This is a genomic window from Sorangium sp. So ce693 (assembly GCF_051521375.1).
GTDB lineage: Bacteria > Myxococcota_A > Polyangia > Polyangiales > Polyangiaceae > Sorangium > Sorangium atrum.
Genome location: NZ_CP150347.1, coordinates 5,306,788 through 5,422,130, shown reverse-complemented (window position 1 = coordinate 5,422,130; position 115,343 = coordinate 5,306,788). Strand labels below are relative to the sequence as shown.

Sequence of the window (115,343 nt, the reverse complement as noted above, 5' to 3'; positions counted from 1 at the left end):
CACACGGCGAGCCTGCTGCCGACCGGCGACGTCCTCATCGCCGGCGGGTTCGACGGCACGACCTCGCTCTCGAGCGCCGCCATCTACGATCCGCTGACCAGGAAGTTCAGCCCCCTCAGCCTGCCGGCCGGTTCGCTTGCACAGGAGGCTCGTCGTGAGCACGTCGCCGTCGTCGTCAACGCCGGCACGGACCGCGTAGCAGGCCGGGCGGTGCTCGTCGCGGGCGGCATCGGGGCGACGAGCACGCAGCCGCTCGCCAGCGCGCAGCTGCTCATCAAGGCGAACGGCGAGGCGTGCGCGCACGATCAGGAGTGTGCATCAGGGCATTGCTCCGATACGGAGAACGTCTGCTGCAACGAGGCGTGCGATCAGGAGTGCTTCTCGTGCACGGCATCGGGCAAGGGGACGGGCAGCGATGGCACCTGTGGTCCTGCGAAGCTCGACACGGAGCTCCCGATCGTCTGCGTCAACCAGATCGAAGTGCACAACCGCTGCGATGGCCTGGGGCACGCGCTGGCTCATGAATCCACCAAGGACTGCAAGCCGGGCCGCTGCGGCAGCAACAACAGGTGCATTCTCTATTGCCTTGACGACTGCGGTTGTGACGAGAGCGGTTGGTGCGACGTCGGCGTCGGCGATCCGGACGCCTGCGGCGAGGCCGGCGGCGCCGGAGGTGCATCCTCCGGGACGGGTGGTGGCGGCGCGGGCGCAGGTGGCGCAGGCGGCGCGTCCGCTGGGTCGGGCGGCGCGGGCGGCGCATCCGCTGGATCGGGTGGCGCTGGTGCAGGGGGCGCATCCGCTGGAGGCGGCGGAGGCGCAGGTGGCGCAGGGGGCGCATCCGCTGGGTCGGGTGGCGCTGGTGCAGTCGGCGCATCCGCTGGGTCGGGTGGCGCGGGCGCAGGGGGCGCGTCCGCCGGATCGGGCGGCGCTGGTGCAGTCGGCGCATCCGCTGGATCGGGCGGCGCTGGTGCAGGCGGCGCATCCGCCGGATCCGGTGGCGCACCGCCCGGGTCGGGTCTGTGCCTCGATCGACTCGCCAACGGCGCCGAGTGCGCTCGCGATCGCCAGTGCATCTCGGGCCACTGCGTCGACGGGTTCTGCTGCGATTTCGCGTGCGATGGCCAGTGTCAGGCATGCGACGTGGTGAACAACGTCGGCAGGTGCACGAACGTCGGGACGCCTGTCGACCACGAGTCGCCGCACCCCAACGAGGGCGGCACCTTCCAGCGTGAGGCGTGCCCCGGTGACGGCGCGTGCGCCGGCTACTGCGGCGGCGCCACCGATGCCAAGTGCATGTTCCCTGTGGAGGGGGCGGTCGCGAGGACCTTCACGTGCTCCTGCCCGGACGAGGGCTGCATCGTGGGTCCCGCGACGCTCACGCGCTTCTTCTGCGCTGGAGACGGCGGCGAGAAGGAGCCGGTGGTCGAGCGCTGCGGCGGGTTCAAGTGCGCGGACGAGACCGCCTGCAAGACCTCCTGCGCCTCCGACGACGACTGCATCCAGGACTTCGTCTGCCTCGACGGCGTCTGCGCCGACCTCGAGGAGATCGGACCGAGCTGCGACGGCGCGCACACGCTGCGGTCCCCGGGCGCCGACACGGACTGCACCCCGTACACCTGCCCGCCGGGCGGCAGCGCCTGCGCCTCACCGTGCAGATCGGTGGCCGACTGCGTCGATGGCATGGTGTGCAACCTCGCGAACCAGTGCGTCCCGCAGATCGATCCGTCGGAGGTCCCGTCCTGCTCCTGCGGCGTCGTCGGCGCCCCCGCCGAGCGCAATGCCGCGCGCCTCTCCGTCCTCCTCGGCGTCGCCGCAGCGCTGGCCGGGCTTCGCCGCCGGCGGACCTCCCATCGCTAGGTTGCCAAGGGCAGACGAGGCGCGCCCACACATCGGTGCCGCGCCTCGTCATGTACGAGCAGCGCCGAGCGGGATCGGGAGCACGCGACGCGGAGCCTCGCGACCGCGCGCGGCGCACCGGCTCGGGTCTCGTCAGAACTGGTAACGCAGGCTCGCCCCAGGCGCGATCATCAGGACGAAATCGCCCATGAGCGACTCCGGCTCGTACGTGCCGATCCCGTCGCTCGCCGCCGCCAGCTCGATCGTCCTGTCCCACTTCGGCTTGCTGAGGCCGATCAGGAGAAGCAGCTTCACGCTACCGGCGACCTCCCACCGCTCTCCGAGCCGCAGGCCGAGGCGCACCTCAGGATCCGCGTAGAAGTAGGTCGCCGAGGCGAAGTCGACCACCGGGAACGTGTTGAACGACTCCCCGCCGGTCGTCCTGAACCTGCCGGTCCGCTCGTCGCGGACCTCGCCCACGAGCACCCCCGCCCCCAGCCGGAGCAGCGCCGGGAAGCGCTCGCCGAAGTGGTATCCGAACGTCGCGCCGGCCAGGAAGCCGCCCAGGCGGAGCGTGTCGCTCGCCGTGCCGTCGAGCGGATCCCGGTAGCCGACCGGCCTGAGCGCCGCCGAGCGCTCGTCGAGCTGCTGCGCCGCGAACAGGCCGCCGAGCTCGATCCCGACGCCGATCCCCGAGCCGAGCTCATAGCCCCCGTGGATCATGCCGAGCCCGCCGAGGCCGAGCGAGCTGGAGCAACCCGAGTCGCAGCCGTCCGTGATCTCGCCGCCCAGCGTCGGCGCCAGCAGGAACGAGGCGCTCACGTCGAGCGTGATCTTCGGCGGCTTGCGCCAGATGTCCGCGTCCTCGTCGCGCTCGAGACCCATGTCGAGGCTCTGGCGCTGGCCCTTCTGCAGCGTCACCGTGCGCGTCCCGGTGACGAACCCGTCGGCCTTCACCTCGACCCGGTGCGTGCCGACCTTGAGCCGGCCGAGCCAGACGCCGTTGCCCACGTTGACCGAGTTGATCCACACGCTCGCGCCGGGCGGCGTGGGGTCGACCCGCAGCGAGGCGTCGAGATCCTCGGCGAGCAGCGACAGCGTCGTGAGCTCCTGAGGCTTCACCGGCGCCGCCGTCGGCTGCGTCCCGAGCTTCCCCGCGCCGCGCAGCGCCACCATGTGGTCGCCGACCGACAGCGCGCCGATCCACGGGGTCTGCCCCACGACCACGTTGTCCACGAGCACGTCGACCGTCTTGCCGGCGCGCTCCACCACGCGCAGCCGGCCGGAGCGGGTCAGCCTGCGGAGCTTCGCGTTGACCGTGACGGTCTGCCCGCCGGCGACGTCGACGCGCGTCTCCACCGGCTCGTAGCCTTCCTTGAAGACGCGGAGGACGTGCGTGCCCGCCGCCACGCGGATCGGCTTGACGGGCGGGTACTGCCCGCGCTCCTCGCCGCTCACCACGATGGACGCCCCGGGCTCCGCGTTCGTGATGTCGAGCGTCCCCACGAGCGCCCGCAGCTCGGCGATCTCCCGCTGCGCGGCAGCGCGCTCGGCGGCCGACATGGTGAAATCGCGGAGGAAGGTCTCGAACATCTCGAGCGCCTCGTCGTAGCGCTGGAGCTTGCGCAGCGCGATCGCGGCGTTGTTCGTGGCCACGCGCGTCGGGAAGAGCTTGCGCGAGAGGAGGAACTCCGCGAGCGCAGGGCCCCAGGCCTCCTCGCGCAGCAGCGTGAGCCCCTTCTCGAAGTGGAGCCGCGCCACCTGCCGGTCCGTCTCGGAGACGGGCGCCTCCTCGGCCGGCACCGCAGCGCCCGTGGCCGGCGCGGCGCCCTCCCTGGCCGGCGCGCCGGCTTCCGCGGCGGGCGCGGCGCCCGCGGCCGGCGGGGCGGCGCCCGCGGCCGGCGGCGCCGGCTGCGCGAGCGCCGGTCCGGCGGCGACCGCGGCCGCGATCGCGGCCGAGAGCGCGCGCAGCCGCGGCGCCGCGCGGGGACGCCGCGCGAGGGAGAGAGGACGAGAGCCGCCGCGCCGCGTACGCAGATCCATTCGATCGAGCACCGTACTCAGCCTGTCGTTCCGCTGCTACTTTCCGAACTCGTCGGTGTTGTCGATGATCCCCTTGGGGGTCGTGGGCCCAGGCGGAGGCGCTGGCGACGCGGCCGAGGCGCTCTTCGCCGATGCCGCAGGACCGCCCTTCCCCGACGTCGGCGTGAGCTCGACCTTCGGCGGCAACGCGCCGGTGTCGGTCACCACGACGTCGGCCATGGCCTCGCCTCCCCCCTTCTTGAAGACGCGCACCCTGTGCACGCTCCCGGGCGGCCCGGTGATATCGAGGATGCCGTTGCGCGTCGTCACGCGCTTGCCTTCGACCTCGACCGAGGCGTCGGCGGGCAGGATGACGACCTGAACGCGCTTCGGCTGCGGCTCGACCGCCGCCGCGACCACCTCCGGCGTCGTCGGCGTCGTCGGCGTCGCGGCCGGCGTCGGGGCCGTCGACGTCAGCGTGGCCGCCGCAGGCGGGAGCGTCTCGACGGTCGCCTTCGCCTCCGGCTGCACGACCGGCTCCGCCGAGGGCCGGCTGATGAAGTACACGCCGGCCGCGATGACCGCGGCGGCGAGCGCGGCGCCGGCCACCACCGGCACCCGCGGCACGCCGGGCTGCGTTCCGCGGTGCGACTGCGTGAGCGCCCCCGTCGTCGCGGCGCCAGCATGGTTGGTGGCCGGAACGATCGCCGCCGGCGGCCCGTTCTGGAGCGGGGGAGGCGCGAACGACGAGTAGCCTCCGCGGTGCTCCTGCGGGACCGCGGGGTAACCGCCGCTCTGGTTCGCCGGCGAGATCGCGGGGTAACCGCCGCTCTGGTTCGCCGGCGAGATCGCGGGGTAACCGCCGCTCTGGTTCGCCGGCGAGATCGCGGCGTACGCGCCACCCTGGTTCGCGGGCGGCGCGTTCGCCGCGAGCCGCGGCGCGGACTGCCGGTGCACGGCCTCCGGCAGCGGCACGAGCATGCTCTCGTGGATGCCCCAGCCGTACGGGAGGAGCGGCCGGATGGCGCCGAACATCTCCTGCGCGCTCTGGTAACGCTGCCCGGGGGCCTGGAGGAGGCATCGGTGCACGATCGCCGCGATCTCGGGCGCCACCCACGGGGCGAAGTCCTGCACCTGCGGCGGAGGATCCGAGCAGATCGCGATGATCAGCTCACCGAGCGCGGTGATGTGATGGTACGGCGTCCGCCCGGTCAGCAGCTGGTAGAGCACGGCGCCGAGCGACCAGATGTCGGTGCGGTGGTCGATCTCCTTCTGGCCGCGCGCCTGCTCCGGCGACATGTAGAGCGGCGAGCCGATCAGGTTCCCGGTGCGCGTCAGATCGGCGCTCTCGGTCTCGTTCGCCCGGTCCATCTTCACCTTGGCGATCCCGAAATCGAGCAGCTTGACGAGGATCTCGCCGGCGTCGCGGCGCGCGAGGAACAGGTTGTGCGGCTTGATGTCGCGGTGGACGACGCTCGCCTCGTGCGCCTTCTGGAGCCCGATGCACGACTGCGCGACGATGCGCAGCGCGAGGTCGGGCGCGAGCGGTCCGACGCGCTTGATGAGCTCGTGGACATCCTCGCCCGCGAGGAACTCCATCGCGAGGAACGGCAGGTTCGAGCCGCGATCGACGCCGGCGTCGAGCACCTGCGTGATGTGCTGTGTGTCGATCGCGCCTGCCGCGCGCGCCTCGCGCTGGAAGCGGCTCACGACCTTCGGGTCGCGGGTGAGATCGGCCGAGCTGATCACCTTCACGGCGCAGCGCCGGCCGGTCCCCGTGTGCTCGGCCTCGTAAACCGAGCCCATGGCGCCCTCGCCGAGGAGCTTGCGTATCTGATATTTGCCGTCGATGATCGTGCCGATCACAGCGTTAGGGCCACTCTAAGGGATTGCGCACGGCGTAGCAACGCCCGTGAAGGCGGCGCACGCCGCCGGCGCGGCCTCGCTGCATTCGGGTGCAATTTCGCAGGCCGCGCCGCGCTCCCGCGGCGCAGCGCGTCTCACCTCACCACCATCACCGGCCATCCATCCTCTCGCCACGCCGCCATCCCGCGCGAGCCGCGGGGGCACGGCCGTGTGGCGCCGTCCCCCCTGCGTCCGCGACCCGCGCTGGCGGCGACGACCTCACCTCACATGGGTCGCCCCCGCCGGCGCGGGCCCAGCCTCTGCCGTTGCAGCCGTTCGAGCGCTGCCGTCACGTCCCCGCCGCCCGCTGGCCGCCGGGGTCGGCGCTAGCAGCCGAGGCCCGAGGCCCCGTCGCTACCAGCCGAACCCGTTGTTGTTGCCGCAGCCCCCCGAGAACCCGGCGCCGCCCCAGGGGTTCCCCGCGAACCCGGCACCGCCGCAGGGGCTCCCCGCGAACCCGGCGCCGCCCCAGGGGTTCCCCGCGAACCCAGCGCCGCCGCAGGGGCTCCCCGCGAACCCAGCGCCGCCGCAGGGGCCCGCGAACCCGCCACCGCAGGGGCCGGCCGAGAACCCGCCGTTGAGCGGCCCACCGATGCCCGCCGGATTGCAGGGGTTGTGGGGCCGGCAGCAGGGGCCGCACGGGAAGCAGTCGGGAACGAACGCGGTGTTGCAGGTGGTGCAAGTCGAGATGATCGCGGCAGGCACGCCGAAGCCGCCGAAGCCGCCGAAGCCACCGAAGCCACCACCGAACGGCACGCCGCCGACGCCCGGCACGCCGCCGACGCCCGGCACGCCGCCGACGCCCGGCACGCCGCCCGGCCCGCCCACGGGCCCCTGGCCGATAGGCCCCTGGCCGACAGGCCCCTGGCCGACAGGCCCCTGGCCCACGGGCCCCTGCCCCAGCTGGCCGACCGGCGCTTGCAGGCCAGGGCTCGCCGGTCCCTGCACGCCGACAGGCCCCTGGCCGAGGTCCATCGGGCCCTGCGCGCCGATCGGCCCGCCCTTGCCACCATACGGCCCCTGATACCCGCCCCTCGCCGACGCGCCAGCCTCGAGCGCCGCGGTGGTCGAATCGACCTGCTCGACCTCGTCGATGCCGGCCTCGTCGAGATCCGCGTCGCTCGCCGCATCAACGGCGCACCCCGTGCCCAGCGCCGCCATCACCACCGCGAGCCCCAGCACCTTGCCATGAATCGAGAGCATGTGTCGTCCTCCTCAATATCCCGTGATGGCCGGAAGGTCCGAGCCACCTTGGGCTCATCGAAGAGCAGGGTGTGTGCCTCAGCCCTCGTGTGCAGACACTGCCGCTGCGAGCTCGTGTCACTGGCCTTGCCGCATCCGCAAAAAGGCATTCTCTGGATCGACGCCGGCCTTGGTTTTCCGGGTTCTCAACGCGGAGACCGGCGGGACGGCCCCCGATCGGAGGGCGTGTCGCCCGCGGCCCGCGCGCCGCATGCTGGAGATGGCGAACTCAACGCCTCGGCGGCAGGCGCCGAGCGCCGCGCGCAGCGCCGCTCTCGCGGGCTTTCGAGCAGAGCACCTGCGCTCCCGCACGCCCCGCGGCCGTCGTGAACGAGAGCCGCCGAGCCCAGCGCGAGGCCCGCTGGCGACGGCGCGCGGCGCCTCCCCGCCGCTCGTCTGACCGGGCCGCAACCTGCGCACGAGGTCGGACCCTCTGCGCCTGACGTGCTCAGGCTGCGCCGTTTGTGCATCAACAGAGGCACGACACGAATCGATCGCCTCGGGCCGTAATCTTCTGCCTCCGCCACCGTAACTTCGCGGCGGGCGCTCGAAACGAGCCGCGTCAGCGAGATCCTGCGCCTGTAGACCACCCACTGCGCGCACGTGGGATCATGTGGTCAAATCTATGTGGATGGCTCCAGCCGCTCATTGTACGCACGTCGTGTGCGCATCCGGCGGCCCAACCACGGCCGGCGAACTGAAGGACTTTTCTCCGGAGGGCGCGTGCGCATATCGAGCGAGACGGAAGGGCCCGGCGCACGCCGCGGGCCGCGCTCCGCTCGCCATGATGGGCTCCGGGAGGCCTGATCGCCGCCCCCTCTTCGTGATGTCCTTATCTCTGCGCGCCGCTGGCGCCCCGGTGGTCGACGCCCTCGCCTCGCTCGGCGCCGTCCGGCGGCGCGATGTCCTTGCAGCAGCGGAATCCAAGGTGGTAGTTGGCGTGGCTGCCCCTGCTCATGAGGCGCGTCGCGTGCCAGTCGGGGGCGCGAAAGCGGCAGTCGTCGGCGTGGACCTCCATCGACGAGAACGCGAACCAGCTGCCCTTCATCTCGGTGAAGCCCCGATCGCCGTACCGCGCCAGCTCCTCGGGCAGGATGGGCAGGCTCATGTGCTCGGCGACGTTGCCGTGCAGATCGAAGACACCGAGGCGGCTCCGGCACGCGGGGAACGCGCCGGCCGGATACGTGTTGGAGCCGCAGCGGTCCCACCCGCCGCCTGGACAGCCCGGCGTGCGGTAGCTCCCGGTCCCGCAGAGCGCGTGGTTCTTTGCGGGGCCGTAGCTCCACACCTTCTCGCGCAGGAGGTTGTGGTGCCAGCTCGCCTCGTTCCGGGGCCGCGCCCACTCGTACTCGACGTCCGGATCCCGGAGGGCGCCGGCGCACGCCCCCTCCCACTCGTGCGCATCGCAGATCCGTTTCCCGACCGCCCTGCACAGGAGCGCCGCCTCGCGCGCCCGGACGTGCACGACGGGGTACTCGCAGGGCACGTTCGGGAACTCGAGCTGATCGATGCACACGGGGGCGTCCGCCGCGGTCTGACCGCGCGTGGGATCGAAGAGCGGCACCATCCCCGGCGCGCCGCAGGCCGGCTCGCGCGCCGGCTCGACGCCCGAGAGCGCTCGAATGCGGCGGCACTCCGATCGCGACATCGGGTGGCGCGTCAGCGCGGGGTTGCCCTGGCCGAGCACCGTCGACGCCGCGAAGATCGCCTCGACCTGCCGCATCGCCTCGTCGGGGAGCGCGAGCTCGCGCCGCATCCGCGCGAACAGCCGGAGGCGCTGCTCTTCCAGCGTGCCGGGCTCGTCGTCCTCGTCATCCGCCGTGAGCGTCACGCGCTCTGGTGGCGCTGTCGGCGCGCCCTCCGGCAGCGCGCTCGCCGCGCTCGCCACGAGCGGCGCCGCGCTGCGCGCCGCCGCCGCGGGCGCCCCGCTCCACACGGCCACGGCCGCGCTGGTCCACACGGCCGCTCCCGCGCCGGCAGCGCCCGCAACGACGAGGGCCGCGGCTCTGCCGCGCCGGCGCGCAGGGGCCGCGCGCGCGCCGGTCGAGAGCGCCGGCGGCGGGTCGCTCGACGCGGGTGATCGCGGGGTGCAGGGCGGCTCTATCGGCGTCTCGGTGCAGGACATCGGCGCGCGAGCTCGCGCTTACTGCTACGAGCATCCATCGATTCCGGCAACTTTCAGGGCGCTCGCCGACCGAGCCGCTCCTTGACGGTCCTGCCCGGGGCACGTCAAATGAGGCATGGCGCGAAGGGCGGCCCTCCGAGTCCTCTACCTGGCGCTCCTGCCGGTGCTCGTCCTGCTCGCGCTGGTCGTCGCCCCGGTCCTCGTCGTCTCGAGCGTCGCGAGCCAAGGCCGCGTGTGGCGGCCGGAGACATGGAAGAAGATCTCCTACGGGAGCCGCTACTTCCGCTCGTCATTCCGGGGGAGGCTCGGCGAGGTGGTCGACGTCATCGACGTCGTCCGCGATCGCCTGATCCTGATGGTCGTCGTCCTCGCCGCGGCCTGCGGCGCCGGCGGGCTCGCCGTGCACCTGCTCGATATCGGGGTGCCCGCCTGGCTCTCCGCGTGGCTGGATGGGTCGTTCCTCTCCTTCCTCGCGTCCTTGTTCCCCGCGGGCGGCCGGCTCTCCTTCGGGGGCGGGGCCGCGCTCGTCCTGGCCGGGTGCACGGCGCTCGCGGCGCTCGCGCTCGGGGTCTCGCTCTATGCGTGGCTCGCGTCTGCCCTGGGCGAGGCGACCCGCGTGATCCTGCGGTATGGCGGCGCGGCGACGCTCTTCCCCGATCCCGGCGACGCGATCCCCGGCGGGCGGCTCGTCCTCTGCCAGATCTCCGATCTCCACATCACGGCGGGCGGCCGCGAGCCGTACGAGATCGAGGAGGGCTCTGCCGCGTGGCCGGACGGGGTCTCTCGCCCCGACACCGCCGAGCTGACAGGCCGCCTCCGGCGGCTCGTGGCGGAGATCGCCGCCATGAAGCCGCCGCTCGTCGCGCTGACGGGCGACATGACCGATCTCGGGGAAGAGGCGCAGTGGGACGAGCTCGAGGCGGCGCTCTCCGGCATACCGGCCTCCTCGCAGGTGCTCATGGTGCCTGGCAACCACGACGTCGCCATCAACGTCGGCACGGCGCCGGACCCGTACCTCACGAAGCGGGCGGAGCGCGAGCAGCGCTTCATCGAGGTGCTCACCCGCGTGGAGCGCGGCCCCTTCCAGCCTCCCCTTCACGTCCCGGCCCGCAAGCGCGCGCGGCGGCGGCTGCGCGCGATCGCCGGCCTGTATCCGAGGCGGCTCGATCTCGAGGGGGGTATCCGGATCTTCGGCCTCAACTCCAACCGTTACCGCTCGCGGTTCGTGGGGTCGAACGCGATCGGGCAGATCGGCGGCGCGCAGCTCCGGCGCCTCGCCCGCGCGCTGAGGCGGGGGTCCGGGCCCGTCATCGTGCTCCTGCACCACCACGTGGCGCGCCTCGCGGGGCCGATCTCGCTCAACGACACGTTCATGATCGCGATGGATGGCCCGCGCCTCCTCGAGATGCTCGCGGCGTATCAGCAGAAGAACCCGAAGAAGAACAGCGCGCTCGTGCTCCACGGGCACAAGCACCTCGCGTTCTTCGGCCACTACCGCTCGAAGAGCGGCGGCCGCGTCAGCGTGTACGCGCACCCCTCGTCCACGCTCGGGCACGAGACCGACGGCCATCTCGATGGCGTCGCCAGGTTCGCGGCGATCCGCCTGACGGAAGACGGCATCTGGCGCGTCGAGACGCACCCGCTCCGCCCTGCACGCTCTGCCGCGCCCGCGCCGTCGGCCCCCGCCGAGGCGGCCGTGTCGTGAGGTGAGCGGCACGACTGCTCGGTACGGTCAGCGCCGATTCTCCGACGGAGCGAAGGACGGCATGCTGGGCCCGTCACGCTGGCGCCGCCGGACACAACCGAGCCCGCGGTGAGACAGCAATCCACATTGCGCGATATGCAGGGTCGCTGCCGCGTCTGGCCGCAATGCATCATTTCTGGTCCGTGCGTCGTCCGGCTGCCACATCGGTCAGCTATGCTTCCCGGATGGCGGGCACCCGGAGCGAGCTTCACGGCCGTGTCTGCTCCGGGTGCCACACGCAGAATCGACGGCTTTGGCGCCGGCGACGCGCGCCGGGCCGCGCTTCATGGAGGGTTCGACTTATGAGATTGCCCACGATGGCCATGGTGTTGCTGACAGTGGGTGCGATCGGCGTTGGGTGTGGGGGCAATGGCGCCACCGACGGTGACGGGAGCTCGCAGAGCGGCTCGGGGAGCGGGGGCTCTGGCCAAGGGAGCTCCCAGAGCACGACCGGCGATTTCGGATCGGGCGGTCCGGGCGCGAACGGCTCCTCGGGGCAAGGCGGCTCCTCGAGCAACGGCAGCTCTTCGGGCCAAGGTGGAGCGTGCGCCACCCAGTCGGCCAGCGCCGACCTCCAGCCCGTGTACCTGGCCTTCGCGTTCGACGTGTCCGGCAGCATGGGCATGGGCGACGAGCCCTGGTACGACAGGGACCTCAAGTGGGAGCCCGTCGTCGCGGCGACGAAGCAGTTCTTCAATGATCCCCTCTCCGAGGGCATCAACGCGTCGCTCAGGTTCTTTCCGAGCGAGGACGAGGACCGCGACGAGAAGTGCTCGGCCGAGACCTACGAGACACCGGAGGTCCCGATGACAGCGCTGCCCTCTGCGCGCTTCGCCGAGGCGATCGACGCCGTCACGCCGGCGCCCGGCGCCGACTGGCGCGGCGGCACGCCCACGCTGTTCGTCATGCAGGGGACGATCTCGTTCGTCGAGGCCCAGCGGCGGGCCACGCCTGGCAGGTACGCCATCGTCCTCGTCACGGACGGCTATCCTGCGGGCTGCGGCGATCGGGCCAACAGGATCCAGCCCGTGGCGGACGCGGCGGCCGGCGCGCTCGGGGACGGCGTCCCGACCTACGTCATCGGGGTCGACAACCCGCCGGTCGAGGGCGCGCCCCACGACCTCGACAACCTGCACGACATCGCCGACGCGGGCGGGACGGGGCAAGCCTACCTGATCGACACGGGCAATCCCGGGGCGACCTCGGCCGCCTTCAAGGCCGCGATCGACGCGATCCGCGGCGCGTCCGTCTCCTGCACGGTCGAGATCCCGCCCGCTCCCGACGGGCGGACCTTCGACGCGCAACGGGTCCGCGTGACGTACCAGAGCGGCGGAGGTAACCCGACGGCGCTCTCCTACGACCAGGAGTGCGCCAGCGAGAACGCCTGGCGTTACGACAGCGCCGCGAACCCGAGCCAGATCGTGCTCTGCGACAGCACGTGCGCCACGATCCAGGCGGACCCCGAAGCGGCCCTGGGGGTCGACTTCACCTGCGAAGACGTGATCGAGATACCGCAGTGAAACATGGATGACGCCGAGCACACCTGCGCTCGGCGTCGTCCGTCTCGGTGGTTCTTGACACCCTGCGACATTCCCGCCCACGATGCCTGGGTGACACATCGCCCGCCGAAGTCGCCTGAGGCCTTCGCTATCCCGCGCCCGGCTGCCCGCCTGCCCGCCGTCCTCACCGTTGCGCTGTCGCTGCTGGCCGGCGCGTGCCAGGGCTCATCGACGAGCGCGAGCCCGCCCTCGGACAAGACCGCCGGCCCCAGCGCGGCGGCGCCGGCGAGCGCTGCGCCCGCGGCGCCGGCCGCTGCATACAAGGTCGGCATGGTGCTGGTCGGCCCTTACAACGACAAAGGGTGGAACCAGGCGCATTACGACGGGATCCGGTCGGTCCTCGCCAAGATGCCGGACGTCGGCTTCGAGTATGTCGACAAGGTGAACCCGTCCGACCGCCCGAACGTGAAGGGGTCCCAGGTCGCGGACGATCTCATCTCCCGGGGCGCGCGGTTCGTCGTCTACAACTCCGACGATTACAAGGACGACGCCCTCGAGACCGCGCGCAAGCACCCGGAGGTCACGGTCATCCACGTCTCCGGCGATTACGCCTGGAAGGAGGGCAAGAACCACAAGCCCCAGCCCAACCTGGGCAACTTCATGGGGCGTATCGAGGCGGCCCAGCACATCGCCGGGTGCGCCGCGGCGCTCGGCACCGAGACGGGCAAGATCGGGGTTGTCGGTCCGCTCGTGAACGACGAGACCCGCCGGCTGGTCACCGCGGCGTACCTCGGCGCGCGGTACTGCTGGGAGAAGTACCAGAAGAAGAAGCCGGAGGATCTCACGTTCAAGGTCACGTGGATCGGCTTCTGGTTCAACATCCCGGGCGTCACCCTCGACCCCACCAAGGTGGCTGACGACTTCATCGGCGGCGGCTTCGACGTGCTGATGACCGGGCTCGACACGCCCGAGGCCGCGCTGCAGGCCAAGAAGGCGAGCGGCGCCGGCAAGAAGGTCAAGTACGTCCATTACGATCACAAGGCCGGCTGCGACCTGGCGCCGGAGATCTGCCTCGGCGTCGCGTACTACAACTGGGCGCCGCTCTACCGCGACACGATCGAGAAGGCGCGCGCGGGCAAGTACGCGAGCGAGTTCGTCTGGCAAGGGCCGGACTTCCGCGACCTGAACGGCGATTCGTCGGTCGTCGGCTTCGGGCCCGGCGCCGCGCTGGGAGAGGCGCAGGCGCCGCTCGGCGCGTTCGTCATCGAGCTCGCCAACGGGCTCGACCTCTTCAAGGGGCCGCTCAAGTTCCAGGACGGGACCGAGTTCCTGAAGGACGGCGAGGCCGCGACGCCGCAGCAGATCTGGTATCTGCCGCAGCTGGTCCGAGGGATCACCGGGCCGAGCAAGTAGCCGCCTCGGGGCGGTGATCCATGCGGATCGAGATCGAGCGCGTCGCGAAGCGGTTCGGACCGGTCAAGGCCAACGACGGCGTGTCGCTGACGATCCAGGCCGGCGCCGTCCACGGGCTGCTCGGCGAGAACGGCGCCGGCAAGAGCACGCTCCTCCGGATCCTGGGCGGGCTCGTCCGCCCGGACGCGGGCCGATTGCTCTTCGATGGCCGCCCGGTGGCGCTCGCGAGCCCGGCGGACGCGCTCGCCGCCGGCGTCGGCGTGCTCCACCAGGAGCCGCTCGATTTCCCGCCGCTCACCGTCCTGGAGAGCTACCTCGTCGCCCGGCCCCGCGCGGCCGGCGCGGGCGGCGGCGCGCGCTCGCTGCTCCCGGGCCACGGCCGGGCCGCGGGCGTCTTCCTCCCCCGGCGCGCGGCGCGCGAGGAGCTGCTCGCGCTCGCGGCGCGCTTCGGCTTCTCCGTCGACCCGGACGAGCACGTCGCCCGGCTCACGCTCGGGGAGCGCCAGCAGATCGAGCTCTTGCGGCTCCTCTCGCTGGGCGTCCGAGCGCTGCTCCTGGACGAGCCCACGACGGGGATCTCCGGGGCGCAGCAGGAAGCCCTGTTCTCCGCGCTGCGGCGGCTCAAGGCGGACGGCAAGGCGATCGTCCTCGTGTCGCACAAGCTCTCGGACGTCGAGGCGCTCTGCGATCGCGTGACGGTGCTGCGGCACGGCAAGGTGGCGGGAGAGGCGGAGATGCCGGCTGGGGCCGATCGCCTCGTCGCGCTGATGTTCGGCGAGGCGCTCGCGTCTCAGGAGCGATCCCCCGAGGCGGGCAGCGGCGCGGCGCTCGCGCCCCTGGAGCGCCTCCCCGAGCCGAGCGGGGGCGACGCGCTCGCCCTCGAGGGCGTGGCGTTCGGCGATCACCGGCTCAACGTGCACATCGCCCACCTCGCCGTCCGCCGCGGCGAGGTGCTCGGGCTCGCGGGCCTCGAGGGGAGCGGCCAGCGCCTCCTGCTGCGCGCCTGCGCGGGGCTGCTCCGGGCGCGGCGGGGGCGCGTCGTCGTGGGCGGGGCCGACCTGACCGGCCGCCCCTACCCGGCCTTCCTGCGCGCCGGCGTGGGCTACCTGCCCGCCGATCGCCGTCGCGAGGGCCTCATCGCGGGCCTCTCCATCGAGGACCACGTCGCGCTGCGCGCGCCGCGGCCCGGGCTCTTCCTGCGTCCGCGGGAGATCCGGCGCGCCGCCGAGCGGGCGATCGAGGCGCTCCGGATCCGGGGCCGGCCCGACACGCCCGTCGAGCGGCTCTCCGGCGGCAACCAGCAGCGCACCCAGCTCGCGCTCCTCCCCGCGGATCTCGCGCTGCTCCTCCTGGAGCAGCCGACCCGGGGGCTCGATATCGCGTCGGCGCGCTGGGTATGGGAGCAGCTCCTCGCGCGGTGCCGTGCCGGCGCGGCGCTCCTGTTCGCGTCGTCCGATCTCGACGAGCTGATGCGCTACAGCGACCGTGTCCTCGTGTTCAGCGGCGGGCGCGTCTCGCCGCCCGTCGGCGCCGCCGACCTCACCCTGGACCGGCTCGGGCGGATGATCGGCGGCGAGCTCGACGACGCCGCCCTGCCCTCGGCGCTCGCTGCACCTGCGCCGCCTCCGGCGCCCGCGGGGTCCGACCGATGAGCTCCGATCCGGCCGCTCGACGATCGGCGCCCGCCGCGCGCCGCGGGGCCGTCTCCCTCCTCCTCCGCCTCGCGCCGCTCGCCCTGGCGTTCGCGCTCGTGGCGGGCCTCTGCGCGCTCCTCGGCGCCTCGCCGGCGGCGGTGGCCGCGGGCCTGTGGCAGGGCGCGTTCGGCTCCACGGACCGCGCCGCGCGGGTGCTCGCCACGCTGGCGCCGCTGCTGCTCTGCGGGAGCGGCCTGCTCTTCACGTTCCGCGCCGGCCTGTACCACCTCGGCGTCGAGGGGCAGCTCGTCCTCGGCGCCGTCTGCGCCACGGGCGCGGCGCGCGCCCTGTGGCCGCACCTCCCGGCAGGGGCCGTTGTCGCGCTCTGCGTCGGCGCCGGCGCGCTCGGCGGGGTGCTCTGGGGCGCCCTCACGGGCGCGCTTCACACGCGTGTCCGGGTGAGCGAGATCTTCGCGGGCCTCGGCATGAACTTCGTGGCCCAGGGGCTGGTCCTGTACCTCGTCTTCGGCCCGTGGAAGCGCCCCGGCGTCGCATCCATGGCCGGCACCGAGCCGCTCGACGGCGCGCTCTGGCTCTCCACGCTGGGCGGCACCGATCTGAGCCCCGTCGCGCTCCTGCTCGGGGTCCTCTCGCTCCTCGGGACCGCCGTCGTGCTCGGGCGGACCCACCTCGGGCTCCGGCTGCGGGCGGTGGGGCTGAGCCCGCCGGCCGCGGAGGTGCTCGGCGTGCTCGCGGCGCGGCAGGTGCTGCTCGCGTTCGCGGTCTCCGGCGCGCTCGCCGGCGTCGCCGGCGCGCTGCAGGTGCTCGGCACGTTCCACCGGCTCATCCCGAGCATCTCGAGCAGCCTCGGCTTCCTCTCGCTGCTCGTCGTGATGCTCGCCGGCCGGCGCGCCGCGCTCGTCGCGCCGATCGCCCTGTTCTTCAGCGCGCTCAACGTCGGCAGCCTGGAGCTCCCGATGACCCTCGGGCTGGAGTCCTCGCTGGCGGGCGTGCTCCAGGGCGCGCTCGTCCTGTTCGCGCTCCTGTCTCCCGGGGCGGCGCGCGGCGGCGGCCGGTCGGAGGTGGCCTGATGGGACGAGGCCCGAAGGGACGAGGCCGATGGGGGCAGGCGTGATGGAACGACGCCTCGGAGGGGAGGAGCAGCCCTCATGAGCGACGGCGGCGCCGAGCTCCTCTCGCTGCTCGCGACCGCGCTCGCGGCGTCGACGCCGCTCGTCTATGCGGCGGTCGGCGAGACGCTGACCGAGCGGGCCGGGGTCATCAACCTCTCGGCCGAGGGCGCGATGATGCTCTCGGCGATGGTCGGCTTCGCGGCCGCCCTGTCGACCGGGAGCGTCCTCGCCGGCTTCGCCGCCGCGGCCGCGACCGGAGCGCTCGTCGCGCTCGTCGTGGCGATCGGCGGGATCTACCTTGGCCGCTCCCAGATCGCGGTCGGCTTCGTCCTGGCGATGCTCTGCGCGGATCTCTCGTCGGTGCTCGGCGGCCCGTACGTGCGCGTCCCTGGCCCGACGGTGCCGGCGGCGTCGATCCCGGTGCTGCGGGACGTGCCGCTCGTGGGGCCGCTGCTGTTCCAGAGCGATCCCGTGGTGTACGGCAGCTACGTCCTCGTCGCCGGCGCGTGGCTGTTCCTTTATCGCACGCGCGCGGGGCTCCTCCTCCGCGCGGTGGGCGAGCAGCCGGCGGCGGCGCACGCGCGCGGGGCGCATGTGACGCGGGTGCGCACGGCGGCGACGCTCGCGGGCGGGGCGCTCGTGGGCATCGCCGGCGCGGCGTACTCGCTCGATTTCAAGGCGGGCTGGAGCCACCGCCACACGGCGGGCTACGGCTGGATCGCGCTGGCGATCGTGATCTTCGGCGGCTTCCATCCGGTGCGGGCGGCGCTCGGCGCGTACCTCTTCGGGGTGCTCTCGTCGGCGGCGAGCCTCGGCCAGAGCGCGCTCCCCTCGGTGCCGACGCAGGTCTTCAGCGTGGCGCCGTTCGCGCTGATGATCGCGGTCCTCGGGCTCACCTCGAGCGGGCTCCTGGAGCGCGCCTCCGCGCTGCTGCCCAGCGCCGCGCGCCGCCCGCTCCTGCGCGCGTTCGACGCGACGCCTCCCGCGGCGCTCGGGAAGCCCTACCCGGCGGACGACGGGGCGGAGGAGCGGCCGCGCGGCGTGGATCGGAGCGCCGAGGAGCGGCTGCGTGGCGTGGGTGATGGGGCGGAGGAGCCCCCGCGCGGAATGGATCAGCGGGCGAGATAACAGACCTCGAGCCAGGGGCGGTCGCTCTGGAGCGGGTGATCGCTCGAGCGGTACGACGTGCGCCCGTCCGGACCTTCCTCGACGAGGAAGCCGTAGTTCGGGGTCGTGCCGTCGACCCACGCCTGGACGAGCCCGGTCAGATCGGCGCTCATGGCATAGGGGCCGACATAGGTGAGCTCCGCCGCGGCGGCCTTGTCGTAGCTCGCGGCGAAGTCCTGCCAGGTCACTGTGTCTTCGCGCCACGGCGCGGTGATCCGGTGAGCGCGGACGGTCTGGTCGCTCGATCCGAAGGCGACGACGCCGAACTCTGCCGACGTGACGGTGGCCCCGGCGGGGATGCCGTCGAGCCCGAACCGATAGAGCGCCTGCTTGCGCGCGCCGCGGGTGTCGCCAGAGTAGTTGTACGGGATGTGGCCGTCGCTGTAGCGAGGGAAGGCTTCCCAGATATCGGCGTCCTCGACCGCGCCGAAGGCGCCCCGCTGCAGGGTGACGCACACGTCTTTGCACGCGTCCCCGAGGCCGTCAGCATCGCTGTCGAGCTGGTCTGGATTCGCGGCAGCGGGGCAGTTGTCGCAGGCGTCGCCGATCCCGTCGAGGTCGCTGTCGGTCTGGTCCCAGTTGGCGACGCTGGCGCAGTTGTCGATCGCATCGCAGAACGAATCGCCGTCGCTATCGCCGAGCGGACAAGGATCGCACGCGTCGCCGATCCCGTCTCCGTCCGCGTCGGCCTGGTCCGGGTTGTCGCGGTTGGCGCAGTTGTCGCAGCCCGCGCCCAGGCCCGGGGCGATGTCGTCGCCGTCGTCGCTCGAGAGCGACGACAGCCCGATCTCGTAGCCGTCGCAGACGTCGCGATCCGCGCAGGGGATCGGGCCGGAGACCGCATCGTAGATGCAGAGGAGCGACGCTCCTTCGGTCGCCTCGACGTACACCCGGGCGAAGCCGACGGCCGTCGACCCGCCGTCGACGACATCGACCTGGAGATCATTGCATGCTGCGGGATTGTAGAGGGCGAGGACGTCGGGCTCGGTGAACGTCCTCTGGAGCGTCGCCGTATTGCAATCGCAGCCGTTGGTGCTCGCGACCGTGTCGAGGTGGACCCCATTCAGGTACAGCGAGAACGCGCCGGCGCCGCAATCGGCGTGGTTGATGGTGAACGTGATCGCGGTCGGTGCTCCCAAGGCCGTCCCGGAAATCCCTGCGAGCACGAGGAGCGAGAAGCAAGCGCTAGCAGCGCTCGTATGGAAGTATCGCATGATTCTTCTTATATTCTTAGTTTAGACAACATACAACAACCCTGAGAGGTTTTTGGTTGGCTGGTGCGCGTGCATCTGTTGCATGGCGCCTTGGCGCCGTGGCGCGCAGTGAACAGCGGGATACGCGACGCGCAGTGAACGGCGGGATACGCGACGCGCAGTGAACGGCGGGATACGCGACGCGCAGTGAACACTGGGATACGTGATGCGCAGTGAACAGCGGGGTACACGGCGCGCAGTGAACGGTAGGGCACGCGCCGTGGGGTGAACGGCGGGGTACGCGACGCGGGTTACGGGTCCGGGCACGCCACACAGATCGCTCCGCTGCTCGAGGCGCTCGGGCTCGTCGGCGTAGTAGGCCAGGCTGTCCGGGTCGTGCCCAAGGGGCATCTCTATCGAACTGGGCGGGCGGGGCCAACCATCCGCGCTGTGAGCGGGCCGAAAGCGCCGCGAGCGAGGAGTTACCGCTGGTGCGCTCGCTCCCGGACGGCTGTACGGCGTCGCCAGAGCTCAGGAGGGGAAGTCTTGGTCCAAACGAGCGATCAGGTCTATCCGATCGACCCTTTGCCATGCGCTGCGCGCAGCCTCGACATGCTGGCGCTGGGTGACAGCGTCGGGCGCGATGGTGGCAAGACGGTGATGGGTCCGGCCGATGGAGCAGGGCTCGGGGATGCGCTGGTACAGCGCGAGGGCTTCTTCGTAGCGAGCACGGGCTGCGCTGGTATCGCTGTGGGCTTGCGCGAACTCTCCGAGGCGCCTGATGCAGTCGGCTTCGCCGCGCACAGACCCCACCTGCCGGTAGAGCGGCAGCGCTTCTTGGTAGCGCGCCCTCGCCTCGTCGTACTGCGAGCGCTCCAGCGCGATGTCTCCAAGACTCTTGATGCAATTGGCCTCGCCGTGCAGAGACCCCAGCTGCCGGTAGAGCGGCAGGGCTTCCTGGTAGCGCGCCCTCGCCTCGTCGTGCTGCGAACGTTCCAGCGCGATGTCTCCAACGCTCTTGATACAGTTGGCCTCACCGCGCACCGACCCCACCTGCCGGTAGAGAGGCAGCACTTCCTGGTAGCGCGCCCTCGCCTCGTCGTGCTGCGAACGTTCCAGCGCGATGTCTCCAACGCTCTTGATACAGTCGGCCTCACCGAGCACAGACCCCACCTGCCGATAGAGAGGCAGCGCTTCCTGGTAGCGCGCCCTCGCCTCATCGTGCATCGAACGCTCCCGCGCGACGTGTCCAAGGCTCTGGATGCAGTTGGCCTCACCGAGCACAGCCCCAACCTGCCGGTAGAGCCATAGCGCTTCCTGGTAGCGCGCTCTCGCCTCGTCGTGCTGCGAACGTTTCAACGCGATGTCTCCAAGGCTCTTGATGCAGTTGGCCTCACCGCGCACATCCCCCACCTGCCGGTAGAGCGGCAGCACTTCTTGGTAGCGCGTCCTCGCCTCGTCGTGCTGCGCACGCAAGAGCGCGAGGTTTCCAAGGCGTTTGATGCAGTCGGCCTCACCGAGCACATCCCCCACCTGCCGGTAGAGCGGCAGGGCTTGCTGGTAGCGCGCCCTCGCCTCGTCGTGCTGCGAACGTCTCAGCGCGATGTCTCCGAGGCTCTTGATGCAGTCGGCCTCACCGAGCACGTCCCCCACCTGCCGGTAGAGCGGCAGGGCTTGCTGGTAGCGCGCCCTCGCCTCGTCGTGCTGCGAACGTCTCAGCGCGATGTCTCCGAGGCTCTTGATGCAGTCGGCCTCACCGAACACATCCCCCACCTGCCGGTAGAGCGGCAGGGCTTGCTGATAGCGCGCCCTCGCCTCATCGTGCTGAGAGCGCGAGAGCGCGACGTCTCCAAGGCTCTGGGCGCACAGCGCCTCTCGCCGTCCGTCCCCGGTGCGCTGCGCCACCTCCAGCGCCCGACCAAGGGGCAATGAAGCCGCATGCCCGGAAAAACGCGCGAAGTTGGTCAACGCCGCCGCCGCGTCGATCCATCGCCCCGCTTCGACCCCCGTGAGCCCGCGTCGGATCACCGAATCCAGGTTCGCTGTCTCCGGCGCGAGCCGCGCCGCCGCCTCTGTGCCGCCGCGACTCCCCGGCACTGGCCCGAGCGTGCACGTGAGGTCCCCATAGTGATCCATCGCCCGCCCCAGGTCCTCCACGATCGGCGGGTACTCCGCTGCCACGTACTCGCGCACCGGCGAGAGCATCTTGAACCGGCCGCCCTCGAAGTAGGCCAGCCCCACCTGCGCCAGCGCGCGCGCCGCCGCCGGCCCCATTCCCGGCAGGAGCACCGCGAGATCCCGCTGCGCGATTCCGTCCGGCAGCACCGCCAGCACCGAGAGCAGCCGACGCGCGCCGGCTGTCATCCGCGGTGAGCCGATCGAGAGCTCCAGCGACGCCTTCCAGCTCCGGAGCCGATCGCGCGCGCCGCCGTCGCGCTCCAGCACCGCCGTGCGGCGCGCCTCCCACTCGTCCTTCAGGTTGATGAGGTCGTTTCCGTGGGTCGCGTGTGCGAGCAACGCGATCGCCAGCGGAATACCCTCCATCAGGGAAAGCAGCGCCGAGAGCGCCGGCTTGCTCCGGTGCTCCTCGCCCGCGATGGCGCAGAACACTGCCTCCGCCTCGGCACGTCGCAGCGCTCGGAGATCAATCGGCGAATTCCAGGTCACCCTCCCCGGCCGGCCCGCGCCGCGCACCGACGCCACGAGCGACAGGCCTGGAACGGCCGCGAGCTCCGCGAGCAACGCCTCGGTCCCGGGCTGGTCGTCGCCATCCCAGGGCGTCTCCAGATTGTCCAGCACGAGCACGGCCGGGCCTGCTGCGAGGAACGACATCGCCCGCTGCCACAGATCCGGCCCGGAGGCGACGCGCAGCGCGCCGGCCAGCGCGACGGCTGCAGATTCGGCATCTGGCGCAGCGTCGAGCCGCGCGAAGAAGCGCCGCTCCCCGAAGCGAGCCACCACCTCCGGGCGGTGCAGGACCGCCAGGCTGACCGTGCTCTTGCCGACACCCGCAGCGCCGAGGAGCAGCACGCGTCCCGGCGGTTCGCGCACCAGCGCCGCGACGATGGCATCCACCTCCAGACCCCGGCCGATGCACAGCTCCGCCGGTGGCAGCCCCGCGGCCAGGGCGCTCCGTCCTCCCGGAGCCGCCCGCCGGCTCATCACGCCCTCGACCACGGCGCGCAAGCCACGCACCACCTCGGTCCACGCCTCGCCCCGAACCGGCCAGCCCTCGACAGGCCGCCCGCCCTCGGGGAGCGGAGCAAGCTTGCCGAACTCGGTCCAACCCCAGTCGCAAGGTCGGACAGGCACGGGCACGACCACCACCTCGCCAGCGGCGCGCCGGGCGAGAGCGCGCGCTGCCTCCTCATCGAAGTGACGATCGGAGGCGAGGAAAGCGGGACTCACCAGCAGCACCACCACCTCAGCCGCCTCGATCTGCGCGCGCGCTTCCGCCGCCGGTTCTCCCTCTGCGGCGATCCGGTCGTCGTGCCAGACCTCGATCAACCCGCTGCGCTCGATGGGCCTCAGGTGGACCTCGACCTCGGCACGCAACGCGGCGTCCTCCGGGGCAGACGAGATGAAGAGACGAACCGGCTTCGGCATGCGCGCACAGAGCTGCAGTTTGCTCCGGCGAGTTTACAGACCTCTCCCTGGGCTGGATAGCCCAGGACGCCCGCCCGATTGCATGGACGGCCGGATGCCAGCGGGCAGATACAGTCCACCGGCTCCGCTCGCCGCGCGGAAGCGGCTGAAGCAATCGTCGTGGTCGATGGACCACGAGGCACGCCTGCCGGCCAAGCTCCCCGCCGCGCTGCTCCTCGCCATCGCCCTGACGCTCGCGCCGAGCACGACGCGCAGCCGCCGCGCCGCGCCACGCATGCCAGGACCCGAGCCGCCCCGGAGCCTCGATCCCGTGGCCGTGAACCGCGATTGCGAGCGGTGCTACATCGCTCGTTCGAGGTAGCTTGCCGAGGGACACCCCATGAAGAAGCTCGCCCTGCCGGTCCTCCTCCTCCCGCTCGCCCTCGCGGCGTGCAAGCGGGGCGACAGCGAGGCGCACCGCGATCCAGCCCCGCCAGCGCCGGCGGCCGCGCCGCCCCCAGCGCCCAACGCGTCGGCATCTGCTCCGGCGTCGGGGGCGTCGCCCGCGGTCGCCTGCTTCAACCCTGCGGAGGTCCTCCGCGAGGTGAGGCTCGCGGGCGCGCCGTAACGGCTCAGCTGATCCCCATGGGCGCGCCACCCTCGGCGACGAACCGATCGGCGATGTCCACGAGGAGCGCGTCCGTGGCGGGCTTGCTCTTCACGGTGACCTGCGTCTCATCCGGCAGGAGCACGAACGAGCCGACCACCTTGCCGTCGAGCCGCACCTCGTGGCTCCCGCCGGGCGGAGCAGGGGCAACCTCGTAGACCTTGCCGTCGCGTGCCTTGATCTTCATGACCTAGCGGTAGCACGCAGGAACGCCGAGCGCGTTCCCCCGCGCGGCAGCCCCCGGCCCGCCGCCTCGGGCAAGAGCCCCTCCACCGCGGGCGGATTGCGCGGTAGGATGCGGCTGCGCGCCGAGCGCGAGGAGTGTTCACCGTGCCGAGATCCGACGATCGCTGATGCTGACGCCAGAGCCTGGCCAGCCCCCCGAAGCCGGCGGCGGCGGATGGATCGTCCTCGGCGTCCTGAACGAGATCCTCCTCAAGCTCGCCAACCAGCCGGACCTGCGGTCGCTGTGGGAAGAGGTCTGCGCGAGCGCGCGCTGGATCGTCCCCTCCCAGCGGCTCTGTGTCGTGCTCGCCAACGACGGCGGCGGCGCCAGGATCGCGGCGAGGTACCAGCGCGGCACCTTCGAGTACGGGGCGCCCGAGGGCGGCGGCGTCGTCGTGGACGCCTGGATGGTCGCGGCGCTGGAGGCGCAGCGCCCCGCGTGGTTCAGGGGGCCGTGGGACGAGGCGCGCGAGGCGGATCGCGCGCGCGCGTGGCTCCTCGCGGACGACCCCGACGTCGTCTTCCACGTGCCGATCCAGGTCTACAAGAAGACCATCGGCACGATGCTCTTCGCCCTGGAAGACCAGCGCCAGATCGACCGGAAGGCGCTGGCGAGCGCGACCACGTACGCGCTGTACGTCGGGGCCACGTACACGACGCTCAAGAACTCGCTCGACCTCGCCGCCGCGAGCGCGCAGCTGCGCGAGCAGAACGACGAGCTCGAGCGGGTCCAGATCGAGCTGCGCCTGCAGCTCGATCGGGTCCGCGCGGCGCACGAGGCGATGCTCGAGATGTCGACGCCGATCATCCAGGTGTGGGACGGCGTGCTCACGCTGCCGGTGATCGGCACCATCGACAGCGCGAGGGCGGCCCGCATGATGGAAGAGGTGCTCGACGCGGTGGTCCGGCACGGCGCCCGCTTCATGATCGTGGACCTCACCGGCGCGCAGGCGGCGGACACCTCGACCATCGATCACCTGCTGCGGATCTTCGCGGCGACGAGGCTGCTCGGCAGCCAGTGCATCGTCTCCGGCGTCCCGACGGCGATGGTCGGGCGCATCCTGGAGTCCGGCGGCAGCCTCGACGGGATCCCGGTGTTCAGCACGCTGAAGAGCGCGCTCGAGCACGCGGTGGGCGCGCTGCGGCAGCAGGCGCAGCCGGCGCGCCGGTAGCCGCCGCAGCCGGAGGAGCGCCCGGACCGGAGCGGTGTCGACCGCGCCGCGCGCCGCGCGCCCCCCGCTGTGATACGTCCGCGGTCCCACACAGGAGCGTGACGGATGAAGCTCGCGATGATCGGACTCGGCAGGATGGGCGCCAACATGGCGCGCCGGCTCATGCGCGGCGGCCACGAGGTCGTCGCGTTCGATCTGAACCAGGACAGCGTGAAGCGGCTCGGCGAGGAGGGCGCGGCGACGGCCTCTTCCCTGGGCGACGCGGTGGCGCAGCTCGAGTCGCCGCGCGTGGTCTGGGTCATGCTGCCCGCGGGCGCGCCCACCGAGCGCGTCGTCGGAGAGCTCGGCGAGCAGCTCGGCGAGGGCGACGTGATCATCGACGGGGGCAACACCTACTTCAAGGACGACGTCCGCCGCGCCAGGGCGCTCGCCCCGAAGGGCATCCGCTACGTCGACGTGGGGACGAGCGGCGGCGTGTGGGGGATCGACCGCGGCTACTGCCTCATGGTGGGCGGCGCGCCAGAGGCGTTCGCCCTGGTGCAGCCGATCCTGCGGACGCTCGCGCCGGGGCCGGGGGACATCCCGCGCACGCCGGGCAGGCAGGAGGCCCTGGGCGGCGCGCAGAGCACGTCGGAGGACGGCTACCTGCACTGCGGCCCGGTCGGCGCCGGGCACTTCGTGAAGATGGTCCACAACGGCATCGAGTACGGCCTCATGCAGGCCTACGCGGAGGGGTTCGACATCCTCAAGAACGCCGCCACGGAGCGCCTGCCCGAGGAGCACCGGTACGCGTTCGACCTCGGCGAGATCGCCGAGGTCTGGCGGCGGGGCAGCGTCGTGGGTTCGTGGCTGCTCGACCTCACCGCGATCGCCCTCGCCGAGAGCCCCGAGCTCGCCGGGTACAGCGGCTTCGTGCAGGACTCCGGCGAGGGCCGCTGGACCGTGATGGCGGCGATCGAGGAGGCCGTCCCCGCCGAGGTGCTGTCCTCCGCGCTCTACGCGCGCTTCCGCTCACGCCACGATCACACCTTCGCGGAGAAGGTCCTCTCCGCGATGCGGCACAAGTTCGGCGGGCACCTGGAGCGCCCCACGGGGGGCTGAGCGGCGTCCCTGCCTGCCGATCGAGCGCGGCCCCTGGAGCGCTCCCTGCGCGCCCGTGCGCGTGGCGCCGCGGAAGAGACCTCATCCTCCTGAAGAAGCTCACGAATGGGCGGTAAACTTCTGAAATTGTTATATTTTTAGCTCTCAGCTCAAAGGAGCTCCGACGACTCGCGATCGTCGGGCTGCGCGCGCTGGCCGGCGGCGAGGAGCGCCTCGGCGAGGAGCATCGCGTCGACCGGCCAGAGCTCGGGCGGACGCCGGTGCTTCGCCCCTGCCTCGGGGAGCGGGCGACAGCTGAGCACGAGGCGGCGGAAGCGGTCAGGGACGGCGTCCCGGCCGTGCGCTGCGCCGAGCAGCGCGCCGGCGATCGCGGCGTTCGTATCGGTGTCGCCGCCGGCCATCACCGTGTCGACGAGGCCCCGCTCGAGCGAGGGCGCGTGGAGGAGCTGGTAGAAGGCGTTCTGCAGGGCGATGAGGACCCAGCCGGCCTGGTGCGAGAAGCTCCGGGGCGGGGCGCTGCGCGCGGCCGTGAGCGCGGCGACGACCGCGCGCTCGCCGCTCCCCTCCGCCTCGTCGAGGGCGGCCGCGAAGGCACCCTCGACGCCGGCGCCGCCCACCGCCGCCGCGATGGCCGCGACGAACGCGGCGGAGGCGGCGCAGCAGACCGGGTGGGGGTGCGTGAGCGCGCTGTCGTCGCGCGCCCAGGCCGCGGCCTCCCGCGGGCGGCCCGCGCCGAGGACGCCGAGGGGCGCCGCGCGCATCACCGAGCCGTTCGCCTCGCTCGTCAGGCTCGCGGCGGCGCGGGCGCGCTCGCGGCGCGAGCCGGGCAGCGGCGCGCCCGCGGCGGCCCTGAGCGCGGCCGCCGTGGTGTTGCCGATGTCGAACGGGCTTGAGCCGTACCAGTGCACGTAGGCGTCGAGCGCGGCCTCCGCGACGAAGCCGCGCTTGCGGACGATCGAGCGCGCGAGCATGAGCGCCATCTCGGAGTCGTCGGTCGGCTGCCCGGCCAGCGTGCCCCACGTGCCGCCGTCGGCGAGGTCGCGGACGCCGTCCGGGTAGAGCGGCGCGATCGCCTCCGCCGTGCGGAACTCGACGAGCGCGCCGAGCGCGTCCCCCGCGAGCTGGCCGAGCAGGCAGCCCTGGGCGCGTGAGAGCGTGCCAGCTCCCTCGACGAGCAGGCTGTGCGAGGGGCGCAGCAGCCCGTACGTGCCCTGCGGCGGCGGGATGCGGCCGTGGATGACGGCGTTCCACGGGCGGCGCGCGAGCTCGCGCACGACCGCGGGGGCGCCGCCGAACAGGCGGCAGACCTCGCCGTCGCCCTGCGCGGTGTAGGTGATGGGCGCGCCGTCGTCGTCGACGAGCTCGCCGCCCGCGGCGCGCACGAGCGCGTGCCCGGCGGCGTAGTCCCAGCTGCGGGGCCGGCTGAGCGAGACCGCGGCGACGCCCTCGCCGGCCGCGGCCAGGGCGAGCCGGTAGGCGAGGCTCGGGAGGGCGAGGAACCGCGCGGGGGCGACGCAGCGGGCGTTGCGGGCGGGGAGGTAATCCGCCGACTGCGAGAGCAGCACGACGGCGTAGCGATCGAGCGCGCCGCCGGCGAGCGACGACGAGACGGCGGCGCCGTTGCGCCGGATCGGCCCGGCGCCCTCGGCCCAGGCGATGAGATCGCCGTCGTCGTCGGGATAGGCGTACGCGAAGACGACGCCGAGCACCGGGGTGCCCTCGCGGAGGAGGCCGATGGAGACCGAGGCGCCACGGTAGCCGTGCAGGAAGGACGCGGTGCCGTCGTGCGGATCGACGACCCAGCGGTGCGACGGGTCCACGCCGTCCAGGGCGCCGGTCTCCTCGCCGAGGAACGCGTAGGGGGTGGCCCCGGTGAGCGCGTCCCGCAGCAGGAGCTCGACCTCCACGTCGACGTCGGCGCTCGTCCCGGCGCCGCGTGGGCCGCCCGGGCGGTGGAACTCCGCGCGGAGGAGCGCGCCAGCGCGGCGCGCCGCATCGACGGCCAGCGTGAGCTCAGCGTCGTAGCCCATGCCGTTCCCCTGGTTCCACGCGAGGCACCCTACCCCAGGTCGGCGCGCTGGCGGTGGCCGGCGTCGAGATCGCCCGGGGGAGGCGCGGCGCCGTAGCCGCGCACATCGGCGACGGCCGCGTCGACCTGCGCGACGATGGTGCGGGCGTGATCGAGGAACGCCGCGCCGGCCGGCAGGAGCCGCATGCCGCGCGCGGTGCGCTCGAACAGCTGCGCGCCGAGCTCGTCCTCCAGGCCGCGGATCTGCCGGCTGAGGGGCGGCTGCGCGATGTGGAGGCGGCGAGCGGCGCGGCCGACGTGGCCCTCCTCGGCGACGGCGATGAAGTAACGGATCTGCGAGAGGCTCACGCGGCCGATTCTAGCCCGAACCCCGCGCGCGGGGAGCCGCGCGCGAGGACCCGAGATCAAAACGGTATTGGATGGCCGCTCGCTGCGCGCGCATACGCCTGGCATGAACGTGGAACTCCTCAGGCCTCACGCGTGCGAGGCGATGCGGCGCGCAGGGCGCGCGGCGGCGGCGACGCTCTCGGCCGTCGGGGCGCGGCTCCAGCCCTTCGTGACGACGGCGGACATCGATCAGTGGGTGCGCGAGGACACAGCGCGGCGCGGCGGCCGCCCCAGTCAGCTCGGCTACAAGGGCTTCCCTGCGGCCGTGTGCACGAGCCGGAACCACGTCGTGTGTCACGGGATCCCGCGGCGCGACGAGGTGCTCCTGCCGGGCGACATCGTCAACGTCGACGTGACCACGGAGCTCGGCGGCTACCACGGCGACACCTCCGCGACGTTCTTCATCGGGGACCCGAGCCCCGAGGCGCTGCACGTGGTGGACGTCGCCAGGCGCTGCCGGGACGCGGGCATCGCCGTCGTGCGCGACGGGGCGCGGCTCGGCGACATCGGCGCGGCCATCGAGGAGATCGCGCGGGCGGAGGGGTGCGGCGTGGTCCGCGAGGTCGGCGGGCACGGCATCGGGCGGAGGATGCACCTGCCGCCGCACGTCGCGCACACCGGGGTGCGCGGGGCGGGCATGCGGCTCCGCGCCGGGATGGCCATCACGATCGAGCCGATGGTCAACCTGGGCTCGCACCGCATCCGCACGCTCGACGACGGGTGGACCATGGTCACGGAGGACGGCAGCCTCTCGGCGCAGTTCGAGCACACCGTGCTCGTCACGCGGGACGGCTGCGAGATCCTGACGCTCTCCTGACGCTCCGAGCGCCGCGCTGAGGCCTGCGCCCGCGCGCTCGCAGGCCGAGGATCCTGGGAAATGCTAGGATGAGGGCCTATGCGGCAGGCGCTCGAGCACGGCTACGCGTTCGATCCCGACGACCCGCGCGCCCCTTCCGAGGCGACGTGGGAGCGCATGACCGACGAGGAGCGCGCGCGGGTCGTGGACATGCTTCCGTCCGAGTTCGAGCTCGAGCCGCCCGAGGGCGATCCGCACCGTGTGGCGGCGGCGCAGGTGATCGCGACGCTCGACGCGTATTTCCGCCGGAGCGGGCGGAGGGTCTACCTGTCCTCGAACCTCGCGGTGTTCTACCCGGACGAGCCTGCCTTCGCGCCGGATCTGCTCGCCGTCCTCGACGTGGAGCCTGGCGAGAGGATGAAATGGGTCGTCGGCGCGGAGCGCAAGGGGCTCGATCTGGTCCTGGAGGTGGCCTACGCGGGCAACCTGACGAAGGATTTCGAGACCAACGTCGAGCGTTACGCCCGGCTCGGCATCTCCGAGTACTTCATCTTCGACCGGCGCCGGCTGAGCCTCCGCGGGTACAGGCTCCCGCCGGCCGACACGGCGCGCAGGGCGCGGAGCTACCAGCCCGTCCTGCCCCAGGCAGGACGGTTCGCGTCGCAGGTGCTCGGGCTGGAGCTCGCGGTGGAGGGCTCGAAGCTGCGCTTCTTCAGCGGGACGGCGAAGCTGGAAGAGGCGGATGAGCTGATCGCGCGGCTCGGCGTGATGCTCGACGACGTGCTCGCGCGCAAGGACGAGGCGGAGCTGCGCGCCGCGGACGAGGCTAGCCGCGCCGAGGAGGCCGAGCTTCGCGCCGAGGCGGAGGCCAGGCGCGCCGAGGCGGAGGCCAGGCGCGCCGAGGCGGAGGCCAGGCGCGCTGCGGACGAGGCCAAGCGCGCTGCGGACGAGGCCAAGCGCGCGTCGGACCTGGAGCGCCAGCTCGCCGAGGCGCTGGCCGAGATCGAGCGCCTCCGCCGCAACTGACCGCTCGCGCCGCGGCGTCACACCCCCTTGGTCACCCAGGCCCAGACGAACTCGCACTCCATCGGCGACGCGCCGCTCTCGTCCGTCACCGTGACGGCGACTGTCACGTCCCCTTTCGGCTGGTCCAGGAAGGACTGGCGTTGCTCTGGCGTGAGGGTCGCGACCGCGCGAAGGCCGCCTCGGGCGCGGCGCGTGTAGTCGATCTTCATGCTGCGCAGGAGCGGCAGCTTGTCTTCGGGCAGGTTGACGGCGACGACGAAGCCGGTCGCCGTCTCGGCCAGGAGCCCCGCCGCGGCGGCGTGCACCCCGCCGATGTGGTTCCGCACCCTTCCCCCGTTGGCGAGCCGCAGCGCCACCCGATCCGAGCTTACCTCGTCGAACTGGACCCCGGCGGTCCCGGTGAACGGCACCATGCGCTGGAACAGCACGCTTTGCGCGCGCGTGCGAAGGAAGGACGGAAGCGCCTGGAGCGGCGCGAGCGAGCGGGCGATGAAGTTCAGCTGGGACATAGACCCTCCGGAGGCGAGCTTAGCGCATGCCGGCCCGGCGCCTCATCAGGCTGTGAGCGGCGCGGCCCCCACGTCAGCGCCGCCGCCGCTGTGGCTTGTTCACCGCGACCGCGGCCTCTTCCTCGGCCTGCTCCGCCGCGGAGCGCGCGGTGTCCGTCTCGACGCGCAGCTTGCCCCGGCGGTCCCCCTCCTCCGTCGCGCCGATGCGCTGGCGTGGGGCCGCACCAGGGCGCCAGTCCTTCCCGATCGCCCTCGCCATGGCCACCTCGTGCCTGCGGCGATGCTGCTCGTGCCACCACCGCATCTGCTCGGCCTCCTCCGCCCAGTCGTCCTCGTGCGCGGTGAACGCGACGAGCGCGTGGATGCCGAGGCCGATGGCCCAGAGCAGCGGGACGATCGACACCCAGAACGCGACGCCGAGCAGGAAGCCGAGCGTGAGGAGCACCGCGTTGACGATGAGGTAAACGCCGAGGTGCCGGTAGAAATCGCGGCGCTTGCGCCGGAGCCACGTCGCGCGCTCGGCGGCGGTCGCCGCGCTCGACCTCCGCTCCACGTCGTCGCGCTCACGCGCGCGGAGCGCGCGGCTCGCCTCGCGCAGCGCCTCGGGGGCCACGCCCACCTCCTCGGCCGCGGCGAGCAGGTCGTCGAAGCCGAGGCGCGCGTCGCCCCGCGGGGCGCGCGCATCGCCTCCGTCGGCGGCGGCCTGGCGCTCGATCGCCTGCGCGAGCACGTCGCGGACCTCCTCGGTCGAGAACCGCTGCGCCGCGGTCTCGCCGCCGCGAGGCGCCTCGCTCCCCTTCGCGCCGGGCGCCTGCGCGGGCGGCGCGGACGTCGCCGACGTCGCGGCCGCGGGCGCGGCGGGCGCCTCACCCCTGCCGGCCGCCTCGAGGGCGCGCAGGAGCTCGTCCATCGACGCGAACCGATCGTCGGGGCGCTTCGACAGCGCGCGCAGCACGACCGCGCTCACCGCGGGCGGGACGGCGGCGGCGTCGAGCAGGGCGCGGTCGGCCTCGTCGGTGAGGATCGACGCGACGACGGCGAGCACGTCGCCGGCGCCGCGCCAGGGCAGCCTGCCGGTGAGGAGCTCGAAGGCGAGCACGCCCCACGCGAACTGGTCCGCGCGCCCGTCGAGCTCGGCGCCGCGGATCTGCTCCGGGGCCATGTAGACCGGCGTCCCGAGCTTGACGCCGAGCGCGGTCAGCGTCGGCAGCGCGGGGGCCTCGGTGGACGCGCTCGGATCGGCGTTTCCGGCGGCGCGGCGCGCGATGCCGAAGTCGAGCACCTTGATCACCCCGTCGTCCCGGACCATCACGTTCTCCGGCTTGATGTCCCGGTGGACGAGCCCCCGCCGGTGCGCCGCAGCGAGCGCGCGGGCGACGTCGGCGAGCCAGGCGACCCGCGTCGAGGCCGGCGCGCCTGCGCCGTCGATGGCGCTGCGCAGGGTGCGGCCCGGGACGAGCTCCATCACGATGAACGGCGTCCCATCGAGCTCACCCACGTCGAAGATCGAGACGGCGTTCGGGTGGTCGAGCGCTGCGGCGGCGCGCGCCTCGCGGAGCAGGCGCGCGCCTGCGTCCTCGTCCACGGCGCCGCCCGCGATCACCTTGACCGCGACGCGCCGCCCGAGCCGCGCGTCGTGCGCCCGGTAGACGCAGCCCATCCCCCCCTGCCCGATGGCGGCCTCGATCGTGTACCGCTCGAACGAATCGCCCGGCTTCAGCATTGCCGGCGGGGAGCCTAATGGATCCGCGCGGGCTTGGACAGGCGGCCCTTGGCCGGGAGCGGCGCGTGTGGAGGTCGATCCGCGGCCGCATGACGCCCCGTTGGCCGCGGAGGGCCCGGCGGCGTGGCGTCAACTCCACGGACCGCGGCGCCGCGGCTTGTGTAAGGTGGCGCCATGTCATCGCATCGAACGATGCTGCTCGGCGTCGCGGTCGGGGCAGCGGGCGGTCTCACGGCGAACGCCGTCGCGGCAGGGCACCCGACGCTCACCTGGATCGTCGATCACATCACCTACCCGGTGGGCCAGATCTTCCTGCGCCTGCTGTTCATGCTCGTGCTCCCGATCTTGTTCTCGGCGCTCGTCATGGGCGTCTGCGAGCTCGATCTGAAGCACGTCGGCCGGCTCGGCCTGCGGACGCTGGGCTACACGGCCGTCGTCTCGAGCATCGCGGTGCTGATCGGCCTCCTCCTGGTGAACCTGATCCGCCCGGGTGACGGCCTGCCCGAGGCGGTCCGGAGCCTCGCGCACGGCGGGGGGATCAAGGCGGCGACCGCGCCGGTCGACACCTCGCCGGTGGGGATGATCATCGCGATGGTGCCGGACAACATCTTCAAGGCGGCGGCAGGGGGCGACGTGCTCGCGGTGATCACGTTCTCGCTGCTCTTCGGCATCGGCCTGTCGCTCGCCCAGACCGACGCGGCGACGCGGCTCCGCGAGTGCATCCAGGGGCTGCTCGACGTCTCGATGCGGCTCATCGAGGGGGTGCTCCGGTTCGCGGCGATCGGCGTGGGAGCGCTGCTCTTCACGATCACGTCCCGCATGGGCATCGGCATCATGCAGCAGCTGGCGGCGTACGTGCTCACCGTGCTGCTCGGCCTCGGCCTGCACATGTTCGTGGTCTACTCGCTCTCGGTCCGATTCCTCGGCGGGATGTCGCCGGTCGCGTTCTTTCGTGGGAGCCGGACGGCGATCGTGACGGCATTCTCGACCGCCTCGTCGAACGCTACGCTGCCTACCGCGCTGAAGGTGGCCGAGGAGGAGCTGAAGCTGCCGCCGTCCATCGCGCGCTTCGTGCTGACCGCCGGCGCCGCGATGAACCAGAACGGGACGGCGCTGTTCGAGGGGGTGACGGTGCTCTTCCTGGCGCAGGTCTACGGCGTCTCGCTGACCTTCGGGCAGCAGGCGACCGTGATGCTCATCTCGGTGCTCGGTGGGATCGGCACGGCGGGCATCCCTGCCGGCTCGCTGCCCGTCATCGCGATGATCCTGGGGATGCTCGGCATCCCGCCCGAGGGGCTCGGCCTGGTCCTCGGGGTGGATCGGTTCCTCGACATGTGCCGGACCGTGATCAACGTGGTGGGGGACCTGGCAGCAGCGGTGTTCGTGTCGCGGGATCAGCACCCGAAGCCGCAGCAAGCAGCCGGCGCGTGACCGGACGGGGCGAGCCCCCACACGCGGGGCCTCGCAGCGGCGGCGTCGCGCCCCGCAGATCAGGAGCGCCCGCTCCCGACCATCGGGGTTGAGCCGCTCGCCAACGTTCCTTGGTTCAGGCCGCCATCCTCATGCCGGGCATCATCATGCCCATCATGTTCGGCATCATCATCGCGGGCATCATGCCGCCCATCATGTTCGGCATCATGCCCATCATATGCGGCATCATGCCGCCCATCATGTTCGGCATCATGCCCATCATCGGCATCATGCCCATCATGTTCGGCATCATGCCCATCATATGCGGCATCATGCCGCCCATCATGTTGGGCATCATGCCCATCATATGCGGCATCATGCCGCCCATCATGTTCGGCATCATGCCCATCATCGGCATCATCGGCATCGCGCTCATCGGCATGTTCATCATGGCTCTCCCCTCGGTCAGTCGTTGCGGGAAGTGGAGTAACTCCCTGAGCGGATCGGAGCAATATTGAAGACTTGGAGCGCCATGCTTTCCTCCACGGGAGCGGACAGGGCTCCGGACGGAGCGGATGGACGGCCGAACCAAACAGAGGAACATCCACGATAACGGCAGCCATCGCTGCCGCCCTGGCCGAACAGGGCCCCGTGAAGCGGGCGTGCTCAGGAGGGGAGTCACGGAGAGCAGGCGCCAGAAGGCCGTTCCATCGCGGTCGAGGTGCGTGTGGGAACGAGGCGCCACGCGCAGCCGTGGCGCGCAGGGACGCCCGATGGACGGTGCCTCCCTCCGTCACTCGATCGTGAACGCCGCTCCTGTCACGGGATCGCGCAGCAAGATCGGCACGTCCTCGCCGGCGCCCGTCAAGCGCGCTCGCGCCTCCTCGATCGCCTCGTCCACGGCTGCCTCCGCTGCCTCCTGTGCGGCCTCCCCTGCCCCCTCGCCGCCCGCGCCGAACTGGGCCGCCCGCTGGTCCTCCTCGGCCCGCTGCGCCCGCTCGCGGTTCGCCTCGGTATCGAGGGCGTCGGTCGTCTCGCCGACGGGTACCACCTTCACGAGGAAGTCACCCACCCGCAGGCTCATCGGATCCGGCTTCTTCAGGTCGCTCACGGCGTCTGTCCTCCCGCCACGCATGAGCTTGCCGTAAATCCGGCCGATCCACCACCCCGGCCGCCGCGCCGATCGCGAGGCACGCGCGCGCGACCTTCAGGAGAACGACCGGTGCTCCGGCCGGTAACGAGCGCTCGCCGTCGTCGTGGCGTAGGAAGAACGGTAGTCCGTCGCGAGCCACACCAGGCCGACGGCCACGCCCGACACGAGATAGAAGCTCCTCGCCGCGGGCTCCTCATCGAAGCCGAACAGCCACGGCGCCGCGACGAGGAGCACGGCGACCGTGGCCTCGATCGCTCCGTGGACAGGGAACGGGATGAGCTTCGCGGCGCCCAGCGGGAACGCGGTGAGCAGCGTCATCGCGAGATGCGCGGCGCCGAGGACGTAGCAGAGCGTCTCGGGGAGCCCGCCGAAGCCGAACAGCGAAGGGGCCAGCAGGAACAGGGCCGCAACTGCATAGTCCACAAACCCATGAGCTCGAGGCGACAGCATCTTCATGACCGACTCCTTGCAAAATCGATGTCCGGATTGAGTGCCTTTGTCGGCCCGGAAATTTGCAAGGGGTATGCCGTCGAGAGGCTCGCGGAGAGAGGTTATCCTCCCCGGCGACCACGGCGGCCATTCGATCATCCATCGGCCAGGAAAGAACGATCAGCGGGCGTGCGCCTGGAGGCGCAGGCCGCTTCGACAGCCCGACCCGAGCCACGTTTCCGCCCGGAGGGCCTCAGCCATGCTCGCTGTTCGTGTGGCAGATTGCCCCGCCGTGCGTCACTTCGCGGCGGAGATCAGGAGCTCGGGATCGACGCGTGTCTCGAAGAGATTCATGCGCCAGTCGAGGTGAGGCCCGTTCGTGCGGCCGGTCATCCCGACGGTCCCGATGATCTGACCCTGCTTGATCTCGTCGTTCACCTTCGCCGCGAAGCCGTGCAGATGGATGAACGTGGAGGTCAGTCCCTGCCCGTGATCGATGATCATGGTGTGACCGCTCAGCGGGAGGTCCTTCTCGACGAGCACGACCTTGCCACAGGCAGGCGCGCGCACCGGGGTCCCGACGGGCACCGCGATGTCCACGCCCCAGTGGATACCTCCGTCCGTGCCGTTGAGCAGGCGCGGCTGGCCGTACCGCGAGGTGATGGGGCCCTTCGACGGCCAGATGAAGCCGTTCTTGTAGCAGTTCCTCTTCGTGTACTTGTTCCGGACCGCGTCGAGCTTTTTCTCGGCCTGCGTGAGCTTCACGCGTGTCGCCATGTCGAGCTTGACCATGTTCTCCGGCAGGTGGTCGACCTTGTCGACCTCGAACTTGCGAGGCTCCACGTCGAAGAGCTTCTCCAGCACCTGCCCGTCGTCGAACGTGATGGTCAGCTTCTCCTGCGCTGGCGCGTTGCGCGAGAAGGCGATCAGAAACTCCCCCTCGTCGCTGACGGTCACGCGGTGGCCGGGGAACGCCATGCGGCGCAGCTTGCCGTTCAGCTTGGCGCGCAGGAGCCCTCCCTGGACGGCACGCCCTTCCACCGAGAGGCGGCTGTCGTCGGCCGCGGGCGGCCCGGCGTCGGCCGCGGGCGGCCCGGCGTCGGCCGCCGCCGCGCTCGCCGCGGCATCGGCGGTGTCGGCCGCCGCGGGGGCGGCGCTGGCGTCGGGCGCCTCGGCCGGCGCGCTGCTCGCGGAAGCAGGCGGGGCGGCGGAGGCAACGGGCGCCGGATCGGCGGAGGCTTGGGCGCCCGTGGTGGACGAGCTCGAAGAAGGAGCACCGCGATCGCAGGCAGCGATCGTGAGCAGGCTTACAACGATGACGGGGACGCGCATGACGGCGATCGTGCCAGAGTTTCCGCGCATCGACGAGATAATGTCGAAACGCGTCATGCAGGCATGTACCGGTCGCAAACGACCCGTGCGCCTTGCAGACGACGTGCGCGCCTCAGCGCGGCACCCTCACCCTCGTTGGCGCGTGACGAGCGCCACGAGCACCGGGCCGCGACGCCGCGCGCATCAGACGATGCGCGGCGTGATGGATCGAGCGCGGCGGGCAGCGCGGTGAGGATCAGTTCTCGAAGCGAGGGGTGTCGTGCCGCGGCTGCGGCCGCACCGGGGGCTGCGCCTGCGCGGAAGGCTGCGCCTGCGGCCGAGCTTGCCCCTGCGGGTGCGGGCGGCCCTGTCCCTGCGGCCGAGCTTGCCCCTGGGGCCGAGCTTGCCCCTGCGGGTGCGGGCGGCCCTGTCCCTGCGGCCGAGCTTGCCCCTGTGGGCGACCCTGTCCCTGGGGCCGAGCTTGCCCCTGCGGGTGGGGACGGCCCTGTCCCTGGGGCCGGCCCTGCGCCTGCGGCCGAGCTTGCCCGTGCGATTGCGATGCGGGCCTGGGATCGATCTGGAAGACCGGAACCCCGGGGTCCGCGAGGAGCGGGAGGCGCTTCTGGATGAGGCGCTCGATGTCGGCGAGATAGGCGCGCTCCTCGCTGTCGCAGAAGGAGAGCGCCACCCCGGACGCCCCGGCGCGCGCCGTGCGGCCGATGCGGTGCACGTAGCTCTCCGGGATGTTCGGCAGGTCGTAGTTGATCACGTGCGAGATGTCGTCGATGTCGATGCCGCGCGCCGCGATGTCGGTCGCGACGAGCACGCTCGTCGTCCCCTGCTTGAAGCTCGCGAGCGCCCGCTCGCGCGCGCCCTGGGACTTGTTCCCGTGGATGGCGACCGCCTCGATGCGCGCACGGCTGAGCTGCTGGACCACGCGGTTGGCGCCGTGCTTGGTGCGGGTGAACACGATGGCCCGGCGGAGCGCGGGATCCTTGAGCACGTGCTCCAGCATCGCGCGCTTGTCGCCGCGCTCGACGAAGACCACCCGCTGGTCGATGTTCTCGGCCGTCGTGGCGATCCGCGCGACCTCGACGCGCACCGGGCTGCGCAGGATGCTGTTCGCGAGCTTCAGGATGTCCGGCGGCATCGTGGCCGAGAACAGGAGCGTCTGCCGGCGCTCGGGCAGCATCGCGAGCACGCGCCGGATGTCGTGGATGAACCCCATGTCCAGCATCCGATCGGCCTCGTCGAGGACGAGCGTATCGAGCCGACCGAACGGGGCGATGCCCTGCGAGCAGAGATCGAGCAGCCGGCCCGGCGTCGCGACGAGCACGTCGACGCCGCGGCGCAGCGCCTCCATCTGGGGGCGCTGCCCCACCCCGCCGAAGACGACCGCGGTCCGCAGGCCGAGGTTCTTGCCGTACGTGGTGAAGCTCTCGGCGACCTGCGCCGCGAGCTCGCGCGTCGGGGTGAGCACGAGCACGCGGAGCCCGCCCTGCTTCGACCCGCCGCTCTGCGCGAGGCGCTGCAGGATCGGCAGCGCGAACGCGGCGGTCTTGCCCGTGCCGGTCTGCGCGCAGCCGAGGAGGTCGTTGCCCTCGAGAATGGGCGGGATGGCCTGCTGCTGGATGGGCGTCGGGGCGCTGTACCCCTCGGCCTCGATGGCGCGGAGCAGCGGTTCGATGAGCTTGAGATCGGCAAATTGCATGGACATCGGGCTGGAGGACAGCCCCTCCTGAGCAAGGGCGGAAGGTACGCCGCGGCACCGCGCCCTCCTTGTGGAGAGGGTTCGATCACGGAGAGCTGCCGCCTCGCGCCCCTTGAACGGAGGCTGCGAGGACCAATGACAGCGACCGAGCACCGCGACCCGTGCCAGGTCAGTCCGAGGCCGCGACTCTAGTACGGCGTGGTGAGGAAGTCGAGCAGCGACCGCGAGCCAACAGCGAGCCGTCACGCGTTGCTCACGTCGCTCGTCGTTCGGCTTCGGGTTTCGGCTTTGCCTTGGCCGCTTCGCGCTTCGCGCTTCCCGCTGCGGTTACCCGCTACGACGCCGCCCGAGCCGCGATCGCATCGCTCCGCTCGCGGTGCGCGGAGCGGGCTCCGCGCGCGCGGCGCACCGTGCTAGACCGTCGCCCGAGCGGAGGGCCTGCTTCTCGCGCGCTCGCGCTCGTGGCTCGCGCCGCATCCGCCCGCGACTTCCAGCGTCTTCCCGCTCCTTCGAAGCAGTGCAGCACGCCATGGCCGAAACCGCCGAAGCCTCGAAAACGCCGGCTCGGGTCGGGCACTCCGCTCCGGAGCGCCCCGGCCTTCGGTTGCCCCGATCCCGGCTGCGGCGCTGGGCTCTCGGTGCCGTCGCCGTCCCGGTGCTCTCCGGCGCCGGCTTGTGGATCGCGGTGCACCGCATTCCATGGATGGGCCCGCTCGTCGCGAACGGGCTGCGCTCGGTGATCGGGGCCGAGAACGTGACAGCGCTCGAGGAGACGGCGTACGCGCTGGAGGATCGCGTCCAGCGGTTCTGGCGCAAGGACGAGCCGCCGAAGACGTACTGGGAGGTGCCCGAGCAACCGGTTCCTGCCACGACGGCGTCACCGCCTCCGGCGGCGACGCCGGGCTCGGCGGCGGGGGACGCCGGCGCGGCGGCGTTCCGGCCGACGGACGTCGGCCCCGCGCACGCGGCCTGGTCGGCCCCCGGCGACGGGCGGTGGGTGCCCATCGCGGATCGCGTCGATCCGGGCGACGCGCCGCGCCTCTACAAGACGCTGCTCCACCCGGATCCGAACCGCTCCTGGGCGGAGCTGTTCATCGTGGCGGTGGATCTCGCGAGGGTCGATGTGCACCTCATGGCCGGCTCCCGCGAGCCGGCGGCGACGACCGAGGAGGGCAAGCCCTACGAGCGGCCCGCGAAGATCCCGGAGGCGGACCACGAGCGGCTGCTCGCGGCGTTCAACGGCGGCTTCATGACCGAGCACGGCCAGTGGGGGATGCGGGTCGACGGCGTGACGCTTGTGCGCCCCCGGGACCAGGGCTGCACGCTCGCGCGGCGCCGCGACGGGCGGATGCAGATCGCGCCGTGGACAAGGCTTTCGACGGAGACGGAGGAGAGCGACATGCAGTGGTGGCGGCAGACGCCGAGCTGCATGGTCGACGAGGGCGAGCTGCACCCGCTGCTCCGCGCGCCGCAGGTCCGCAACTGGGGCGCCACGCTGGACGGCAACACGGTGATCCGCCGCTCCGCGGTGGGGCTCGACCGCGATGGCAAGGTCCTCTACGTCGGGATCAGCAATCACACGACGGCGCCCGCCATCGCGCTCGGGATGCAGCACGCCGGCGCCTCGACGGTGGCGCAGCTCGACGTGAACTGGTCGTACCCGAAGTTCCTTCTCTACGAGCCCGGTGAGGGCGGCGCCCTCGCGCCGGTCGCGCTGGCGAGCGGCTTCGAGTTCTCGGAAGACGAGTACATCCGCAAGCGCTCCCTGCGCGATTTCTTCTACCTGACCCGCAAGACCCCGGCGCCCTCGACCGCCACCCCGTGACGCCTCGCTGCGGCCGGCGGTCCCCTCCGGACCGGGTCGCGCGCCCACGCGTGTAGGCTCGGATCGAGCCGCTTTTCAAGGCTTGCAGACGCCTGCCAGCCCGACCGCTGCGCGCGGCGCGGCGGCTGCCGGCGCCGGTCGGTCCTCGCCGTGCGGCGGCTGCGGCGCGGTCGGCCCTCACGGCGTGAACGTGTCGTCCAGGCGAGCCCGTTGAATCGCATTGCACCGAGCGGACGCGTTTTGCCACACGAGCGCGCCCGTTGAACCGCATTGCATCGAGCGGACGCGTTTTGCCACACGAGCGCGCCCGTTGAACCGCATTGCATCGAGCGAGCGCATTTTGCCACAGGACAGCGACTCTCGCGCATCGCAGCGCATTGCGGTCAGCTCACCTCAATTTCCAACCATATTTCATCGAGTCTGCTGGTATCCGCGATTGACAGCGCGAGGGAGCTCGATAGGTAAACGACACCTCACGGCGGAACACCATGCGTTTTTATGCAGACCTCCATGTGCACTCGAAGTACTCCCGCGCGACGAGCAGCGATTGCGATCTCGCGCATCTGAGCTACTGGGCTCAGCGCAAGGGCATCACGGTGCTGGGCACGGGGGACTTCACCCATCCAGCGTGGATGGCCGAGCTCCGCGAGCGCCTCGTGCCCGCCGAGCCCGGGCTCTTCCGCCTGCGGGACGATCTCGGCCGCGCGGTCTCGGAGCGGCTCCCCGGGGCGTGCCGCGGAGCGACGCGCTTCGTCCTCTCGGTGGAGATCTCGACGATCTACAAGAAGGGAGATCGGACGCGGAAGATCCATCACCTCCTCTACGCGCCAAGCTTCGACGCGGCGGAGCGCATCGCCCGCGCGCTCGCCAAGATCGGCAACCTGACCGCCGACGGGCGGCCCATCCTGGGGCTCGATTCGCGCCACCTGCTCGAGATCGTGCTGGAGTCCGACGAGGGCTCCTACCTCGTACCGGCGCACATCTGGACTCCCTGGTTCTCGGTGCTGGGCTCCAAGGCGGGCTTCGACGCGGTCGAGGAGTGTTATGGCGATCTCGCGCCGCACATCTTCGCGCTCGAGACCGGGCTCTCGTCCGATCCCGCCATGAACTGGCGGATCTCCGGGCTCGATCGGTACCGGCTCGTCTCGAGCTCGGACGCCCACTCGCCCGCGAAGCTCGGGCGCGAGGCCACGGCCTTCGACGCCCCGCTCGACTACTTCGCGATCCGGCGCGCCCTGGAGACCGGTCAGGGCTTCGGGGGCACGGTGGAGTTCTTCCCGGAGGAGGGCAAATACCACCTCGACGGCCACCGCAAGTGCAATGTCGTGCTCTCGCCGGCGGAGACGCGGGCGCTCTCCCTCGCCTGCCCCGTGTGCGGGCACCCCGTCACGGTGGGCGTGCTGCACCGGGTCGAGGAGCTGGCCGATCGCGACGAGGGCGTGCGCCCCGAGGGCGCGAGCGAGTTTCGCAACCTGGTGCCGCTGCCCGAGGTGCTGGCCGAGCTCCACGGCGTGGGCGCCTCCAGCAAGGTGGTGCAGCGGAGCTACGACGGGGTGCTGTCGCGCATCGGCCCCGAGCTGTTCCTCCTCGGCGACGCCCCGCTCGACGAGATCGAGCGCGCCGGCACGCCCCTGCTCGCCGAGGCGATCGCGCGCATGCGCGAAGGGCGCGTGATCCGCGACGCGGGCTACGACGGCGAGTACGGCGCGATCCGGGTCTTCCAGCAGGAGGAGCTCGCGCAGCGCCGCGGGGGCGGGCTCCTCTTCCAGCCGGAGGCCGCGGCGCCGAAGCCGCCTCCCTCGGGGGCGCGCGCTCCTGCGGCGTCACGCCCCCCTCCGCGCCGCGGCCGCGCCGACGCGGAGCCTCGCCCGGCGCCGGCCGGCGAGGTGTCGCCGGCCGGCGAGGTGTCCCGCGGCGCGCCGCCTGCGCCGGGCGGCGCAGCGCCGCTCGAAGCGCTCGACCCGGAGCAGCGGGCCGCGGCGGAGATCACGGACGGCGCGCTGCTCCTCCTCGCGGGGCCGGGCACAGGCAAGACCCGCACGCTCACGCACCGGATCGCGCACCTCGTCCTCGATCTCGGGGTCCCGCCGGAGCAGTGCCTCGCGATCACCTTCACCCGCCGCGCCGCCGACGAGCTTCGGGAGCGGCTCGGCGCGCTGCTCGGCGAGGCCGGCGGCCGCGTGCCCGCCATGACCTTCCACGCGCTCGGCCTCTCCCTGCTCCGCGAGCACGCGCAGGGCGCGGGGGCCGCGCCGCCCGCGATCGCCGGCGAGCGCGAGCGGACGGCGCTGCTCGCCGCGGCGCTCGGCGTCCCGGACCGGCGGGCGGCCAGGTTGCTCGCCGACATCGCCGCGCTGAAGCGGCGTTACCCGCGTCACGCCGACGCGCGCGGGGCGCTGGCCTCCGGCGAGATCGACCGCCACGTCGATCGCGCGTGGAAGGTGTGCGAGGACGAGCTCGCCGCGCGCGGGCTCCTCGACCTCGACGACCTGATCGGCCACGCCGTCCTGCTCCTGGAGGAGCAGAGCGGAGCGCTCGCCGCGGCGCGCGAGCGCGCCCGGTATCTCTCCATCGACGAGTACCAGGACATCGACGAGCGCCAGTACCGGCTTGTGCGCGCGCTCGTCGCTCCCGGCGGGAACGTCTGCGCCATCGGCGATCCCGATCAGGCGATCTACGGATTCCGCGGCGCGGACGTGGGCTTCTTCTTCCGTTTCCAGCAAGATTTCCCGGCGGCGCGCGTGGTGCGCTTGAAGCGGAACTACCGCTCGTCGCGCCCCATCGTCGAGGCGGCGCTCCAGGTGATCGCGCCCTCACCGACGCTCGGCGCGCGGGAGCTCCTGCCGAGCGCGGGCGGTGTGGAGCTCGTGGCGGTCCACGAGTCGCCGACGGAAGCCGCCGAGGCCGAGCGCGTGGTCCACACGATCGAGCGGATGCTCGGCGGGTCCACGTTCTTCTCGATGGATAGCGGGCGGGTGGGTGATCCTGCCGGGAGCGGCGAATATTCCTTCTCGGATTTCGCGGTCCTCTACCGGACCGAGGCGCAGTCCGAGCGGCTCCGGGAGGCGTTCGCCCGCTCGGGGATGCCGTTCCAGCGGCGCTCGGATCGCCGCCTCGCCGAGCGCGTGGGCTCGGAGGCGCTCGCGCGGGCAGTCGCCGGCACCCCGCCGGGGCCGCTCGCGGCGCGCCTCAAGGCGGCCGCGGCGCGCCTCCGCGAGGAGGTCGCGCAGCCCGGGCTCGCCGGCGCTCCGCCCGCCGCGGTCGCGGCCGAGGAGGGCGCGGCGTTCCTCGGCGAGGCCGACGTGGACGCGGCGCTGGAGCTGCACCTCGCGCTCGCGGAGCGCTGCGGCGGCGACCACGATCGCTTCTTGATCGAGCTCGCGGTGTGCGCCGAGATCGACGCGTGGGATCCGCGGGCCGACCGCATCTCGCTGCTGACGCTCCACGCCGCCAAGGGGCTCGAGTTCCGGGTGGTCTTCCTCGTGGGGTGCGAGGACGGCCTGCTCCCGCTCCGCTTCCCCGGCAGGGACGAGACGGACGTCGCCGAGGAGCGCCGGCTCTTTTATGTGGGCATGACGCGGGCGCGAGAGCGGTTGTTCCTCACCCGCGCCATGCAACGCGCGCGGCACGGCAAGGTGGTTGAGACCGAGGTATCGCCGTTCGTGCGCGAGGTGGAGGAGCGCCTGCTCCAGCGGGCCGGCCCGTCGCCCGAGGCGCAGAGGGGCTCACGCGCCGGGGCCGATCGTCAGATGAAGCTCTTTTAACGTGATGTGCCGCCGAGCCGCTTCTGGGCCGCGCACGCCGCCTTGTCCTGCGTCCGCGCGCACTGGTCTGCATAGAAGGTCCGAGCCCGCGCCTTGTCCTTGAGCTCCAGGAGCGGGCCGAACGCTTCACACGCCCTCTTCTCGCCCCACTGCGTACAGGCCTTCTCGTAGAGCGCGTAGGCCCGCTCCGGATCGGCGGTCACGCCGTCGCCGCGCTGCCAGATCTCCGCGGCCCGCAGGCAGCCGCCCGTGCCACACACCTTCTCGTAGAGCGCCGCCGCGCGCGCCATGTCCTTCGGAATGCCGTTCCCCTTCTCGTACATCCCGGCGAGGCTCAAGCACGCCTCGGCCCCGAACCCCTTCTCCGGACAGCCCTTCTCGAAGAACGCATACGCCTTCGCGACGTCCTTCGGAACGCCGTCGCCCTGCGCGTAGACCGCGCCGGCGGCGTTGCAAGAGCGCATGTCCCCCAGGCTGCAACCTCTGCCGTATGCCGCGATCGCCTTCACCCCGTCCTTCGGCGCGCCTTGCCCCTTGCGCAGGATGTCCCCGAGATCGACGCAGTCCTCGGACTGGCCGCCCTCGCACGCGCGCTGGAGCACGCCCACGGCGACCCCGACGTCCTTCGCCGCGAGCTTCCCCTCGACCAGCATCTTGCCCAGCGCGCTGCAGCTCGGCCCGTGCCCGAGATCGCAGCCGCGCCGGAGGAACGCGACGGCGCGCGTCGGGTCCTTCGGGAGGACCGCCTGCGGGCCTTCGCTGAGGTACCACTCGGCCACGCTGAAGCACGCCCAGCCGTCGCCCATCTCGCACGCCTTGTCGGCGAACTCTCGCACCTTGGCCCGCCCCGCGGCGTCCGGGGGGACCTTGGCGCTCTTCATGTCCCGCAGGAGCTGCTTCGCCCTCGCGTAGCAGGCCTGCGTGACGCCGGCGCCGCACGCCTTCTCGAACAGCTCCGCCGCCCTCGCGTCATCGCGCGGAAAATCCTTGCCGCCCAGGTGCTGAATCCCGAGGTGATAGCAGCTGCCGACATCGCCCTTCCCGCACTCCGCCGCGCAGGCTCTCGCGTCGGTGGGCTCGCACAGGTGCGCGGGCGTGAGCGCAGGCGGGGAGCACTTCGCCCCGCTCAGCACCGTCCCGAGCGGGCACGGGCTCGGCAGCTTCGGGAACTCGTCTTCTGCCTGCTTCACCGGAGCCTCGGCCGCCGCCGCCTTCTTCGTGAGCAGCGGGACGAGCTCCAGGCGCAGCGGCGCATGACAGCGCTCCGTCGGCGCCTGCGCGTCGGGCCTCGCGGCCCGGCAGGCGTCGAGCTCCCCTTCCTTGCTCGTGGTGCCGCCCTGGCTCGCCGCCGCGGCCGCCCCGACCGCCGTGAAGACCTGATCCACCGTCCGCGCCGCGCCCCGGCTGCCTTGCGCCATCGCGAAGGCCCCGAGCAGCGCGGCGCGCACGAAGTGCGTGGCGCCCTCGCAGCTGCCCGAGAGATCCTGCGCAGAGGAGGAGGCCACCGTGGTCGCCATCTTCCCCGTCGGCACGAGCGCCACGTCGATCGCGGCCGAGCCGCCGCCCTCGATCGCCGTGCTCAGCGCCGGGGCCCCGAAGGGCACGTTCGCCTGCATCTCCGCAGGGTTTGTTAATTGTATTACTTTTTCTGCCCGGGTCACGCCAGCGAAGGAGTAGCTCCCTGGGAGCTTGCACTGCGCGAGCAGCTTCAGCGTCGTGCAGTCGTAGGAGACGACGGCGATGCCGTCTTTCATCGCGAGCCCGAGATCGGAGCGGCGTGTCGTGAGCCAGTCGACGATGAGCGGCTCGGCGTGGCCGATGGCTGGACACCCGCCGCTGGTCGTGCTGGCGGTGCTCTCCGGCGAGACAGTGGGCCGGGGAGGATGCACGACCACCTCGGGTTCCAGGCCCGGTCCACAGGCCATCGCTCCGAGCGAGAGCCCAACCACGCACAAATCGAACGCGCGCTTCATCGGGCCGACAGAACCATGAGCCATGGGGTCTGGTCAATACGGCGAGCGCGACCGCACGCGGCATACGCCCGGTCGCGCGGACCCGGGCTATGCTCGGCGCGCCCCCGCGCCCGGAGCCTCCATGAGCACGTCCAGGTCCCAGGAGAGACTGCAAGAGAGCCTGAACCTGCTGACTACCCTGCTCGAAAAGCAACGCGTCATCGAGGCGCTGACGCACAAGCAGGAGAGCAAGAACAAAGAGCTCGTCGAGGCGCTGGTCCATCGGCAAAATCTCGCCCTGCTGCAGAGGAAGCTCAGGGATCTGCACCCGGCAGACCTCGCCCACATCATCGAGGTGCTCCCGCAGGCGGACCGCCTTGTGGTGTGGGCTGAGCTCGAGCCCTACCACGCCGCACAGGTCCTGCTCGAGTCCTCGCGGTCGGTCCGCGACTGGCTCGTCGCGGAGACGGAGCGCCCTCGCCTCGTCGCGCTGCTCGGCCAGCTCGATCCGGACGATCTCGCGTACATCAGCGACTCGGTCGATCCGGAGATCGTGGCGGAGGTGTACCAGTCGCTCGACGCGCGCGAGCAGTCGCTCTTCCAGTCGACGATCGCGTACCCGGACGGCTCGGTGGGCCACCTGATGAGCCCGGAGTTCGTCTCGGTGCGCGACGGCCGGGACCTCGGCGGCGCGCTGGAGGACGTGCGCCGGCGGGGCGAGCTGCCGCCGCACACCGAGGCGCTGTTCGTCGTCGACGCGCGCAACGTGCTCCGCGGCGCGCTCTCGCTCAAGGACCTGCTGCTCCGCGAGCCGAGCGCGCAGGTGAGCGCGGTCATGTCCACGGACGTGGTGAGCTTCACGCCCCAGGAGCGCGCGAGCGACGCGGCCAGGGCGTTCGAGCGTTACGACCTCATCGCAGCGCCGGTGGTGGACGAGCGCGGCAAGCTCGTCGGCCGGCTGACGGTGGATGTGGTGATGGACTTCCTGCGGCGGCAAGCCCAGAGCGAGGCGCTCTTGCGCGCGGGCCTCGCGGGAGAGGAGGACTATTTCGCGCCCGCGTGGACGAGCGCGAAGAACCGCTGGCTCTGGCTCTTCGTCAACCTGCTCACGGCATTCCTGGCCTCGCGGGTCATCGGCCTCTTCGAGAGCACCATTCAGGATCTCGTGGCGCTGGCGGCGCTGATGCCCATCGTGGCGAGCGTCGGCGGCAACACGGGCAATCAGACGGTGGCGCTCGTGATCCGCGGCCTCGCGCTCGACCGGCTCACGCGGGCGAACACGGGGCACCTCCTGAAGAAAGAGCTCGTCGTCGGCCTGATGAACGGCGCGGTCTGGGGCACGGTCGTGGGGCTCGCCGCCGCCGCCCTCTACGGAAGCGTCCCACTCGGCCTGGTGATGGCCGCGGCCATCCTGCTGAACCTCGTGGTGGCGGCGATGGTCGGTTGCGCGGTGCCGCTCGTGCTCCAGCGCCTGGGCCGCGATCCGGCGCAGGGGTCGAGCGTCCTGCTCACGTTCACCACGGACTGCATGGGCTTCTTCATCTTCCTTGGGCTCGCCAGGGCGTTCCTCGTCTGAGCCTGCCCGCGCGCCGCGCGCTCGCGCTACGATCCTGCGATGGACACCGCCCCCGCCCCGCAACGGCCGCTCGTCGCGATCCGGTATTGCCCCAAGTGCCGCTGGCTCACGCGCGCGGCCTGGCTCGCTCAGGAGCTGCTGATCACCTTCCCTGACGAGATCGACGTGCTCCTGTCGCCGGGCGCGAGCGGCATCTTCGACGTCACGCTCGACGGCGCGCCGCTCTTCTCGCGCGCCGTCGAAGGGCGCTTCCCCGAGCCCAAGGAGCTCAAGCAGGCGATCCGCGACCGCGTCGCCCCCGAGCGCCCTCTCGGCCACTCCGATCGATGAGAGGCGCCCGGCCTCTACAGCGGTTTCCGCCCCCCTCTGCATCATGCAGAGCGGCGCTCAGCCGCCCCTGATACACGCGTCGCCGAGCGGCGGTCACCCGCACAGGAGACGGGCCCATCTCGGCGTTTTCGGCGCGGAAGCGCACTCCAGTGCGCTGAGCACCGAAAACGTCGAGATGGGCCCGTATCCGAAGCGGGTGACCGCCGCTCTAGATGTCGAAGTCGAGAATGCTGTCGAGCTCGGAGCCGCCGACGGCGGGCGTGCCATGGGGCGGCGACGCGACGCGCAGCCTCGGGGCCTCGATCGCGACGCGCTGGCCGCCGGCGACGCTCTTCGTGAGGAACACCGAGCCGCCGACCACGCTCCCCTGCCCCAGCACCGTCTTGCCGCCGAGGACCGTGGCGTTCGCGTAGATGGTGACGTTGTCCTCGACCGTGGGGTGGCGCTTCAGGCCGCGCGCGCCCCGCGAGTGCTGGGGCAAGGAGAGGGCGCCGAGCGTCACGCCCTGGTAGAGCTTGACGTGCTCGCCGATGTCGGTCGTCTCGCCGATCACGACGCCGGTGGCGTGATCGATGAAGAAGCTGTCACCGATGTTGGCGCCTGGATGGATGTCGGCGCCCGTCCTCGTGTGCGCCCACTCGCTCATGATCCGGGGCATGAGCGGCACGCCGAGCAGGTACAGCTCGTGCGCGACCCGGTGCACCGTCACGGCGAGGAGGCCTGGATAGGCCAGGATGACCTCGTCCATCGAGGCCGCCGCCGGATCGCCGTCGTAGGCCGCCTGCACGTCGACCAGGAGGCGCCGCCGGACCTCCGGCAGCCGGGCGATGAACATCCGCGCCACGTCGCGCCCCCGCTGCCGGCACCTCGGGACGTCGAGGCGGCCCGCGTCGACGGTCTCGTCCTGGAAGCACAGACAGCGCTCGATCTGCCGCTCCAGCTTGTCCCGCACCGTCGAGACCAGGGTGCCCACGTGGTAGAGCAGGTCCTCGTCCGACAGGTCCTGCCGCCCGTGATAGCCCGGGTAGAAGATCTGGAGCAGGAGATCGATGATCTCGGTGATCTCCTGGCGGGACGGGGTGAAGCGCTTGTTGATGTGATGCCCGCGCGCATCCTCCCGGTAGCTCGCGATCAGCGCGTCGACGATGCCGTGCAGGTCGGCCGGCGCCTCGGAGGGGGTAGCATCACATTTCTTGCTCACGTCGACCTCACGAGGCCTTCATGGCCTCGACCTCGGAGAACATGCCTTCGAAGAGGGGCCCCGAGAGGTACCGCTCTCCGGCGTCCGGGAGGATGACCACGATGGTCTTTCCTTCCCACGTGGGATCCTTCGCGAGCCGGCTCGCCGCGACCATGGCCGCGCCGCAGGAGACGCCGCAGAGGATGCCCTCCTCGGACGCGAGGCGCCGGGACATGGCGATGGACTCGTCGTTCGAGACCGTCTCGACCTGGTCCACGAAGGAGAGGTCGAGGTTCTTGGGGACGAAGCCGGCGCCGATGCCCTGGATCTTGTGCGGGGACGGGGTGAGCGGCTGGCCGGCGAGCGTCTGCGTGATGACCGGCGAGTGGACCGGCTCCACGGCGACGGAGTGGAGGGCGCGGCCGCGGCCGCGCTCGAAGTAGCGGCTGACCCCGGTGATCGTACCGCCGGTGCCCACGCCCGAGACGAGGACGTCGACGTTGCCGCCGGTGTCGTCCCAGATCTCGGGGCCGGTGGTGGTCTCGTGGATCGCGGGGTTCGCCGGGTTCTCGAACTGCCGCATCAGCACGTACCGGCCGGGGTCGGAGGCGGCCAGCTCCTCGGCCTTGGCGATGGCGCCGTTCATCCCCTTGGGGCCCGGCGTCAGCAGCAGCTTGGCCCCGAGGGCGACGAGCACCTTGCGCCGCTCCATGCTCATCGTCTCGGGCATGCTGAGCACGCACTCGAGCCCCCTCGAGGCGGCGGCGAAGGCCAGCGCGATGCCGGTGTTGCCGCTGGTCGCCTCGACGATCGCCTTGCCTGGGCCGAGCACGCCCCGCTGCTCGGCGTCCCAGACCATGGCCGCGCCGATGCGGCACTTGACCGAGTACGCCGGGTTGCGCCCCTCGATCTTCGCAAGCACGGTCGCGCGCGCGCCGTCGATCACGCGGCGGATGCGCACGAGCGGCGTGCGGCCGATGCTCTGGGTATTGTCGTCGTAGACGCGGGGGAAGCTGGTCATGGGGGCCCGTGCGGGTGAGTGGGGAGGCAAAGAGGAGATCCAGAGGCGCCCCTCGCTGTCAAGGACCACGTGCGCCGCGCCTCGGTCGCGCCGTATTTCCAGAGCGCAGCGCAGCGTCCGTCCGTCGCTGACATCGGGGGCGGCACCTGTCGCGCCAGCCCGCCCGGCGGGCGCGCGCCGCGCTCAGCGCGCCCTCTCGTTGAACCGTTGGACGTGCAACGGTCGACGTGCAGGGACCGGCGAGACACCCCGGCGCATGGAGGTCAGTCCGGCCATGAGCGATCGTGCGGTGGATGGCGCGAAGTCGATTACGCGCTCCGCGCGAAGCGCGGGAGCCATCCAGATCATCCTCGGAGGGCGGACTGGCCTGCTTCGGCACGGCCTCGACCCCACCGCGCCGGCGCTCGGGTGTCCCGAGTTCCCATGAGGCACAGGCGATGACGCAGCGCGACCAAGGTGGCGGTGAGGGCGGCCAATTCATGAGAGATTTTGCCGGAGCGCGTCATTCTTGATCTGCTGGCGCTTGATAATTCACGTCGTACCACGCCGTGCCACGTTGGAGCACGGACGGCTCACAGGTGCTCACGAGCACTCAAGAATCGCGGAACGATGGGGCTGCGTGCGCGAGCAAGGTGCTTCCCTGGGTAACCCCCTGGATAAGCGATGAACCACCACCGTGGGACTACGTCGGACCAGGTCCACTTCCTTGACGCATGCGCATGCGAACCTATCATGTAGAATTTTAGCTCTTGCCATGAGTGGCATAGGCCTCGCATCATCGCTGACATGTTCCCCGCTGAGCCCCCTTGCGCGGAGGTCCAACTGCCGCATGACGATGACGAGCCCACTTTAATTTTCCGTCGTCCGCCGGCGTCGATTGGGGGCATGGCGATGCCGTTCGAATCGCCGGCTCCGGTCATGGCATCTCCGACGCAGCGTTCCACGTCGCGCCTGATCGCCTTGAGCGCGGGTGCCGGTCTGGGCTTCGCGGCGGTGGTGGGCGCGCTCGTCTCGATGCAGCTCGGCGCGGCTGGCTTCGATCTCCGCGCGGGCTCGGCGCTCCAGCCTGCCGCGGCCGCCGCGGCCGTCCTGCGGTCGACGGGGGTGGCGGCGCGGGTCGAGGCGAAAGCCGAAGCGGCCGCGCCGCTCCAGGCGACGCCAGCGACGGAGGCGCCGGCCCTCGCTGCCGCCGATCGCGCCGACGCGACGCTCGATCGAACGGCGGTGATCCCCATCCCCGACGGGATCATCACCATCCCCGCGGCCTTCGCGTCGGCGGATGGGGCATACGATCTGGTGATCCACTTCCATGGGGTCAACGACGTTGTGCAGGCGGGTTTCGATCGCGCCCGGCTCAACGCGGTTGTCATGATCATCAATCTGGGTATCAGCTCCGGGGCGTACGAGACCCAGTTCTCGATCCGCTCCTATCTGCCGGCGTTGATGGCGAAGGCGCAGGTGGCGCTCGAGGCGCGCGGACTGCGCGGCGCCCGCCTCCGGCGCGTCGCGCTCTCGGCGTTCAGCGCCGGGTACGGCGCGGTTCGCGGGCTCCTGAACCAGCCGGGGTTCACCGACAAGGTGGACGCCGTGCTTCTCCTGGATGGCATTCACACCGGCTACATGCCGCTCGACCACAGCCTGGACATGGAGCGCCTCAAGCCGTTCAGCCGCTTCGCCGAGCTCGCGGCCGAGGGCAAGAAGCTGATGTCGATCACCCATTCGGAGATCACCCCGAACGGCGATTACGCCGGCACCCACGAGAGCACGGACGCCCTCCTCAAGCTCACGGGCGCGCAGCGCACCCGGGGCCCGGGCGCGGACGAGCAGGCGATCTACGACCTGACCGGGGAGGCGAGCGAGGCGAAGCTCCGGTTCGCCCCCCTGTCCGAGGCGCACAGGGGCGCGTTCCACGTCCGCGGCTATCCGGGCACCCAGAAGCCAGATCACGTGAGGCACCTCACCCGCATGGCGGAGACCGCCCTGCCTGATCTGGTGCGCTACTGGAGCGAGCCGCCCGCGCAATGACGGTTCGCGTGCCGGGGGCGCGCGAGCTGTCGGTACGGAGACGCGTATTACGGAGACCGGGGCGTCTTCATTTAAGAATTCGTCACGGAGCGGCCTTGGGCGTATGGAGTAGCGAGTGCTGGTGAGAAAGGCGGCCATCAGATCGCGCTGATCTGCGATTGGCCCTGGCTCCAGCGATCGTCCTCTGCTACCGCGCAGCGCGATGGGTCAACCGGACCTGTTCGCCAAACGAACGTTCGCCGAAGAGACGGAGCGCCTCACTGGAGGTGCCATCACCTGGCAGGACCCACCGGAGATCCGCCTCGAGAAGGTGCAGTGTGATGGCCTGCTCCTGATCCACCGCCCGGCTCTCCTAGTGGAGCTGACAGCGCCTTGGCCCGAGGCGCGTGGTCACGAAGAGGTGATGGTCGAGCTGAAGCTCGCCGGGGATCATGTGGATCGGAGGGCGATAGAGCGAGCCCTCTTGCGGCGGCAGGCGAGGCAGTTGCAGCGGGTCGAGCAGGAGGAGGAGGCGCCGCCCTGGGTGGGCCACGAGCCGCTCTGGCTGGTCGCTCCGCACGTGCCGGAGTGGCTGCAACGGGTGTACGCGCCCACGCGGTTCGCGCCCGGCTGCTACCGCGTGGAGCCGCTCGGGCACTGGGTGCTGTGGGTCGCAGCGAACGAGCTCCCCCTCCGTGACGAGCTGATAGCGTTCCTGGTCGCCCGTTCCGGGCGAGCCCTCGACGAGTTCGGCCGGTGGGTAGCCGGACGTCGGCCCATCGAGTGGGTGCTGGCCATGCTAGAGTACCTGGCGATGTCAGCGACGACCCGAGAGGAGCTCCTGTGGAGGTTCGGCAAGGCCGAGGACCCGGAGGTGGAAGCCCGGCGGCAGCGCATCCTCGAGGTGCTTCTCGAAGCGAGCCCGCAGGTCCAGGAGCGGCTCATCGAGAAGGGCATCGAGAGGGGCGTCGGCAAGGGACGTCTGGCCGAGGCCCGGGCCGCCCTGCGACGTGTGCTCGCTCGCCGGCAGCTCGCGCTGAGCCCGTTGGACGACGCTCGCATCGAGGCGTGCGTCGAGCTGGCGACCCTGGAGCGGTGGCATGACCAGGCCATCACCGCGACGAGCCTCTCCGAGGCACTGCAGTAGCTCGGTCCGGCACCGGGCGTACCCCTGTCGCTCGCCCTTACGGCAGCGCTTGACCCGTCCACGCTGTCCGGAACGACCATCCAACGATCACAGCGGCGATAACGCGTAGCACCATCGTCGCCGCGCGCGTTCTATCGCCGATTTCCTCGAGTCCGTCCTTCCTTGATCTAAAGCTACTGCTGCGGTCCTGCGCACCTGTTCATTTCAGACGCCGTGGCAGGCGTGGAAACTCGGATGTTGCGCGGGAGCCTGTGCACCCGGGATCCGAGGAGCTTCCGCTGCGCAGAGCTGCGGTTGGCCCGCCAGGGGTGAGGATGCGTGCGTGGCAGATCGCCGCAGGCTGGGGCGCGCGTGCCGAGCTCAGCCGGATGCGCCACGGCCTGGGAGCGGGAAACCACCGGCAGACGACGATGCCATTGCGGTATCGGAATTGCTTTTTCCACCAAAAGAGACGGTGGCATCATGATAGCCGGACAAAGGAAAGCGCAGGGCACCGCGCGGCGGACTCAAGCGGTGCGACCAGCAACCCTCACCGCCCGCCGCAAACGCGGCGGAACAGCGGTCGACGTGGACATCCAGCGCTCGTCCGCGGCGACGGGAGAGGCGGACACGACCGCGGCGATCCCGCGCCCGACGCTGACCTACGCGGATGCGCTCGAAGGCGCCCGGAAGGGGCCGTTCCCGGGAGAGATCGAGCTCCAGCTCGCGACGCTCGTCACCGAGCCACCCCCGGGCGAGGGGTGGCTCTACGAGGTCAAGCTCGATGGCTACCGCATGCTCGCGAAGCTCAGCGGGGGTCGCGTGACGCTCCTGACCCGCCGCGGCCAGGACTGGACCGAGCGGTTCGCGGGCGTGCGCGACGACCTCGCCCAGCTGCCTGCGCGGGAGGCCGTGCTGGACGGCGAGATCGTCGTTGTGAGGCCGGACGGCGTGACCGACTTCCAGGCCCTCCAGAACGCGCTCAGCGACGGAAATGGCAGCCGCGAGGGGCGCCTGATGTACTTCGCCTTCGACCTGCTCTACCTCGACGGCCGCGATCTCCGCGGGTGTACACAGCTCACCCGCAAGCGGGCGCTCAAGGCGCTGCTCGCAGAAGCGCCCGAGGAAGGGACGCTCCGCTACACAGAGCACGTCGCGGAGGACGGCTCGGCCGTCGTCCAGCACGCGTGCGAGCTCGGGATCGAGGGCGTCATCGCGAAGCGCCCGGAGGCTCCCTACCGGAGCGGGCGCGGCGACAGCTGGCTCAAGGTGAAGTGCGGCCGGCGCCAGGAGTTCGTGATCGTCGGCTTCACCGAGCCGTCCGGCGCCCGGAAAGGGCTGGGGGCGATCCTGGTCGGCGTGAACAGATCAGGCAAGCTCGCCTACGCCGGCAAGGTCGGCACGGGCTTCACGAGCAAGACGCTGACGACCCTGCGCAGCCGCCTCGAGTCGATCGTACGCTCCACGCCGGCGTGTTCAGGGGCGCCGCGCATGCGGGGCGCGCACTGGATCGAGCCCAGGCTCGTCGCGGAGGTCCGCTTTTCCGAGTGGACGCGCGACGGACGGCTGCGACACCCCTCCTTCGAAGGGCTCCGCGAGGACCGCACCCCGGAGTCGGTCACCGTCGAGCGCGAACAGCCGCCGCCCGGCGAGGCGGCGGGCGCGACGCCGAACCGAGCCGCGGATGCGGCGCCAGCCAGAGCGGCCGATGCGGCGCCAACCAGAGCGGCCGGCGCGGCGCCGAGGAGGACCGCGAGCACGACGGCGGGCAAGGCCCCGCGCGGGGGCCGGAGCCGCGGCGCAGAGCGGGTCGATGTCGCCGGGGTGCCGCTGACGAACCCCGACAAGGTGCTCTATCCCGCGCAGGGGATCACGAAGCTCGCTCTGGCCCGGTATTACGAACAGATCGCCGAGCACATGCTGCCCCACGCCGAGAAGCGGCTGCTCACGCTGGTCCGCTGCCCCGCGGGCCAGGGCAAGCCGTGCTTCTTTCAAAGGCACGAGGCCGAGGGGCTGTCCGAGGCGATCCAGCGGATGGCCGTCGAGGAGGACGACGGCGAGCGCACCTATCTCTATATCGAGACCACCGAAGGGCTCGTGTCGCTGGTCCAGATGGGGGCGCTCGAGGTGCACCTCTGGGGGAGCCGCGTGGACCGGATCGAGCAGCCCGACAGGATGGTGTTCGACCTCGATCCAGCGCCGGATCTCCCGTGGGAGCGCGTGGCGGACGCCGCGAGGACGGCGCGGCGCCTCCTTTCGTCGCTGGGGTTACAGAGCTTCGTCAAGACGACCGGCGGCAAAGGCCTCCACGTCGTGGTCCCGATAGCGCCACGCAGGGGCTGGGACGAGGTGAAGGCGTTCACGAAGGCCGTGGCCGACGCGCTCGTGCGCCTTGATCCGGCGAGGTACACCGCGACGATGTCGAAGGCGAAGCGCACCGGCAAGGTCTTCGTCGACTACCTGCGGAACGGGCGCGGCGCCACCGCGGTGGCGCCCTACTCGACGCGGGCGCGCCCCGGCGCGGCCGTCGCGACCCCGCTCGCGTGGGACGAGCTCGACGCGCCGCTCGATCCCGCCTCGTTCACCATCGAGACCGTGCCGCAGCGCCTCGCCACGATCCGCGATCCGTGGGCGGAGCTCACGAGCGTGCGCCAGTCGATCACCAGCGCGATGCTGAAACAGATCGGGCTCTGACCCTCTTCCCGACGCCCCCGACAAACTCAGGAGCCGGTGAGCTCACCGAAGAAGAACGACACCAGCGATACCGGGAATGGTTTTCACTGACGTTCCGTTCAGCATGGTCGTAATCACGCAGAAAGGCGGCGTGCGCTTGGTTGACGGCGCTGCGCGTGCGCTGCATCGTCCCCTGGGTCGGCCATGGCGAATAAAGATCGAGACTCCAGCGCACTGGCGGAAATTGCAGAGCGACTCCACCAGTTCGACGGTGAGCCGCTGCGGGTCGAGTTCCTGGCGCGCGGCATCGACGCGCTCACCCAGGTCGCGGAGCGGCTCGATCAGAGCGAGCTTGGCGAGGTGGCCGCGTCGCCAAGCAACGCGGACGCCCTGGTGACAGCGCTCACGCAGCCGAGCACCGTCGGCCTCTTTTCTGCTGCGGATCCGCTCACGCCGGCCCGCCTCCGGGGCCTGCAGGCGAGGGACGCGCTCCTCGCGGCCGAAGGGGGTACGCTGACGGTCGAGGAGGTCGGCGAGGGGCTCCACCTCTCGCCCCAGGTGATCGAAGCGCAGCGCGCCGCCGGAAGGCTGCTGGCCGTCAGCATCGGCGGTCGTGGCCACCTCTACCCCGCATGGCAGTTCGCGGACGAGGGCCCGCTCCCGGGAATGGAGGAGATCCTGGCCCTCCTCGAAGAGCACCCCCCGCTGGCGAAGATCCGTTTCTTCCTCTCTGGCAACCTCCGCCTCGACGGCGAGCGGCCGCTCGACTGGCTCCGCCGCGGCGAGCTGGACCCCGTGCGGCTCGCCGCGCGCACCTTCGGTGAGCAAGGCGCGGCCTGAGAACGCGCCGCGATGACGAGGGCGTCGCGCTCGCCAGGGATCCGGGCGAATGCGCTCCGCGCAAAGAACGCGGGACACGCGGGTTCGGAGCACGTGCGGGACGTCGAGCGCGTCGACCGTCCTGTCGCTCGTCCGTGCGGAACAGAGTCGCCATGAAGACAACGCTCGAGGCCCATCCGGACCCGCCCCTCGATCTCGCGGCGTCGCCGCTCCCCATCGCGATCTTCCGGAGGAGCTGGTTCCGGATCCACTGGCTCACGCGCGATCCGATGCACTTCGGTCGCTCGGGCGACAATCGCTTCGACGCGCCGGACGGCGAGTTCGGCGTGCTGTACGCCGGCAAGGACGCGCGCTGCGCCTTCATCGAGGTGTTCGGCCACGCGACCGGCGTGCGCTTCGTGGAGCAGAGCGAGCTCGCCGCGCGGGGGCTCGCGCGCATCGCGCCGCGGCGGCCGCTGCGGCTCGTGAACCTCACGGGAGCGGGGCTCGCGCGCCTCGGGGCCGACGCCCGCCTCACGTCGGGGGAGTCCTATCGGGCCGCCAACCGCTGGGCGCGCGCCATCCATGACCACCCGAGGCGACCCGACGGCATCGCGTACGCCGCGCGCCACGATCCGACCCGCATCTGCGCCGCCCTCTTCGAGCGCGTCAGCGCGGAGCTCGAGGTGACCCGGCTCGGCTCCCTCGTGGATCCGGCGAACGCCGCGCTCCTCGCCAGGCTCCTTGATACGTACAAGTTCGGGCTCGTCTGAGCCTCGACGAGCGGGCGGCGCGGCGGCTTACGGCGCTCCGCCGAGCGCGATGGCGGAGCAGGGCGCGCGTGCGGGCTCCGCGCGCGCGCGCCGGCACAACCGGTGCTTCTCCTGGAAGCAGGCGCGCCGCCGCGGCGCCGCGATAGCGGGAAACCGCGGGACGCACGGACGAGAAGCGGGGGTCCGATGAAAATCAAGAATCTGCGGCTGGAAACAGGCTATCTCGTGGAGCCCATCCCGCTCCAGAAGGGCATTGCGGTTCATCAGATCCAGATCACCACGGTGGGCGGACAGGGCTCGCCTCGGGTCTGTATCTCGCTCGATCCCAACCGCTGCACCGTGGACAGCTTCGGCGAGGCCAAGGCGTGCACGCGGGTGGCGCCGGTCCTGATCGAGGCGGACGTGGAGCTGCTCGAGGAGTGCGACGAGAAACAGCTGCTCGCCCTCAAGTTCGAGGGGGGCAACGGGCCAGCGGTCCGGCTCGCGCTCCTGCCCCTGTGCGGCACAGGCAAGGAGGCCATCGTCGCGCGGCTCCTGATCTTCGGGGACACCGGGGAGATCATGGCCATCGTGCCGATGCAAGGGTCGTCGGCCGGCTGCCTGACGGCGTGAGCGAGCCCGGCGTGGCACCGCCGCGCCAGGCTCGCCGGGCGCCCTGCCGACCTCAGGGGCCGGGACAGGGCCGGAACATGAGGCCGTACTCGATGCGGACCTGGACGTCGGTCGTGTCGTTGGTCAACACCCCGGAGCTCGACGGCGCAAGCCGGTTCGTGACATAGAGGCTCGTCTTGATGTTGAGCGGCCGCACGGTGCCGCACTCGGACCAGACCGAGGTCGTGAAGGTGTCCGTGCGCGAGAAGTTGTTCGTGAACGGCCCGATCATGCTCCAGGTGAGCGGCCCCGAGGTGAGCGGCGACCCCGAGAAGTAATACGATGTCTCGTGGAGCCCCTGGACGCCTGCCTCCAGGTCGGCGAACCCCCGGTACGTGGCGTCGAAGACCGCGACTTGCCACCCCGGATCGAACCGCAGATCCACGGCCAGCTGGCAGAAAGCGCGGTTCGCGGCGCGGCCGATGCCCGGGCCGGTGTGCGCCTCGAACTGGTCGAAGATGACGGTCAACGCCTTCTGATCGGGCGAGATCACCCCCGCAGCGGAGCCGACAGGGCAGCCGCTGCCAGCATAGGTGAAGTTCGCGATCCGCGTATTCTGCGCCAGCGCAGGAAAAGCGAAGAAAAACGCCGAACAAAAGCCGAACGCCCATCGCAGGAACATCGTCCCCCCCTTTCGCCGTCAGGCGACATCACATCGCCGTGCGTCGTCGCCGGCGCGCGCGTCACCGCTGTCGCACGCCGGCCGACATGTCGTGACGAGCATGCGATCGCGGCGCGCTCCGCGCAACTCGAGCGGGGCCCCCTCGTCCGGCGCGGCGCCGCAGACTGGCCGGAATCCAACGAATGATGTGAGGCCTGTGGGGCTCACGGACACTCGACCAGAGCCGGAGTGCAGGCGAAGCAGACGAAACGAAGGAGAGGCCTGTGACGGAGTCTCGTGGCCCCGGCGCGTCTCCGGAGCTCGCGCCGTCGCGCCCTCGCTGAAGAATCCCGATCATCCAGGCTGCCGCTTCACGACGGCGCGGCGGAGGGGGACGGCCCTCCTCGCTTTGCGCCGTCGGAGGGCGGCCCCGGGAGCGGTGGCGCGGCGACGCGGAACACCGGGACGAGATTCACGCGCTCGTCCCAGGATGGATGACGCTTGTAGAAGAAATCGAGACGAGCCTTCGCGTCCTTCGCAAACGCAGGATCGCGCAGGCGCGCATCGAACTCGACGCGCAGCGCCGGATCCGCGGCGAGCATGCGGCGCGCCTCCTCCTCGGCGACGTAGGCCTCCATGTACTCCTTGCGCTCGAAGGAGGCGTTGAAGAAGCCCCAGGCGACGAGGGAGTCGGGCGCGAGCGGCTCGAGGAGGTGCAGGACGATCGGCGCCCGCGGCTGCGCGATGGGAACGAACAGGGAGCCGGCCGGAAGATCCTGCCGCTCCGGCCGGAAGGCGCCCTGGAGCTCCACGGGCGTCCGACCCTCGAAGGACCGCTCGAACGTCACCGAGTCGGCCCGGAACGCCTCGACGGCGAGGCCGGGGCGAGCCTCGGGGAGGATCTGGTAACGCACGCCGTGCAGGCGCAGCTTGTCGGCGACCCAGGCCGCGTACGCCGCCGGGATGACGTAGCCGGCTCCGGGCGCGGTGACCGTCAGGTCCGGCTGGATGCGGTCGAACAGCGGCACGCGCCAGATCTCCGGGCGAGACTCGTCGTAGCGGGTCCACGTGCCGCCCGAGATCTCCGAGGCGCGCTTCTCGTAAGCGAAGCCGCGGAACGGGAAGATGCGCGAGACCGGCCCCGCGCGGTGCGTGAGGGCGAACGGGGCGCCGGCGAGGCGCGCGCTCGCGGCGTCCGCGCGCTCGGCCGCGGCCTGGAGCGCGCCCGCGCCGGAACCGGAGGAGACGCGCTCGAAGAGCGCCGCGAGGAGGTCGTGGACCGCGCGCACGCGCTCGGCGTGGGTGGCCCAGCTGTGCGTCTCGACGAGCACGCCGATGCGGTTGCGGGCAGCGCTGTAGGACTGCGAGAAGCGCGGCGGCCCCGGCTCGGTGGAGATCCCCGACGAGGGATCGTCGTCCTCCCGGAAGGCCGGATAGAACGGGAGCGGCAGATGACCGAGCGCCGTGAGGCGCGCCTGGAGCTCCCCCGAGAGGGTGCGCGCCACGGCGTCGAGCCCGCCGGGGTGAGGCACCGAGGGCTCCACGACCACCGCGATGTCGTGCTGGAACTTCGCGCCGTCCGTCGTGTGCAGGTCGACCTGGACCACCGGATCCCAGGCGTCGAGGAGCGCCAGCATCGCCCGCATCTCGGGCGCCTCGGCCTTCATGTAATCGCGGTTCAGGTTGAGGTTCTGCGCGGTGACGCGAAAGCCCATCTCCTCGGGGCCGCGCTGGTTGGGCCGCTGGTTTCGGCGGAACCGCTCGTGGCCGTCGACGTTGAACACCGGCACGAACACCGCCGTGGCCGCCGCGAGGGCGCCGGGCGCCGTCGCGCCGTCGAGCAGCTCGCGGAGCGCCCAGAAGCCGCCGTCCTTGCCGTCGATCTCCCCGGCGTGGATGCCGCCCTGGAACAGGATCACCGGGCGCCGCTTCGCCCGCGCCGCCGCAGGGTCGAGCGTGCCGTCGTCGGAGGCGGCGATGGCGAGCATGGGCCTGCCCTCGGGCGTCGTGCCGAAACGGACGCAGCGGGCGCGGCCCGGATAGGCCTCCTCGAAGGCGCGGCATAGCCGCTCGACCTCGGCATAACGACCCGTGCGCCGGAAGCCGGTCCGCTCTGCCTCGGTGACGAGCGAGGGCGCTTGGGGGCGCGCAGACGGCGCTGGCCCGCCGCCGGCCGGCGCGCCGCGCGCCGGGGCCTGGCGGGGCGCGAGCAGCGCGGCCAGCGCGATCCCGAGGGCGGCGGTGTGATGAAGGAGCGCGGCGCGGGGGTGAGACATCGCGGGAGTCGAGCAAATTCCGTGGAGAGCGGCAAGGCGTGCTCCCTCACGCCGGAGGGAGGTAAGCTGCGCCGAGGATGAGCGCGCTCCCTTCCCGCTCTCGCCGTGCGCTGGCCCTCGGGGCGGTGCTCCTCGGCGGTGCGCTGCTGACCCCGCTCGGCATTGCCTCTCTGCGCCGCGCCCAGGCGGAGCGGGTCGATGCGCAGGCCGGGGATCCAGCAGCGGCGACGTCCGGGTCCGCCGGCGTGGCGACGGCGCTCTCGGACGCAGGGGCGAGCCTGGAAGGCGGCGAGGCCCGCTCGCTGGCGGATGGCGGCGGGGCCGGCGTCGCGGATGGCGGCGGGGACGCGGTCGGCGCGCGGTTCGAGCTGCCCGCGTGGTCCGCCTCGTCCCGCGCGGCCACGTACGGAGGGCTCTCGGCGGACGCGTGCGACAGGGAGGTGAGGCGCCGCGGGATCCCGCACGCCCCGGCGCGCGGCGCCCCGCTCGTCGACCGGCCGATCAGGATCACCGGCGCGCTGCACGGGGTCACCTTCCGCGGCGACGGCGTGGCGAAGCCCAGGTCGGCCTCCCCGTTCGACATCGCCGATTGCCGGCTGGTCCTCGCGCTCGACGATCTCGCCGCCTTCCTCGCGACGCGCGGGGTCGCCGAGGTGGTGCACTTCAGCATGCACCGGCCCGCTCCAGCCGGCGCTGTCGCGCCGACGAAGGCGCCCGCGAAGCCGCCGGCAGGCAAGAAGACCCCGAAGGGCGCCGGCAAAGCGGCGAAGCCGGGTGAGCGCGCCGCGAAGAAGCCGGCGGCGGCGCCGGGGCGCCCCAACCAGCACGCCCTGGGGCTCGCCATCGACGTGGCTGCCTTCGTGAAGGCCGACGGGACTCGGCTCGACGTGAAGGCCGACTGGCTCGGCGCCATCGGCGCGCCGCCGTGCGGCCCCGGATCGGAGCCGAAGGCGCCCACTCCCCACGCGCTCGAGCTGCGGGAGATCCTCTGTTCCATTTCCACGAGCGGGCTGTTCAACGTCGTCCTCACGCCCAACGCGAACGAGGCGCACGCGAACCACTTCCATTTCGATATCAAGCGAGACGCACGCTACTTCCTGCTGGAGTGAGCGCGCGTCACGGCGCCGTGTCGCTCCGCTGCAGTGGACGGATCGAGCGCCCGCCGGAAGCGAAAGGCCCGCACATACCGCTGACCAGCCGGCCGCATTGCGTTATCGAGAGACATTTTCCACGGGCAAATGCATCCTTGATACCGTTCCTGCTGGTTGACGCCGCGCGGCTGGCGCAACTACCGTGCATGCGGAATGACGGACGGGAACAAAGCCACAAGAGGAGCGTCCGTTGTGGCTGTTGCGCTCTGCGCGTGGTGCGCAACCACATCGACCGCGTGCACGTACTCCGATGCCTGCTGGGAGACGCGCACGTGCGCTCCGGATCCGGAGCCGCCGCCCGGACCGTGCGAGGGAGAGCCCGGCACGGCGCCGGCACTCGACGAGTGCGGGGTGTTCGTCAGCGAGCACGGCGACGACAACCATCCCGGCACGAAGGACGCGCCGGTGAAGACGCTCCAGCGCGCGGTCGGGATGGCCGCGACCAGGCGAGGCGGCGGCGAGGCACCGACCCGGCGCGTGTACGCTTGCGGCGAGGTGTTCGAGGAGACGATCTCCCTCCCCTCGGGCGTCGATCTCTGGGGCGGCCGACGCTGCGAGGGCGGCGATTGGTCGTTCGGCGGGCCCGCTCAGCGGACGACCATCGCGCCGCCCGGGGGCGTCCCGCTGCGCGTCATCGAGGGAGAGGACGCCACGTCGACGATCTCCGGCGTGCGCGTCGTCGCGGCGGACGCCTCGGCGATCGACGGCAGGTCGTCGATCGCGGTGATCCTGAGCTACGGCGCCAGGGTGAAGCTGGTCTCGAGCGTGGTCATCGCGGGCAACGGCAAGGACGGGGAGCCCGGCGAGGACGCGTCGAGCGCCCGCGCGCAGAGCGGGCAGTTCGGGAACGACGGGGCGGACGCCTGCACGGAGGGCGCCGCGACGGGCGCCCTCCCGGTCGTGACCGCGTGCGGCGAGGGCATCGAGTCGACGGGCGGGTACGGGGGCGACGGCGGGATCGAGCAGGGCGGCGACGGCGCTTCGGGGCAGCCCGAGCCCGCACCGAACCCCGAGGGCAAGGGCCTCGGAGGAGCCGGCGCCGGCAGCATGGCGTGCAGCGACGGGACAGATGGCGCGCCCGGCGCGGACCGTGGCCGCGCCGGCGGAGCGGCCGGCATGGGCTATCTCACCGACGATGGGTGGATCGGCGTCCGCGGTGACGACGGGGACCGGGGCGGCGTCGGCCAGGCCGGGGGCGGCGGGGGCGGAAGCAAGTCGCGCGACGGCGCGAGTCCCCCCGTGTGCCCGGCCTCCCGACCCCAGACCGGGGCGGCCGGCGGCTCGGGGGGCGGCGGCGGCTGCGGTGGCCTGGGCGGCAAGGGCGGCGGCTACGGCGGCGCGAGCATCGGCATCGTGGCGCTCGAGGGCACGGAGCTCACGCTCGAGGCCACCGACGTGTTCACGGGCCGCGGCGGGAACGGGGGGACCGGCGGAACGGGCCAGCCGGGCGGCTTCGGCAAACACGGCGGGTACGGTGGCAAGGGGTTCGTGGCCGGGATGTGGAACGCCTGCCATGGCGGCAGCGGCGGCACCGGCGGCCGCGGGGGCGACGCCGGCGGCGGGCTCGGCGGCCCGTCCGTCGGCATCGCCTACGTGGTCCCCAACCTGGCCCTCCGGCCCGGCACCTTGATCACGGTCGGACCGGCTGGCGAGGGCGGCCTCGCGGGGAACGCCCCCGCGGACGATGAGGCAGGCAAAGGCGGTTCCGGTCCTTCGGCGGGGACCCAGGCGTTCAGCGGGCCGAGCGAGCTGCCCCGTTAGCCTTGGAGAGCGTGCGTCCCACGGGACGCTTCCGGTGAGGAATGCCCATGCGCGTGAAGTCCCTGTTCCTTCCGTTCGTCGTCCTGCCGCTCGCCATGGCCGGTTGCGGGAACCCGCCGGAGGTGAACGAGCCGGGCGGCGCACCGCCGTGCGACGCTCCGTCCGCCTGTCCGGGCGATGCCGTCCCGGAGTCGGCGTGCCTCGAGGAGCTCGCCGCGGATCGCGCCATGGACGGCTGCGGGGTGTTCGTCAACATCGACATCCTCGGCGGAAACGACGCGAACCCCGGCACGAAGGACCGGCCGGTTCGCTCGGTCCAGCGGGCGATCGAGCTCGCTCGCACCGCGCGCGGTCGCGTGTTCATGCCCGCCGATACCTTCGTGGGGGCGATCAGGCTTCCTTCCGGCGTGGACATCCATGCCGGCTTCGACTTCCTCGAATGGCGGCGCCGGAGCAGGGACGACAGCGGCCGCATCAATTCCGAGGTGGATGCGCGGATCGCGGTGATCGTCGAGCCGGCACGCCCCGGCGACACGGGGGCCGCGGACGGGGTCTCGACGCTCGATCACGTGTGGGTCCAGAGCGGGGTCCAAATCGGGGTGCTCGTTCAGTCCAACACCGAGGTGGAGATCGTCCATAGCGAGATCAAGGCGCTCTACGTCGGCAGGGCGGGCCACGACGGGGAAGAGTGGCGGCCGAGCCGAGCGGCGGCCGGCCCCGATGGCCTGTTCGGTGAGGACGGGTGTTCCGCCGCGGCGATCCCCGGGGGCGCGGCGGTGACGAACCCGTGTGACGACGGAACGTCGAGCACCGGTGGCAAAGGCGGTGATGGGCTTCCCGCGCGGGCTGAGGACGGGGACACCGGTGACCCGGTGCCGGCGTCCGACCCGTACTCAGGCCTCGGCGGCGACGCGGAGCGCGAGGACAGCGTCTGCGAGAACGGCCGGTCCGGGCTCTCCGGGTCCCCGGGAACGGTGGGGGCGGCCGGCCAGGGCATCGGGCGCCTCACCGAGACGGGATGGGAGGGCGACAAGGGGACGGACGGCGGCAGGGGCACGCCGGGCCAGGGTGGAGGCGGGGGCGGCGGCCGGCGCGGCGGGCTCGCCGTGTGCACGGCGGCGGACAAGGGAGGGGCCAGCGGCGGCTCTGGAGGCGCTGGCGGTTGTGGCGGCCGAGGGGGTCGAGGCGGCGGGAACGGCTCGCCGTCGATCGGCCTCGCTGTGCTGCACGCCAGGGTGACGGTCCGGGACAGCGTCATCAAGGCGCCCGCCGGCGGGCGGGGAGGCCACGGAGGGCCGCCGCAGCAAGGTGGCAAACCTGGACGAGGCGCGCCGGGCGGCGACGGCCGCGATGGAGCGCGGGCCTGCGAGGGGGGCCGCGGCGGTGATGGCGGCGACGGCGGCTACGGCGGCCCCGGGCGCGGCGGCGACGTGATCGGGATCGCCTACCTCGACGAGGAACAGCTCACGCTGGAAGGGGTCACCTTCGAGCTGGGCGTGCCGGGTCGAGGAGGCACGAGCTGGAGCCATGACGGCACCATGACGACGGGAGAGGCTGGCGTCGCCGTGGAGACGCTGCGTTTCCCTGAGTAGGCCGTGGTGCGGGCCAGCTCCTACGCTGGCGGGCGCCTCGTCACTTCTGCGTACCAGGAGCAGATTCGGTGCCGCGACGATCGAAGATCTTCAAAATAGACTCGATCATCGTCCGCAGCTCTTGTGGAGGCTGGTGCGTAGTCGTCCACTCCAGCACCAAGCCGAGCAACCTTCGGACGGAGTCACAGTCAGCCTGCCGCACGACCAGCGTCGTCGCCACCTCTCTGGATAGAATCGCATCGAAGGCGTCTCCCATCGCGCACAGAGTCCCTGACCATTCACTCCTCGGGAGCTCGGATGCCGACGCACCGACGTCGAGCGACTCCACGATCGCGGAGAGACAGTTAAGCCCATCAGAGAGCGCCTGCGCCACTTGCCGATCACGCATGATTCGCCCGTCCCCTACTTCTCAAACTGATATCGACAGAGCCAGGTTCCAATCGGATTGATGACGGTACAGTTGTCTCCGTTCGAATACTGATAAGAGCATGTCCACGTGGGTTTGCCACCCTTGCACCAGTACAGATCGCCAATTCCGCTACTGGGGCTATAAGGATGCGAAGCGTGATGAACGCAGTAGGCGCCGATCGCCTCGCACTGGTCTACGCACGCATGGCTGCCGGGGGACGAGCAATTCACCTGGGCTGCCGCCTCAACGGCTTCGCTGCACTCGGAAGGATCCATCTCGTCTTGCGGATCCGGTGGCGCATCTCCGAAGCCTCCGGCGCCACTCGGGGTGATGATGCCTGCGCCGACGCCCTCACCACGACCATCCCGAAGGTAGCACTCACCCATGTCGTAGTTGCACGCAGCAACGAAGCCAGATATCAGAACTACACTGGCCTTCATATCGCCTCCAGTCGGAAAATTGGTCCGACGTTAAGCTCATGCCCCGCGGCTCGCCGCAGGTTCGCTGACGAATTGCACTGCTCCCCGGCGCGGCGAGACTCTTCTCAGTCGAGCGTGGCGTCAATGGGTAATCAGGCGTACAAATTCTGTCCGTGCACCAGTTAGGGCGGCCGGCCAAGGTCTCTCTCGGGCGCATCACCGAGGCGACAAAGCGACAAAGGGCAACAGGGGCATGCGGGTCAGGGCGGATGCCTGGCAGTGGTCCGATCCACGTCCCAGCACGGCATACGCCGGCGCTGCAAAATCCACACTGGACGCGAAGCACGCTTCGCGGCGCCCCCTCCCCCGGGCTCCCCATCTCAGCCGTGCAATCCGGACAGACGCGGCACTTCGTGCGAACTCTTGATGAAGAACATGTCGGTCACGTGTCGCAGCCATGTGAATGGATCCGTGCCCTCCGGCTCGGCGATTTCGACCTGGTGGGGCACTCGTTCGGCGGCAGCATTGCAATGTGCGTGGCCACCGAGCGGCCAGGGCGCATCCACCGCGTCGGGCTGGTCGCCGCGGGCGGCATCGGGACCGAGGTCGCGCTGCCGCTGCGCCTCGCCGCGGTCACAGGGCTGATCGAGATGGCCGCGCCGATGCTCATGGGCGTCGGATGCCGCGCCACCCCTCCCAGCTGACGCCGCGCCGCGCGCCCCCGCCGACGCTGCGCCACCCCTTCCCGTTGCGTCGAGCTCAGATGGTCGTGGTCGCGGCGGCGACGGTCGTTGTCATCGTGAGGCTGCGCTACGCGGAGCCGTTCTTCGTGCCGGTGCTGTTCGGCGTCGCGCTCGCGGCCATCTCCTCGCCGATCGCGAGCTGGGTCACCCGGCAGCGGCTCCCTCCGGCCGGGCGAGGGGGAGCGTGAAGAACAACGTGGCGCCAGCGCCGAGCTGACTCTCCGCCCAGATCCTCCCGCCGAGGGCCTCCACGAAGCCCTTCGCGATGGTCAGCCCCAGCCCGGTCCCCAGGCGCGCGGTCTCCCCCACCTGCCAGAAACGATCGAAGATGTGAGGGAGCTCGTCGGCGCGGATCCCCACCCCCGTGTCCGTCACGGAGAAGAGCGCCTCGTCGCCGCGCGGCTCCGCTCGGACCGTGATGGCCCCTCCCTCCGCGGTGAACTTGATCGCGTTGCCGATCAGGTTCGCGAAGACCTGGAGGACCCTCTCGCGATCGCAGAGCACGTCGAAGCCGCCTCCGCCGCGGATCTCGCCCTCGAGCACCAGGTGCTTCTGCGTCGCCAGCGCCCGCTCCATCTCGATCGCGTCGTGGACGAGCGCGCCCGCGGCGTGCCTCCGCTTCTCCATCGACAGCCGACCCGCCTCGATGGCGGCGACGTCGAGCAGATCACCGATGATCCGGAGCATCCGCTGCGCAGCGAGGAGAATGACCTCGGCCTTCCTCCTGTCGTGCGTTCCCTGCTCGTCGGCCGGCAATGTCCGCATGAGGAGAGCCGCGGCCGTCAAGATGGAGCTCAACGGGTTCTTGAGGTCGTGAGAGACGATGGCGAGGAAATCGTCCCGCGTGCGAATGGCGCGCTGCGCGTGCTGGTACAGGCGCGCATGCTCCACGGCCATGGCGGCCCGGCGCGCCACCTCTTCGGCCACCGCCAGATCGGCGGCGGAGTAGCGGCGGCTCGGCTCCGCCGTCACGAACGTGAGCGTGCCGATCGTCCGCCCGCGGGCCACGAGCGGCACCACCATCACCGCTCCCGAGCCTCCTGCGCGGAGGAACCCTCGATAGCCCGGATCGTGGGCGGCGGCCCCCACGGCAGACTCGGTGATTTCAGGGATGAGGAGCGGCTCGCCGGTCCGCAGCACCCTCGCCTGCGGCGTCTCCCAGCCCGGCCGTTGGGCGAAATCCCCCATCCGCTCGGCCAGCCGTTGCTTCGCGGGATCGGCGGACGTCGGCTCGAGGCGCTCGACACGGCCCTTCTCGTCGACGAGGTCGACGAAGTAGAGATCGGCGAGGGCGTGCACCGACAGGCGCGCCACCGTGGAGACCGTCTCCGCGTAGTCGAGCGAGGAGGCGAGGACCGCGCTGACCTCCGCGAACAATCGTTGCACCTGCTCGGCTCGCTTCACCTCCATGATGTCCCGGAAGACGAGCACCGCCCCCGAGACCTGCCCCGCTCGCTGCAGGGGGGCGAACGTGCAGCTGACGTGCAAGGCCGCTCGGTCCCGGCGTGAAACCACGTCCTCGTCGCTCCGGACCGGCTCGCCCGTGTGGATCGCCCGCAGCGCGGGGTGATCCTCGTCGGGTACGGACGTCCCATCCGCGCGTCGAATCTGGACGACCTCCTGGACGCGCCGCCCCACGACCTCCTCCGTCGTCCAGCCGAGCAAGCGCTCGGCCGCCGGGTTGAAGAAGGTGATCCGCCCTTCGCGGTCCATCGCGAGCACGCCCTCGCCGATGCTGCCGGTCACCGCCCGCGTGAACTCGAGCTGCTCGCAGACCCTCGCCTCCACTTCCTTCGCGGGGGTGACGTCCATCGAGACGCCTTGAACCCGAGGCGCGCCGGCGCTGTCCATCACCAGGTGCGTGCCGGTGTGGAGCCAGAGCACGCGACCGTCCGCCGTCCGACAGCGATGCTCGCAGCGCTGGTCCCGCTCGGCGGCCAGCGTCCTCCGGAGCGCCTGCTCGAGCTCGCCGCGATCGTCCGGCTCGGCGCAGCGGCTCCAGAAGTCGGGCTCCGCGAGCCACCGCGCGCGCGGATAGCCGAGGAGCTCCTCGGCCTGCGCGCTCACGTAGAGGACCTGGAGCGTGCGCGCGTCGGCCTCCCAGACGAACGCTCGAGCGAGGTTGTCCACCAGCGCCTCGTAGCGCTGCCGCAGCGCCTCGGCGAGGGCCCGCTGCTCGTCGGATTCGGCCTGCCTGCGCTGGGCCGCTGCTCGCGCCGCCTCCGCGGCCGCCTGCTTGGCGTCGATGACCGCCTGGCGATCGAGCGCGATCGCGAGCTGGTTGACCACCGCGTTCATGAACACGAGATCCGGCTCCTCCAGACGGGCGGCGCCCTCGATCTGGAGAGCGCCGAAGATCGGCTGGCGGTCGATGACGAGAGGGAGGACGAGGAAGCACCCGCGCCCCTCTGCCTCTGCCCGCGGGGCCGCGGCAGGCTGTCCGGAGGGCGCGCTCGTCGCGGTCGGCTCGCCGTCCAGGTCGTCAGGCCGCGCGGCCTCCGATCCGGTGAGGTAAGCGTACGAGGTCGCGGCGTGGGACCTCGCTGCCCGGAGTCGATCGGCGCCGACACCCTCGGCGCTCCAGGCGATGGTCTTGACCCCGGGGCGACCCGGGACCTCCAGGAGGACGAGCGCGGTGCGGAGGGGGAGCGCCCGCGCGAGGGTCGCGAGGATCGACGGGACGGTCCGCTCGGCGCCCTCGAAGCGCGTGAGCTGCTTGCTGATCTCGTAGAGGTACAGGACGCGAGGGTACGCGCGATCGAGGCCTCCGGCGGCCGGACCCTCGCGGCCGCGCGCGTCGTCGCTCCTCGCCTCTTTCTGGTGCGCTCTCGGCGGCTCCTTCGTCCGGCGGCCGGTGCTCATCTCCGCCCCCTATTTCTTCGTTCGCCTCCGGCCCTCGATGTCCTTCGCCTCCAGCGGGGCACCCAGGTCAGCGCGCCGCCCGATCCGGGCGCCGCCCTTCCCCACGGTGAAGTGGTAGGCGCCGAAATCGTGCTCGCTGCCGCGCGTCTTCACGACCATGAGGGTCGGCCTGATCTCGCCCGGCAGGGGCGTGTACCGGAGCACGACGAGGTTGTCGGCCACGGGAGAGAACCTGCGATCGGTGACGGTCTCGCTGGAGTACATCACGCTCGATTCGAGCGTGAGCAGGGTGGTCACGCCGAGCGCCTTGAACCTCGTGATCAGCGCGTAGAGGAGCTGCCGCAGCTCGTCCTCCGCGATGCCCTCGGTCGCGAGGTGGCTCACGCTGTCGAGGACGAATCGACGCGTCTTCTGCGTGCGGATCTTGTCGGTCAGGAGCGAGAGGAACTGGCTCGGGCGGACGCGCTCCCGCGAGAGATAGATGACCTCGGCGAGCCCCTTCTCGGTCGCCTCGTGGAGCGGCAGCCCAAGCGCCTCGGCGGTCCTGATGAGCTGTGCGGGCCCCTCCTCGAGGGCGACGTAGAGCCCCGGCTCTTCGCGGCGGCAGCCTTCGAGGAGGAACTGCATCGACAGGGTGCTCTTCCCGATGCCCGCGCTCCCGGAGAGGAGGGTGACGCTGCGCTCGAGCAGCCCTCCGCCGAGCAGCCCGTCGAGCCCGGGCACCCCGGAGGGCAGGCGCCGCGCCGTGTCCAGGGGGGGCGGCGGCTCGGCGAACGCCGCCTCCGCGTTGTACCGGGGATAGACGATGATCCCGCCCGGGCCGATGAGGACGCTGTGCCGGCCCCTGAGGTGGGCGGTGTTCCTGAGCTTGTAGATCTCGATGTAGCGCTGGCGCTCGAGCCCTTCCTCCGTCGAGGAGAGGAGGATGACCCCGTCGACCACGGTCTCCTCGACGCCGAAGCGGCTGATCTGGTTGGTGCCGTAGGGGATGTCGGTGGCGAGGAAGCCGACCGCCTGCGCGTTGTGGATGATGCTGGCGAGCTGGAAGATCTTCTCTCGGTCTATCTGCGGGTCCTTGACCTTGTGCAGGAAGACCGAGACCGAATCGACGACCACGCGCCGCGCCTTCATGCCGAGGATCCGCTCGCTCAGCATGAGCAGGTGCCCCTCCACCAGGATGTCGGGCTGCGGGATGAAGACGATCTCGACCATCCCGCGCTCGATCTCGGCGTCGAGGTCCCAGCCGAGGCCACGGGCGGTGGCGCGCAGCCGCGCCTCGCTCTCCTCGAAGGAGAAGAAGATCCCCTTCTCGCCGGCCTTCGCGCCGCGGTAGATGAACTCGAGCGAGAGCACCGTCTTGCCGGTCCCCGCCACGCCGGCGATGAGGAGGCTGGAGCCACGTGGGATCCCGTCGCCGAGGAGCTCGTCGAGCCTCGAGATGCCGGTCCTGAGGCGCGGCTCCTTGCCCTCGACGGCCGCCCGGTGGATGGTGAGGCGGGGCGCGAACACGTCGATGCCGGCCCGCGTGATGGCGAACGAGTGCTCCTCGCGGCTGTGGTCGGTGCCGCGCATCTTGACGATCTGGATGACCCGCCGCTGCTCGCCGGACTCCTGGCGCTGGTTGACCATGATCAGCCCGTCGACGATCGAGAACAGCGGGTTGGTCTCGATGTCGCTCTGCCCGAACTCTCCGAGGAAGAAGGTGGTGGCCTCCCACGCCATGAGGTTGATCGCGAGCTCGTAGCCGAACTTCCGGAGCTCTTCCCTGGACTTGGCGAGGTCGTCGAAGACCTTGAAGCTGTCGATGACGACCATGGACGGCTTGACCTTCTTGACGTGATCCATGACGAGCCTGGAGGCGCCGTCGAGTCCCTTCGTCCGCAGGATGGCGCCGAGGTCGACGAACTGGATTCCCCCGTCGACCTTCCCGGCGTCGAAGAAGTCGAATTGATTCAGGTAGCGCAACGTCTTCGCGGTCGGCTCCGAGAGCGTGCTGAAGTAGAGGACCCGGGTCCTGGCCGAGGCGTTGTGGAAGCAGATCTGCTGGGTGAGGATCGTCTTGCCCGCTCCCGGCGGGCCGGCGACGACGACGATCGACCCCTTCGGCAGCCCCCCCCCGAACAGCGCATCCAGGTTTCGCACCCCCGTCTCGATGCGCGCGATGGCCGTCTTCTTCGTCATGGCTCCACTTCCTCGCCGTCCTCGCCCTCGGAGATCCCGGGCGCGCTCTCCGACGCTCTCTCGATCCCGCCCGCCTCCTCCTGCGCGACCTTCGAGAGCTCCGCGTGGAGCGCCGGCGTGAGGATCTCCGCGGTCAGGTTTCCGAGGACCGTGAGGAACTCCACCAGGATGAACCGGAGCCCCTCCTCGATCTGGTCGCGATGCACGCCCCCGGCGCGCTCCTGGAGCTCCACGCAGTAGATCCCGGCCGACTCCATTCTGAGCGACGAGAGGACCGGGGATCGTTCGGAGGCATAGTAGAGCACGCGATCCACGATGGCGCCGAGCGTGACCTCCCCGAGGGTGACGTGGGCGCGCCGCCACAGGGCGTTGAACGCTCGTTCGAAGAGCCGGACGAGGCGGTCGGGCGGCGCGCCCTGAGCTGCCCGCTCCATCCAGGCGTCCACGCAGGCGCCGTGCTCGTTCGCGTCATGCATGGGCGCTACGTCGCCTCAACGGTCGCCGGGCGCCGGGGAGGGGCATGTTCATGCCGGTGCCGCATCGCGCGCTCGATCAGGCCGTCGCGGGCGGGCAGCGCCGCCATGGCGCTCGCGCTTCAGGCCGGACGGTCGCGGCGTTTGCGCTCGGGACGCTCGCCCGATCCGTCGACGGTGCGAGCTGTGCCGGCCCTTCAGCTCGGCGCGGTCGCGGGTTCGAGTCCGCGCTCGATCGCCGGGCGACTCCCCGCCGAGGGCGTGGAGCGCGTCGTCCGCGGTGCGCTGCGCCGCGCGCAACGAGATGCCCGCCGACCTCCGCGCGGCGCGGAGATCGTCGACCAGCTTCCGCACGCGATGGATGTCCTGCGCGCTTCCGGCGGAGGCGCGGAGCGCGATGATGGATTCGAGCTCCTCGAGGACGTGACGGACGGCGCGGCGCGCGGAGGTCGCCGCGTCAGCCGCCTCGCGCAGCATCGCCCGCGCATCCGGTGCATTTCTATCGAGGTCTCGCATCTCGGTGATCTCGTGCAGTTCGCGAGGGTGAGGGCCGCTCGGTCCATCGCGATGCCGCTGCGGGAGGGCTCGCGGAGCGAGCCTGTTCGCGCTCCACGCCCGCCGCGGCTCGCCCCTGCGCGGCCTGACACCGCGGGGTTCAGGCTGGCACAGTGGCGGCCCCACGTCTCTCGTTATCGCCCGGTGGTGGCGCCTTGTCCCGATTCAGGCACGGGAGACGGTCGAGCGCTGCATGGAACTCCGCTTCTTGCCCGGTCCTCTGGGACGAGGGGCGCTGCCGCGGCGGTCGAGCGCGAGGTTGGCCCCGAGGAGCGCGGCGGGCTGGCCTTGCTACCCGTTCGACGGCGGCGACACCGAGACGCTCCTCGCGGGCGCGCACACCGCCGCGTCGATCGCCGCTCCGGGGCGCTCGCCTCCGCCTCGGAGGCCGCCGTCCGGCACGCCATCGGCGAGCGGACCATCGTGGTCGCCGACTCGGCAACGCGTGATAGCTGGGCCGGCCACGGTAGCTAGGATTCCCCAGCCACGGCGGCGTCGATGAGCAGCCGCACCTGGGCGGCCGCCTGTGCGCTTGGCGCGTCGCGCGGAGCGGCACGTCCAATGAAGGCGCCAGCGACACCGGCAATGAGCGCGAACACAATGCAGCCACGAATTGCCATCGCGCCTCTCGCTACGATGCGCAGCCTGGGGGCGCAGGCTGGCAAATCGCATGATCTTGATTCGGCCACTCCTGGGGCATGATGCCCGTATGGATACGAATCCTGTCTGTGCGCCAGTGGGGCGGCCCGCCAGGGCATCGGGCGCATCACCGAGGCGGGATGACAAAGCGGCCGACTGCGGCAAGGGCACGCCGAGCCAGGGCGGAGGCAGGAGTGGCGGCCTCCGGGGACCACTCGGATGCGCCCACCACGGCGTACGCCGGTGCTGCAAAACCCACACTGGACGCGAACCTCGCTTCGCGGCGCACCCCCTTCCCCGAGCTCCCCATGTCAGATGTGCAATCTGGACAGATGCGGCACTTCGTGCGAACTCTTGATGAAGAACATGTCGGTCACGTGTCGCAGCCATGTTCGCGTGCTTTCTGCTGGCGAGGTCCACTGGCAAGAGTGGAGCCCCTCCCGGAACGGCGGCGAGGGCCAGCGTCCCGTGGTCCTGGTGCACGGCCTGTCCGATAGCTGTAGGACGTGGAACCGCCTCGCCCCCGCGCTCGCGGCGGCAGGGCGCCGGGTCGTCGCGCTCGACCTGCCCGGCCATGGCGACTCGGCCCGGCCCGACGCTCCCTATACGGTCGCGTGGTATGCGGGCGTGGTCGCTGAATGGATCCGCGCCCTCCGGCTCGGCGATTTCGACCTGGTGGGGCACTCGTTCGGCGGCAGCATTGCAATGTGCGTGGCCACCGAGCGGCCAGGGCGCATCCACCGCGTCGGGCTGGTCGCCGCGGGCGGCATCGGGACGGAGGTCGCGCTGCCGCTGCGCCTCGCCGCGGTGACCGGGCTGATCGAGATGGCCGCGCCGGTGCTCATGGGCGTCGGCACGCACGCGGGGGTGCTGGTGCTCGGCGGCGATTTCAACGCGGAAGAGCGCAGGCACCTCGCCCGGATGAACGCGCGGCCCGGCACGGCGCGCGCCCTGTCGCGCACGCTCCGCCACGCGATCGACCTGCGCGGCCAGCGCCTTCACCTCATGGACATCGCTCCTCGGCTCCCGGAGATACCGCCGCTCGCCGTCTACTGGGGCGAGCGCGATCAGGTGATCCCGGCGCGCCACGCGGCGGACATCGATCGCTATCTCGAGGGCGTGGCCGTGCGGCGCTTCGCGAAGGCGGGGCACTACCCGCACCGGGAAGCGGTGAGCGAGCTCGCCCCCGATCTCCTCCGCTTCCTCGACGAGCCGCGGCCTGCCGCGCGCCTGCGCGCCGGGGCGCGCGCGCCGCGGGCGTCCGCTGCCGGGGCGCGCGCCCCGCAGGCCAGCCCCCGGTGGCAGCCCTGGCCGGACGCCGCGGTCAGGCGCTGGGCGCGGAGCTCGCGCTCACCGCTGGGCCGGCAGACACCGCAGCAGGACACCGGCGACTCGGCATCTCCCGCCGACCTCGGGAGCCGCCCGCCGCCCGTTCCGTGTTAGCCAAGACTCGCTCCGCGTTCTCCGACATCCGAACGCGGTGGTCGTGAACGCGGTCGTGGTCGTGAACGTGGTCGTGGTCGTGGTCGTTCACGGCTTTCCGTTGACGACCACGACCACGACCACGACCACGACCACGACCACGACCACGTTCACGTTGGTGACCGATGGTGGGGGAGCGGGCGTTGTGCCCTGGGCGCGATTGTAGGCCGCGCTCCCCCCTTCCCTGTTGACGCCGCGCCCCCCGGTGCGGTTCTCTCGGGCGCCGGTGCAACTCGAATGTGAGACCTGCGGCGCCTCGCTGCGCGTCGAAGCGGACCAGCGGACCGCTGTGTGCCCCTACTGCGCCTCGCCGTCGGTCGTGGAGCGGCCGCCCTCGAACGATCGGCCGTCCCCGCACTTCGTCCTCGGGTTCACAACGACCCGGGAGAGCGCGCAGGGCGCGGTCAAGGCGTGGCTGGGGAAGCGGAGCTTCTTCGCGCAGTCCAGCGTCAAGACGGCGACGGTCGACTCGATCCGCGGCGTCTACACGCCCGCCTACCTGTACTCCGCGATGGCGCAGACGCGCTACGCGGCGCAGATCGGCGAGGACTACCAGGAAACCGAGACGTACACGACGACCGACGACAAGGGAAACAGCGTCACCCAGACGCGCGTCGTCACCAGGACCGAGCACCGGCACCTCGAAGGCCAGCACGCGACCTACGTCATGGACGTGCTCGTCGTCGCGTCTCGCGCCGTCCCGAACGCCGAGCTCGAGGCGATCGAGCCGTTCGACCTCCGCACGATGCGGCGCTACACGCCCGCGGTGCTCAGCGGCTGGATCGCCGAGGAGCCGACGATGACCCAGGCCGAGTGCTACGGCCTCGCGCGGCGGGAGGCGCTGGAGAAGATCGGCCGCGACCTCTCGGGCTTCATGCCCGGGGACAGCTACCACGGCCTGACGCACGAGACGCGCCTCGACCGCGAGACGCTCGAGCTGCTCTATGTGCCCCTCTGGGTGCTCGCCGTCCGGCACGACCCGCAGAAGCCGCCCTTCCGGGTCCTCATCAACGGCCAGACCGGCGCGATCCACGGCAAGGCCCCCCTCTCCTGGATCAAGATCGCCCTCGCCGTCGTGCTCGTGCTCGCGCTGATCGCGGCGCCGTTCGTCCTCGCCGCGGCGCGCGACCGGGGCCACGATCCCGCGGAACGGCGCGGCGCCGCGCGGCCGCCCGCCCCCGCCGCCGCCCCCGCGCCGACCGAGGGCGTCCGCCCGGGCGGGAGCAGGCCTGCACCGACCGGAGGGACGCGATGAGCGTGAGCATGGACGTCGCCTCGGCCACCACGAGCGCCACGGGGCCGTGCTGCGCGCGCTGCCAGGGGCCGCTGGAGCCGGGAGACCTGCGCTGCGCCGTCTGCGGCCTCGCCGCGCCGCAGGGCCGCGCCCCGGCCCCGCAGGCGGTGCAGGTGCTGCGGTGCACCGAGTGCGGCGCCGCGGTCTCGTACTCGGCCGAGGCCCAGGCGCCGAAGTGCCGGTTCTGCGGCGCCGTCACGCGGATCGAGCAGCCCGTCGACCCGATCGATCAGGCCGACTGGCTCCTCCCGTTCGGGGTGCCCCCCGATCAGGCCGATCAGGCGCTGCGCCAGTGGATGTCGACGCTCGGCTTCTTCCGGCCGTCGGATCTCTCGCGCGCGGCGACCGTCGAGGGGCTGCGCCCGATCTGGTGGGCGGGCTGGCTCGTCAGCGCGGACGCCGTGGTGAGCTGGACGGCGGACTCGAACGCGGGCGCCCACCGGAGCAGCTGGGCCCCGCACGCCGGACAGACGCAGCTGCCGTTCCGCAACCTGCTCCTGTCCGCCTCGCGCGGGCTCTCGCTCGACGAGGCCCGGGAGCTCGCGCCGTACTTCCGGCTCGATCTGGCGGTGCCCGCCGCGCACCGGACACAGCAGCAGCTCGGCCCGCCCGACGCGGTGCTGGAGCAGTTCGACGCGCAGCGCTCGGCGGCGCGGAAGATCGTCAGCGAGCGGATCGCCGCCAGCGCGGAGGACGCCCTGAAGCGAGGCGTCATCCCGGGGTCTACGTTCCGCAACGTGCACGTGGCGGTGCTCCTGCACGCGCTCGAGACCCGCCGGCTGGCGCTGCCGTCGTACGTGCTCGCCTACCGCTACAAGGGGCGCAGCTACCGCGCCGTCGTCCACGGCCAGGACGCGAGCCACGTCACAGGCACGGCGCCGATCGCGTGGGGCAAGGTGGCGCTGGTGGTCGCCGGCGCGCTCGCGCTCGTCGTGCTCGTGATCGCGGCGCTCGTGCTCGCCCGCGCAGCGTAGCCTCGCCCGCCCTCGGTCCCCTCCCCGGCTCCGGCGCTCCGTGCGCCCGGCAGGCCGCGCCGGCCGCTGTGGCGGAATGCCTCTAGCGCACGCTCGGTGCGGCATAGCAGAGCCCTGTTCCGCGGCTTCTGCCGCGCGCTCGGGCCATGGTCCGGATCTCGCACTGACCGCCCGATCTCAATGGAGGAAACCATGGAAACTGGATCGCGGGAGAAGCTGCTGGAGATCCTCAAGAAGTTCCGGACTGCCATGCTCGTCACGCACGCCAGCCAGGGGGCGCTGCGGGCGCGCCCGATGGCGCTCATGAAGGTCGACAGCGACACCGTGGACGTCTGGTTCATGACGAGCATCGACTCGGGCAAGGTCGATGAGATCGAGTCCCACCCGGAGGTGAACGTGACCCTCCAGGAGGGGCGCCGCTTCCTGTCGCTGTCGGGCAGCGCCTCGATCGTGCGGAGTCGGACGAAGATCGAGGCGCTGTGGTCGGAGGAGGCGAAGGTGTTCTTCCCGCAGGGCAAGGACGATCCCTCCCTCGCGCTCATCCACGTGAGCCCGCGCGAGGGCGAGTACTGGGACAACGACGGCGCGGCCGGGCTCAGGTTCCTTGTCGAGGCGGTCAAGGCGTACGTCACCGGGACGACCCCGAAGACCGACGCCGCCCAGCACGGCGCGGTGCCGCTGAACGGCGGGCAAACCGGCGGTGCCAGGGTGTCCGCGCGATAGCGATCCACGCCGTCGCGCCGCGGATCGATACGCCGATCCGCGGCGAGGCGCGCCGGCTCGCCGGCGCCGTGGATCGGGTGGGACGGAGCGTGGCGCATCCCTTGCTCCTCTCGGGACTGCGCAGCGCTCCGCTCCACCGGAGCGGAGGTGACGCGAGAACCCGTCAGCAGCGAGGTTGGCCATGGGGATCTTCACGATGTCTCGTCGAGCTCAGATGGTCGTGGTCGCGGCGGCGGCGGTCGTCGTCATCGTGGGGCTGCGCTACGCAGAGCCGTTCCTCGTGCCGGTGCTGTTCGGCGTGGCGCTCGCGGCGATCTCGTCGCCCATCGCGACCTGGGTGACCCGCCGCGGGCTGCCCGCGGCCCTCGGGGCGCTGGCCGCGCTCGTGGTCGACCTGGCGATCCTGGTCTTCGTCGGGGCGGTCGTCACCATCGCCGGGGTGGAGCTGGAGGAGAAGGTGCCGGCCTACCTGGTCCGGATGTCCTCGATGACCGGCGCGCTCGCCATGACGCTCACGGAGCGCGGCTTCCCGGTGAACCCGGAGTTCCTGTCGCGCACGCTGCACACGGCGTCCCTGGTCCCCCTCCTCGGCGGGGCCGCGGTCACGGTCGCCAGCGCGGCGTCGAGCCTGGGGGTCGTGCTCCTCGTCGTGTTCTTCGCGCTCTGCGAGGGCGCCGGCGCGGGCGCGAAGGTGCGGCGGCTGCTCTCGACCCCTGCGCGTGGGCTAGAGCACGTCGATCGCATCGTGCGGGAGGTGAAGAAGTACCTCGTGGTGAAGACGCTGACGAGCCTGCTCGTCGCCGTCCTCGCCTATGTGCTCCTGGTCCTCCTGGGCGTGGACCTGGCGCTCCTCCTGGCGTCGAGCCTGTTCGTCCTGCACTTCATCCCCAACATCGGCGCCGCGGTCGCGACGATCCCGGCCGTGCTCGCCGCGCTCGCCAGCCAGGGCCCCGGCACAGCGGCCCTCGTGGCGGTCGGGTACCTGCTGATCAACCTGCTGGTGGGCAACGTGCTCGAGCCGCGGGTGCTGGGGCGGACCCTGGGACTGTCGCCGCTCGCCGTCCTGATCGGCATGCTCTTCTGGGGCTGGCTCTGGGGGCCGGCGGGAGCGTTGCTGTCGGTGCCCATCATGATGGTCGCGAAGATCACGCTGGAGAACGTGGAGGGACTGTCGTGGGTCGCGCGCATCATGGAGCCCGCGCCCGAGGCGCCAGAAACGGCGCCTGTCAGCGGCGAGCCGGCGCCAAGCTCACTGCTGCGGCCGAGCGTCGCGGGGGCGCGGAGATCCGGGTAGCGATAGGCGACCTCGTGCACCAGGTCTTCTCTCGAAGATCTGCCCATGTCCAAGAGCCTCATCTCGAACACGAAGCCGCATCAGCGATCGGAGAGCGAGCAGGCGATGCCCGCGAGCGCCGATTTCCGCGCCATTTTCGAGGGGCTCCCGGGAAATTACGTCGTGCTCCGTCCGGACTTCACGATCATCGCCGCGAGCGATGCCTTTCTCCGGGCCGCGAACACCCGGCGCGAGGAGCTCCTGGGTCGCAACGCCTTCGATGCCTTCCCCGACAATCCGGACGAGCGGCACGCTACCGGCACGAGGAACCTCCGCGCCTCGTTCGAGCGTGTGGTCCAGACGGGCGCCCCGGACAGCATGGCCGTGCAGAAATACGATATCCCGCGCCCCGAAGCGGACGGAGGCGGCTTCGAGGAACGCTACTGGAGCCCCTTGAACTCGCCCCTCCTCGGGCCGGACGGCAAGGTCGCGTACATCATCCACCGCGTCGAGGACGTGACCGAGTTCGTCCGGCTGAAGCAGCGCGGGATCGAGCAGGCCCGGCGCACGGAGGAGCTGAAGACGCGGGCGGAGCGGGTCGAGGCCGAGGTCTTCCTCCGCGCGCAGGAGATCCAGCGCGCGAACGAGCAGCTCCGCGTCGCGAACGAGCAGCTCAGCCGGCTCGACGAGCTCAAGACCAGGTTCTTTTCGAACGTGAGCCATGAGTTCCGGACGCCGCTCACGCTCATGCTCTGCCCGATCGACGAGCTCCTGACCGGCGCGCCCGGCGGCCTTACCGGCAGGCAACGCGAGCTCGTCGAGCTCGCGCGCCGCAATGCGCGGCGGCTCCTCAAGCTCGTGAACAGCCTGCTCGACTTCGCCCGGATCGAGGCCGCCCGGCTGCAGATCTCCTACGAGGCGCTCGACCTCTCGGCGCTGACCGCCGAGGTGGCGAGCGCGTTCCGCGCGGCCGTGGAGCGTGCGGGGCTCCGGCTCGTGGTGGACTGCCCGCCGCTTCCCGAGCCGATCTACGTCGATCGCGAGATGTGGGAGAAGATCGTTCTCAACCTGGTCTCGAACGCGTTCAAGTTCACGTTCGAGGGCGAGATCGCGGTCTCGCTCCGGTGGGGCGGCGACCACGTGCTCCTCGAGGTCCGCGATACGGGGACGGGGATCCCCGCCGACGAGCTCCCCCGGATCTTCGAGCGCTTCCACCGGATCCAGGGGGCGCCCGGGCGGAGCCACGAGGGCTCCGGCATCGGCCTTGCGCTCGTGCGGGAGCTGGTCCAGTTCCACATGGGCGACGTCCACGCGACGAGCGAGGTCGGCCGGGGCAGCACGTTCAGCGTTCGCATCCCCGCCGGATCCGCGCACGTGCCTGCGGAGCGCACCGGCGCCGAGCGGGAGCTCGGCATGACGGCCGTGACGGTCCAGGCGTTCGTCGAGGAAGCGTCGCAGTGGGGCGCCGAGGCCGCGCCGCCGGCGGAGCTGCCGCTGGGGTTACCGGCAAGCGCAGTAGAGGCGCGCCCGGCGGAGGGCCCCGCCGGCCACGTCCTGCTCGTCGAGGACAACCCCGACATGCGGAGCTACCTCCGGGACGTCCTCGCGACGCGGTGGACCGTGGAGGCCGTCGAGAACGGCGAGGCGGCGCTCTACGCCGCGCGGGCGCGCGTGCCCGATCTCGTGCTCACCGACGTCATGATGCCCGGGCTCGACGGGTTCGGCCTCCTCGGGGCGCTGCGCGCCGATCCGAGGACACGGCTCGTCCCCGTGGTGCTGCTCTCGGCCCGATCCGGGGAGGCGTCGCGCGTGCACGGCGCCGAGGCGGGCGCGGACGATTACCTCGTCAAGCCGTTCTCGGTCCGCGAGCTGCTCGCGCGCGTCGGCGGGCGCATCGAGATCGCGAGGCTCCGCCGCCAGGTCGCCGAGGACGTCGAGCGCCTCCGCGAGAGCGAGCAGCGCTTCCGCTCCCTCGCCGACTGCGCCCCCATGATGATCTGGATGTGCGGGCCCTCCGGCGGGTGCGAGTACGTCAACACGACGTGGCTGCGCTTCACGGGGCGCTCCCTCGAAGAGGAGCTGGGGGACGGCTGGCTCGACGCGGTGCACGCGGAAGAGCGCCCGCTCCTCATGGACGCCTGCGCCGCGGTGATCGAGGCGCGCGAGCCCTTCACGCTGGAATGCCGGATGGTCCGCGGAGACGGCGAGAGCCGGTGGGTCGTGACCCAGGGCGCACCGCGCTTCGGCGCCGCCGGAGCGTTCCTGGGGTTCATCGGCTCGTCCCTGGACATCACCGAGCGAAAGCGCGTCGAGGACGCGCTGGCCGACGCGGATCGCCGGAAGGACGAGTTCCTGGCCATGCTCGCGCACGAGCTGCGCAACCCCATGGCGCCGATCTGCGTGGCCGTGGAGCTCATCCGGCGGAGGTGCCGCGGCGAGCCGCCGGACCCGCACGTCGAGGTGATCGCGCGGCAAACGAAGACCTTGATGCGCCTCGTGGACGATCTGCTCGACGTGTCGCGCATCACCCGGAGGAAGATCGAGCTCCGCAAGGATCGGATCGACGTCAACGCCGCCGTGGCGCGCGCCGTGGAGTCGACGCGCGAGCAGATCGAGGCGCGGCGGCACCAGCTCCGGCTCGCGCTGCCGACGGCCTCTGTCCACGTCCTCGCGGACCCAGTCCGCCTCGAGCAGATCCTCGTCAACCTGCTCACCAACGCGTGCAAATACACCGACGTCGGGGGCCACATCGGGGTGACGGTCGAGCAGCGCGGGGACCAGGTGGAGTTGCGCGTCCGCGACGACGGGATCGGGATCGCCAGGGAGGTGCTGCCCCAGGTCTTCGAGCTGTTCCATCAGGCGGATCGCAGCCTCGATCGGGCGCCCGGCGGCCTCGGGATCGGGCTGACCATCGTCCGCGATCTGGTCGCCCTCCACGGCGGGAGCATCGAAGCGACGAGCCCGGGGCTCGGGCAAGGCAGCGAGTTCATCGTGCGCCTGCCCGTCGCGGCGGACGAGCGCGCGCCCGCGGCGGCGGACGAGCGCGTGCCCGCGGCGGCGGACGAGCGCCTCCCCGCGGCGGCCGTCGGGGCGACGTCCGCGCCCTCGAAGAACGGAGAGCAGCCGTCTCCCGCGGCGAGGAAGCTCCGCGTCCTCGTCGTCGAGGACAACGTGGACGCGGCCAGCACCCTCGCCGACGCCTTGCTGGCCCTAGGGCAAGAGGTGTGGATCGCCGGTGACGGCCCGCGCGCGCTGAGGGCCGCGGCCGAGCACCGGCCCGATCTCGTGCTCCTCGACATCGGGCTCCCTGGGATGGACGGCTACGAGGTGGCGCGTCGCCTGCGGGAGGCTGGGCTGTGCTCGGGCGCGCTCGTCGCGCTCACGGGGTATGGGCAGGCGTCGGACCGCCGCCGCGCCGAGGCGGCAGGGTTCGACGCCCACTTCGTCAAGCCGATGTCGCTGGACGCGCTCGCCGGGGTCGTCGACGCTGCCGCGGCGCCCGGAGCCCGTCAGGGCGCCGCGGACGGCGCCGGCGCGAGCCCGAAGACGCGCTCGTGACGGGCGCTCACGTGGCACCCCATGCACGAGGCGACGCGGCCGGCGGAGGTCACCTCGCCCGCGGGCGTGACCGTGCCGTAGACCCAGCCCGCGTCGGTGCCGGGGGTGTCCGGCGCGACCTTGAGCACCACGTAGGCGCCGGCGAGGCGTGACGCGCGGTAGACGCGATCGCCGTCGCGCAGGATGGGATCGAAATGATCCATGGCGTCCGGCGGGGTGGCGCCGGCGCCCGGGAGGGCGGCTGCCGCGCCGTCCTCCACCAGCTCGGGGACATAGCTCTCCTTGATCAGGACCTGCCCGACCGGCTGGGCGACGGGCGCCTGTCCCTCGACGAGCGGATAGCGATCGCGGTGCTTGGCGAACACCGAGTAGAGCTTGCGGGCGTGGCCGCCGTCCTCGGCGGCGCTCATGCGGACGCGGCCGGGCAGCGGCATCCGGCACAGCCAGGGCGCCCAGCGGAGCTCGTCGTCCACGCGCCCCCAGGGCTTGTAGTCGCGGAAGGCGGCGGCGATGAGCGGGGCGAGGCGGGGGTCGATCTCGGCCTCGGCGGTGCCGGTCTCCGGTGGTGAGCCCGGCGCATCTGCCGAGGAGGAGGAGACGGGGGCCGGAGGGGGCGTTGCGCTCCCGGCGTTGTCCGGGGTGATGGGCTCGTCCAGGGTGTTGCTGCACCCGGGCGCGAGCGCGAGGATCAGGAGCAGGGTGAGGCGCATGGAGCGGATCGTACGCTCAGAGCGCCGGAAAGGTCTGCCGGGCAGCACGGTTGCGCGCGACGCGGGATCGCCCGGAACGCTGGTGTTCTTGCGCGCGCCGCAGCGCGCCCGCCGGCGGCCGAGTTCATGGCGCGGACGGAGCAGGCCCGGACGGCGGCGGCGCGGCACGGGTCGGCTGGCAATGGGGACAGAAGTAGGTCGATCGCATCATCGTCCCCTGCCGGCGCATCTGGACCGCAGCGCCGCAGTCGTAGCAGGCGCGCCCCTCGCGGCCGTACACGCTGACCGGCTTCCTGCGGTCTCCGCCGGCGCGCGTCGTGCGTGTGGCCGCGTAATGCGCGGTCGGCCCACGGTACATGCCGGGGGGATCTCGCGGCTCGACATTGCTTTGCAGGAGGCGGCGGCCGGCGTCGAGCATCGCGGAGAGCTCCTCGTCGGAGTACGCCCGGACCGGGGCGAAGGGGTCGAGCCGCGTCCGGAAGAGGAGCTCGCTCTTGTAGATGTTGCCGATGCCGGCGACGACGCGCTGGTCCATGACGGCGACGCCGAGGGGCACCTCGTCGAGGGCGCGGAGGCGGCGGAGCGCCTCGGCGGCATCGAAGGCGCCGCCGAGCAGATCCGGGCCGAGGCCGCCGAGGAGGCGATCGCCGCGCAATGCGCTCGCGCGGAGCAAGCGCGCGACGGGCGCGCGGAAGCAGACGGCGACGTAGCCCGGGACCGCGAGGATGGCCGACGCCGTCGCCTCGGACCGCTTCCAGCGCTCGCCCTCGCGGTAGAGGTGCCAGGCCCCGCTCATGCGCAGGTGCGTGTGGAGGACGGTCCCCTCGTCGAAGAAAATGAGGAGGTTCTTGCCGCGCGCCTCCACGCGCTCGACGCGGCGGCCGACGAGCCGACGGCACGGCTGGTCGCTCCGGGGCAGCTCCAGCGCGACGACGCGCGCGCCCGTGAGCGCGGGGCCGAGGGCGGCGGCGATGCGGAAGAGGGTGTCGCCTTCAGGCATGAGCGGTGTCCGGAGGCTCTGGTACGGACCGGCCGGATCGCAAGGGGCACGAGCGGAAGAGTCAGGCCCTCACCGCATCGCCAGCCTCGCTTCGCGCTCGCCTGGACAGGTATGCTCGCATCCTCGAATCGCGGCGGTTCAGCGTCGCGCCCCTGGAGAGAGCCTCTCGATGCCTCACCCGACCTGGTGCCCCGTCGTCCTGCTGGCAGCGTCGCTCTGCGCGTGCGCCGCGCCTGCTCCCCCGCGCGCGCGCGCGTCGACCGAGCGTCCGATCGCCGTGACCGTGGCGCCCGCGGCGCCGCCCGTCGCTCCAGAGGCCCCGCACGACGCGGCCTCGCCGCCGGAGGTCGAGATCCGAGGCCACCAGATCCTCCTGGACGGCCGGCTCGTCGGCGACGCGAAGAGCATCGCCGAGCTCGGCCAGCTGACCAAGGTCGATGAGCTCTTCGAGCAGCTCCAGGCGCGGCGGGCCCGCGAGAGCGACCGCGGCGCGCCCGCGCAGGGCGAGATCGCCGTCGCCGCGGACGAATCGGTCGCCTGGATCGTCGTCGAGAGCGTCTCCCGCACGGCGGCCTTCGCGGGCTACCCCGTGGCGCTGCTTCGCACCGGCCCGGGCGGGCTCCGTTTCCGCACGCCCGTGCCCGGCTCTCCCGGGGAGGACGCCTCGGAGCCGCCGTGGCTCGAGATCGCCGTCGATGTGCGCGAACGCGACGTGGAGGTGAGCCTCTTCGAGCTGACCGTCTCCCCGCCGAGCGCCTCGGAGGGCGGCGGGTTCGTCCGGACGCTCGTGAAGCGCGAGGCGGTGGGCCCGCAGCGGGAACGCGCCTCCGCCGCGCTCTCGGAGCTCGCAGAAGCCGCGTGCGCCAAGGCGCCGCGGACCTGCCTCGACCGCATCGGCCTGCGCGCCGTGCCAGGAGCGAGCCTCGCCGACGTCAAGGAGGTCCTGTCGACCACGCTCAGCCGCGCGCCGCAATGGAAGGGACGACAGCCGGCCTCGAAGCCGGAGATCCTCATGCTCCGAGCCCTCCCCCGCGAAGGCAAGTTCACCGGGCCGCCAGGGGCGCCGCCCTCGTTTCGCGCGCTATCGATGGAGGTCTCGGGCCGGCTGGCCCCCGAGGAGATCCGGAGCGTCGTGCGCGCGCGGTTCGGCGAGCTGCGCAAATGCTACGAAGCCGGGCTGCGCCGTGATCCCAACCTCGCTGGCCGGATCTCGGTGCGCTTCGTCATCGGCAGGGACGGCAAGGTGACCGCGGTCGCCGAGGGCGATTTGCCGAACAGCCCCCCGCCCTCGCCCGCGAGCGCGCCCATGCCGGATCGCGCGGTCGTGAGCTGCGTGCTGCGCGAGTTCGAGAAGTTCACGTTTTCGGCGCCCGAGGGCGGCGTCGTTACCGTGGTGTATCCCATCATGTTCTCGCCGAGCTCGTGACGCCGGCGCGGTAGCGCGAGCGGCCGTCTCGCGCTGCGCGGACGGCTCCGCCGCGCTCAGGCCTTTCGATCGACGCGCGCGCGCGGGGTGATCACATACCCCTTCCGCGCCAGCGCGTGCCGGAACCCGGCTTGCAGGTCCCGGTGCGTCGCCAGCTCGTCGAACTCGATGCCGAGCTCGATCACGGTGCGGGCGATGCTGGGCGAGGCGCCGACGACGCTGCACTCGGCCCCGAGCAGCCCCGCGGCGCGCGTGGCCTGGAGCAGGTGGTTGGCCACCGCGCTGTCGACCGACGTGACGCCGGTGATATCGATGATGACGAACTCGGCGTGGTGCCGCTCGACCGCGGCGACGAGCGATTCGACGAGCTGGGCGCCGCGCGAGCTGTCCATCTGGCCGACGAGCGGGACGACGAGGATGCCCGGGTGGATGGGGATGCTCGGCGTCGAGAGCTCCTGGATGAGCTCGAGCAGCCGCCGCTGCGTCTCCAGGAGGATCGACTCCTGACGCTTCGCGTCCTCGATCTTCTTGCGCTCGGTGATGTCCTCGATGAGCCCGAGGAGATAACGGCCCTTGCCCTTGGCGTCCTCCATGGGGATCCACCGGGCGTGGCCGATGCGGTCCCCGAGGAGCTTCGACGGGATGCGGATCTCCGGCACCTCGACCGGCACGCCCCCCGCGAGCACGGCGCGGCTCTCGGCGTCGATCTTCGCGGCCAGCGCCTGCGGCAAATAGTCGACGAGGCGCTTGCCGATCAGCTCTCCCGGCGCGTGCCCGTGGAACTCCTCGAACCTCCTGTTCACCCGCACGTAGCGGAGATCCGCAGCGTCCTTGACGAAGAGCAGGAGCGGGAGGTGCTCGATGATGCCGTCGAGGAGGACGCGCGTGCTGTCGAGCGACGCCTCCGTCGCCCTGCGCTCTGTGACGTCGTCGTAGACCACGGCGACGCACTGATCTCCCACGGGGAACGACCACGTCGTCATGACGCGCGTGCCCGCTTCCTGGGGGAGGACCAGCTCGCTCTCGTCGGTGCCGCCGCTGCGGATCAGCTCCGCCAGGCGCTGAGGAATGCCGAGCTGCCGAAGGCTGGGGACGCTCTCGTCTACGGTCCGGCCGAGCATCGCCGCGGTGGGCCTGCTGGCGATCCGCTCGGCAGCACGGTTCATGTAGACGTACCGGAGCGACCGGTCGTCCGCCGGGGCCTCGAGGGAGAGGAAGGTGCAGCCGAGGTGCATCGCCTCGACCACCTGCGCGCACCGGCGCTGGTGCTCCCGGACGCGGCGCTCGCCCTCATCGACGAGGCGGAGCAGCGCGCCGCGGCCGCCGCCGATCGTGCAGGCGAGCCCGCGGAGCACCCACCGCGGCGCGCCGGGGCCCTGGTCCGGCAGGTCGATGTCGGCTCGATCGACCTCGCCCGAGAGCAGCGCCTGGATCCGGGCGACGTCGGCGGCCGCGGGCGCCAGCGACAGCAGCACGCGATCGCCCTCCGGCGACAGCGGCAGGCTCGGGGCCCCGAGCCCCGCCAGGAGGAGATCGAGCTGCTCGTTCTTGCACAGGACAGCGCCCTGCGCGTCGATGACGAGCGCGGGGTCGTCCAGGGCCTCGATCAGGAGGCGCGGATCGATGCGGAGAGTCTCTGCGCTGTCTTCGGCTGTCGTGTGCACGCACCCACCCCGTGAGCCCGGTGCGAGGCCGAGCGCGGCCTCGCTGCTGAACGGTCACAACCGGCGCATCATCGCTCCGTTGCCGCGCTTCTGCACCCTCCCGGTGCGCCGCATTCGCCGAAAAAGGGAGACGGCGGCGCGCCGGAGGCGCTCTCCGGCGCCGCAGCGAGCTCGACCTTCGCTGGGGCCGCCGCGCGTGGGGCCCTCGTCAGCTCGCGGTCACGCCGGCGCGGTTCTCCTGCGGCGGCTGCGGCGCCATGCGCCGGATACAGTAGCTCAGGGCAGCCCGCAGATCGCGCTGCGTCGCGATCGTCGAGAGATCGAGCCCCAGCGCGACCATCGTCTGCGCCACGTTCGGCTTGATGCCGGCCACGATGCCTTCGGCGCCGAGCAGGCGGATCGCCGCCACGAGCTCGATGAGATGGCTGGCCACCTTCGTGTCCACCACCTCGACCCCGGTCAGATCGAGGATCGCGAAATGGGCTTGTTTTTCCATGATGCGCGCGAGCAGCGCGTCCATCACCTCGGCCGTCCGCACGCTGTCGACCACGCCGATCATGGGGAGCGTCAGCACCCCGTTCCACACCTCGATGATCGGCGTGGAGAGGTTGCGAATCACCTCCTGCTGCTTCTCGATCTGGGTGATCCTGGCCCGCAGCTCGTCCTGCGCGCGCCTCACCGTGGTGATGTCGAGCGAGAACCCGAGCACCGCGTCGACCTCGTCGCGCCTGTTGAGCACGGGGACGACCCAGCTCTCCCAATGGACGCCGTGCGCCGTGTTGTGGTCATGGGCCATCGCGCCGGCGAGCGCTCCCCGCAAGATGATGCGGTCTTTCTCGGGATAGAGCTCGAGCAGGTTCTTCCCGAGGAGCTCGCCCCTCGCGAGCCCGGCGGCATCGAGCCCCTTCCCGTCGTGGTAGATGACGGTCCCCTGGGTGTCGATGGCCCAGATGGCGACCTGGAGGTTGTCCGCCAGACCGTCGAGGAGCCGCTCCTTGAGGCTCGGCTCGGCCCGGCTGCTCTCGCGGTCGGCGTCGACCTGCCGCAACGACCCGTGGATCGTGCCCCCTTCGGGCGCCCGGCTCGCGTTGCACGTCAGGCGCCGGTACGCCCCCTGGGCGTCCATCAGGCGCACATCGACCTGCACCGGCTCTGTTTGCTCCTTCAGCCGGGTCCAGGCAGCGGCGAAGTCGGCTCGATCCTCCGCATGGACGAGCGCCGTGAGCGAATTGCCATGCGCTATCCCGGCCCCCAGCGCCTGACGGAGCGCGCCGCTCGAGTGCAGCACATCCCCATCGACGCCCGTGATGAAGAGCATCTCTGGACAGGTTGCAAGAAATGTATGCAGCAGCGCCGAAGTGGCGTCCATTTCGTTCGCCATCGTTTCCCTCCCGTATGTCCCCCTCAACAACATGGCTTGTATCAGAGGCGCATCGCGGTTGGGAAGCCGCGCTCGCAATAGGATGATGTTGGTGCGATGGACAACCTATCCCGTCCGGTGTTGAGGCGGGCGCCTGTGGGGCGGTCATCGCGCCCTCAGCGCCGTGAGCCCGACTCGTCGGCTCGACCTGGCCAGGCTCAAGGGCCGTTGCTCAAGCTCCCTGGATAGAGCCCGTCGGCAGCGCCGGACTTTTCGCGCGCCCCAGCCCCATAGCTCGGCAGCAGGTGCGGCCGTGCCGACGCGGCGACCCGCGACTCGATGAAGGCCGGAAAGAGCCCTGCGAGCCGCAGGAGGAGCCGGTAGACGGGGCTCGCCGCGGCCTGCCGGGGTGCCCGATCGACGGCCCGGAGCAGCGCCTCGACCGTGTACTCGACAGGCAGGCTCACCACGCCCTCGAAGCGGACGCGGCGGCCAGACGCCGTGTCGGTATGGGGCGCCACGAACACGACGACCTGAACGCCGAAGCGACCGACCTCGCCCCGGAGCGCGTGCGACCATGCGTTGAGCGCGGCCTTTGTCGCCGAATAATTGGCCGTCGTCGGCGACGCGACGATCCCGAGCATCGAGGAGACGTTCACGACGACGCCCGCGCGGCGCGCGAGCATCGACGGCAGGAGCGCGCGCGTCACCCGCACCGCGCCCCAGTAATTGAGATCCATCTCGGAGCGCTGGGTCTCCATTTTCTGTACCAGGAAGTCCGCCTGGTCGCAGGATCCCGCGTTGTTGATCACGACGTCGCACGGCCCCGCCTCGAGGAGCCGCGCGATCCCTCGCTCGACGCTCGCGTCGTCCGTCACATCCATCGGGGCGACCTCGGCCTTCCCGCCCGCGCGCGCGATCTCGCCGGCGAGCTCCCTCAGCGCGCCCTCGTCGCGGGCGGCGAGGGCCACCGTGTGCCCCTGCCTGGCGAGCGCGAGCGCGGTCGCGCGTCCGATCCCGCGCGACGCGCCGGTGACAAGGATTCGTTTCGACGTGCTCAGCGTTCCCATCGCGCCTCCTGCGACCCTCTCCAGGGTGGACCGGGCCATCCGGTCACGAGACACCGTACGGCCGGGGGCGCCGGCGTCGCATCTCCGGGGCTGCGGAGGAGTTCTCCTGGATTGCTGCGGTCAGCGGCGCGGCCTCACCTTGAACCAGAGCTCGAGCTCCACGCGGCCGTCCTTCGGCGCGTCCGTGACGTAGCGCTCGTGGGAGGTGAAGTCGTCGGGCGCGAGGCTGCTCTCCCTGAACCAGCACGAATAGATGCTGCGATACACCTCTGGAATCCCGGACACCTCGCCGGCATAGCGGAAGACGGCGTAGCGGCCCTCGCTCATCCGGCCGCGGAAGAGCGGGGGCGGCAGCGGGATGGCCTTCGGACAGGGCACGCAAGCGTGGTATCGACACAGCTCGGGGGCCGTGATCTGCGGACTGTCGTGCGGCACGCCCCAGGCATCCACGGCGTTTTCGCAGAGCCCGAGCTGCCGGGCGGCGGCGATGAGGTCCGACCAGAGGCGCTCGAGGGCCGAGAGGTCGTACCCGCCCGGGCTGGCGAGGCATGCGAAATCGAGCCCGCTCGTGGTCTCGAAGCGGACCCGCGCGCTCCACGCCGCCGCCTCGCGGCGCCGCTCGTCGACGCCGCGCTCGGGCGGGAGCGTGTAGAGCTCTTCCGGCCGAAAGTCCTTTCCGTAGAGCGACGTGAGCCTCCCGATCGCGACGGGGAGGCCGCGCTCCGGGCTCCGCACCTGCGACGGGCTGCAGCCGAAGTGCGCCGCAAACGCCTTGGAGAAGTTCGACGCGGAGGAGTACCCGGACGAGAGCGCCACATCCATGATGCTGCGGTCCGGCTCGTACGCGAGCCGCAGCGCCGACTGCTCGAGCCGCCTCCGGGTGATGAACCGCCCGATCGGCTCGCCGACCGCCGCGTGGAACACCCGGTGGAAGTGGAACTCGCTGAGGCGCGCCGCGCGCGCGACGTCTGCGACCGTGATGGGCCTCTCGAGGTTCGCGGCGATGAAGCGGAGCGCGCGCTCGATCTCGGGCCGGTGGGCGGACTCGGTCACGACGACCTCCGCGAGGCGGCAATCGCGGCCGCGAGCGGCGTGCCCGGAGCGCGTGGGCCTTCGAATCGCATGCCCGCAGTCTAGAACGGCTCCGGCCGGAGAGGCGCTCTCCGGTGGTCCGAGGGCGGGCGCGCGGCGGTCGACGCTCCAGCGAGCGAAGGCGGCGGCGTTCGCTTCAGAGGTCGCCTCGAGATGCGGCTGGCTGGTAGGGTTGCGTCGCCATGGATGTCGTCTCCCCCAGGCCGCTCCGGGGCCAACCCGAGCTGCGCTGCCGATGAACCCCACCCTCGATCTCCTCGACCTCAATGTCTCCTACGCTTACACGAGCGCTGTCCGGCTGCTCAGCATGGACAGGGTAACGCCCTTCTGGCCCGATCTCGGGCTCCGCATCGACGACGTCGAGCCGGTGAAGACGGCCGCGCGCCGCTGCGTCCGGGCGGAGATCGCGATCGAGGCGCTGGACGACGAGGAGCGGGACTACGAGGGCATGATCGCGGTGCACATCGCGGCGTTCCTCGCCGAGGTGGAGCGCTCCCAGGGCACGGCGGCTGCGGCGCAGATCCGCGCGTGGATCGAGGAGCGCTACTTCGTCCTCGACCGGCTGCCGGACTGGCGGACCATGTGGCAGGTGCTCGTCGTGTGGCTATCGCGCCGCAAGGAGCACCGCGTCGCGCGCTTCGGCCTGCCGCTCGACAAGATAGCCAAGCTCCTCCAGATCGCCCGGGCCTGGGCGGAGACCGAGGACGCGCTGGAGCGGCGCATCGAGGAGGCGGAAGCGCTCCCGCTGGAAGGATGGGACGCCGAGGCCTACGCGGCGTACCGCGGCGACGACTCCGACCTGAGCCCCCTCACCGCGCTGTCGCAGCACCTGTCCGCGCTCGAGTTCGAGCGCACCTGGGGGGCGATCCGCCGGCTGCTCGGCCCGGCGGAGATGGACGCGCTCGACCGCTGGGGTCAGGCCGAGGTGCTGGCCCACATGGAAACGATCTCGCCCCACTCGGCGCGGATCCCGCCAGAGAGCCGCAGCCTGTCGTGAGCGCGACGCTCGCCGCAGGAGCGCCTCCGCCCCGTGCGCCGGGCCGTGCGTTTTCCAAACAGACCCGAAGAGCTCCCCGCAATTCTGGGTATGAGCACCCACGTTCCTCCCGCCGCTGACGCCTCCCGCACCGCGACCTGGAATTCCGTTCACGCCGCAGCGCTCGAAACCCTCCCGCGCTCGCTCCGGCTCCTTGGGGTCGCCGCGCCCGACGTGGAGGACCTGGTCCAGGACGTCCTCCTTGCGGCGTACGAGAGCCTGGATCGGTTCGATCCCGACTACCCGGCCTCCGCCTCGTCGTCGCCTCCGCGCGAGGTGGATGCGGCCGGCGATTCGCCGCAGCGGGATGGCCGGCGCCCGCGCGGCAGCGCGGAAGCCCGATGGCTCTTCGGGATCGCGTGGCGGAAGGTCAGCAAGCACCTGGAACGCGCCTATCGCCGCCGCGAGGTGCCGGACGGCTTGCACCCCGCGCCGCGCGGCCGGGCCGTCGATCCCGCGCCGAGCAGCGAGCAGCGCGTCGTGGAGCGAGAGCGGCTGGAGCTCGCGATCGACGTGCTGAGCACGATCGCCCCCGAGCGGCGGGTCCTGCTCGTCCTGCACGAGGCCTGCGAGGTGCCGATCGTCGAGATCGCGCGCGAGCTCGGCATCAACTACAACACCGCCGCCAACCGGCTGCGCCTGGCCCGTGAGGACTACCGCGCCGCCGTCGCGCGGCTCCGCCCGGACCAGCGGGAGGCGCTGCGCGCGTGCTGGCTCCCGTTCCCGCTGGCGTCGGAGTTCCTGGCGCGCGACGGCGGCGCGAGCGCCACGGAGCGGGCGGCGCCGCCGCCGGCGCCTGCTGCGCCTACGGCATCCGCACCGCCGGCACCGCCGCCGGCAGCGCCTGGGCCACCGGCTCCGCCCGGACCGCCGGCACCGCCGCCGCGTTCGCCTGCCATCTCGGCCCTGCCACGGAGGCCTGGCCGGATCGCCGTCGCCCTCGGGTCGGCTGCGGCGGGCGTCGCCGGAACGGTCGCCGTGCTGCTCGCCCTCGCGCCGCCGCCGGCCCTCTGGGCTCGCCGCTTCGGGCCGGTGCTGCCCGAGCTGCTGCCCGCGCGCACCGCCTGCCTTGCAGCGACGCCACCGCAGGAGGCGCCGGCGCCGGTGCCCGTCGCTCCCGCGCCCGAGGCGCCCCACCGCCCGTGCCCTGCTGCTCCGCGGGCGGCGCCGCGGGCCAGCGAGCGCGATGACATGTTGGCGGAGGAGCTGGGGCTGCTCACCGCGGCGCGAGAGCGCCTCACCGCCGGTGATGCGGCCGGGGCGCTCCGGCAGATCGCCGTGCACGAGGAGCGGTTCCCCGGGGGCCAGCTGAAGAACGTGCGGGAGCGGCTTCGCACGGTCGCGCTGGCACGCCTCCCCGCTCCGACGCAGGGCGCGCCGGGGAGCGAGCCGTCGCGATGAGCGGGCCCTGCGCCAGACCGAGGCTCGGTGCGCGCCTGGCCCGGTGCGGCATCGGTCCGCGCGGGGGCGCGAGGTGGCTGGCGCGCGCCGCCGTCGCCGCGGCCACGGCGGCCACGGTCCTGCTGGGCGTCGGCGCGGCGCGCGCGGTGCCGGATCTGCCGCAGGCTGCGATGCGGCTGGAGGTCGTGCGGGGCCCCGGCGCCGAGGGCTGCGCCGACGAGGCGCTCCTGCGCGCGGAGGTGGCGCGCGGGCTCGGCGGCGATCCGTTCGAGGATGACGCGCCGCGGGTGCTCACGGTCAGCATCGCGCAGGAGGGGCCGGAGCTCACGGCCTCGATGGCCCTGCGCGAGAGCGAGAGCGCGGGCGAGACAAGGTGGGCCGAGGGCCTCAGCACCCGGCGCGGCTGCGAGGCGCTGCTCTCCGGCGTGGCCCTCGCGATCGTGGCGCAGATCCTGAACGCGCCCGAGCGGGCGCCACCGCCAGCCGAGCCGCCGCCGTCGTCCGAGCCGTCGCCGCCGCCTTCAACGCCGCTTCCGCAGGCGCGCCGGGCCGAGGCGCCACCGCTGGCGGAAGCGACGCCAGCGCCGACAGAACGCTTGCGGCTGGAGGCGGGGCTCGGGGCGACCCTCGGCCTGGGGATCACGCCGGGGGCTGCGGCGGGCATGACCCTATCCATCGGCGTTCGCCGGCCCGACTGGTCGGTCGCGGTGGAAGGGCGGGGGCTCGTCTCGCTGGCGCAGGAGGTGAAAGAGATGACCATCAGCACCAGGGCCTTCACGGCGGCTGGTGTGGGCTGCCTGCACGGCCACCACCTCTTCGGCTGCGGGGTCGCGACCGCCGGCTTCGTCCGGTTCGTGCCCCGATATCCGTGGGACATGACGGTACGCGACGACCGTCTGTTCAGCGTTGGAGCACGGCTTGGCAGCGATTGGGCCCTCTCGGACAGGTGGAGCGCGCATGGATACGCCGAGGCCAGCGCAATCGTGGCGGACGCGGTGCTCCGGCGCCAAGGCGGGCGGCGGGAGATCGCTGGATCCATCCGATGGTCCTCACCTCCGGTCGCCGCGGCGCTCGGACTCGGTGTCACGGCGACGTACTGAACGACCTCGTGGGGCCCGGCTCTCCTCGCCAACGAGGTGAGAAATTTCAGAAGGAAACCACAATGCTCGGTGCCATCGATTCTCTCGTGAAATCTGCCCGTTGTGAACGCGTGCCAGCTCTACGTATCTTGTCCGGCATGCGAACCTTTATCCTCCTGCTCGTAGGATCCCTCTTCTTGCCTGGCTGTTCCGGAGAAGATCCGACCGTCTACGGTCCCTGTCAGCCGCAGGAATATGGTCTCCCGGGCTGCCCGTGGCCCGAGGAAGGCGGCGGCGGTGCCGGCGGCGAAGGTGGGGGCGGCGCCGGAACCGGCGGAGCCGGTGGGGCCGGCGGTGGCGATGAGACGGCCTGCGCCGGCGATTGCGTGCCACCGGCGCCGCTCGGCTGGTTCGGCCCGGCGCTCCTCTGGTTCGGCCCGCGGGACCAGGTGCCGGACTGCCCAGCCGCGGCGCCGAACATCGGCTACGAGGGGTTCGCCGATCTCGCGCCCGCTCCCCTCGCCTGCGCGGCCTGCTTGTGCGATCCGCCTGACGCGGCCACCGCCTCGTGCCAGCTTCCGCTGGGCTGGTCGGCGCACGCTTCTTCGGCCTGTCCCGGCGACCCCGGCGGCGTCACGACTCCCTTCGCGGCACCCGACGGCTGGGACGGCGCCTGCACCGCCGCGAACGCGATCCCCACCGGCCAGGACTGCGGCGGGAAGCCGTGCGTGCAGTCGGTCTCCATCGAGGCGCCGATCGTGACGGCGACCGGCGTGTGCACACCCAGGGTGGACGAACCGCCGCCGCCGGCGCTCCTCGATCCCTGGCAGACCCGGGCGCTCGCCTGCGTGCCCGGCGCCTACACGGAGTGCGTGGGCGACCGGAGCACCTGCATGCCCTCGCCGGAGCAGCCCGGGGTCCCGCCGCCCGGCGGCTTCCTGACGTGCATCTTCCACGAGGGCGACGTGACGTGCGAGGAGCCCTATCTCGACCGGCACGTCTTCTACGGCGGCGCCGCGGACACGCGCGGCTGCTCCGAGTGCGGCTGCGGGGAGCCGGAGGGCGCGTCGTGCACCATCATGGCCTCCGTCTACAGCGACGGCGCGTGCGGGGCGTTGCTCGTGTCGGCCGTCGTGAGCTCGACGACGCCGTTCTGCGGGGTCACGCCGCCCGGCGTCGCCCTCGGCAGCAAGTCGGCGGAGATCGTCGCCGTGGACCCCGGCGGCTGCGCCCCGAGCGGCGGCGAGCCCACCGGCGAGCTGCTGCCGGCCGAGCCGTCGACGTTCTGCTGCCAGGCATAGGGCCCGCGAGAAGAACAGGCGATCATCGCCCCGCGCTCAGCAGCAGCTCCACTCGAGCCGCGAGTTCTCCGCGCTCCTCGTCGCGGCTGGCCGCGACCAGGGCGCCTGCGAGCGGCCCCGAGCCGACCGTCGGCCGACCGCCTCACGTCCCAGAACGCCATCATCGACCCGGCGAGCGTGCCGCGTCCCTCGGCCCGAAGCCGCCACAGGGCCGCGTAGGCCCGGACATCCGAGGGACGGCTGCGCGCCGGGGAATGGGTGCGCTGCCAACGAGCGTTCGCGGAGCGGACCGCGCGAACCGATTGGCCCCCCGTCGATCCCCTAAAGGCGAAGCGAGATTGTCCGCGACCGGCCACGCGAGTCATTGCCTGCTTCCGACGTCCTGGACATCTCGCGCGCGCCTCGGCGAGCTTGACGCGCTCGCTCGCGACGCCCGATCGTGGCCATACGCACGGATTCATCGAAGAACGACAGCCTTTCCTATATCCTCTTGCCTGCTTCTTGAGGCAAACGCGAGCCACCACCAGATACCCACGAAAGCAAGAGCCTATGACCGCAACACTTCGTCGTTCAAGGACGGTCCGTCCCAGCCTCGCCCAGCTTATTTCCGCGACGGTATTATCCCAAACCGGATGCACGATCCTCGACGAAAGACCAAAACCAACGTGCATGGATCCATCCCCCACGTGCGTGGCACTGTGTGCGCCAGAAGATACACAGCCTCAACTAAGCGGCTGCATCAGAACGACGCCGTTGCAGAACCAATTCGTGAACACGGTAAACGCGAAGTCATGTTATCAATGGCGCGAATTACTGCAGCCCGTCAGCGGCATCAATCTGGATATAACGCCTCAAAAGATTGGAATAACACCGGTTAAGAAAGAGCCCTGTTACTACTAGCTCATGCCACCCTGGAGACCCATTCCCGCCATACTAAATTGCCTGCGCACAGCGACTATTGTTGCCCCATTGAAATATTCGACACATGGGAACGTCACCCAAGCCGACAACATGGATTGGATCAGGTCTCATCGCGGTCGCCGCCTTGGCGGCGGCATATAATCTGGGAAGAACCTCAGCAGAGAGCGGCAGCCGTCATCAACGGCAACAGGGAGCCGCCGGCAAGAACGATCCCGATCTTCGGTCAACTCTGAGCGCCGCCCGGAAGAGGTTGGCCAGCTGCGAAGAGACCCTCCAGCGTCACGACCAGCATCTTCAGAAGAGAGAGGAAACGCTCCACACCAACGAAGACAACCCCACACCTTCACCCGTACCAGCGCTTCCGAAGCAATGCGTCATTGCATCGCAGGTGAAGGAACTGCAGATGCTGGGTGCGAACTGCAGGAGCCTCAGGAGACATTTTGATGCGTACAAGACAATACTGGGCAGCAACACGATCAATTGCGAGATCGTCTTGGATGTTCTATCCGTGGCTCACGCGCAGTCCTCCTACTGTGCCGCCATCACAAGAATCAACGAAGGCACCGCCTACCGAGATGCCATGAGCGACCCGCTCGCCATTGCCGCGACAGAAGACGCCTACGCGACCAGGAACGAATACGGCAACCCCGGCGACCTTAGAGCACTGGTGAAGAACCCAGAGTGCATAAGCCAATTACGGACCGAATGAATCCAACCCATTTCACGCCGCCGTTCATCTCGCGGGAGCCATCGCTCCGCTGGTCGGACAGGCCAGGGTCGCCATTCTCAGGCACGCACCAGGACTTTAGCTCGTAACGCTCGACACATGGGAACATCACCAAAGCCGACAACGTGGATTGGATTTGGGGCCATCGCGATCGCGGCGCTGGCGGCGGCATACAATCTAGGAAAAATCTCTGCAGAGAGCGACGAACAGCCGCAAGCACGCCAGGACGCCGCCAGCAAGAACGACCCCGATCTTCGGTCGACCCTGAGCGTCACCCGGAAGCGGTTGGCCATCTGTGAGAAGACCCTCCAGCGTCGCGATCACCGTCGTCAGAAAGGACAGGAACATCCCCCCACCAACGAAGACAAACGTACACCTTCGCCCAAGTCAGAGCTCCCGGAGCAATGCGTGATCCAATTACAAGCGAGCGAGCTAGCCATGCTGGACGTGGACTGCAGGGGCTTTCTGGCAGGGTTCGGCGCGTACAGGGAAATACTCGGCAGCAGCACGTTCGACTGCGAAACCGTGTTGAGCATTCGAGACCTGGCTCGAGACCAATACTCGGCCTGCTCCAATATCATAAAATACTTCGAGGATGCGCCGCAGCCAGACGTCACGAGCGATCGTCGCAGCATCGGGGCGATGGAAAATGCTTATATGTTCAAGAGCTACTACGGCGATGTCGACATCGATGAGCTAGTGAAGAACCCCGCGTGCATAGACCCAATGCAGGCCGAATGACGCGAGCGTGCTTCACGCCGCCGCTCAGCTCGTGGAAGCCTTCAGCCCGGCGTTTGCGCAGGCCACGGCAGGCACTCTTGCGCGCGCTGTCAGGGCTTGAAGTGTTCTCCCTCGCCGCTCTGGCATCAGCGCAAGAGCCACGGCCCCCAGAGAAATTCCATTGGGACGGCCTCCGTCTCAACGGCATCGTTCAGACGAAGCTCCCCCATCTTGCGAGACTCGGAGTCACTTACGGCGGCGGAACGGCTCCGGGGGCTGTCCATACCGTCATGGTGAGCTTCGGGCAGACCGGGAGTCCCACCCAGGAGCTCAACATCGGGTACTTCATCGGTGTTGGCGTGGGCAAGGAGAACATGTCGACGATAGAAGACAAGAAGCTGGGGATCCATGCTACGTACGAGGCCGGACCGTTCCGGGCGAGCGCGGCCACGAGCTTTCAACTCTACCAAGTGATCGGAGCCGTTCTTCCCATGTTCACCACGACCTTGAGGCCGCAGGGGACGCTCGTCCGGACCACGCACGTCGATCTGTTCCTCGGCGGAGACGTCTATTCCCGTAACCTGAACGTCCAGCTCGGCTTCACGTGCGGATTACGGTTCAGGGACATAAGAATCTTCGATCGGAGCATGGATGGACTCCTGTCGATCACGGAAATGAACGCTTGGACCAGCGTTCCACCGCATGGAACCCTCTGGATGGCCTACATCGAATCGCGCCTCGGGATCGTCGTCGATCTGGAGCCCGACGAGGGAGACAAGGAAGAACGGCGCGACCGGATCCGTGAGTACGGGCAGCTCTGATCGGCCGCGCCAGGGACGCCGCTCGCCTTGTCGCTCTCGCTCAGGCCGGTCGAAGCGCGGGGCTCAGGGCGCCTCTCCCTGCGCATTTCCTCTCGTGTCGTCCGCGATCACCTCCGGCTCCTCCTCCAGCGCCTCCTCGACGGCTTGCGCCGAGGCGGCCCGCGAGAGCAGGCGCGGCGTGACCGACTCGAAATCGTCGCCGTGGAAGTAATACCCCACCTTCCGGAGCGCCGGGTGCCGCCGCAGGAGCAGCGTCCACAGCCGATCTCTCGTGTCCTCGGCCGCGGTCTTCTCCTTCTTCTTGACCTCCACCCGGGCTCCTGCCGGGGTCAGGTTCTCGAGCAGCCACTCGCTCGTCCGCCGGAGCTTCTCGATCTCCTCTCTCGTGAACGGGTGGAGCCCCTTGAGCTCGGCCGCGTGCTCCGTGAACAGCGCCGCGAGCTCCATCCCGTCCCGCGCCATATCGTATTTCCCCGAGCCGGCCCGGATCTGCGCGACACGCTCCCTGTCGAGGAGGCCGCGCCGGGCGAAGAGCTCCGCCTGGGTGAGGAGATCTTCGCGCGGCCCACCGATCTCCTTCAGCGCCTTGTCGATCTCCTTCGGGCCCGCCGCCCGGGGCAGCGCCTCGCGCACGGCGAACAGGAGCGCCCGCGCGAGGTCCGGCAGCGAGAGGAGCTCGTCGACCGCGATCCTGGGCAGGTGCTCGCGCACGGCCTTCACCTGCTCCTTCGTGCCCAGCACCGCCGCGACACCGCGCTTCACGTTGATCAGCGCGAGGCGCGGATCGGCGCGGCACACCTGCACCTCCCCGGGCGGGAGCCCCGCCCCGATCGGCTGGTAGTGCCTGTACAGGGCCTGGTAGCTCCGGGCCCCCTCCTCTGCCCTGGCCTTCGCCGGGGACTTCTCCGGTTGAGTCTTGAGCTTCGCCATGATTTCCGACGCTACCAGGCTCAGCCAGGAGCCAGGAGGCCCTCCGGCGCCGGACCTCGAAGCAGAAAATCAGGCACTCCTGCCTGCGCGGGAGGTCGCGCGACCGCCGGAGGATTCAGTTTTGTATCCCAGGCCACGCCACACCCCTCCGCTAGCAGCCCATCGTGGATGCCAGCTCACACCAGAGGCCGGCAGATCAGCCTGATCCGCCTGATTTTTTGCTTCCGGTCGCGCTCCCGGAGCCACGTCTGCCTACTCTCCGGCCCCTGGATGCGGCACGGCGCTCTCCGGTGGGCTCAGCGGGAGCTCCACCACGAACGTCGCGCCCGCGCCCGGCTTGCTCTCCACCCGGATGGAGCCGCCGTGCGACGCCACGATCGCGCGTGCGACGTAGAGCCCGAGGCCGAGGCCGCCGAAGTTGCGCACCGACACCGCGCGCTCGAAGCGCTCGAAGATCCTGCCCTGATCGGCCTCCGCGATACCGATCCCCTCATCCCGGACGACGAGCAGCGCGCGATCGGCCTGCCGCCGCACGCCGATAAAGATGGGCCTGCCTGCGCCGTACTTCATCGCGTTCGACAGGAGGTTGACGACGACCTGCTCCAGGCGATCCGGATCCCAGTGCCCGACCACGGGCGCTCCCAGATCCAGCTGCGTCGGGCAGCGGGACGCCGCGAGCTGCTGGCGCATCCGGTCGACGACCTCACCCGCCAGCGCCGCCAGATCGACCGGCGCCCGCGCGAGCGAGAGCCGCCCGGCGTGCAGCCTCGTGACGTCGAGCAATTCGTCCACAAGTCGCCCGAGCCGCGACGTCTGGCGGCCGAGGATCTGGATCATCGCTTCGATCCGCGCCGGGGGGACGTCCGCGAGCGAGCGGCGGCGCAGCAGCCGCTCGATGCTCTGCGCCTGCATCTGCAGCGACGTCAGCGGGGTCTTGAGCTCGTGAGAGGCGACGACGAGGAACTCGTCCCGCCGCTGGATCGCCTCCTGAGCCTCGGTGTACAGGCGGGCATTGTCGAGCACGAGCGCCGCGCGGCGCCCCAGCTCCTCGGCCAGCCGCAGGTCGGCGGGGCCACAGCGGCGCTCGGCCGCGGTCGCCAGCAGGGTCATGACGCCGAAGTACCGGTCGCGCGCGAGCAGCGGAACCCGCAGGAACGCGTGGACGCCGAGCCGCTCCCAGAGCGGCCTGACCCGCGGGTCGAGCGACTGCACCTGCTGCACCAGCGGCGTGGCGCGGCCCTCTTCCCCCTCGGCTCCGGCCGGCGACGCTCCTGCCAGAGCGCGCAGCGCGTCCTTCAGCGCTTCCAGCTGCTCGCCGGGCACCGCCGCGACGGCCATCGGGCCCGGCGCCCTGTCCTCGGAGAGCACCTCGACGACGCACCGATCCGAGAGCTCGGGCACCGGGAGCTGCGCCACGCTCTCGAAGGTCGCGCTGTAACCCAGCGTCATCAGCTTGCGGCTCGCCTCGGCCAGGAACCGCTCGGCCTGCTCGGCCCGCTTGCGCTCGGTGATGTCGGTGGAGATGCCGCAGAGCACGCCGGGCATGACCCCCTCATCGAGTGGGAATTTGATCGACAGGAACGTGTGCAGCCCGTCCTCCAGCGGCACCGTCTCCTCCCACTCCATCGGCGCGCCGGTCTCGAGCACCTTCCGCTCGTGCTCGCGGACCGTCTCGGCGAAGGGAGCTGGGAAGAGGTCCGCATCGGTCCTCCCGAGGAGCTGCTCGCTGGGCACGCCCAGGAGGGCGCCTACCTGCCGGTTGGCGAGCAGGAATCGGCCCTCGTGATCCTTGACATAGACGCTCGCCGCCGAGTTGTCGACGATGGCCTGGAGCATCTTCTGATTGGCCTTGAGCGCCTGTTCTGCCCGCCGCCGCTCGGCGTTCTCCTGCTCCACCTCGGCATAGAGCATCGCGTTCTCCAGCGAGATCGCCGACTGCGAGGCGAGCAGCTCGACGACGCTGAGCCGCCCAGAGGTGAACGCCCCGGTGGCGAGGTTGTTTTCCAGGTAGAGCAGGCCGATGAGCCGGGCCTGGCGCACGATCGGGAGGCACAGCACCGATCTCGGGCGCTTGCGCCGGAAATACTCATCCTCCATGAAGGGGTGCCGGGCGGCGGCGTCGTCGAGCAGCACGCGCTCGTGGCTCCGGCGAACATAGTTGAGGACGGCCTCTGGCAGCGCGGCCGAAGGCGCCTCGCCCGCATCGAACAGCCGTACCGCGCCCCCCGGCGTCTCGATCGCCGCGATCCGCAGCTGCTCATCGCGGACCAGGAGGACACAGCCCTCCTCGGCGCCCGCGTGCTCGACCACGATGCGCAGCAGCGTCTCGAGCAGCCGCGAGAGCTTGAGCTCGCCAGAGATGCTCTGCGCGGCCTTCACCACCGAAAGGACGTCGAACTGCTCGGCCCGTACGGCGAAGGTGACGGTGGGGGCGATCGGCTTGCGCTCGACGAGGTGCGGGTAGCGCTGATCGAGCTGCTCCACCTTGGCGCGGGCGCCCCAGCGGAAATAGCCGGCGCGGGCGCTTCGCAGGTAGCTGTCGGCGGGCGTCGAGAGGCCGCGCGCGCGGTAGAACGCCGCGGCGAGCTCGCAGGCGATGGCCTCATGCTGGACGAAGCCGCCCTCGCGCGCCGCCGCGATGGCCTGCTCGTAGAGCCGGCTGGCCTCCGGCTCGCGCCCCAGGAGCCGGGCGATCTCGGCGCGGACCAGGGCGTGCTTGTGGAGGTAGTTGTCGGGGCCGCTCCGGGCCCACGCGCCGAGCTGCCGCTCGCACTCGAGGAGCTCCTCGGGGAGCACCCACTGCGGGGACGGCTGCGCGCCGTGCGCCTCGTCGCAGAGGGCCGCGAGCGCGAGCGCGCGGTAATAGAAGCTCTCGGCGATGAGCGCGTGCGGCACGACCCTGGGGGGGTGCTCGGCGATCGCGCGGGTCGCCGCCGCGAGCGCCTCTCGGGGTGAGCCGAGCACGAAGAGCGCCTGCGCCTCCAAGCCGTAATAGAAGTCGCGAGCGGCCTCCAGCTCCCCAGCCTCCTCCAGCCGCGCCTCGAAGGCCGGCGGATCCAGCTCGGACCCGTCCAGCATCGAGAAGCGGACCGGCCTCCCGCGCAACGTCTGGATCATGGCGTGGCCGCCGAGGAGGGCGTTGTGCGCGAACACGTAACCGACCCTGCGCACGAAACCGAGGCGCTCTTCGACCTCGTGGAGCACGTCCTCCAGCGGCTCGCCAGAGAGCAGCGCGAACAGCGCGGCCCAGATGCAGTTGGTGCACGCCATGTTCAGGTCACCGGACTCGACCGCGGCGCTGAAGCCGTCGCGCGTGTACGGATACGTCTCTCTGTAGTGGCGTGTCCAGAAGACGACGTGGTGTCCGAAGAGGACGACCACCGCCGATTTCGTGGTGAGGAGGCCGCTCCTGTCCGCCAGGTCGTGGCCGAGCCTTCCGAACAGATACCCCTCCTGGTATCGCCCGAACATCGAGCTGAGCATCATCGCGAAGGCGGCGTACGCGACAGCGGAGTGCTCGGTGTTGCCGTGGCGCAGGCTGAGCTCGACCATGCGCATGACGACGAGATTGCACAGGTGCGGGTCCACGAAGAACGCAGGGAGGGACACGCTCTGCAGCACGCCCATCGTGATCTTGATCTCCGGGTGCGTCATGGGGGGCAGATGGATCAGGTCCTCGATGGCCCGGTCGCCCAGGGCCTGCCAGACGCTCTCGATCTCCTTCTCAACCTGTGCGCCTGAGGGGTGGAGCGGCAGATCGACGTCGCACGCGCGGAGGCCCGAGCGCCCGATCTCCACCGCGCGGGCGTATTGCCCGCGGGTGACGCTCAGCGCGACGGCGAGCTCGACGACGGTGGCCGTCTCGTGCCGGGTCCTCGCGCGATCCATGAGCTCTTCCACGCGCCCCTCGGCTTCCTCGAAGCTGCCGGTGATGTACGCGATGTGCGCGCGCTCGAAGGTCAGGCCGTAGGTCAGCTCGTGGCGCGTCTCCCACGAGGCCGGCGCGAGCAGCGAGAGGCCAGCCGCGAAGAGCGCGGCGGCGGACTGGAAGGCCGCGGCGGCCTTGGCCTTCCTTCCGGCGCGGAGGTTCAGCGCGGCGACCTCGTCCCGCTCCGCCTGGGAACGGATGAGCGCGGCGCCGTGGTTGAGGTGGCCGACGACGTCGAAGAGCGCGTCGTCGCGCTCCTCCGCGCGTCGTGCCCTGAGGAGCAGCCGCCCGATCCAGAGGTGCATCTCGGCGAGCTGTCCCGCCGGGATGAGCGAGGTTGCGGCTTGCTGCACCCGGTCATGGAGGAATCGATAGGCGCCGTCCCGGCGGAGCAGCAGCCCCTCCCGCACCGCCTCCTCGAGCGCGTCGCGGAGCTCCGCCGCCGGACGGCCCGCGACGACCGCGAGCGTGTCGAGCTCCAGGCTGCTGCCGAGGCACGCGGCGAGCGTGAGCGCGTCCCGCGTCGGGCCCGAGAGCCGCTTCAGCTTGCCCGCCATCAGCTCGACGACGTTATCGGTGAAGCCCTTGTCCCGGATGGCGGCGATGTCCCAGCGCCACCTGCCCTCCTCCGCGTCGAAGGTGATGAGCCCCTCCTGGTGCAGCGCGATGAGGAACTGGAGCACGAAGAACGGGTTGCCGCCGGTCTTCTCGTAGACCAGCCGCGAGAGCGGCTCGGCCTGCTCTGCAGGTGTGTGCGGCGCGTGCGTCGCGTGGACCGCCTCGGCGACGAGCGCCCCGACGTGGGTGGCCGAGAGCGGCCCGAGGACGAGCTCGGAGACAGCGGCGCCGCGCTTCCGCACCTCGGTCAGCGTGAGCCGCAGCGGGTGCGCGGGGCCGACCTCGTTGTCGCGGTACGCGCCGAGCAGCAGGAGGTGCTCGGACCCGGCGTAGGTGGCGAGCTGCTCGAGCAACTGGAGGCTTCCTGCGTCGGCCCACTGCAGATCGTCGAGGAAGAGCGCAACGGGGTGGTCCTTCTGGGCGCATGCGGAAACGAAGCGCTGGAGCGTCGCGCGCAGCCGGCTCTGGGCCTCGGCGGGCGGCAGCTCGGGCACGGGCGGCTGTGGGCCGAGGAGCAGCGTGAGCTCGGGGAGCACGTCGGCGAGCAACCTGCCGCTCTCGCCGAGGGCCTCCCGGAAACGCTGTCTCCAGCGCTCGACCTGCTCCTCGCTCGCGCCGAGGATCTCCTGAAAGAGCGCCCGGAACGCCTGATGGAAAGCGCTGTAGGGGACGTCCCTCGCGGTTTGCTCGAACTTGCCGGACAGGAAGAAGCCGCGCTCCCTCACCACCGGCCGGTGCAGCTCGGCGACGAGCGACGATTTGCCGATACCCGAGTAGCCCGATACGAGCACGAGCTCTGGCCGGCCGCTCGCGACCACGCGCTCGAACACGGCGAGCAGCGCCTCCACCTCGCGCTCGCGCCCGTACAGCCGCTGCGGGACCTGGAACCGGTCGGAGAGATCGCGCCCCCCGAGCGCGAAGGGCGGAATGGCGCCGCTCGCCCGCCATCTGGCGAAGCACTCGTCCAGGTCGTGCCGCAGGCCCGCCGCGCTCTGATAACGCTCCTCGGCGGCCTTGGAGAGCAGCTTGAGCACGACCGCGGAGAGCTGCGGGGGAATCGAGGGGACGACCGCGTGCGGCGGCCGCGGCGCCTGGGCGATGTGGCAATAGACCCACGCGACGGGATCGCCGGCCTGGAACGGCAGAGTGCCCGTCAGCATCTCGTAGAAGACGACGCCCAGGGAGTAGAGATCGGTCCGCTGGTCGATCCAGCGGTTCATCCGGCCTGTCTGTTCCGGGGCCATGTAGGCCAGGGTCCCCTCGATGAGCCCGATGTGCTCGAGGTGCTGGAGCTCGCGGGGTATCCGGGACGCAATCCCCAGGTCGGTGATCTTCACCTCGCCGGTTGCGGGGTTGAGGAGCACGTTCTGAGGCTTGATGTCCTTGTGGACGACGTCGTGCCGATGCAGCCCGGCGAGCGCCTCGACAACGCGGATGGCAAGGGGGAAGAAGCGCTCGAGCGGCGTCGGCCCATCCTGGAGCCGATCGAGCGACACGCCGCCGAAATCCTCCAGGACCAGCGCCGGCTGCTCGCCGAGCATCGTGAGCGCACAGGGCCTGACGATGGCCGTGGTGTCGAGCGCCCGAGCGATCTCGTATTCGTGGCGAAGCCGCTCGGGGGCGCGAGGGCTCGCGTGATCGCGCCGGAGGACCTTGAGCACCACGGGATGGCCGTCGTCCTCGCGTACACCCCGGTAGAGAAGGGTGTCTGAGCCCTCATAGAGCGCCTCGATGATGGCGTAACGGGACGAAGACCCGTGATCGGACGAGACGGGATTGGTGCCCACTTGAGCCCTGACGCCGGTGATGCGCGACACATGCTGCCATGGTCGGCGCGGGTCGCCACCGCTTTGAGCGGGCGACGCGACGGCCCTCATCCGTCCTCCGCGAACTCCAGCGCGCCGCGCCCCGCACCGGGGCCGCCCTGTCGATGACATCGAGGCAGGACCTCTGCCCCGCATGCTGGATCGGGGAATGTCCGCTCGTCAGCGGCGCACCAGCGCCTCGCTCCCCGCCAGCGTGCCGCCCAGGGTCCCCCATCGCCCCGCGAGCTGTCGGCCCGCGATCGCATAGCTGACCACCCCGACCTGCTGGCTCGGCGACCAGCCCACGACGAGCTGATCGCCCGAGCGGATGCCTACCCCCTTCAGCGCGCCGGTGCTCAGCGCCCACGTGACGGCGTATGTCTCGCCCGTGGGCACGATGACGACCGTGCCCTTGCGAGCGCCGTCGACGATCCGGTAGCTGCCGACCAGCCCTTCAGGGCCCTCCAGCTCCTCGGCCATCACCTGGCCGGGCCGGTCCGTGGCGATCCACTGCCCGTGGAGGCGGCCGCCGTCGATGCGGTAGGCGGCCGCGCCGTAGGGCCCGCCGCTCGCCCATCCCACGGCGAGCGTCTGCCCCTGCACGAACGCGATCCCCTCGTAGCCCGCGCCCTTCGTGATGATCCAGGCGATGCGGTACGTGTCGCCGCTCCGGGAGAGGAGGACGTTGCCCGTGTAGCTGCCCTGCCCGCCCGGGTTGCGCGACGACACGATGTCGTACGTGCCGGCCAGATCGACGTCGCTGCTCGCCGCGGCGCTCGATGGCCTGGCCGGCGGCGTCGGCGCCCCACCCGTGGGCGCGTCGCCCCCGCCGTACACCGGCGCCGGCGGCGCGCCGTCGGCGCGGTCCGCCGCGCGGAGCCGCTGGAAGGCCAGGAAGCCGCCGAAGGCGAGCGCGGCGACGGCGACCAGCCCGCCGCCGGCGATCGCGAGCAGCAAGCCCCAGGGTGCCCTGCGCGGGGGCAACGTCGGCACCGGGACGAGCGTGCCGCCGGTCATGCCGCCGACGTCGGTGCGGGAGACCCCCGGCTGGGTCGGCGCGGTGATCGGCCCGGAATGGCCGGAATAGACCGGGGGGGTGGGCATGGAGGGCACGGCCTGCAGCGGCGCGGACCTGTGGGCGGCCGCGGCGAGCACGGGATCGAGCGCCGCCATGGCCTGCGCCGCGTCGGCGAAGCGAGCGCGGACGTCGCGGGCGAGGCACCGGGCGAACCAGGCGTCGAAGCCGGGGGGGATCAGGTGCGCGCAGCCGAGCTGCGCGGCGCGGGCGGACGGAGGATCCAGCGGGCCGAACAGCACCTCGCGCATGAGCGACATGACCGAGGCGCTCGGCCCACGGCTCGGCTCCATCCAGTAGACGCGCGCGGTGAGCAGGTAGAACGCGAGCAGCCCGAGCGCCCAGACGTCCGACGCCGGGGCGACCTGCGCGGCGAGCTCGGTCTGCTCGGGCGCCATCCAGAGCGGCGTCCCGACCGACGCGGTGACCGACGTCGTCGCCCGCGCCTCGGCCACGATCTTCGCGACACCGAAGTCGAGCACCTTCACCTTGAAGCGGACGTTCTGCTGCCGCGGCCGCGCGATGAAGAGGTTCTCGGGCTTGAGATCGCGGTGGACGACGCCCGCGCGGTGCGCCGCGCCGAGCGCGTGGCACAGCTGCCCCATCAGCTCACGCACCTCGTCGGGCGGCAGCGCGCCGCGCTGCGCCATCACGGCCGAAAGATCGGCCCCCTCGAGCAGCTCCATCGCCAGCCAGGGCGTCTGCGTCGCGGGATCGACCCCCGCGGCGACGACCTCGACGACGTGATCGCTCTCGATCCGCGCCCCTACCCTCGCCTCCTGCTCGAAGCGCTCGCGGAAGCGCGGGTCCTGCGCGAGCTGCGCGTGCATCAGCTTCACCGCGCGCGGCTTGCCCGTCGAGAGCTGCTCGGCGACGAACACGGCGCCCATGCCCCCCTGGCTCAGGGGGCGGACGACGCGGAAATCGCCCCCGAGGACGGTGCCGGGAGCGAGCGGTGCGGCTGTCGTGGGGTCGGCCATGGCGAACGGGAACCCTCCGGGCAACATCGCGTGACGTGTGACGCGCTCCGGTAGCGTACCCAAAGACGCGCGAACGAGGGGCTCCGCCTCGTCTTCGTGGTGCCATAGCGTGCGGAGCGGCGACGCGAGCCCCGGCTTGCTCCCCGGCTCCTCGTTCCCGCCGGCGAGCTCGGGGAAGACGGCGGACACCGACCTGAGCCTGCGCTCGCGGATCGCCTGGACGAGCTCGGGCTTGCTCAGCGGAACGCCGGGCACGTAGTCGCTCGCCGCGGGGTAGTCATCCACTTCGGTCCATTGAAGAGGGTGTTCAATGGCGGATGAGGAAGAATGCGCGATCTTTCCCGCTCACCCGATCATCGGGACAGCGGCGCCCACGACGAAATCCGCCCATGACATGTACAGGTAGTTAAGCGGCTTGTGATCGGCCAAGGAGTAAGGCAGGGGCAACCGCTGAAGTGACGGGACGCCGATCAGCTGTTCCTGAAGGAGGCCGAAGAGACCAAGAACAGCCGCCCCCGTACCCGTGCACACCGGGGTCACGGCCCCGCTGCGTGGCACCCACCCTCGATGGCTCGATGCGAACTCCTTGCCGAAATGCACGAACCTCCCCATCGTGAGCGGGGGCAGGCGCGGAATCACGTCCACACCATAGATGTGGCGGTAGAGTTTGTGGCCGAATTTTGGCTGGTACCTCTCGGCCGTGCGCTTGTCGCCGACCATCGGTTGCCCGTAGGTGTAAATGCCGCGCAGCTTTTCGCTGAGGGGCGACCGAAGCGTCGCCGCCATCAAGACGGCGAGCGCGCCGCCTAGGCTGTGACCGGTGATGTAGAGCGCTTCCAGCTTGTTCGGGGCGTTCTCCGGGGGCAGCGGCGGGAGATGACCCGCGACGCCCGGTTCCTCTTCTCTCTCGGTGCCCGGTCGGTTCATCTCGCCACGCCACGATGCCTCCGTCACACAATCCTGGAATTTGGCATTTTCCCGGACTGCGCCGGCGCAGATGGAATAGCCCTTCAAGGCGTATTTGAGCATGCGATAGATTGAGGGCATCATCACCGAAGCGATTTGAAGGAAGCCGCCATGGATACGCCCTGCGAAGGTCTCGACGAACGAGCTCGTCGTGTACATGACCGAGGCGATGCTAGCGTCCCCGAACCAATTGCTGATGTTCGTCATCCTCGTCCCCCGGATGGAGAGGACCGCCAGCCGCTTGTCCGCGGTCTGGATGAGGTAGGCGTTCGTATCTACGAACATCTCCGGGATAGCGTTGGCGATGCCGACGATCTCGGCCCCGCCGCCCAAGCCGGTTTCAACCATCGTCTCGGCGAACGTGTAGATGTCCGAGTATGCATACACCGACGCGACGGCGAGGAGGCCGGCGATGAGGTCGTCGTGCGCCCCCTCTGGCTTGTTCACCATGTAATCGATGTTTTCGCTGACCGGACGCGCGAAGGCGATGCTCGCGCTGGAACGCACATCTTTGCGGACACGAACCGCCTCGATCCTCATTCCCTGCTCCTAGAACCCAGCTCAAAAACCCGCAAGGCGGGTCCACCTGTTCCAATTCTTACTTTGTGGGATCAAAGTTGATTCCGGCCACACGCGGCTTTCCATGAATACCGAATTCAGGCAGAGGGGGCGCCATGGGTCATGACGCCTCCCTGGCTCAGGGGGCGGACGATGCGGAGATCGCCCCCGAGGACGGTGCCGGGGCCGAGCGGTGCGGCTGTCGTGGGGTCGACCATGACGAACGGGAACCCTCCAGGCAACGTCGCGTGACGCGCGACGCGCTCCGGTAGCGTACCCAAAGACGCGCTATCGCAGAGCCCCCGGCGGGGAAGGTGGCGCTCAGCCCACGCCGCCCTCGATCCGCACCAGGATCTGGTTCGTCGCGCTCAGGCGGACGGGATAGGTCTTGAGCCCCTCCCCGCCGCTCAGGGCCTCTCCCGTCTCCAGGTTGAACTTCTGGGCGTGCAGCGGGCAGATGAGCGTGCAGCCGCCGAGCAGCCCGTCGACCAGCGGGCCGCCGCGGTGCGGGCAGCTCGCCTGCGTGGCGAACACGCGGCCTTCGCGCGTCACGAACACCGCGATGCGCTGCGATCCGACCTCGAACGCGCGCCCCTCGCCCGGCGGGATCGCCGACAGGGGTCCAATCGTGATCTCCATGTCGCACCCCTCATTGCACGATCGGCAGCACCGATCGGAACTGGTTCGGCGTCGCCGGGGCGTACGCCTCTCTCCACGGATCGCGGTACGCCTCGACCGTCTTCCGCATCTCCTCGTCGAGGCGCGCCGCGATGCCCTCGCTGTCGTCCACGACCACGGCGCGGATCTTCTGGATGCCGACGCGCTCCACGAAGCCGTACGTCCGCTCCAGGTACCTGGCGTTCTCGCGGTAATACTGGATGAAGCGGCCCATGAGCCGGAGCACGTCCTCGTGCGCGTCGACCGTGCACAGCACGTCGCCCTTGCGCACGTGGGCGCCGGCCGCGCCGCCCACGTAGATCTCCCACTTGCCGCCCTCCACCGCGACGGCCCCGACGTCCTTCACCATCGCCTCGGAGCAGTTGCGCGGACAGCCCGCCGTCGCGAGCTTCAGCTTGGCCGGCGTGTCCATGCCCTGGAAGCGGTCCTCGATCTTCAAGGCGAGCGCGATGCTGTCGCCGAGCCCGTACCGGCAGAAATCGCTTCCCACGCAGCTCTTGCACGTGCGGTACGACTTTCCGTAAGCGAACCCCGAGGGCATGTCGAGGTCGCGCCACACGGCCGGCAGGTCCTCCTTCTTCACGCCGAGCAGGTCGATGCGCTGGCCCCCGGTGAGCTTCACGAGCGGCACGCGGTACTTGTCGACGACGTCCGCGATCCGCCGCAGCTGCGCGGCCGACGTGACGCCCCCCGCGATCTGCGGGATCACGCTGAAGGTGCCGTCCTTCTGGATGTTGGCGTGCACGCGGTCGTTGATGAAGCGGGCGTCGCGCTCGTCGTCGTATTCGTGGTGCCATAACGTGCGGAGCAGCGACGCGAGCCCCGGCTTGCTCCCCGGATCCTCGCTCCCGCCGGCGAGCTCGCGGAACACGGCGGACACCGACCGGAGCCCGCGCTCGCGGATCGCCTGGACCAGCTCGGGCTTGCTCAGCGGGACGCCAGGCACGTAGTAGCCGGCCGCGGGGTCCTGCTCCGCCGCGCCCCCGCACGCCCACGCCACGACCTCCGAGACGAGCTGCTTGCAGGCGCCGCAGCCCATGCCAGCCCGCGTCGCGTCCATGACGGTCCGGAGGGTCCGCTTGCCGGAGCGCACACACGCGACGAGGCCCTCCTTGGTGACGCCGTTGCAGTTGCAGACCTGCATCCCCTGCGGCATCTCCTCGATCGTCGCCTGCGGCGAGGGCGCGCCTATATCGAACAGCAGCGACAGCCGCTCTTCCGGGAGCGGCGTGCTCTTGTCGAACGCCTGCATCAGGTACGCGGCCTTGCTGACGTCGCCGAGGAGGATGCCGCCGAGCAGCCTGCCGTCCCGGATGATGAGCTTCTTGTACGTGCCCTTCTTCGGCTCGAGGAACTGCACGATCTCGTCGCGGTCGTCGCCGGGCTCGGTGATGCCCATCGAGGCGAGCTGGATGCCCATGACCTTCAGCTTCGTGGAGACCTTCGAGCCGGCGTAAAAGGCCTTCTCGTTGCGCTTCGTGATGTGGTCGGCCAGCACCTTGCCCTGCTCCCAGAGCGGCGCCACGAGCCCGTAGACCTGCCCCCGGTGCTGCGCGCACTCGCCGACGGCGTAGATCCTCGGGTCGTCGGGCGAGCGCATGTGGTTGTCCACCACGATCCCGCGCTCGACGGTCAGGCCGGCGCGCAGGGCGATCTCCACGTTCGGCCGGATGCCCGCGGAGATCACCACGAGATCGCAGGCGAGCGTCGCGTCGTCGGCGAAGCGGAGCCCCGTCACGCGGTCCTCTCCGAGCACCTCCTTCGTGCTCTTGTTGAGGTGCACCGTCACGCCGAGCTGCTCCAGCGTGGTCCTCAGGATGCCGCCCGCCGTGGCGTCGAGCTGCTGCCCCATCAGGTGACCGCTGATGTGGACGACGTGGACGTCGAGGCCGAAGTTCTGCAGCCCGCGCGCGGCCTCGAGCCCGAGGAGCCCGCCGCCGATGACCGCGGCGCTCCGCTTGCCCCGCGCGTACTGGGCGATCTTGTGGCAGTCGTCCAGGCTGCGGAACACGAACACACCGGGCTTCTCCCTGCCGCCCTCCAGCCGCACCCCCTGGATCGGCGGGATGTACGGAGAGCTGCCCGTCGCGATGATCAGGTTGTCATAGGGCGCCACGACCCCGTGATCGCCGGTCACCTGGCGCGAGTGCCGGTGGATGGCCCGCGCGCGCACGCCCGCGTGGAGCTGGACGCCGTTCTCCCGGTACCAGGCCAGGGGGTTCAGGAAGATCTCGCTCGGGTCCTGGGAGCCGTTCAGCACCTCCGAGAGCAGGATGCGGTTGTAATTGCCATAGGGCTCGTCGCCGAAGATGGTGATCTCGAACTGATCGGCGCCGCCCCGCGCGAGGATCTCCTCGACCGTGCGGACGCCGGCCATCCCGTTGCCTATCAACACGAGCTTTCGCTTCTTCTGCATGGCTCAGATCTCCGCCAGGCCGATGTCGATCGTCGCGAGCCCGCGCGCGCCTTCGGGCGCGCCCACGCACAGCTCGATCACGCTCTCCGGGTGGATGTCCTCCACGATCACGAGGGGCACGTGGATCGCCCCCTTGGCGCCGATCGGGAAATAGCGCATCGCGTGGCCGTCGCGCTTGAGGAGCAGGTAGATGAGCTCGGACGTGGAGTTGCCCGCGCGCAGGTAGATGAGCTGAGCGCGCTTGTCCCGCGGGACGGTGTACCCGACCGCAGGACGAAGGGGCACCGGCTGCTCCAGGCCCTGCCCCTCGAACGAGTAGACACCCTGTATGAACCTCGGTGTTTCCAATGTGGCCTCCCGGGCGGATCATCCGACCATCGGACGGGCGCGCGCGCCGCACGCCGCGCGCCGTCCACGGCGCTCTGGCGCCGTACGACGGTCATACAGCGCGGACAGTTTCGACGTGACGTTGCCCGGCGATGCGATCCCGTGTAGGTCGAGTTTCCAAGATGTTTCGGTCGTCGCCGCCCTCTTCACCCCGCCCAGCCGGCGCCCCGGAGCTCGTCGTGGTCGGGGCCGGCTCGGCGGGCGCCGTGATCGGTCCGCGGGCAGAGCTCGCGCGCCTCGGGGTCGCGCTCGTGTCCGACGTGCCCGCCGTGCGGGCGCGAAGACCATCTTCACGCTGATGATGCCGACGAGGAAGATGACACCTGAGCTCGAGCTGAAGCCTGCGTGTTCTCGTCTCGGCGTTCGGCGATCCGTTGGGCCTCGAATGATTCGCCAGCCTACCGGTGCGCGCCACGGTTGGGAACGAAACGATGGCGGCGAATTCGGCTCTCCGGTGGGGCACGAAACCGTGGCGGCTGTGAGCTAGATCCATGTCGAAAGAGGCCGGCAGATGTGGCCTTTGATTCTCCGCCGCGAGAACGAAATCGGCCGAATCTGGGCCGTGGTCAACTTTCGGGTCAAGTCTGACCGCGACGATCATGCATGAGCCACCCTGGTGCGTGGCACCCTGCCTCGAGATCGAGGTCGCACGTCAGTGCGAGACGGTCGAGGACGCGCTCGCTCACCTCAAGGAGGCTCGAGCTCTACGTCGAGGATGCCCCCGTCCCCAACGTGACAAAGCCTCCGATCATCGCCTCGGTCGATGACCGATGGACGACAACTCCGAGCTTGGTGAGATTCGGGTTGACCCGACCGGTGGGGAGCCGCATTATCCGAAGTAACTGGACGTTGCCCTTTGTGATGGCCGCAACGAGTAGCGGGCACCGCTGCCAGCGGTAGGCGTTAAAAGGAGCTTCGTCGTCCACCGACACTCCTCCTACGCGGCCGTCGACCAAGGCCCAATGAACACGGGGGGATCACATGCGCAAGTCACTGTTGCTCGTTGCGGTGTTGACCGTTTTCGCGGTCGGAGCCGTCGCCAATTCTGGCTACGCAAAGGCGACCAAATCGGTGCGGGGGCAAGGGAACGGGCAAGTTGTCTGTACCCCAGGAGGTCCTACCATTCCGTTATCGTTTATTACGTTCACGGCCACTTTCCAGAAGGGAACCGTGACGGGAACGATGCAAGTTAGCAGTTCTCTTGGCGTCAACAAAGTTGGAACTGTTGTCACGGGAAACGTAGGCAGCTCGACCTACACGATTCATGGGATCGAGACCTTCGCCATTTGCCCCGGTGGGACCGCGCCTCCTGCGGAGTTTACGATCAGTGGGGACTGTGGACAAGGCGTAGAGATCGACTTCGTTTCATCGAACGGAGAGAGCGGGTCTTTCGTCGGCAATGTCGCCTGCCAATAAGCAAATCTGTGAGAGATCGACGCTTCGCGCGTTCGACGGCGAGCGCGTTCGACTCGGCGGATAGAGCTAAGGTCCCGGGCCGCAAGTCGTGCTCGTCCTGCCGAAGCTCCGGAGGCCGCTCGCCGAACAGCGACTCGTACGTTGCGGCGAACTCATCGAACACTACCTTCGCGTGCCGCGTACTCTCCAGCCAGTAGCCAGGCTTGTGGTGCACGTACCGGTCAAAGAACCGTTTGCAGAAATCGATGTACTTCGTGAAGAGCACGAATTGATGCCACGCCTCGTCAACGCGCGGGGAGAACGTGGGGACCGTGCGTGGAACCATGGCGTCGACCACGAGGAAATAGCGCTTCATCTCGCGGAACAGCACGTTCGCCTCATGCACGCTGACACGGATACCCGCTGGAGTCGAGCGCCTCACCTTCCGTTCGGTTGTGCGCTCCCCGCAGGC

Annotated in this window: 83 protein-coding genes (1 of these 83 running past the window's edge); 44 read left to right on the top strand and 39 right to left on the bottom strand. The window is 71.1% G+C overall.

Annotated elements, in window-relative coordinates; genetic code table 11:
- A protein-coding gene (locus WMF14_RS20255; protein WP_437803197.1) for a kelch repeat-containing protein crosses the window boundary here: on the top strand, positions 1 to 1,857 show its 3' portion. 1,791 nt of this gene lie to the left of the window's left edge; only the last 1,857 of its 3,648 coding nucleotides appear in the window; its start codon lies beyond the left edge, outside the window; its stop codon occupies positions 1,855 to 1,857.
- Between the two features lie 132 nt (positions 1,858 to 1,989).
- Here WMF14_RS20255 and WMF14_RS20250 read toward each other — a convergent pair whose 3' ends face one another.
- The 4 genes from WMF14_RS20250 to WMF14_RS20235 all read right to left on the bottom strand — a co-directional run bounded on the left by WMF14_RS20250 (position 1,990) and on the right by WMF14_RS20235 (position 9,130).
- Entirely contained in the window at positions 1,990 to 3,879 is a 1,890-nt protein-coding gene (locus WMF14_RS20250) for a PEGA domain-containing protein (RefSeq protein WP_437803195.1), read from the bottom strand.
- Between the two features lie 36 nt (positions 3,880 to 3,915).
- Complete coding sequence (locus WMF14_RS20245; RefSeq protein ID WP_437803193.1) at positions 3,916 to 5,724, bottom strand: serine/threonine protein kinase; 1,809 nt, start codon at positions 5,722 to 5,724, stop codon at positions 3,916 to 3,918.
- Positions 5,725 to 6,117: 393 nt separating this feature from the next.
- Positions 6,118 to 6,966 (bottom strand): hypothetical protein, encoded by an 849-nt coding sequence (locus tag WMF14_RS20240; RefSeq protein WP_437803191.1) that lies wholly within the window; start codon positions 6,964 to 6,966, stop codon positions 6,118 to 6,120.
- Between the two features lie 871 nt (positions 6,967 to 7,837).
- Positions 7,838 to 9,130: an SUMF1/EgtB/PvdO family nonheme iron enzyme gene (locus WMF14_RS20235; protein WP_437803189.1), complete on the bottom strand. Its 1,293-nt coding sequence runs from the start codon at positions 9,128 to 9,130 to the stop codon at positions 7,838 to 7,840.
- 115 nt (positions 9,131 to 9,245) lie between these two features.
- Between WMF14_RS20235 and WMF14_RS20230 the strand changes: the two genes are divergently transcribed.
- The 6 genes from WMF14_RS20230 (at position 9,246) to WMF14_RS20205 (ending at position 17,681) form a co-directional block, all read left to right on the top strand.
- Positions 9,246 to 10,835: a metallophosphoesterase family protein gene (locus tag WMF14_RS20230; protein ID WP_437803187.1), complete on the top strand. Its 1,590-nt coding sequence runs from the start codon at positions 9,246 to 9,248 to the stop codon at positions 10,833 to 10,835.
- Positions 10,836 to 11,176: 341 nt separating this feature from the next.
- Positions 11,177 to 12,394 (top strand): vWA domain-containing protein, encoded by a 1,218-nt coding sequence (locus tag WMF14_RS20225; RefSeq protein WP_437803185.1) that lies wholly within the window; start codon positions 11,177 to 11,179, stop codon positions 12,392 to 12,394.
- A 90-nt stretch (positions 12,395 to 12,484) separates the two neighbouring features.
- The gene (locus tag WMF14_RS20220) at positions 12,485 to 13,786 is read left to right on the top strand and encodes a BMP family lipoprotein (protein ID WP_437803183.1); all 1,302 of its coding nucleotides are present in this window, start codon (positions 12,485 to 12,487) and stop codon (positions 13,784 to 13,786) included.
- 20 nt (positions 13,787 to 13,806) lie between these two features.
- A complete protein-coding gene (locus WMF14_RS20215; protein ID WP_437803181.1) occupies positions 13,807 to 15,438 on the top strand; it encodes an ABC transporter ATP-binding protein in 1,632 nt (543 codons plus the stop codon).
- Positions 15,435 to 16,511, top strand: a complete 1,077-nt coding sequence (locus WMF14_RS20210; protein ID WP_437803179.1) for an ABC transporter permease — start codon at positions 15,435 to 15,437, stop codon at positions 16,509 to 16,511. The genes WMF14_RS20215 and WMF14_RS20210 overlap by 4 nt, the downstream gene beginning before the upstream one ends.
- Positions 16,512 to 16,589: 78 nt before the next feature.
- Positions 16,590 to 17,681, top strand: a complete 1,092-nt coding sequence (locus WMF14_RS20205) for an ABC transporter permease (protein ID WP_437803177.1) — start codon at positions 16,590 to 16,592, stop codon at positions 17,679 to 17,681.
- Here WMF14_RS20205 and WMF14_RS20200 read toward each other — a convergent pair.
- Both WMF14_RS20200 and WMF14_RS20195 read right to left on the bottom strand, forming a co-directional pair.
- A complete protein-coding gene (locus WMF14_RS20200; protein ID WP_437803175.1) occupies positions 17,666 to 18,859 on the bottom strand; it encodes a DNRLRE domain-containing protein in 1,194 nt (397 codons plus the stop codon). The genes WMF14_RS20205 and WMF14_RS20200 overlap by 16 nt on opposite strands.
- Positions 18,860 to 19,444: 585 nt before the next feature.
- Positions 19,445 to 22,519 carry a tetratricopeptide repeat protein gene (locus tag WMF14_RS20195; protein WP_437803173.1) on the bottom strand — a complete coding sequence of 1,025 codons (3,075 nt, stop codon included), beginning with the start codon at positions 22,517 to 22,519 and terminating at the stop codon, positions 19,445 to 19,447.
- A gap of 166 nt (positions 22,520 to 22,685) precedes the next feature.
- On the opposite strand from WMF14_RS20195, the gene WMF14_RS20190 reads away from it, so the two are divergent.
- Together WMF14_RS20190 and WMF14_RS20185 are read left to right on the top strand one after the other, a co-directional pair.
- A complete protein-coding gene (locus tag WMF14_RS20190; protein WP_437803171.1) occupies positions 22,686 to 22,880 on the top strand; it encodes a hypothetical protein in 195 nt (64 codons plus the stop codon).
- A gap of 18 nt (positions 22,881 to 22,898) precedes the next feature.
- On the top strand, positions 22,899 to 23,126 hold the full coding sequence (locus WMF14_RS20185; protein WP_437803169.1) for a hypothetical protein: 228 nt from the start codon (positions 22,899 to 22,901) through the stop codon (positions 23,124 to 23,126).
- Positions 23,127 to 23,130: 4 nt separating this feature from the next.
- On the opposite strand, the gene WMF14_RS20180 is transcribed toward WMF14_RS20185, so the two are convergent.
- Positions 23,131 to 23,352 (bottom strand): hypothetical protein, encoded by a 222-nt coding sequence (locus tag WMF14_RS20180; RefSeq protein WP_012236178.1) that lies wholly within the window; start codon positions 23,350 to 23,352, stop codon positions 23,131 to 23,133.
- A 166-nt stretch (positions 23,353 to 23,518) separates the two neighbouring features.
- Here WMF14_RS20180 and WMF14_RS20175 point away from each other — a divergent pair, with 166 nt between their 5' ends.
- Positions 23,519 to 24,562 carry an STAS domain-containing protein gene (locus WMF14_RS20175; RefSeq protein WP_272099122.1) on the top strand — a complete coding sequence of 348 codons (1,044 nt, stop codon included), beginning with the start codon at positions 23,519 to 23,521 and terminating at the stop codon, positions 24,560 to 24,562.
- Between the two features lie 105 nt (positions 24,563 to 24,667).
- Positions 24,668 to 25,663 (top strand): phosphogluconate dehydrogenase (NAD(+)-dependent, decarboxylating), encoded by a 996-nt coding sequence (gene gnd, locus WMF14_RS20170; protein ID WP_437803167.1) that lies wholly within the window; start codon positions 24,668 to 24,670, stop codon positions 25,661 to 25,663.
- Positions 25,664 to 25,812: 149 nt separating this feature from the next.
- Here gnd and WMF14_RS20165 read toward each other — a convergent pair whose 3' ends face one another.
- Positions 25,813 to 27,693: an inositol monophosphatase family protein gene (locus tag WMF14_RS20165; RefSeq protein WP_437803165.1), complete on the bottom strand. Its 1,881-nt coding sequence runs from the start codon at positions 27,691 to 27,693 to the stop codon at positions 25,813 to 25,815.
- A 29-nt stretch (positions 27,694 to 27,722) separates the two neighbouring features.
- A complete protein-coding gene (locus WMF14_RS20160) occupies positions 27,723 to 28,040 on the bottom strand; it encodes a LysR family transcriptional regulator (RefSeq protein WP_012236172.1) in 318 nt (105 codons plus the stop codon).
- Between the two features lie 103 nt (positions 28,041 to 28,143).
- Between WMF14_RS20160 and map the strand changes: the two genes are divergently transcribed.
- Both map and WMF14_RS20150 read left to right on the top strand, forming a co-directional pair.
- A complete protein-coding gene (map, locus tag WMF14_RS20155) occupies positions 28,144 to 28,896 on the top strand; it encodes a type I methionyl aminopeptidase (RefSeq protein ID WP_272099116.1) in 753 nt (250 codons plus the stop codon).
- A gap of 78 nt (positions 28,897 to 28,974) precedes the next feature.
- Positions 28,975 to 29,901, top strand: coding sequence for a Uma2 family endonuclease (locus tag WMF14_RS20150; protein ID WP_437803162.1), 927 nt, complete (start codon positions 28,975 to 28,977; stop codon positions 29,899 to 29,901).
- Between the two features lie 17 nt (positions 29,902 to 29,918).
- On the opposite strand, the gene WMF14_RS20145 is transcribed toward WMF14_RS20150, so the two are convergent.
- Both WMF14_RS20145 and WMF14_RS20140 read right to left on the bottom strand, forming a co-directional pair.
- Positions 29,919 to 30,410, bottom strand: a complete 492-nt coding sequence (locus tag WMF14_RS20145; protein WP_272099112.1) for a hotdog fold domain-containing protein — start codon at positions 30,408 to 30,410, stop codon at positions 29,919 to 29,921.
- A gap of 73 nt (positions 30,411 to 30,483) precedes the next feature.
- Positions 30,484 to 32,133, bottom strand: coding sequence for a protein kinase domain-containing protein (locus WMF14_RS20140; RefSeq protein ID WP_437803160.1), 1,650 nt, complete (start codon positions 32,131 to 32,133; stop codon positions 30,484 to 30,486).
- A gap of 174 nt (positions 32,134 to 32,307) precedes the next feature.
- On the opposite strand from WMF14_RS20140, the gene WMF14_RS20135 reads away from it, so the two are divergent.
- The gene (locus WMF14_RS20135; RefSeq protein WP_437803158.1) at positions 32,308 to 33,564 is read left to right on the top strand and encodes a dicarboxylate/amino acid:cation symporter; all 1,257 of its coding nucleotides are present in this window, start codon (positions 32,308 to 32,310) and stop codon (positions 33,562 to 33,564) included.
- Between the two features lie 115 nt (positions 33,565 to 33,679).
- Here WMF14_RS20135 and WMF14_RS20130 read toward each other — a convergent pair whose 3' ends face one another.
- From WMF14_RS20130 to WMF14_RS20110, 5 genes are all read right to left on the bottom strand, one after another.
- Positions 33,680 to 33,994: a hypothetical protein gene (locus WMF14_RS20130; protein ID WP_437803156.1), complete on the bottom strand. Its 315-nt coding sequence runs from the start codon at positions 33,992 to 33,994 to the stop codon at positions 33,680 to 33,682.
- A 342-nt stretch (positions 33,995 to 34,336) separates the two neighbouring features.
- Positions 34,337 to 34,654, bottom strand: a complete 318-nt coding sequence (locus WMF14_RS20125; protein WP_437803154.1) for a hypothetical protein — start codon at positions 34,652 to 34,654, stop codon at positions 34,337 to 34,339.
- Between the two features lie 96 nt (positions 34,655 to 34,750).
- Positions 34,751 to 35,152 (bottom strand): SPW repeat domain-containing protein, encoded by a 402-nt coding sequence (locus WMF14_RS20120; RefSeq protein ID WP_437330243.1) that lies wholly within the window; start codon positions 35,150 to 35,152, stop codon positions 34,751 to 34,753.
- A 270-nt stretch (positions 35,153 to 35,422) separates the two neighbouring features.
- A complete protein-coding gene (locus WMF14_RS20115; RefSeq protein WP_437803152.1) occupies positions 35,423 to 36,457 on the bottom strand; it encodes a M23 family metallopeptidase in 1,035 nt (344 codons plus the stop codon).
- Positions 36,458 to 36,692: 235 nt separating this feature from the next.
- Positions 36,693 to 38,147: a DEAD/DEAH box helicase gene (locus WMF14_RS20110; protein WP_272100028.1), complete on the bottom strand. Its 1,455-nt coding sequence runs from the start codon at positions 38,145 to 38,147 to the stop codon at positions 36,693 to 36,695.
- 685 nt (positions 38,148 to 38,832) lie between these two features.
- Here WMF14_RS20110 and WMF14_RS20105 point away from each other — a divergent pair.
- The gene (locus WMF14_RS20105; RefSeq protein ID WP_437803150.1) at positions 38,833 to 39,972 is read left to right on the top strand and encodes a hypothetical protein; all 1,140 of its coding nucleotides are present in this window, start codon (positions 38,833 to 38,835) and stop codon (positions 39,970 to 39,972) included.
- Positions 39,973 to 40,460: 488 nt separating this feature from the next.
- On the top strand, positions 40,461 to 43,736 hold the full coding sequence (locus WMF14_RS20100) for a UvrD-helicase domain-containing protein (RefSeq protein WP_437803148.1): 3,276 nt from the start codon (positions 40,461 to 40,463) through the stop codon (positions 43,734 to 43,736).
- Here the strand turns inward: WMF14_RS20100 and WMF14_RS20095 are convergent.
- On the bottom strand, positions 43,733 to 45,352 hold the full coding sequence (locus WMF14_RS20095; RefSeq protein WP_437803146.1) for an SEL1-like repeat protein: 1,620 nt from the start codon (positions 45,350 to 45,352) through the stop codon (positions 43,733 to 43,735). The two genes, WMF14_RS20100 and WMF14_RS20095, sit on opposite strands and share 4 nt — an antisense overlap.
- A gap of 478 nt (positions 45,353 to 45,830) precedes the next feature.
- Between WMF14_RS20095 and mgtE the strand changes: the two genes are divergently transcribed.
- Together mgtE and WMF14_RS20085 are read left to right on the top strand one after the other, a co-directional pair.
- On the top strand, positions 45,831 to 47,264 hold the full coding sequence (mgtE, locus tag WMF14_RS20090; protein WP_437803144.1) for a magnesium transporter: 1,434 nt from the start codon (positions 45,831 to 45,833) through the stop codon (positions 47,262 to 47,264).
- Positions 47,265 to 47,303: 39 nt separating this feature from the next.
- Positions 47,304 to 47,594, top strand: coding sequence for a SelT/SelW/SelH family protein (locus WMF14_RS20085; RefSeq protein ID WP_437803142.1), 291 nt, complete (start codon positions 47,304 to 47,306; stop codon positions 47,592 to 47,594).
- Positions 47,595 to 47,802: 208 nt separating this feature from the next.
- On the opposite strand, the gene WMF14_RS20080 is transcribed toward WMF14_RS20085, so the two are convergent.
- Positions 47,803 to 48,795 (bottom strand): serine O-acetyltransferase, encoded by a 993-nt coding sequence (locus WMF14_RS20080; RefSeq protein WP_437803140.1) that lies wholly within the window; start codon positions 48,793 to 48,795, stop codon positions 47,803 to 47,805.
- A gap of 7 nt (positions 48,796 to 48,802) precedes the next feature.
- Positions 48,803 to 49,795: a cysteine synthase A gene (cysK, locus tag WMF14_RS20075; RefSeq protein WP_437803138.1), complete on the bottom strand. Its 993-nt coding sequence runs from the start codon at positions 49,793 to 49,795 to the stop codon at positions 48,803 to 48,805.
- Positions 49,796 to 50,581: 786 nt separating this feature from the next.
- On the opposite strand from cysK, the gene WMF14_RS20070 reads away from it, so the two are divergent.
- The 6 genes from WMF14_RS20070 (at position 50,582) to WMF14_RS20045 (ending at position 57,802) form a co-directional block, all read left to right on the top strand.
- Positions 50,582 to 51,820: a hypothetical protein gene (locus WMF14_RS20070; protein WP_437803136.1), complete on the top strand. Its 1,239-nt coding sequence runs from the start codon at positions 50,582 to 50,584 to the stop codon at positions 51,818 to 51,820.
- 202 nt (positions 51,821 to 52,022) lie between these two features.
- The gene (locus WMF14_RS20065; protein WP_437803134.1) at positions 52,023 to 52,946 is read left to right on the top strand and encodes a hypothetical protein; all 924 of its coding nucleotides are present in this window, start codon (positions 52,023 to 52,025) and stop codon (positions 52,944 to 52,946) included.
- Between the two features lie 567 nt (positions 52,947 to 53,513).
- Positions 53,514 to 55,619: a DNA ligase D gene (gene ligD, locus WMF14_RS20060; protein WP_437803132.1), complete on the top strand. Its 2,106-nt coding sequence runs from the start codon at positions 53,514 to 53,516 to the stop codon at positions 55,617 to 55,619.
- Between the two features lie 183 nt (positions 55,620 to 55,802).
- Entirely contained in the window at positions 55,803 to 56,438 is a 636-nt protein-coding gene (locus tag WMF14_RS20055; protein WP_437803130.1) for a hypothetical protein, read from the top strand.
- 152 nt (positions 56,439 to 56,590) lie between these two features.
- A complete protein-coding gene (locus tag WMF14_RS20050; protein ID WP_437330230.1) occupies positions 56,591 to 57,190 on the top strand; it encodes an RES family NAD+ phosphorylase in 600 nt (199 codons plus the stop codon).
- Between the two features lie 186 nt (positions 57,191 to 57,376).
- Positions 57,377 to 57,802 (top strand): hypothetical protein, encoded by a 426-nt coding sequence (locus WMF14_RS20045; protein ID WP_437803128.1) that lies wholly within the window; start codon positions 57,377 to 57,379, stop codon positions 57,800 to 57,802.
- A 52-nt stretch (positions 57,803 to 57,854) separates the two neighbouring features.
- On the opposite strand, the gene WMF14_RS20040 is transcribed toward WMF14_RS20045, so the two are convergent.
- Positions 57,855 to 58,463 (bottom strand): DUF4360 domain-containing protein, encoded by a 609-nt coding sequence (locus WMF14_RS20040; protein WP_437330228.1) that lies wholly within the window; start codon positions 58,461 to 58,463, stop codon positions 57,855 to 57,857.
- A gap of 350 nt (positions 58,464 to 58,813) precedes the next feature.
- Entirely contained in the window at positions 58,814 to 60,718 is a 1,905-nt protein-coding gene (locus tag WMF14_RS20035; RefSeq protein ID WP_437803126.1) for a M14 family zinc carboxypeptidase, read from the bottom strand.
- A gap of 77 nt (positions 60,719 to 60,795) precedes the next feature.
- On the opposite strand from WMF14_RS20035, the gene WMF14_RS20030 reads away from it, so the two are divergent.
- From WMF14_RS20030 to WMF14_RS20020, 3 genes are all read left to right on the top strand, one after another.
- Positions 60,796 to 61,827, top strand: coding sequence for an extensin family protein (locus WMF14_RS20030; RefSeq protein ID WP_437803124.1), 1,032 nt, complete (start codon positions 60,796 to 60,798; stop codon positions 61,825 to 61,827).
- A 234-nt stretch (positions 61,828 to 62,061) separates the two neighbouring features.
- A complete protein-coding gene (locus WMF14_RS20025; RefSeq protein WP_437803122.1) occupies positions 62,062 to 63,630 on the top strand; it encodes a hypothetical protein in 1,569 nt (522 codons plus the stop codon).
- A 47-nt stretch (positions 63,631 to 63,677) separates the two neighbouring features.
- Entirely contained in the window at positions 63,678 to 65,222 is a 1,545-nt protein-coding gene (locus WMF14_RS20020; RefSeq protein ID WP_437803119.1) for a hypothetical protein, read from the top strand.
- A gap of 40 nt (positions 65,223 to 65,262) precedes the next feature.
- Here the strand turns inward: WMF14_RS20020 and WMF14_RS20015 are convergent, their stop codons facing one another.
- Positions 65,263 to 65,610: a hypothetical protein gene (locus WMF14_RS20015; RefSeq protein ID WP_437803117.1), complete on the bottom strand. Its 348-nt coding sequence runs from the start codon at positions 65,608 to 65,610 to the stop codon at positions 65,263 to 65,265.
- A gap of 853 nt (positions 65,611 to 66,463) precedes the next feature.
- Here WMF14_RS20015 and WMF14_RS20010 point away from each other — a divergent pair.
- Positions 66,464 to 66,754 (top strand): hypothetical protein, encoded by a 291-nt coding sequence (locus WMF14_RS20010; RefSeq protein WP_437803115.1) that lies wholly within the window; start codon positions 66,464 to 66,466, stop codon positions 66,752 to 66,754.
- A gap of 59 nt (positions 66,755 to 66,813) precedes the next feature.
- Positions 66,814 to 66,981 carry a hypothetical protein gene (locus WMF14_RS20005; protein ID WP_437803114.1) on the top strand — a complete coding sequence of 56 codons (168 nt, stop codon included), beginning with the start codon at positions 66,814 to 66,816 and terminating at the stop codon, positions 66,979 to 66,981.
- Here WMF14_RS20005 and WMF14_RS20000 read toward each other — a convergent pair.
- The 3 genes from WMF14_RS20000 to WMF14_RS19990 are packed head-to-tail and all read right to left on the bottom strand — an operon-like array spanning position 66,938 to position 72,312.
- A complete protein-coding gene (locus WMF14_RS20000; RefSeq protein ID WP_437803112.1) occupies positions 66,938 to 69,655 on the bottom strand; it encodes a sensor histidine kinase in 2,718 nt (905 codons plus the stop codon). The two genes, WMF14_RS20005 and WMF14_RS20000, sit on opposite strands and share 44 nt — an antisense overlap.
- A 9-nt stretch (positions 69,656 to 69,664) precedes the next feature.
- Complete coding sequence (locus WMF14_RS19995) at positions 69,665 to 71,836, bottom strand: ATPase domain-containing protein (protein ID WP_437803109.1); 2,172 nt, start codon at positions 71,834 to 71,836, stop codon at positions 69,665 to 69,667.
- Complete coding sequence (locus WMF14_RS19990) at positions 71,833 to 72,312, bottom strand: hypothetical protein (RefSeq protein WP_437803107.1); 480 nt, start codon at positions 72,310 to 72,312, stop codon at positions 71,833 to 71,835. Before WMF14_RS19990 ends, WMF14_RS19995 begins: the two co-directional genes overlap by 4 nt.
- Before the next feature lie 1,548 nt (positions 72,313 to 73,860).
- On the opposite strand from WMF14_RS19990, the gene WMF14_RS19985 reads away from it, so the two are divergent.
- From WMF14_RS19985 to WMF14_RS19955, 7 genes are all read left to right on the top strand, one after another.
- Positions 73,861 to 74,946 (top strand): alpha/beta fold hydrolase, encoded by a 1,086-nt coding sequence (locus WMF14_RS19985; protein WP_437803106.1) that lies wholly within the window; start codon positions 73,861 to 73,863, stop codon positions 74,944 to 74,946.
- Between the two features lie 43 nt (positions 74,947 to 74,989).
- Complete coding sequence (locus WMF14_RS19980) at positions 74,990 to 75,151, top strand: hypothetical protein (protein WP_437803104.1); 162 nt, start codon at positions 74,990 to 74,992, stop codon at positions 75,149 to 75,151.
- A gap of 21 nt (positions 75,152 to 75,172) precedes the next feature.
- Positions 75,173 to 76,240 carry a hypothetical protein gene (locus WMF14_RS19975; RefSeq protein WP_437803103.1) on the top strand — a complete coding sequence of 356 codons (1,068 nt, stop codon included), beginning with the start codon at positions 75,173 to 75,175 and terminating at the stop codon, positions 76,238 to 76,240.
- Complete coding sequence (locus WMF14_RS19970) at positions 76,237 to 77,253, top strand: zinc ribbon domain-containing protein (protein ID WP_437803101.1); 1,017 nt, start codon at positions 76,237 to 76,239, stop codon at positions 77,251 to 77,253. The genes WMF14_RS19975 and WMF14_RS19970 overlap by 4 nt, the downstream gene beginning before the upstream one ends.
- Before the next feature lie 192 nt (positions 77,254 to 77,445).
- Positions 77,446 to 77,976: a pyridoxamine 5'-phosphate oxidase family protein gene (locus tag WMF14_RS19965; protein ID WP_437803099.1), complete on the top strand. Its 531-nt coding sequence runs from the start codon at positions 77,446 to 77,448 to the stop codon at positions 77,974 to 77,976.
- Between the two features lie 196 nt (positions 77,977 to 78,172).
- Positions 78,173 to 79,270: an AI-2E family transporter gene (locus WMF14_RS19960; protein ID WP_437330218.1), complete on the top strand. Its 1,098-nt coding sequence runs from the start codon at positions 78,173 to 78,175 to the stop codon at positions 79,268 to 79,270.
- Positions 79,271 to 79,315: 45 nt separating this feature from the next.
- On the top strand, positions 79,316 to 82,807 hold the full coding sequence (locus WMF14_RS19955) for an ATP-binding protein (RefSeq protein WP_437803096.1): 3,492 nt from the start codon (positions 79,316 to 79,318) through the stop codon (positions 82,805 to 82,807).
- Here the strand turns inward: WMF14_RS19955 and WMF14_RS19950 are convergent.
- The gene (locus WMF14_RS19950) at positions 82,759 to 83,517 is read right to left on the bottom strand and encodes a hypothetical protein (protein WP_272099041.1); all 759 of its coding nucleotides are present in this window, start codon (positions 83,515 to 83,517) and stop codon (positions 82,759 to 82,761) included. The genes WMF14_RS19955 and WMF14_RS19950 overlap by 49 nt on opposite strands.
- A 124-nt stretch (positions 83,518 to 83,641) precedes the next feature.
- Positions 83,642 to 84,517: a DNA-formamidopyrimidine glycosylase family protein gene (locus tag WMF14_RS19945; RefSeq protein WP_437803094.1), complete on the bottom strand. Its 876-nt coding sequence runs from the start codon at positions 84,515 to 84,517 to the stop codon at positions 83,642 to 83,644.
- Between the two features lie 169 nt (positions 84,518 to 84,686).
- On the opposite strand from WMF14_RS19945, the gene WMF14_RS19940 reads away from it, so the two are divergent.
- Positions 84,687 to 85,943, top strand: a complete 1,257-nt coding sequence (locus WMF14_RS19940; protein WP_437803092.1) for an AgmX/PglI C-terminal domain-containing protein — start codon at positions 84,687 to 84,689, stop codon at positions 85,941 to 85,943.
- Positions 85,944 to 85,999: 56 nt separating this feature from the next.
- On the opposite strand, the gene WMF14_RS19935 is transcribed toward WMF14_RS19940, so the two are convergent.
- The 4 genes from WMF14_RS19935 to WMF14_RS19920 all read right to left on the bottom strand — a co-directional run bounded on the left by WMF14_RS19935 (position 86,000) and on the right by WMF14_RS19920 (position 91,090).
- On the bottom strand, positions 86,000 to 87,607 hold the full coding sequence (locus WMF14_RS19935) for a PAS domain-containing protein (RefSeq protein ID WP_437803090.1): 1,608 nt from the start codon (positions 87,605 to 87,607) through the stop codon (positions 86,000 to 86,002).
- A gap of 208 nt (positions 87,608 to 87,815) precedes the next feature.
- The gene (locus WMF14_RS19930; RefSeq protein WP_437803088.1) at positions 87,816 to 88,976 is read right to left on the bottom strand and encodes a PAS domain-containing protein; all 1,161 of its coding nucleotides are present in this window, start codon (positions 88,974 to 88,976) and stop codon (positions 87,816 to 87,818) included.
- 209 nt (positions 88,977 to 89,185) lie between these two features.
- Entirely contained in the window at positions 89,186 to 90,037 is an 852-nt protein-coding gene (locus tag WMF14_RS19925) for an SDR family NAD(P)-dependent oxidoreductase (protein WP_437803086.1), read from the bottom strand.
- A gap of 120 nt (positions 90,038 to 90,157) precedes the next feature.
- Positions 90,158 to 91,090 (bottom strand): AraC family transcriptional regulator, encoded by a 933-nt coding sequence (locus tag WMF14_RS19920; protein WP_437803084.1) that lies wholly within the window; start codon positions 91,088 to 91,090, stop codon positions 90,158 to 90,160.
- Between the two features lie 274 nt (positions 91,091 to 91,364).
- Here WMF14_RS19920 and WMF14_RS19915 point away from each other — a divergent pair, with 274 nt between their 5' ends.
- From WMF14_RS19915 to WMF14_RS19885, 7 genes are all read left to right on the top strand, one after another.
- The gene (locus WMF14_RS19915) at positions 91,365 to 92,126 is read left to right on the top strand and encodes a hypothetical protein (RefSeq protein ID WP_437803082.1); all 762 of its coding nucleotides are present in this window, start codon (positions 91,365 to 91,367) and stop codon (positions 92,124 to 92,126) included.
- Positions 92,127 to 92,216: 90 nt separating this feature from the next.
- On the top strand, positions 92,217 to 93,566 hold the full coding sequence (locus WMF14_RS19910) for an RNA polymerase sigma factor (protein ID WP_437803080.1): 1,350 nt from the start codon (positions 92,217 to 92,219) through the stop codon (positions 93,564 to 93,566).
- A complete protein-coding gene (locus tag WMF14_RS19905; protein ID WP_437803078.1) occupies positions 93,563 to 94,666 on the top strand; it encodes a hypothetical protein in 1,104 nt (367 codons plus the stop codon). The genes WMF14_RS19910 and WMF14_RS19905 overlap by 4 nt, the downstream gene beginning before the upstream one ends.
- A 176-nt stretch (positions 94,667 to 94,842) precedes the next feature.
- Positions 94,843 to 95,946 (top strand): hypothetical protein, encoded by a 1,104-nt coding sequence (locus WMF14_RS19900; RefSeq protein ID WP_437803076.1) that lies wholly within the window; start codon positions 94,843 to 94,845, stop codon positions 95,944 to 95,946.
- A 985-nt stretch (positions 95,947 to 96,931) separates the two neighbouring features.
- On the top strand, positions 96,932 to 97,576 hold the full coding sequence (locus WMF14_RS19895) for a hypothetical protein (RefSeq protein WP_437803074.1): 645 nt from the start codon (positions 96,932 to 96,934) through the stop codon (positions 97,574 to 97,576).
- A gap of 117 nt (positions 97,577 to 97,693) precedes the next feature.
- Positions 97,694 to 98,335, top strand: a complete 642-nt coding sequence (locus WMF14_RS19890) for a hypothetical protein (RefSeq protein ID WP_437803072.1) — start codon at positions 97,694 to 97,696, stop codon at positions 98,333 to 98,335.
- A 269-nt stretch (positions 98,336 to 98,604) separates the two neighbouring features.
- Positions 98,605 to 99,135 (top strand): hypothetical protein, encoded by a 531-nt coding sequence (locus WMF14_RS19885; protein WP_437803070.1) that lies wholly within the window; start codon positions 98,605 to 98,607, stop codon positions 99,133 to 99,135.
- A gap of 63 nt (positions 99,136 to 99,198) precedes the next feature.
- Here the strand turns inward: WMF14_RS19885 and WMF14_RS19880 are convergent, their stop codons facing one another.
- The 8 genes from WMF14_RS19880 to WMF14_RS19845 all read right to left on the bottom strand — a co-directional run bounded on the left by WMF14_RS19880 (position 99,199) and on the right by WMF14_RS19845 (position 115,262).
- A complete protein-coding gene (locus tag WMF14_RS19880) occupies positions 99,199 to 100,065 on the bottom strand; it encodes a hypothetical protein (RefSeq protein WP_437803068.1) in 867 nt (288 codons plus the stop codon).
- Positions 100,066 to 100,317: 252 nt separating this feature from the next.
- A complete protein-coding gene (locus WMF14_RS19875) occupies positions 100,318 to 106,398 on the bottom strand; it encodes an AAA family ATPase (RefSeq protein WP_437803067.1) in 6,081 nt (2,026 codons plus the stop codon).
- A gap of 198 nt (positions 106,399 to 106,596) precedes the next feature.
- Entirely contained in the window at positions 106,597 to 108,756 is a 2,160-nt protein-coding gene (locus WMF14_RS19870; RefSeq protein WP_437803066.1) for a serine/threonine protein kinase, read from the bottom strand.
- A 60-nt stretch (positions 108,757 to 108,816) separates the two neighbouring features.
- On the bottom strand, positions 108,817 to 109,977 hold the full coding sequence (locus WMF14_RS19865; protein ID WP_437803064.1) for a lipase family protein: 1,161 nt from the start codon (positions 109,975 to 109,977) through the stop codon (positions 108,817 to 108,819).
- 339 nt (positions 109,978 to 110,316) lie between these two features.
- Complete coding sequence (locus tag WMF14_RS19860) at positions 110,317 to 110,634, bottom strand: Rieske (2Fe-2S) protein (RefSeq protein ID WP_437803062.1); 318 nt, start codon at positions 110,632 to 110,634, stop codon at positions 110,317 to 110,319.
- 10 nt (positions 110,635 to 110,644) lie between these two features.
- The gene (gene nirB, locus WMF14_RS19855; RefSeq protein ID WP_437803059.1) at positions 110,645 to 113,089 is read right to left on the bottom strand and encodes a nitrite reductase large subunit NirB; all 2,445 of its coding nucleotides are present in this window, start codon (positions 113,087 to 113,089) and stop codon (positions 110,645 to 110,647) included.
- 3 nt (positions 113,090 to 113,092) lie between these two features.
- Positions 113,093 to 113,437, bottom strand: coding sequence for a molybdopterin oxidoreductase (locus WMF14_RS19850; RefSeq protein WP_437803057.1), 345 nt, complete (start codon positions 113,435 to 113,437; stop codon positions 113,093 to 113,095).
- A gap of 1,363 nt (positions 113,438 to 114,800) precedes the next feature.
- Positions 114,801 to 115,262, bottom strand: a complete 462-nt coding sequence (locus tag WMF14_RS19845; protein ID WP_437803055.1) for a hypothetical protein — start codon at positions 115,260 to 115,262, stop codon at positions 114,801 to 114,803.
- Positions 115,263 to 115,343: the final 81 nt, after the last annotated feature.

Coding starts and splice junctions, on each gene's coding strand:
- WMF14_RS20175 (WP_272099122.1), top strand. CDS start 23,519: ATGCTGACGCCAGAGCCTGGCCAGCCCCCCGAAGCCGGCGGCGGCGGA.
- WMF14_RS20180 (WP_012236178.1), bottom strand. CDS start 23,352: ATGAAGATCAAGGCACGCGACGGCAAGGTCTACGAGGTTGCCCCTGCT.
- WMF14_RS20130 (WP_437803156.1), bottom strand. CDS start 33,994: ATGATGAACATGCCGATGAGCGCGATGCCGATGATGCCGATGATGGGC.
- WMF14_RS19940 (WP_437803092.1), top strand. CDS start 84,687: ATGCCTCACCCGACCTGGTGCCCCGTCGTCCTGCTGGCAGCGTCGCTC.
- WMF14_RS20115 (WP_437803152.1), bottom strand. CDS start 36,457: ATGCGCGTCCCCGTCATCGTTGTAAGCCTGCTCACGATCGCTGCCTGC.
- WMF14_RS20035 (WP_437803126.1), bottom strand. CDS start 60,718: ATGTCTCACCCCCGCGCCGCGCTCCTTCATCACACCGCCGCCCTCGGG.
- WMF14_RS20185 (WP_437803169.1), top strand. CDS start 22,899: ATGAAGAAGCTCGCCCTGCCGGTCCTCCTCCTCCCGCTCGCCCTCGCG.
- WMF14_RS20210 (WP_437803179.1), top strand. CDS start 15,435: ATGAGCTCCGATCCGGCCGCTCGACGATCGGCGCCCGCCGCGCGCCGC.
- WMF14_RS20040 (WP_437330228.1), bottom strand. CDS start 58,463: ATGTTCCTGCGATGGGCGTTCGGCTTTTGTTCGGCGTTTTTCTTCGCT.
- WMF14_RS20190 (WP_437803171.1), top strand. CDS start 22,686: ATGGACCACGAGGCACGCCTGCCGGCCAAGCTCCCCGCCGCGCTGCTC.
- nirB (WP_437803059.1), bottom strand. CDS start 113,089: ATGCAGAAGAAGCGAAAGCTCGTGTTGATAGGCAACGGGATGGCCGGC.
- WMF14_RS19925 (WP_437803086.1), bottom strand. CDS start 90,037: ATGGGAACGCTGAGCACGTCGAAACGAATCCTTGTCACCGGCGCGTCG.
- WMF14_RS20045 (WP_437803128.1), top strand. CDS start 57,377: ATGAAAATCAAGAATCTGCGGCTGGAAACAGGCTATCTCGTGGAGCCC.
- WMF14_RS19995 (WP_437803109.1), bottom strand. CDS start 71,836: ATGACGAAGAAGACGGCCATCGCGCGCATCGAGACGGGGGTGCGAAAC.
- WMF14_RS20205 (WP_437803177.1), top strand. CDS start 16,590: ATGAGCGACGGCGGCGCCGAGCTCCTCTCGCTGCTCGCGACCGCGCTC.
- WMF14_RS19990 (WP_437803107.1), bottom strand. CDS start 72,312: ATGCATGACGCGAACGAGCACGGCGCCTGCGTGGACGCCTGGATGGAG.
- WMF14_RS19965 (WP_437803099.1), top strand. CDS start 77,446: ATGGAAACTGGATCGCGGGAGAAGCTGCTGGAGATCCTCAAGAAGTTC.
- WMF14_RS20055 (WP_437803130.1), top strand. CDS start 55,803: ATGGCGAATAAAGATCGAGACTCCAGCGCACTGGCGGAAATTGCAGAG.
- WMF14_RS20110 (WP_272100028.1), bottom strand. CDS start 38,147: ATGCAATTTGCCGATCTCAAGCTCATCGAACCGCTGCTCCGCGCCATC.
- WMF14_RS20030 (WP_437803124.1), top strand. CDS start 60,796: ATGAGCGCGCTCCCTTCCCGCTCTCGCCGTGCGCTGGCCCTCGGGGCG.
- WMF14_RS20020 (WP_437803119.1), top strand. CDS start 63,678: ATGCGCGTGAAGTCCCTGTTCCTTCCGTTCGTCGTCCTGCCGCTCGCC.
- WMF14_RS20240 (WP_437803191.1), bottom strand. CDS start 6,966: ATGCTCTCGATTCATGGCAAGGTGCTGGGGCTCGCGGTGGTGATGGCG.
- WMF14_RS19895 (WP_437803074.1), top strand. CDS start 96,932: ATGGGAACGTCACCCAAGCCGACAACATGGATTGGATCAGGTCTCATC.
- WMF14_RS19960 (WP_437330218.1), top strand. CDS start 78,173: ATGTCTCGTCGAGCTCAGATGGTCGTGGTCGCGGCGGCGGCGGTCGTC.
- WMF14_RS20250 (WP_437803195.1), bottom strand. CDS start 3,879: ATGGATCTGCGTACGCGGCGCGGCGGCTCTCGTCCTCTCTCCCTCGCG.
- WMF14_RS19945 (WP_437803094.1), bottom strand. CDS start 84,517: ATGCCTGAAGGCGACACCCTCTTCCGCATCGCCGCCGCCCTCGGCCCC.
- WMF14_RS20000 (WP_437803112.1), bottom strand. CDS start 69,655: ATGAGCACCGGCCGCCGGACGAAGGAGCCGCCGAGAGCGCACCAGAAA.
- WMF14_RS19970 (WP_437803101.1), top strand. CDS start 76,237: ATGAGCGTGAGCATGGACGTCGCCTCGGCCACCACGAGCGCCACGGGG.
- WMF14_RS20135 (WP_437803158.1), top strand. CDS start 32,308: ATGTCATCGCATCGAACGATGCTGCTCGGCGTCGCGGTCGGGGCAGCG.
- mgtE (WP_437803144.1), top strand. CDS start 45,831: ATGAGCACGTCCAGGTCCCAGGAGAGACTGCAAGAGAGCCTGAACCTG.
- WMF14_RS20150 (WP_437803162.1), top strand. CDS start 28,975: ATGCGGCAGGCGCTCGAGCACGGCTACGCGTTCGATCCCGACGACCCG.
- WMF14_RS20070 (WP_437803136.1), top strand. CDS start 50,582: ATGTTCCCCGCTGAGCCCCCTTGCGCGGAGGTCCAACTGCCGCATGAC.
- WMF14_RS20100 (WP_437803148.1), top strand. CDS start 40,461: ATGCGTTTTTATGCAGACCTCCATGTGCACTCGAAGTACTCCCGCGCG.
- WMF14_RS20145 (WP_272099112.1), bottom strand. CDS start 30,410: ATGTCCCAGCTGAACTTCATCGCCCGCTCGCTCGCGCCGCTCCAGGCG.
- WMF14_RS19865 (WP_437803064.1), bottom strand. CDS start 109,977: ATGAGGATCGAGGCGGTTCGTGTCCGCAAAGATGTGCGTTCCAGCGCG.
- WMF14_RS20215 (WP_437803181.1), top strand. CDS start 13,807: ATGCGGATCGAGATCGAGCGCGTCGCGAAGCGGTTCGGACCGGTCAAG.
- WMF14_RS19950 (WP_272099041.1), bottom strand. CDS start 83,517: ATGCGCCTCACCCTGCTCCTGATCCTCGCGCTCGCGCCCGGGTGCAGC.
- WMF14_RS20225 (WP_437803185.1), top strand. CDS start 11,177: ATGAGATTGCCCACGATGGCCATGGTGTTGCTGACAGTGGGTGCGATC.
- WMF14_RS19860 (WP_437803062.1), bottom strand. CDS start 110,634: ATGGAGATCACGATTGGACCCCTGTCGGCGATCCCGCCGGGCGAGGGG.
- cysK (WP_437803138.1), bottom strand. CDS start 49,795: ATGACCAGCTTCCCCCGCGTCTACGACGACAATACCCAGAGCATCGGC.
- WMF14_RS19905 (WP_437803078.1), top strand. CDS start 93,563: ATGAGCGGGCCCTGCGCCAGACCGAGGCTCGGTGCGCGCCTGGCCCGG.
- WMF14_RS20065 (WP_437803134.1), top strand. CDS start 52,023: ATGGGTCAACCGGACCTGTTCGCCAAACGAACGTTCGCCGAAGAGACG.
- WMF14_RS20120 (WP_437330243.1), bottom strand. CDS start 35,152: ATGAAGATGCTGTCGCCTCGAGCTCATGGGTTTGTGGACTATGCAGTT.
- WMF14_RS20140 (WP_437803160.1), bottom strand. CDS start 32,133: ATGCTGAAGCCGGGCGATTCGTTCGAGCGGTACACGATCGAGGCCGCC.
- WMF14_RS20235 (WP_437803189.1), bottom strand. CDS start 9,130: ATGTCCTGCACCGAGACGCCGATAGAGCCGCCCTGCACCCCGCGATCA.
- WMF14_RS19985 (WP_437803106.1), top strand. CDS start 73,861: ATGAAGAACATGTCGGTCACGTGTCGCAGCCATGTTCGCGTGCTTTCT.
- WMF14_RS20195 (WP_437803173.1), bottom strand. CDS start 22,519: ATGCCGAAGCCGGTTCGTCTCTTCATCTCGTCTGCCCCGGAGGACGCC.
- WMF14_RS19885 (WP_437803070.1), top strand. CDS start 98,605: ATGGTGAGCTTCGGGCAGACCGGGAGTCCCACCCAGGAGCTCAACATC.
- WMF14_RS19910 (WP_437803080.1), top strand. CDS start 92,217: ATGAGCACCCACGTTCCTCCCGCCGCTGACGCCTCCCGCACCGCGACC.
- WMF14_RS20005 (WP_437803114.1), top strand. CDS start 66,814: ATGGTCGTGGTCGCGGCGGCGACGGTCGTTGTCATCGTGAGGCTGCGC.
- WMF14_RS19890 (WP_437803072.1), top strand. CDS start 97,694: ATGGGAACATCACCAAAGCCGACAACGTGGATTGGATTTGGGGCCATC.
- WMF14_RS19930 (WP_437803088.1), bottom strand. CDS start 88,976: ATGGACGCCACTTCGGCGCTGCTGCATACATTTCTTGCAACCTGTCCA.
- WMF14_RS20015 (WP_437803117.1), bottom strand. CDS start 65,610: ATGCGTGATCGGCAAGTGGCGCAGGCGCTCTCTGATGGGCTTAACTGT.
- map (WP_272099116.1), top strand. CDS start 28,144: ATGAACGTGGAACTCCTCAGGCCTCACGCGTGCGAGGCGATGCGGCGC.
- gnd (WP_437803167.1), top strand. CDS start 24,668: ATGAAGCTCGCGATGATCGGACTCGGCAGGATGGGCGCCAACATGGCG.
- WMF14_RS20095 (WP_437803146.1), bottom strand. CDS start 45,352: ATGCAGGCGAACGTGCCCTTCGGGGCCCCGGCGCTGAGCACGGCGATC.
- WMF14_RS19955 (WP_437803096.1), top strand. CDS start 79,316: ATGTCCAAGAGCCTCATCTCGAACACGAAGCCGCATCAGCGATCGGAG.
- WMF14_RS19880 (WP_437803068.1), bottom strand. CDS start 100,065: ATGGCGAAGCTCAAGACTCAACCGGAGAAGTCCCCGGCGAAGGCCAGG.
- WMF14_RS20165 (WP_437803165.1), bottom strand. CDS start 27,693: ATGGGCTACGACGCTGAGCTCACGCTGGCCGTCGATGCGGCGCGCCGC.
- WMF14_RS20230 (WP_437803187.1), top strand. CDS start 9,246: ATGGCGCGAAGGGCGGCCCTCCGAGTCCTCTACCTGGCGCTCCTGCCG.
- WMF14_RS20050 (WP_437330230.1), top strand. CDS start 56,591: ATGAAGACAACGCTCGAGGCCCATCCGGACCCGCCCCTCGATCTCGCG.
- WMF14_RS20085 (WP_437803142.1), top strand. CDS start 47,304: ATGGACACCGCCCCCGCCCCGCAACGGCCGCTCGTCGCGATCCGGTAT.
- WMF14_RS19915 (WP_437803082.1), top strand. CDS start 91,365: ATGAACCCCACCCTCGATCTCCTCGACCTCAATGTCTCCTACGCTTAC.